96 protein-coding genes and 2 tRNA genes are annotated in these 92,463 nt (G+C 68.1%); 57 read left to right on the top strand and 41 right to left on the bottom strand.

Translation table 11 applies throughout. The annotated features are described in order from the left end of the window. The first annotated feature begins 111 nt into the window (after window positions 1–111). On the top strand, window positions 112–1,482 hold the full coding sequence (locus BZF57_RS16270) for an IS1380 family transposase (RefSeq protein WP_066117545.1): 1,371 nt from the start codon (window positions 112–114) through the stop codon (window positions 1,480–1,482). 344 nt (window positions 1,483–1,826) lie between these two features. Here the strand turns inward: BZF57_RS16270 and BZF57_RS16265 are convergent, their stop codons facing one another. From BZF57_RS16265 to BZF57_RS16235, 7 genes are all read right to left on the bottom strand, one after another. Beyond that, window positions 1,827–2,024, bottom strand: coding sequence for a transcriptional regulator domain-containing protein (locus tag BZF57_RS16265; protein ID WP_086739973.1), 198 nt, complete (start codon window positions 2,022–2,024; stop codon window positions 1,827–1,829). A 135-nt stretch (window positions 2,025–2,159) separates the two neighbouring features. Next, window positions 2,160–2,423: a DNA -binding domain-containing protein gene (locus tag BZF57_RS16260; RefSeq protein WP_086739970.1), complete on the bottom strand. Its 264-nt coding sequence runs from the start codon at window positions 2,421–2,423 to the stop codon at window positions 2,160–2,162. Window positions 2,424–2,649: 226 nt separating this feature from the next. Beyond that, window positions 2,650–2,868 carry a helix-turn-helix domain-containing protein gene (locus BZF57_RS16255; protein ID WP_026002496.1) on the bottom strand — a complete coding sequence of 73 codons (219 nt, stop codon included), beginning with the start codon at window positions 2,866–2,868 and terminating at the stop codon, window positions 2,650–2,652. A gap of 93 nt (window positions 2,869–2,961) precedes the next feature. Next, the gene (locus tag BZF57_RS16250) at window positions 2,962–3,279 is read right to left on the bottom strand and encodes a DUF736 domain-containing protein (RefSeq protein WP_086739968.1); all 318 of its coding nucleotides are present in this window, start codon (window positions 3,277–3,279) and stop codon (window positions 2,962–2,964) included. A 403-nt stretch (window positions 3,280–3,682) separates the two neighbouring features. Then, window positions 3,683–4,138: a hypothetical protein gene (locus BZF57_RS16245; protein WP_086739966.1), complete on the bottom strand. Its 456-nt coding sequence runs from the start codon at window positions 4,136–4,138 to the stop codon at window positions 3,683–3,685. A 105-nt stretch (window positions 4,139–4,243) separates the two neighbouring features. Continuing rightward, window positions 4,244–4,408, bottom strand: a complete 165-nt coding sequence (locus tag BZF57_RS21460; RefSeq protein ID WP_165362082.1) for a hypothetical protein — start codon at window positions 4,406–4,408, stop codon at window positions 4,244–4,246. 424 nt (window positions 4,409–4,832) lie between these two features. Continuing rightward, window positions 4,833–4,907, bottom strand: a tRNA-Gly gene (locus tag BZF57_RS16235). Between the two features lie 234 nt (window positions 4,908–5,141). Here BZF57_RS16235 and BZF57_RS16230 point away from each other — a divergent pair. Genes BZF57_RS16230 through BZF57_RS16220 form a run of 3 tightly spaced genes read left to right on the top strand, consistent with a single transcriptional unit; the run spans window position 5,142 to window position 7,486 of the window. Then, complete coding sequence (locus tag BZF57_RS16230; RefSeq protein WP_086739961.1) at window positions 5,142–6,074, top strand: tetratricopeptide repeat protein; 933 nt, start codon at window positions 5,142–5,144, stop codon at window positions 6,072–6,074. Beyond that, entirely contained in the window at window positions 6,071–6,682 is a 612-nt protein-coding gene (locus BZF57_RS16225; protein WP_086739959.1) for an LON peptidase substrate-binding domain-containing protein, read from the top strand. Before BZF57_RS16230 ends, BZF57_RS16225 begins: the two co-directional genes overlap by 4 nt. A gap of 27 nt (window positions 6,683–6,709) precedes the next feature. Continuing rightward, window positions 6,710–7,486: a transglutaminase-like domain-containing protein gene (locus BZF57_RS16220; RefSeq protein WP_086739957.1), complete on the top strand. Its 777-nt coding sequence runs from the start codon at window positions 6,710–6,712 to the stop codon at window positions 7,484–7,486. 1 nt (window position 7,487) lies between these two features. Here BZF57_RS16220 and mtnP read toward each other — a convergent pair whose 3' ends face one another. Beyond that, the gene (mtnP, locus tag BZF57_RS16215) at window positions 7,488–8,354 is read right to left on the bottom strand and encodes an S-methyl-5'-thioadenosine phosphorylase (protein ID WP_086739955.1); all 867 of its coding nucleotides are present in this window, start codon (window positions 8,352–8,354) and stop codon (window positions 7,488–7,490) included. 33 nt (window positions 8,355–8,387) lie between these two features. Then, window positions 8,388–9,092, bottom strand: a complete 705-nt coding sequence (locus tag BZF57_RS16210) for a glutathione S-transferase family protein (protein ID WP_086739953.1) — start codon at window positions 9,090–9,092, stop codon at window positions 8,388–8,390. Window positions 9,093–9,282: 190 nt separating this feature from the next. Here BZF57_RS16210 and BZF57_RS16205 point away from each other — a divergent pair, with 190 nt between their 5' ends. The 4 genes from BZF57_RS16205 to BZF57_RS16190 are packed head-to-tail and all read left to right on the top strand — an operon-like array spanning window position 9,283 to window position 13,807. Further along, entirely contained in the window at window positions 9,283–10,710 is a 1,428-nt protein-coding gene (locus BZF57_RS16205) for an aldehyde dehydrogenase family protein (RefSeq protein WP_086739951.1), read from the top strand. A 10-nt stretch (window positions 10,711–10,720) separates the two neighbouring features. Then, entirely contained in the window at window positions 10,721–12,091 is a 1,371-nt protein-coding gene (locus BZF57_RS16200; RefSeq protein ID WP_086739949.1) for a phosphotransferase, read from the top strand. 4 nt (window positions 12,092–12,095) lie between these two features. Next, window positions 12,096–13,382, top strand: a complete 1,287-nt coding sequence (locus BZF57_RS16195) for an acyl-CoA dehydrogenase family protein (RefSeq protein ID WP_086739947.1) — start codon at window positions 12,096–12,098, stop codon at window positions 13,380–13,382. Then, window positions 13,379–13,807 carry a hypothetical protein gene (locus BZF57_RS16190; RefSeq protein WP_086739945.1) on the top strand — a complete coding sequence of 143 codons (429 nt, stop codon included), beginning with the start codon at window positions 13,379–13,381 and terminating at the stop codon, window positions 13,805–13,807. The genes BZF57_RS16195 and BZF57_RS16190 overlap by 4 nt, the downstream gene beginning before the upstream one ends. Here BZF57_RS16190 and BZF57_RS16185 read toward each other — a convergent pair. Next, complete coding sequence (locus BZF57_RS16185; protein WP_086739943.1) at window positions 13,804–14,784, bottom strand: bile acid:sodium symporter family protein; 981 nt, start codon at window positions 14,782–14,784, stop codon at window positions 13,804–13,806. The genes BZF57_RS16190 and BZF57_RS16185 overlap by 4 nt on opposite strands. Window positions 14,785–14,890: 106 nt before the next feature. On the opposite strand from BZF57_RS16185, the gene BZF57_RS16180 reads away from it, so the two are divergent. Continuing rightward, a complete protein-coding gene (locus BZF57_RS16180; RefSeq protein WP_086739940.1) occupies window positions 14,891–17,674 on the top strand; it encodes a DUF3857 domain-containing protein in 2,784 nt (927 codons plus the stop codon). A 152-nt stretch (window positions 17,675–17,826) separates the two neighbouring features. On the opposite strand, the gene BZF57_RS16175 is transcribed toward BZF57_RS16180, so the two are convergent. The 6 genes from BZF57_RS16175 to BZF57_RS16150 form a co-directional block, all read right to left on the bottom strand. After that, on the bottom strand, window positions 17,827–18,579 hold the full coding sequence (locus BZF57_RS16175) for a sigma-70 family RNA polymerase sigma factor (RefSeq protein WP_086739938.1): 753 nt from the start codon (window positions 18,577–18,579) through the stop codon (window positions 17,827–17,829). Continuing rightward, window positions 18,576–20,687 (bottom strand): flagellar biosynthesis protein FlhA, encoded by a 2,112-nt coding sequence (locus tag BZF57_RS16170; protein ID WP_086739986.1) that lies wholly within the window; start codon window positions 20,685–20,687, stop codon window positions 18,576–18,578. The genes BZF57_RS16175 and BZF57_RS16170 overlap by 4 nt, the downstream gene beginning before the upstream one ends. Before the next feature lie 8 nt (window positions 20,688–20,695). Then, window positions 20,696–21,727, bottom strand: coding sequence for a transglycosylase SLT domain-containing protein (locus tag BZF57_RS16165; RefSeq protein WP_086739935.1), 1,032 nt, complete (start codon window positions 21,725–21,727; stop codon window positions 20,696–20,698). A gap of 102 nt (window positions 21,728–21,829) precedes the next feature. Further along, window positions 21,830–22,192: a flagellar protein FlgN gene (locus BZF57_RS16160; protein WP_240506019.1), complete on the bottom strand. Its 363-nt coding sequence runs from the start codon at window positions 22,190–22,192 to the stop codon at window positions 21,830–21,832. 4 nt (window positions 22,193–22,196) lie between these two features. Continuing rightward, complete coding sequence (locus BZF57_RS16155) at window positions 22,197–22,502, bottom strand: flagellar biosynthesis anti-sigma factor FlgM (RefSeq protein ID WP_086739932.1); 306 nt, start codon at window positions 22,500–22,502, stop codon at window positions 22,197–22,199. Between the two features lie 80 nt (window positions 22,503–22,582). Then, entirely contained in the window at window positions 22,583–23,131 is a 549-nt protein-coding gene (locus BZF57_RS16150; RefSeq protein ID WP_086739983.1) for a flagella basal body P-ring formation protein FlgA, read from the bottom strand. A gap of 168 nt (window positions 23,132–23,299) precedes the next feature. Here BZF57_RS16150 and BZF57_RS16145 point away from each other — a divergent pair, with 168 nt between their 5' ends. After that, window positions 23,300–24,370 (top strand): GGDEF domain-containing protein, encoded by a 1,071-nt coding sequence (locus BZF57_RS16145; protein WP_086739931.1) that lies wholly within the window; start codon window positions 23,300–23,302, stop codon window positions 24,368–24,370. A 15-nt stretch (window positions 24,371–24,385) separates the two neighbouring features. Here BZF57_RS16145 and BZF57_RS16140 read toward each other — a convergent pair whose 3' ends face one another. Further along, window positions 24,386–24,859, bottom strand: coding sequence for a hypothetical protein (locus BZF57_RS16140; RefSeq protein WP_086739929.1), 474 nt, complete (start codon window positions 24,857–24,859; stop codon window positions 24,386–24,388). Beyond that, entirely contained in the window at window positions 24,856–25,524 is a 669-nt protein-coding gene (locus BZF57_RS16135) for a MotA/TolQ/ExbB proton channel family protein (RefSeq protein WP_086739927.1), read from the bottom strand. The genes BZF57_RS16140 and BZF57_RS16135 overlap by 4 nt, the downstream gene beginning before the upstream one ends. Before the next feature lie 233 nt (window positions 25,525–25,757). On the opposite strand from BZF57_RS16135, the gene flgB reads away from it, so the two are divergent. The 13 genes from flgB to BZF57_RS16070 all read left to right on the top strand — a co-directional run bounded on the left by flgB (window position 25,758) and on the right by BZF57_RS16070 (window position 35,551). Beyond that, entirely contained in the window at window positions 25,758–26,111 is a 354-nt protein-coding gene (gene flgB / locus BZF57_RS16130) for a flagellar basal body rod protein FlgB (RefSeq protein ID WP_206073285.1), read from the top strand. Window positions 26,112–26,116: 5 nt separating this feature from the next. Next, complete coding sequence (gene flgC / locus BZF57_RS16125; RefSeq protein ID WP_086739924.1) at window positions 26,117–26,527, top strand: flagellar basal body rod protein FlgC; 411 nt, start codon at window positions 26,117–26,119, stop codon at window positions 26,525–26,527. Then, the gene (locus tag BZF57_RS16120) at window positions 26,527–26,838 is read left to right on the top strand and encodes a flagellar hook assembly protein FlgD (RefSeq protein ID WP_086739921.1); all 312 of its coding nucleotides are present in this window, start codon (window positions 26,527–26,529) and stop codon (window positions 26,836–26,838) included. The genes flgC and BZF57_RS16120 overlap by 1 nt, the downstream gene beginning before the upstream one ends. 78 nt (window positions 26,839–26,916) lie before the next feature. Beyond that, window positions 26,917–27,729, top strand: coding sequence for a flagellar hook-basal body complex protein (locus BZF57_RS16115; protein ID WP_086739919.1), 813 nt, complete (start codon window positions 26,917–26,919; stop codon window positions 27,727–27,729). A gap of 4 nt (window positions 27,730–27,733) precedes the next feature. Next, the gene (locus BZF57_RS16110; protein ID WP_086739916.1) at window positions 27,734–28,492 is read left to right on the top strand and encodes a flagellar basal body rod protein FlgF; all 759 of its coding nucleotides are present in this window, start codon (window positions 27,734–27,736) and stop codon (window positions 28,490–28,492) included. A 31-nt stretch (window positions 28,493–28,523) separates the two neighbouring features. Continuing rightward, window positions 28,524–29,315 carry a flagellar basal-body rod protein FlgG gene (flgG, locus tag BZF57_RS16105; protein ID WP_086739913.1) on the top strand — a complete coding sequence of 264 codons (792 nt, stop codon included), beginning with the start codon at window positions 28,524–28,526 and terminating at the stop codon, window positions 29,313–29,315. A gap of 8 nt (window positions 29,316–29,323) precedes the next feature. Beyond that, on the top strand, window positions 29,324–30,034 hold the full coding sequence (locus BZF57_RS16100; protein WP_086739910.1) for a flagellar basal body L-ring protein FlgH: 711 nt from the start codon (window positions 29,324–29,326) through the stop codon (window positions 30,032–30,034). Between the two features lie 12 nt (window positions 30,035–30,046). Next, on the top strand, window positions 30,047–31,162 hold the full coding sequence (locus BZF57_RS16095; RefSeq protein ID WP_086739907.1) for a flagellar basal body P-ring protein FlgI: 1,116 nt from the start codon (window positions 30,047–30,049) through the stop codon (window positions 31,160–31,162). Beyond that, entirely contained in the window at window positions 31,159–31,482 is a 324-nt protein-coding gene (locus BZF57_RS16090) for a hypothetical protein (protein ID WP_086739905.1), read from the top strand. The genes BZF57_RS16095 and BZF57_RS16090 overlap by 4 nt, the downstream gene beginning before the upstream one ends. Further along, a complete protein-coding gene (flgK, locus tag BZF57_RS16085) occupies window positions 31,482–32,822 on the top strand; it encodes a flagellar hook-associated protein FlgK (RefSeq protein WP_086739903.1) in 1,341 nt (446 codons plus the stop codon). Before BZF57_RS16090 ends, flgK begins: the two co-directional genes overlap by 1 nt. A 15-nt stretch (window positions 32,823–32,837) precedes the next feature. Next, window positions 32,838–33,758, top strand: coding sequence for a flagellin N-terminal helical domain-containing protein (locus BZF57_RS16080; protein ID WP_086739901.1), 921 nt, complete (start codon window positions 32,838–32,840; stop codon window positions 33,756–33,758). Window positions 33,759–33,777: 19 nt separating this feature from the next. Continuing rightward, window positions 33,778–34,641, top strand: coding sequence for a flagellar motor stator protein MotA (gene motA / locus BZF57_RS16075; RefSeq protein WP_086739898.1), 864 nt, complete (start codon window positions 33,778–33,780; stop codon window positions 34,639–34,641). Window position 34,642: 1 nt separating this feature from the next. Next, entirely contained in the window at window positions 34,643–35,551 is a 909-nt protein-coding gene (locus BZF57_RS16070; protein WP_086739897.1) for a flagellar motor protein MotB, read from the top strand. A gap of 170 nt (window positions 35,552–35,721) precedes the next feature. Here the strand turns inward: BZF57_RS16070 and BZF57_RS20880 are convergent, their stop codons facing one another. The 4 genes from BZF57_RS20880 to BZF57_RS16055 form a co-directional block, all read right to left on the bottom strand. Then, complete coding sequence (locus tag BZF57_RS20880) at window positions 35,722–36,447, bottom strand: hypothetical protein (protein WP_143738533.1); 726 nt, start codon at window positions 36,445–36,447, stop codon at window positions 35,722–35,724. Between the two features lie 13 nt (window positions 36,448–36,460). Beyond that, window positions 36,461–36,703, bottom strand: a complete 243-nt coding sequence (locus tag BZF57_RS16060; protein WP_086739893.1) for a hypothetical protein — start codon at window positions 36,701–36,703, stop codon at window positions 36,461–36,463. 240 nt (window positions 36,704–36,943) lie between these two features. After that, window positions 36,944–37,552, bottom strand: a complete 609-nt coding sequence (locus tag BZF57_RS20875; RefSeq protein ID WP_143738532.1) for a hypothetical protein — start codon at window positions 37,550–37,552, stop codon at window positions 36,944–36,946. Between the two features lie 577 nt (window positions 37,553–38,129). Then, window positions 38,130–38,960 (bottom strand): flagellin N-terminal helical domain-containing protein, encoded by an 831-nt coding sequence (locus BZF57_RS16055; protein ID WP_086739891.1) that lies wholly within the window; start codon window positions 38,958–38,960, stop codon window positions 38,130–38,132. A 273-nt stretch (window positions 38,961–39,233) separates the two neighbouring features. On the opposite strand from BZF57_RS16055, the gene BZF57_RS16050 reads away from it, so the two are divergent. Genes BZF57_RS16050 through BZF57_RS15965 form a run of 18 tightly spaced genes read left to right on the top strand, consistent with a single transcriptional unit; the run spans window position 39,234 to window position 54,741 of the window. Continuing rightward, window positions 39,234–40,553 carry a sigma-54 interaction domain-containing protein gene (locus BZF57_RS16050; protein ID WP_086739888.1) on the top strand — a complete coding sequence of 440 codons (1,320 nt, stop codon included), beginning with the start codon at window positions 39,234–39,236 and terminating at the stop codon, window positions 40,551–40,553. Next, window positions 40,550–40,912 carry a flagellar hook-basal body complex protein FliE gene (gene fliE, locus BZF57_RS16045; protein ID WP_086739885.1) on the top strand — a complete coding sequence of 121 codons (363 nt, stop codon included), beginning with the start codon at window positions 40,550–40,552 and terminating at the stop codon, window positions 40,910–40,912. Before BZF57_RS16050 ends, fliE begins: the two co-directional genes overlap by 4 nt. A gap of 3 nt (window positions 40,913–40,915) precedes the next feature. Continuing rightward, window positions 40,916–42,610: a flagellar basal-body MS-ring/collar protein FliF gene (gene fliF, locus BZF57_RS16040; RefSeq protein ID WP_086739883.1), complete on the top strand. Its 1,695-nt coding sequence runs from the start codon at window positions 40,916–40,918 to the stop codon at window positions 42,608–42,610. Beyond that, a complete protein-coding gene (fliG, locus tag BZF57_RS16035) occupies window positions 42,607–43,635 on the top strand; it encodes a flagellar motor switch protein FliG (protein WP_086739881.1) in 1,029 nt (342 codons plus the stop codon). Before fliF ends, fliG begins: the two co-directional genes overlap by 4 nt. After that, window positions 43,619–44,272, top strand: a complete 654-nt coding sequence (locus tag BZF57_RS16030; protein ID WP_086739879.1) for a FliH/SctL family protein — start codon at window positions 43,619–43,621, stop codon at window positions 44,270–44,272. The genes fliG and BZF57_RS16030 overlap by 17 nt, the downstream gene beginning before the upstream one ends. Further along, window positions 44,236–45,603, top strand: coding sequence for a FliI/YscN family ATPase (locus tag BZF57_RS16025; protein ID WP_420810219.1), 1,368 nt, complete (start codon window positions 44,236–44,238; stop codon window positions 45,601–45,603). The genes BZF57_RS16030 and BZF57_RS16025 overlap by 37 nt, the downstream gene beginning before the upstream one ends. Continuing rightward, window positions 45,596–46,033 carry a hypothetical protein gene (locus tag BZF57_RS16020; protein WP_086739876.1) on the top strand — a complete coding sequence of 146 codons (438 nt, stop codon included), beginning with the start codon at window positions 45,596–45,598 and terminating at the stop codon, window positions 46,031–46,033. Before BZF57_RS16025 ends, BZF57_RS16020 begins: the two co-directional genes overlap by 8 nt. Before the next feature lie 15 nt (window positions 46,034–46,048). Continuing rightward, window positions 46,049–47,617: a hypothetical protein gene (locus tag BZF57_RS16015; RefSeq protein WP_086739874.1), complete on the top strand. Its 1,569-nt coding sequence runs from the start codon at window positions 46,049–46,051 to the stop codon at window positions 47,615–47,617. A gap of 35 nt (window positions 47,618–47,652) precedes the next feature. Then, on the top strand, window positions 47,653–48,258 hold the full coding sequence (locus BZF57_RS16010) for a flagellar basal body-associated FliL family protein (RefSeq protein ID WP_086739872.1): 606 nt from the start codon (window positions 47,653–47,655) through the stop codon (window positions 48,256–48,258). Next, on the top strand, window positions 48,255–49,217 hold the full coding sequence (locus BZF57_RS16005) for a flagellar motor switch protein FliM (RefSeq protein ID WP_086739870.1): 963 nt from the start codon (window positions 48,255–48,257) through the stop codon (window positions 49,215–49,217). The genes BZF57_RS16010 and BZF57_RS16005 overlap by 4 nt, the downstream gene beginning before the upstream one ends. Further along, entirely contained in the window at window positions 49,214–49,537 is a 324-nt protein-coding gene (locus BZF57_RS16000; RefSeq protein ID WP_086739868.1) for a FliM/FliN family flagellar motor switch protein, read from the top strand. The genes BZF57_RS16005 and BZF57_RS16000 overlap by 4 nt, the downstream gene beginning before the upstream one ends. Window positions 49,538–49,561: 24 nt before the next feature. After that, on the top strand, window positions 49,562–49,867 hold the full coding sequence (locus BZF57_RS15995; RefSeq protein WP_086739866.1) for a flagellar biosynthetic protein FliO: 306 nt from the start codon (window positions 49,562–49,564) through the stop codon (window positions 49,865–49,867). Between the two features lie 53 nt (window positions 49,868–49,920). Continuing rightward, window positions 49,921–50,682 (top strand): flagellar type III secretion system pore protein FliP, encoded by a 762-nt coding sequence (gene fliP, locus BZF57_RS15990; protein WP_143738531.1) that lies wholly within the window; start codon window positions 49,921–49,923, stop codon window positions 50,680–50,682. Then, window positions 50,682–50,954, top strand: a complete 273-nt coding sequence (locus BZF57_RS15985) for a flagellar biosynthetic protein FliQ (protein WP_086739862.1) — start codon at window positions 50,682–50,684, stop codon at window positions 50,952–50,954. Before fliP ends, BZF57_RS15985 begins: the two co-directional genes overlap by 1 nt. A gap of 4 nt (window positions 50,955–50,958) precedes the next feature. Further along, window positions 50,959–51,750 carry a flagellar biosynthetic protein FliR gene (locus BZF57_RS15980; protein ID WP_086739859.1) on the top strand — a complete coding sequence of 264 codons (792 nt, stop codon included), beginning with the start codon at window positions 50,959–50,961 and terminating at the stop codon, window positions 51,748–51,750. Further along, entirely contained in the window at window positions 51,751–52,890 is a 1,140-nt protein-coding gene (locus tag BZF57_RS15975; RefSeq protein ID WP_086739857.1) for an EscU/YscU/HrcU family type III secretion system export apparatus switch protein, read from the top strand. A gap of 30 nt (window positions 52,891–52,920) precedes the next feature. Next, the gene (fliD, locus tag BZF57_RS15970; RefSeq protein ID WP_086739855.1) at window positions 52,921–54,363 is read left to right on the top strand and encodes a flagellar filament capping protein FliD; all 1,443 of its coding nucleotides are present in this window, start codon (window positions 52,921–52,923) and stop codon (window positions 54,361–54,363) included. 12 nt (window positions 54,364–54,375) lie between these two features. Beyond that, window positions 54,376–54,741, top strand: a complete 366-nt coding sequence (locus BZF57_RS15965) for a hypothetical protein (protein WP_086739853.1) — start codon at window positions 54,376–54,378, stop codon at window positions 54,739–54,741. 41 nt (window positions 54,742–54,782) lie between these two features. Here BZF57_RS15965 and BZF57_RS15960 read toward each other — a convergent pair whose 3' ends face one another. From BZF57_RS15960 to BZF57_RS15935, 6 genes are all read right to left on the bottom strand, one after another. After that, window positions 54,783–55,658, bottom strand: coding sequence for an alpha/beta hydrolase (locus tag BZF57_RS15960; RefSeq protein ID WP_086739851.1), 876 nt, complete (start codon window positions 55,656–55,658; stop codon window positions 54,783–54,785). A gap of 61 nt (window positions 55,659–55,719) precedes the next feature. Beyond that, a complete protein-coding gene (locus BZF57_RS15955) occupies window positions 55,720–57,222 on the bottom strand; it encodes a lipopolysaccharide biosynthesis protein (RefSeq protein WP_086739849.1) in 1,503 nt (500 codons plus the stop codon). Continuing rightward, window positions 57,215–58,279 carry a GNAT family N-acetyltransferase gene (locus tag BZF57_RS15950; protein WP_086739846.1) on the bottom strand — a complete coding sequence of 355 codons (1,065 nt, stop codon included), beginning with the start codon at window positions 58,277–58,279 and terminating at the stop codon, window positions 57,215–57,217. The genes BZF57_RS15955 and BZF57_RS15950 overlap by 8 nt, the downstream gene beginning before the upstream one ends. Window positions 58,280–58,380: 101 nt before the next feature. After that, the gene (locus BZF57_RS15945; protein ID WP_086739844.1) at window positions 58,381–58,752 is read right to left on the bottom strand and encodes a cupin domain-containing protein; all 372 of its coding nucleotides are present in this window, start codon (window positions 58,750–58,752) and stop codon (window positions 58,381–58,383) included. Further along, window positions 58,752–59,864 carry an S-(hydroxymethyl)glutathione dehydrogenase/class III alcohol dehydrogenase gene (locus BZF57_RS15940; RefSeq protein ID WP_086739842.1) on the bottom strand — a complete coding sequence of 371 codons (1,113 nt, stop codon included), beginning with the start codon at window positions 59,862–59,864 and terminating at the stop codon, window positions 58,752–58,754. Before BZF57_RS15940 ends, BZF57_RS15945 begins: the two co-directional genes overlap by 1 nt. Window positions 59,865–59,882: 18 nt before the next feature. Further along, window positions 59,883–60,068 (bottom strand): C1orf53 family protein, encoded by a 186-nt coding sequence (locus tag BZF57_RS15935; RefSeq protein WP_086739840.1) that lies wholly within the window; start codon window positions 60,066–60,068, stop codon window positions 59,883–59,885. Between the two features lie 138 nt (window positions 60,069–60,206). Between BZF57_RS15935 and BZF57_RS15930 the strand changes: the two genes are divergently transcribed. Next, window positions 60,207–62,642 carry a M1 family metallopeptidase gene (locus BZF57_RS15930; protein ID WP_086739838.1) on the top strand — a complete coding sequence of 812 codons (2,436 nt, stop codon included), beginning with the start codon at window positions 60,207–60,209 and terminating at the stop codon, window positions 62,640–62,642. Next, the gene (locus tag BZF57_RS15925) at window positions 62,642–63,154 is read left to right on the top strand and encodes a DUF6702 family protein (RefSeq protein WP_086739836.1); all 513 of its coding nucleotides are present in this window, start codon (window positions 62,642–62,644) and stop codon (window positions 63,152–63,154) included. Before BZF57_RS15930 ends, BZF57_RS15925 begins: the two co-directional genes overlap by 1 nt. Before the next feature lie 7 nt (window positions 63,155–63,161). Here the strand turns inward: BZF57_RS15925 and BZF57_RS15920 are convergent, their stop codons facing one another. The 3 genes from BZF57_RS15920 to BZF57_RS15910 form a co-directional block, all read right to left on the bottom strand. Beyond that, window positions 63,162–65,348, bottom strand: a complete 2,187-nt coding sequence (locus BZF57_RS15920) for a putative bifunctional diguanylate cyclase/phosphodiesterase (protein WP_086739834.1) — start codon at window positions 65,346–65,348, stop codon at window positions 63,162–63,164. Between the two features lie 74 nt (window positions 65,349–65,422). Further along, window positions 65,423–68,413 carry a sensor histidine kinase gene (locus BZF57_RS15915; protein ID WP_086739832.1) on the bottom strand — a complete coding sequence of 997 codons (2,991 nt, stop codon included), beginning with the start codon at window positions 68,411–68,413 and terminating at the stop codon, window positions 65,423–65,425. Then, on the bottom strand, window positions 68,403–69,041 hold the full coding sequence (locus BZF57_RS15910) for a response regulator (protein ID WP_086739830.1): 639 nt from the start codon (window positions 69,039–69,041) through the stop codon (window positions 68,403–68,405). Before BZF57_RS15910 ends, BZF57_RS15915 begins: the two co-directional genes overlap by 11 nt. Before the next feature lie 294 nt (window positions 69,042–69,335). Between BZF57_RS15910 and BZF57_RS15905 the strand changes: the two genes are divergently transcribed. From BZF57_RS15905 to BZF57_RS15895, 3 genes are read left to right on the top strand one after another with little or no spacing between them, the layout of a single operon-like run. Beyond that, a complete protein-coding gene (locus tag BZF57_RS15905) occupies window positions 69,336–70,166 on the top strand; it encodes an alpha/beta fold hydrolase (protein ID WP_206073286.1) in 831 nt (276 codons plus the stop codon). Between the two features lie 4 nt (window positions 70,167–70,170). Then, a complete protein-coding gene (gene dps, locus BZF57_RS15900) occupies window positions 70,171–70,653 on the top strand; it encodes a DNA starvation/stationary phase protection protein Dps (protein ID WP_086739826.1) in 483 nt (160 codons plus the stop codon). A gap of 46 nt (window positions 70,654–70,699) precedes the next feature. Continuing rightward, window positions 70,700–71,398 (top strand): YoaK family protein, encoded by a 699-nt coding sequence (locus tag BZF57_RS15895; RefSeq protein WP_086739824.1) that lies wholly within the window; start codon window positions 70,700–70,702, stop codon window positions 71,396–71,398. On the opposite strand, the gene BZF57_RS15890 is transcribed toward BZF57_RS15895, so the two are convergent. Together BZF57_RS15890 and BZF57_RS15885 are read right to left on the bottom strand one after the other, a co-directional pair. Continuing rightward, window positions 71,395–72,804, bottom strand: a complete 1,410-nt coding sequence (locus BZF57_RS15890) for a family 43 glycosylhydrolase (protein WP_086739822.1) — start codon at window positions 72,802–72,804, stop codon at window positions 71,395–71,397. The genes BZF57_RS15895 and BZF57_RS15890 overlap by 4 nt on opposite strands. 149 nt (window positions 72,805–72,953) lie before the next feature. After that, complete coding sequence (locus BZF57_RS15885; RefSeq protein WP_086739820.1) at window positions 72,954–73,679, bottom strand: FadR/GntR family transcriptional regulator; 726 nt, start codon at window positions 73,677–73,679, stop codon at window positions 72,954–72,956. 133 nt (window positions 73,680–73,812) lie between these two features. Here BZF57_RS15885 and BZF57_RS15880 point away from each other — a divergent pair, with 133 nt between their 5' ends. Then, the gene (locus BZF57_RS15880) at window positions 73,813–74,910 is read left to right on the top strand and encodes an aldose epimerase family protein (protein WP_086739818.1); all 1,098 of its coding nucleotides are present in this window, start codon (window positions 73,813–73,815) and stop codon (window positions 74,908–74,910) included. 19 nt (window positions 74,911–74,929) lie between these two features. On the opposite strand, the gene BZF57_RS21155 is transcribed toward BZF57_RS15880, so the two are convergent. From BZF57_RS21155 to BZF57_RS15860, 5 genes are all read right to left on the bottom strand, one after another. Continuing rightward, the gene (locus BZF57_RS21155) at window positions 74,930–75,106 is read right to left on the bottom strand and encodes a hypothetical protein (RefSeq protein WP_156076267.1); all 177 of its coding nucleotides are present in this window, start codon (window positions 75,104–75,106) and stop codon (window positions 74,930–74,932) included. Between the two features lie 155 nt (window positions 75,107–75,261). After that, window positions 75,262–75,918 carry a hypothetical protein gene (locus BZF57_RS15875; RefSeq protein WP_086739816.1) on the bottom strand — a complete coding sequence of 219 codons (657 nt, stop codon included), beginning with the start codon at window positions 75,916–75,918 and terminating at the stop codon, window positions 75,262–75,264. Then, window positions 75,908–77,641 carry a LysM peptidoglycan-binding domain-containing protein gene (locus BZF57_RS15870; RefSeq protein WP_162291031.1) on the bottom strand — a complete coding sequence of 578 codons (1,734 nt, stop codon included), beginning with the start codon at window positions 77,639–77,641 and terminating at the stop codon, window positions 75,908–75,910. The genes BZF57_RS15875 and BZF57_RS15870 overlap by 11 nt, the downstream gene beginning before the upstream one ends. Window positions 77,642–77,775: 134 nt before the next feature. Beyond that, entirely contained in the window at window positions 77,776–79,341 is a 1,566-nt protein-coding gene (locus BZF57_RS15865; protein ID WP_086739812.1) for an MFS transporter, read from the bottom strand. Next, window positions 79,338–80,507, bottom strand: coding sequence for a hypothetical protein (locus tag BZF57_RS15860; protein ID WP_143738530.1), 1,170 nt, complete (start codon window positions 80,505–80,507; stop codon window positions 79,338–79,340). The genes BZF57_RS15865 and BZF57_RS15860 overlap by 4 nt, the downstream gene beginning before the upstream one ends. A 306-nt stretch (window positions 80,508–80,813) precedes the next feature. On the opposite strand from BZF57_RS15860, the gene BZF57_RS15855 reads away from it, so the two are divergent. Genes BZF57_RS15855 through BZF57_RS15830 form a run of 6 tightly spaced genes read left to right on the top strand, consistent with a single transcriptional unit; the run spans window position 80,814 to window position 87,099 of the window. Then, window positions 80,814–81,848, top strand: a complete 1,035-nt coding sequence (locus BZF57_RS15855; protein ID WP_086739808.1) for an OmpA family protein — start codon at window positions 80,814–80,816, stop codon at window positions 81,846–81,848. Window positions 81,849–81,874: 26 nt separating this feature from the next. Beyond that, complete coding sequence (locus tag BZF57_RS15850) at window positions 81,875–83,101, top strand: hypothetical protein (RefSeq protein WP_143738529.1); 1,227 nt, start codon at window positions 81,875–81,877, stop codon at window positions 83,099–83,101. An 8-nt stretch (window positions 83,102–83,109) separates the two neighbouring features. After that, a complete protein-coding gene (locus BZF57_RS15845; protein ID WP_143738528.1) occupies window positions 83,110–84,390 on the top strand; it encodes a hypothetical protein in 1,281 nt (426 codons plus the stop codon). Between the two features lie 19 nt (window positions 84,391–84,409). After that, window positions 84,410–85,405 carry a tetratricopeptide repeat protein gene (locus tag BZF57_RS15840; RefSeq protein ID WP_143738527.1) on the top strand — a complete coding sequence of 332 codons (996 nt, stop codon included), beginning with the start codon at window positions 84,410–84,412 and terminating at the stop codon, window positions 85,403–85,405. Window positions 85,406–85,421: 16 nt separating this feature from the next. Beyond that, window positions 85,422–86,045 (top strand): hypothetical protein, encoded by a 624-nt coding sequence (locus tag BZF57_RS21150; RefSeq protein ID WP_156076265.1) that lies wholly within the window; start codon window positions 85,422–85,424, stop codon window positions 86,043–86,045. A 22-nt stretch (window positions 86,046–86,067) separates the two neighbouring features. Next, the gene (locus BZF57_RS15830; RefSeq protein WP_086739798.1) at window positions 86,068–87,099 is read left to right on the top strand and encodes a papain-like cysteine protease family protein; all 1,032 of its coding nucleotides are present in this window, start codon (window positions 86,068–86,070) and stop codon (window positions 87,097–87,099) included. A gap of 156 nt (window positions 87,100–87,255) precedes the next feature. Here the strand turns inward: BZF57_RS15830 and BZF57_RS15825 are convergent. Both BZF57_RS15825 and BZF57_RS15820 read right to left on the bottom strand, forming a co-directional pair. Then, window positions 87,256–87,342, bottom strand: a tRNA-Leu gene (locus BZF57_RS15825). A gap of 110 nt (window positions 87,343–87,452) precedes the next feature. Continuing rightward, window positions 87,453–88,430, bottom strand: coding sequence for an MJ0042-type zinc finger domain-containing protein (locus tag BZF57_RS15820; protein ID WP_086739977.1), 978 nt, complete (start codon window positions 88,428–88,430; stop codon window positions 87,453–87,455). Window positions 88,431–88,608: 178 nt separating this feature from the next. On the opposite strand from BZF57_RS15820, the gene ftsE reads away from it, so the two are divergent. Genes ftsE through BZF57_RS15800 form a run of 4 tightly spaced genes read left to right on the top strand, consistent with a single transcriptional unit; the run spans window position 88,609 to window position 91,504 of the window. Continuing rightward, a complete protein-coding gene (gene ftsE / locus BZF57_RS15815; protein ID WP_086739796.1) occupies window positions 88,609–89,337 on the top strand; it encodes a cell division ATP-binding protein FtsE in 729 nt (242 codons plus the stop codon). Continuing rightward, entirely contained in the window at window positions 89,334–90,275 is a 942-nt protein-coding gene (locus tag BZF57_RS15810; RefSeq protein ID WP_086739794.1) for a cell division protein FtsX, read from the top strand. The genes ftsE and BZF57_RS15810 overlap by 4 nt, the downstream gene beginning before the upstream one ends. A gap of 9 nt (window positions 90,276–90,284) precedes the next feature. Beyond that, window positions 90,285–90,815: a YdcF family protein gene (locus BZF57_RS15805; RefSeq protein ID WP_086739792.1), complete on the top strand. Its 531-nt coding sequence runs from the start codon at window positions 90,285–90,287 to the stop codon at window positions 90,813–90,815. After that, a complete protein-coding gene (locus BZF57_RS15800; protein ID WP_240506018.1) occupies window positions 90,812–91,504 on the top strand; it encodes a lysophospholipid acyltransferase family protein in 693 nt (230 codons plus the stop codon). Before BZF57_RS15805 ends, BZF57_RS15800 begins: the two co-directional genes overlap by 4 nt. Window positions 91,505–91,651: 147 nt before the next feature. On the opposite strand, the gene BZF57_RS15795 is transcribed toward BZF57_RS15800, so the two are convergent. Further along, complete coding sequence (locus BZF57_RS15795) at window positions 91,652–92,314, bottom strand: hypothetical protein (RefSeq protein ID WP_143738524.1); 663 nt, start codon at window positions 92,312–92,314, stop codon at window positions 91,652–91,654. Window positions 92,315–92,463 lie beyond the last annotated feature (149 nt).

Here is a 92,463-nt window from a genome sequence, read left to right as displayed (position 1 = left end):
TAGCCCATCTTATTCACCGGCGATGTCGTGAAGGGTTGGCGGGAGTGGTGTAAGCATTTGCATTGTTGTAGGAATGTGGTTGTTCAAGCCAGACCTGCAACGGGGCAAAAAATGCCACAGACCACACCCGCCGGATGCGATGATAGCGCGGCTGCATTTTCGTTTCCAGCGGTTGGCGGCAAGAAGGTCACAGCTGCGTTTGACGGCGGCAGGCTGACCTCGGATGGCGGTGTGCTGCTGCTGGCTCAGGCCGAGCGCATGATGGGCATCTGCCAGCAGCTTGCGGCATGTATTGCTGATCCCCGCGATCCGTCGCGGGTGGTCCATCGGCTTGAGGATATTTTCCTTGCCCGTGTGCTGGCGATCGCGTGCGGCTATGAGGATGCCGATGATCTCGACGCCCTGCGCGATGATCCTGGTTTCCGCCTGGCGCTGGGCAAGCTGCCGGGGGCAGGTGCGGGACTTGCCAGCCAACCGACCATGAGCCGATGGGAGAACGCGCCGACCACGCGCGAGCTGGCCAAGATGCTGGCGGCCATGGTCGACATCTACTGTGCCAGCTATCCCGCTGCTCCGGCAGCCGTGACGCTGGACATCGATGATACCTGCGATGTCGTGCACGGCTATCAGCAACTCTCGTTCTGGAACGGACATCATGGCGAGCGCTGCTTCCTGCCGATCCATGTTTATGACACTGCGACCGGCCGTCCGGTGGCGATGCTGCTGCGCACGGGCAAGACGCCTTCGGGCAAGGAGGCTGCGGGCCACATCCGGCGTCTGGTGCGTCATCTTCGCCGCCACTGGCCCGATACCCACATCACCATCCGCGGCGACGGGCATTATGGGCGGCCCGAGGTCATGGCCTTCTGCGAGGCTGCCGGCATCGATTACGTGCTCGGCCTGCCGACCAATGCCGCGCTGCGCGCCGATCCCGTCATCGTCACGGCTGCCGATGCCTGTGCGGTCCGCCGCGCCGAGGAAGGCCGCGTGGTCCTGCGCAGCTATGCCGAGACCCGCTACGGCGCGAAGAGCTGGAACTGCCAGCGCCGCGTCGTCGCCCGGATCGAGGCCAGCACGCTGGGCATGGACATCCGCTACGTCGTCACATCGCTGACCGAGGGCTCGGCCGAGCACATCTACGACACGCTCTACTGCGCGCGCGGACAGGCAGAGAACCTGATCAAGCTGCACAAGACACAGCTGGCCAGCGATCGCACCTCGTGCCGGTCGGCCAATGCCAATCAGATGCGCCTGATCCTGCACACCGCCGCCTACTGGCTCCTGTGGCGCGTCCAGCAGGCGATGCCGAAGACCGCCGCTCTGGCGAGGGCTGAGTTTACCACCCTGCGCCTGCGGCTGCTCAAGGTTGCCGCCCGCGTCATGGAAAGCGCTACCCGCATCCGCGTCGCGTTCGCCTCGGCCTGTCCCGACGCCGATCTGCTGCGCGCCATCGTTCTCGCGCTCAAGCCTGCGCCCACATAGCCGGTGCGGCAGTGCCGCCGAAACCCCCGAGCCAGTCCTTCAACCCGAAAAGCCCATCGATCACAGCGCGGTGAAAAACTCCGCCAAAGGCGCTCGCCCGCGTCACGCCGCCAGCGGCACCGCCGGCGCCGGGTAGCCTGCAAACGCACCCTCATGAATAAGAGAGGCTAGACGTCAGCACCAGATGTGATGCTTGATCAGCAATATGGCTGGCGATGACCGTCGCACCTTTGCCAGCGGAAAGCATATTGAAGCTGCCGGTCGTGGCTGGATCCGGTTGCAGCCGGATGATTGTAGCGGATGCGAAAGGGTCCCAGATGGCGGGACTTTGCGTGGCGGTATGTTCAGGGTCGGCCGCGAAAGACCAACCCCCAGTGCTTGGCCAGACGTTTGCACGCTATGGGCGCTGCGTCGATGGCACGAGCATATTGGGCACGATAATCGGGATTGCGGCGCAGGAATTCCTGCGCGAAGTCCGCACGGTCGTGTGCTTCAAAGGCTTTGGCGTAACTCTCCGAACGCCAGTCGGGCTTCTCTTCCATCACAGCTCTCCTGTGAGGTTTTTTGGAGTCGGATGATCATGTTACCGGCAAGCTCCGAGAAGTGCCGGAGTCAGTGGCACGCTATCAGCGCGAAATGCACAATCGATTGCGCCACAATCGTGGAAAGTCTGGAGTTTAGTTTGTGCGAGGATCCAGCAAATGACGGTATCCGCTCTGTGTCATCCATTTGGCACGAGCAAGGTGGCTGTCGTAAACCAGCTTGGCCCGCTCGGGCTCCTTTTTGGGATCGATGGCGAAGATGATCGCTACCGCCTCTTCCCAGTGCGCACCCTCTTTTTCGGCGTCCAGCAGACGCAAATAGGTCACGAGGTGGCGCTCGTCATAAGCGCTTAGCCGGTCCATCTGCGGTGGTTGATCTTCGAAGTCAGGAGCCGACATGGGTCCCTCCTAAGTGTGGAGCCATAATAGTCGCGTTAACGCCGCAACACGAGTGGTGAAGCAGGCAACATTTCTCCCTAAATCCGTAGGGCATTATGCGCTTTCCCGCATAAGCTGAGACGGATTGTGGTTGCGCAACCACTTGCGAAGAACAAGCTTCTGCTTTCTGTCGTTGAAAAATTGTAAAGTTGGAACGTCGAATCTGCGAACGGGCGCTATTGTGCGGTCACTGTTCGCCAGTCTTGTCGAAGAATCGGGCCGGATCGACGACAAGTTCCTCTGCCAGTCGTTCAACCGTGTCGAGCGTGGGCGAATTTGCTGCACGTTCAAGCAGGCCGACATAATTGCGGTTGAGCCCAGCACGATGCGCCAATTCCTCCTGCGAAAGCCCACTGGCGTGACGCATTCGCCTTAAATTCGTCGCAAAAATCTCCCGAAGCTTCATGCTCCGTGGGTCGGCGGAACCCTAATATACTGCCACCCAATATACTAGGGATTCGTCATCGCCCGGTGTTGCCCGGGCGATGACTTGGCCGGGTCAGCTTTCGCTGCGTCGTGCGGGGCGGTTCCAGACCAGATCGTAGCTGCCGTCTTCAGCTTCGAAGAGCTGGGCGAAGATGGGGGCTACAAAGCTCGGATCATCGAGCTTGATCGAGAGGTAGTGCCGGTCATCCTGGGTGCGCTTTTCCCATGCCGCGCCGATTTCGACGTCGCCGACAAATACGCGGTGGCTGGGAGCATTCGAGCTGGCGCCTTCTTCTGCTGCGATACGGACCGACTTGGCCTGCAGTGCGAGAGTGGCGATCTGGCCACGGAATTCTCCCGAGACCTTCTTGAAATTGCCGATCTTTGACATGGGTATTTCCTTTCCGTTGGTCGGACCGCTCCAGTGCGGCCTCGATGCGCGGATGAAGGTCAGCCAGTGGCAGGCGCCGCAGCGTCAACCCGCAGCGTCAGCGAAGGACGGGGTGATCGGTCTTTCTTGTCTCGCGAGGAACGGCGGAACGCCGGGGGAAGAAAGTCCGAAACACACCGTTGCGGCAAGCCTGCCAAGCGAAGCGCCTTGCTGACATGGGCGCGGATCGAAAGAGGCGGTACTGGTGCTTTCCGTGTGGAAACGACACCCGCTGCATAGTTCGCGAGGTCAATCGTCGGGAGTGCTGACCAAGATAGAGCTCGAACCAGGCCAGTCGATGACGATGCAGGAGGCAATCGCCCTGACCACGCCGTCCTGCTATTCGTTCCCGACGAATGCAGCGCTATCGGGAATAGCCTCCATCTGATCGGTCGGTAGCAGAGGTTATGCCGAACCGATCGCTGCCACCCATCACGTTTCGCCAGGCGGAGATGGATGTGGCGACAGCCGCGATCGTTCCGAGAATCGCCAATGCGGGATCGCTGCTCGTCGCTAGTGAAGCCAGGCCGTGGGCAGCTTGATAGCCAGCGAAGGCGGCCGGCACCGCAAAAAGCAGCGCAATTCCAAGCCGAACCGAGGGTGATTGGATATAGGCGATCAGAAATCGGCCGATAAGCAGGGTAGCGATTCCAGCGAAAAAGCCAGTCAGAATTGCCGCAGGATAACCGTGGGCGCCGCGAAGCAGGGCAAAGCTCGTACCGATGGCGACGTAGACTGGCAGCGCCAGGCTGGCGAGCCGGAACAGGAGCGAGAGCATGTAAAGGCCGGCGATGCTCCCGAGGATGAGAAGAATGGTCATAGGCGTCCCTTGTCTGGACGCGCTCGCCACCACCACCTCAGCGCAATCTGCGCGGTAAGATTAGCACAATGAATCTCGGTTCGAAACGTCCGAGTGTCCCTGAAGTCAGCGGGCGAATGGGTCATATTCGCGCACGACCTGATCGGGGTCGCCGTCAAATTCGTCGGCAGGGATGACAAAATACCCCTGACCGGTCTTGATCAGGACGATAACCGTCATCAGCGTCCGGGAAAGGTTCAAGCCAAGTGATTGTGCGGTTGCAAGTGGCATGATGCGGCTCCTGTCGAGGAGCGGGACCACCCCGCTCGACAGTCGCCCCAAGGGCCGGGGGCTGGCCGCAATCACCGCGGCTCGGCTGCGGCCGCACGCGCTAGCGTAGCGGACCCTTCACGGGTTGATTGAAGGAGGACAGGCTTCGAGCCCAGGGATTAGCGGCTAATGCGAGTGGTTGGTCATGCCCGGGTGCAGGCAATTCGCGTAACCGGCGCCCCAACAAGATTGGCCTGTCCCGACCACCGGTCGTGTGACTATCGATGTTATTGACTGGGCTGGCTGGGACGTGAGCACGCCTGAATTGTCCCACGCTGGAATTGCACTGGTGACAATGTGGTGACAATCCCGGGGGAATTGACTGTTGTCACCAAGCCCTCGCGAGCTTCGCGAGGTTCAAAAAATTGGTTTTCTGGGAGAAAACTGGAGCGGGCGAAGGGATTCGAACCCTCGACCCCAACCTTGGCAAGGTTGTGCTCTACCCCTGAGCTACGCCCGCTCACTGGCGTTGACAGAAAGTGCTGAATCGCGCGCTTCCTGCCGGAGAGGCGGCGCGATTAGCAGCGCCTTTGCAACCCTGCAAGCGCAAAATTGGAGCGATTGGGGCTTGATCGCAAAGGGCCAAGCGGCCAGCACGGCGGGGCGCTTCACAAGCCCCTACACGCATCCCACATGGGAACCGGACGGGCGCAAACTTCACGCCTGAAAAGCAGGAGCAGATATCTTGGCCAGCATGGGACTGAGCATCGACGAACAGAAGGCGGTCGAGCGTTTCCGCTCTGCGGTGGTGGAACCCTCGCAGACCAAGCTCGTGATCCTCGACTTCTGGGCCGAATGGTGCGGCCCGTGCAAGGCGCTGACCCCGGTGCTCGAGAAGGTCGCGGGCGAATATGCCGAGAAGGGCGTGGTCCTCGCCAAGATCAATGTCGACGAGGAACAGTTCATCGCCGCGCAGTTCCAGGTGCGCTCGATCCCGACGGTCTATGCCATGTTCCAGGGCCAGCCGATCGCCGACCTCACCAATGCCCGCAGCGAATCGCAGCTGAAGGCGATTCTCGACCAGCTGCTCGCCCAGCTGCCCGTGCAGGGCGGGCCGGTGGAGGGTGGCGCTGCGCCGCAGGGCCCCTCGGCCGAAGAGCTCGCGCAGTTCGTGAAGATGGGCGAGGAAGCGCTGGCGGGCGGCGATCCGCAGCGCGCCGCGTCGATTTTCGCCCAGATCACCGAATTCGCCCCCGAGAACGCCCCTGCCCATGCCGGCCTCGTGCGCGCGCTGGTGCAGCTGGGCGAGGTCGAGCAGGCCAAGCAGGTGATGGAAGTGATCGACAGTGACCCGCGCCTTGCGACCGATGCCGCCATCGCGCCTGCCCGCAGCGCGCTCGAGCTGGCGGGCACCCGCGTCGATGACAGCGAGCTGGTGGCCCTGCGCGCCGCAGCCGAAGCCGATCCCGCCGACATGGCCGCGCAGTTCGCCTATGCCGAGGCCGCCTTTGCCGCGGGCCAGCGCGATGCCGCCGCCGATACCCTCCTCGCCATGATCGCCGCCGACCGCGAATGGAACGAGGGCGCGGCGCGGGCGAAGCTGCTCAAGATCTTCGAGGCGACGGGTCTGGAAGACGAATGGGTGGTCGGCGTCCGCCGGCGCCTTTCGCGCGTATTGTTCGGATGACCAAAAGGCTTGCCATCTTCCCCCTGACGGGCGCGGTGCTGTTTCCCGGCATGCAGCTGCCGCTCCACATCTTCGAGCCGCGCTACCGCGCGATGGTGGGCGACGCGCTGATCCGCGACCGGCTGATCGCGATGATCCAGCCGCAGCGCCCGGTCGAGGGCGCGCCGCTCTACGCCGTCGGCTGTGTCGGCCGCATCGGCGAGATCCAGGCGATGGATGACGGGCGCTACAACCTCATCCTCGAAGGCACCGCGCGCTTCCGCATGGTGCGCGAGCTCGACGTGACCACCGCCTACCGCCAGGTCGAAGCGGAAATCTACGACGAGGACGAGGACGAGACCCTCTCCCACGCCCAGCGCGGCGGGTTCGAGCGCGAGGCGCGGGCCTTTGCCGATTCGCAGGGCTATTCGGTCGACTGGGATTCGGTCGAGCGGCTTGACGATCGCTCGCTGATCAACGGTGTCTCGCAGATCGCGCCCTTCGATCCGGCGTCGAAGCAGGCCTTGCTCGAGGCGAAGACGCTCACCGACCGCTGCGAATTGCTGGTGCAGCTGATGCAGTTCTACGGCCGCCACGATGGCGGCGAGGAAATCGTGACGCTGCAATAGGGCGCCCGCCCGCATGGGGAGCCGCCTGTGGACCTTCAGATCAATGTCGCGCTCGATTACCGCTTCGCCGAGCCGTGTGACGTGCTGCTCCAGATCGAGGCGGCGGCGATCCCCGAGCAGGTGGTCAGCGATACCGCGTTGACGGTCGCCGAGGCCGCGCATTTCGCCCGCGTCCCCGCGCAGGACCATATCGGCGAGCGCATCTGGCTGCGGGTCGCCGGGCGGGTGGAAGTGGAATACCGCGCGCGGGTGCGGGTGCAGCGGATGCTCGCCGATATCGCCGATCTGCCGCAGGTGCCCCCGCATATGCTGCCGGGGGAGGCCGTGCCCTACCTCATGCCCTCGCGCTATTGCCCGTCGAACCGCTTCGTCGATCTGATTGCGGACGAATTCGCCGGCCGCGAGGGCGGGGCGAAGGTCGCCGCGATGCGCGACTGGGTCGCCGGGCACCTCACCTACGAGGCAGGCGCGAGCCATGTCGAGACGACGGCGGTCGACACCTTCCTCGATCGCAAGGGCATCTGCCGCGACTATGCGCACCTGATGATCGCGCTGGCGCGGGCGGCCGACATCCCGGCGCGGATCGCGAGCGTCTATGCCCCCGGCGTGACCCCGCCCGATTTCCACGCGGTGGCCGAGGTGTTCCTCGGCGGCGCGTGGCATCTGGTCGATGCGACCGGCATGGCGGGTGCCCATGACATGGCAAAGATCGGGATCGGCCGCGATGCCGGGGACGTCGCCTTCCTCACCGCCTTCGGGGCGATGGAGATGGTGAGCCAGAGCGTGTCGGTGGCGAAGGTCTGATTCAGCCGAACAGACGGCCGGCGACCGCGTCGAGCTTCGCCATCAGCTCCGGATCGTGCTCGTCGGGCGCGGTGATGACCGCATCGTCGAGCGCGGTGTCGATGGGGGAGGGCTCGCGTTCCTCGGGCAGGGCCTCGATGAAATTGCGCACCATCGCCCGGGCGAGCGCACCGTTGGCCTGCATCTGGCCGACCACCTGCGCGACGTCGACCGCCTCGCCCTCGCGCCAGCAGTCGTAATCGGTGACCATGCCGACGAGCGCGTAGGGCAGCTCCGCCTCGCGCGCGAGCTTGGCTTCGGGCATCGCGGTCATGCCGATCACGTCGGCGCCCCATGCGCGGTACATCCGGCTTTCCGCGCGGGTCGAGAATTGCGGGCCTTCCATCGCGAGATAGGTCGCCCCGACGGCCACCTTGCCCTTGGCCGCGAGCACCGCCTGCGCGGCCATTTCCGACAGGCGCGGGCAAACCGGATCGGCCATCGAGACATGGGTGACAAAGCCGCTGGTGAAGAAGGTCGAGGGGCGGTGGACGGTGCGGTCGATGAATTGTTCGACCACGGCAAAGCGCCCCGGCTCCAGCTCTTCGCGCAAAGAGCCTACCGCGGAAATCGCGAGAATATCGGTGCAGCCCGCGCGCTTCAGCGCATCGATATTGGCGCGGGCGTTGAGATCGGTCGGGCTGATCGGGTGCCCGCGGCCGTGACGCGGGAGGAAGCGCACCTTCACCCCGGCAATCGTGCCGCACAGGATCTCGTCCGAGGGATCACCCCAGGGGGTTTCGATCGCGATCCACTGCGCGTCCTCGAGCCCGTCGATCGCGTAGAGACCCGATCCGCCGATGATCCCGATGCACCACTCGCTGGCCATGCGCCCGTATGTCCTCTCTCTCGGCTGAGGGCCTTAGGTCAGGTCGAAGGGCGTGGGCAAGGCCTTGCGGACGATCTTTTCCGCTCCGGCATAGGGGTTTGCGATGAGCGGAAGCGCCTTCATCGCGGCAAAATGCGCGGCAAGGCCGGGCCAGCGCGCGAGCGGCGTCTCGGCCACGAGGCTGATCTGCATCAGCACGCAGGTCACCGTGATGTCGGCAATCGACAGCGCATCGCCTGCAAAGAAGGCGCGGCCAGCGAGGCGCTTTTCGAGAATGTCGAGGATCGGCGGCAGCTGGTTCGCCCAGGCATCGCGCGCCTTGTCGAGCCCGGGTTCCTCGCCCTTGGTGATGGCGAAGAAGATCGGGCGGAAAATGCCGAGCCCGCCCGCCATCGCCAGCGAGGTATCGGCTAACTCCTCGATGAACAGCGCCTCGGCATAGGCCATCGGGTCTTCGGGGTAGAGCGCCGGGGCGGGGTGCTTCTTCTCGATATAGGCGCAGATCGCGCTGGAATCGGGGATCGTGCCTGCCACGCCCTCTTCCGCCACCGAGCGGTCGCGCAGCACCGGGATGCGCTTCATCGGCGAGATCTCGAGGAACCACGGCGGCGGCGCGAAGACGTTGACGCCCTCGATCTCGAACTCGACCCCCTTGGCGATGCACACCCCCGCGGCCTTCCTGAGGAATGGCGACAGCGGGCTGCCGTAAAGCACCAGATCGGGGCGGTTCGTCGTCATGTCGTGTCCTCTCGTCGTCAAGCCGGGGTGCCTCACATAGGACGGCTGCGGCGTAGCGCAATCGTCAGGTGATTGCGCCGCCCCGGACGGCTAGAAGTTCGCGCAAAGCAGCGATTGCGTTTTCGGATGCAACGCGCCAGTTTCACGGGCGAGAGAGACGACTCCCCCATTCGTTAGAGAGGACGAAACAATGGTCACCCAGTACAAGAACCTTATCGGCGGCGAGATGGTCGGCACCGACCGCTGGCTCGACGTGGTGAACCCCGCGAACGAACAGGTGATCGGCCAGGTGCCCCATTGCGGCAAGGCCGAGCTCGACCGCGCCGTCGCCGCCGCGCGCGCCGCCTTCAAGACCTGGAAGAACACCCCCATCGAGGAACGCCGCGCCGCGATCATGGCGATTTCGGGCGCGATCAAGGCCAATGCCGAGGAACTCTACCGCCTGCTTACAGCTGAGCAGGGCAAGCCCCACGATCAGGCGCGCGGCGAAATCTACGGCGCTGCCGCCATGAGCGCGGCGCAGTCCACCCTCAGCCTCGATGACGAGATCAACGAGGACAGCGCCACCCGCCTCAGCCGCACCCGCCGCGTGCCGGTGGGCGTGGTCGGCGGCATCGTGCCGTGGAACTTCCCGGTGATGATGGCGATCCAGAAGATCGTCCCCGCGATGCTCTCGGGCTGCACCATCGTGCTGAAGCCCTCGCCCTTCACGCCGCTCACCACGCTGAAGATCGCCGAGCTGATCGCCGACAAGGTGCCCGCGGGCGTCGTCAACATCATCACCGGCGAGGACGATCTCGGCCCGCTGATCACCCAGCACCCCGATATCGACAAGATCACCTTCACCGGCTCGACCGCGACGGGGAAGAAGATCATGGAAGGCGCCAGCGCCGACCTCAAGCGCATCACGCTCGAACTGGGCGGCAACGATGCCTCGATCGTCCTGCCCGATGCCGATCCCAAGAAGGTCGCCGAACAGCTGTTCTGGTCGAGTTTCTCGAACGCGGGCCAGATCTGCGTCGCCGCCAAGCGCGTCTACATCCACGAGGATATCTATGACGAGCTGTCCGCCGCCATCGTCGAATATGCCAAGACCGTGAAGGTCGGCGACGGGAGCGAGCAGGGCACCGGCGTCGGCCCAATCCAGAACAAGAAGCAGTATGACCGCGTGCTCGAGCTGATCGAGGATGCCAAGTCGAACGGCTACAAGTTCCTGCTGGGCGGCAATGTCGATCCCTCGGGCACCGGCTACTTCGTGCCGCTGACCATCCTCGACAACCCGCCGGAAGATGCGCGCATCGTCGCCGAGGAACAGTTCGGCCCGGTCATGCCGCTGATGAAGTTCTCCTCGGAGGAGGAAGTCATCGCGCGCGCCAACAACTCGGAATACGGGCTTGCAGGGGCCGTGTGGACCGGCAACCCCGAGAAGGGCGTCGAAATCGCCGAGCAGCTCGAAACCGGCACGGTGTGGATCAACGAGTACCTCCACCTCTCGCCCTTCGCGCCCTTCGGCGGGCACAAGCAGTCGGGCTTCGGCGCCGAGTACGGCAAGGAGGGCCTCAAGGAGTTCACCTACGCGCAGGTGATCACCGTGAAGAAGGACAACGTCCCCGCCTGATACCGTGGCAATGGGGGTTGAAGAACTGGGCGCCGGGCTGGCGCGGGTCTGTGCCCGCGCCGGGCTCGGCGCTTTGTCGTTGCCGCCGCAGCGCCTGACGGGCGGGGCGGTAATGGAGAGCTGGCGCTTTGCCGCCGGCGGCTCCGACTACGTGTTGCGCCGCGCGCCGAGCCTCGCCTTCATGGAGGGGCGGCCTTACGGGCATAGCGTCGAGGCCGCGCTGATCGAGGCGGCGCGGGCCAAGGGCGTGACCGCGCCGGAGGTGGTGGCGGTGCTGGAGGAGGCGGACGGGCTGGGCTCCGGCTTCGTGATGCGCGCGCTGCCGGGGACGGCGGACCCCAAGGTGATCCTCGCCTGCGATGATCCGGGCGCGCTGTTGCGCCACATCGCCCGCGACTTGGCGCGCATCCACTCGTTGCGGCAGGGCGACGTGCCCGCAGGCGTGCCGGTGATGGATTACCGTGCCGCCATCGCCGATCTCAGGCAGCAATTCATCGACGCAGGCGGGGATCGCCCGATCATCGCGCTGGGGCTCCGGTGGCTGGAGGACAATTGCCCTTCGCCGGTCGAGCCCGTGCTCAATCACGGCGATTACCGGATGGGCAACCTGCTGGTGGACGGCTCGGTGCTGACCGGCGTGCTCGACTGGGAAATCGCCCATTTCGGCGACCCCCACGAGGACCTCGCCTTTGGTTGCATGGCCGTGTGGCGCTTCGCCCGCTACGACCGCCCCGCGCTGGGGCTGGGGAGCATCGCAGACTACATCGCCGCCTATGAGGCCGAGGCGGGGGTCACCATCGACCGCGCGCGCTTCCGCTTCTGGACGATCTACCGCACCGTTTGGTGGGCGCTCGGCTGCCTCAAGATGGCCGCCCAATGGCGCTCGGGCGCGGACCGGATGCTTGAGCGCGTGGTGATCTCAAGGCGGACCAGCGAGCAGGAGCTCGATCTGCTCCTGCTGCTGGAGGAGGATGCGCCGGAGGAAAAGCGCAGCTCCAGATTGATTCAGCTTCCGGCGGACCAGGTCTATTCCTGGACGCCGAAAGGCGATGCGGCGCTGGGAGAAATCGCGACGGCCGTTTCCGAGTGGCTCGCTACGATCAAAGACCGTGTAGAAGGACACGACAGGTTTCAACTGGCGGTGGCGCGGAACGCTCTGGGTATCCTCGCACGCGACGATGCTAAGGGACGTTACACAAACATCTGCGACTACGCGGACGACCGCGATGTCTGCCGCATGATTTTGGCAGGAGATCGGACGCTCGCGGACGGCGATATGCTCGATGCTCTGAGAATAAGGGCGCTGGCCTCAATCGAGGTGGATTCGCCCAAATACCCCGCGCTGGACGTCGCGCGCCGTATGTGGATCGAAGAGGAATAGCCCCATGGACTTCGCCATCCCCGCCGACCTGCAAGCCTATTTGGGCGAACTCGACGCCTTCATCGCCGCCGAGATCAAGCCGCTCGAAGCGCAGGACGACAACATCCGCTTTTTCGACCACCGCCGCGAATATGCGCGCACGGATTTCGAGGCGGGCGGGCTGCCGCGGCACGAGTGGGAGGAGCTTCTGAAAGAGGCCACCCGCCGCGCCGACAAGGCCGGGCATTGGCGTTTCTCTGCCCCCAAGCGCTATGGCGGGAAGGACGGCAGCAACCTCTGGATGGCGGTGATCCGCGAGCATTTTGCGAGGGCGGGACTCGGCCTGCACAATGACTTGCAGAACGAGCACTCCATCGTCGGCAACTTCCCCTTCGTCGCCATGTTCGACCAGTGGGGGACGGAAGAGCAGAAGCAGGAGTTCATCCTCGGCGGGTTCGAGCGCACGCGGCGCGTCGCCTTCGGCCTCACCGAACCGCACCACGGCTCGGACGCCACCCACATGGAGACCCACGCGGTGCGCGAGACCCGCGACGGGGTGGATGGCTGGCTCATCAACGGCGAGAAGATGTGGATCACCGGGATGCACGTCGCCACCCACTGCGCGATGTTTGCGCGCACTTCGGGCAAGGCGGGCGACGCGAGCGGGATCACCTGCTTCCTCGTCCCCAACCCCACCCCGGGCCTCGAAATCAAGGAGTGGATGTGGACCTTCAACATGCCCACCGACCACCCGCGCCTTTCTGTCACCAACGTCTGGGTGCCCGATAGCGCGATCCTCGGCGTGGAAGGTCGCGGCCTCGCGCTGGCGCAGAGCTTCGTCCACCAGAACCGCATCCGGCAGGCGGCGAGTAGCTGCGGCGCGGCGCTCTACTGCATCGACGAGAGCGTGAAATATGCGCGCGAACGCAAGCCCTTCGGCGAGGAGCTGGCGCGCAATCAGGGCATCCAGTTCCCGCTGGTGGAGCTGGCGACGCAGGCCGAGATGCTGCGCCTCCTGATCTTCAAGACCGCGTGGGAGATGGACAACATGCCCCACGAGGCGATCGAGAAGACCATCTCCGACAAGGTCTCGATGTGCAATTACTGGGCGAACCGGCTGGTCTGCGAGGCCGCAGACCGCGCGATGCAGGTCCACGGCGGGATCGGCTATTCGCGCCACAAGCCCTTCGAGCACATCTACCGCCACCACCGCCGCTACCGGATCACCGAGGGCTCGGAGGAGATCCAGATGAGGAAGGTCGCGGCCTATCTGTTCGGCTATCTCGGGCCGAAGCGGGGGATGTTCGGGTGAGCCGGGCGCGCAGCTGGGCGGTCATCGGGCTGATCGCGCTGGCGATTGGCGGGGCGGTATGGGCAAGCCGCCCCCCTGACCGCATGCGAGAGATCTCCGGCGTCTGGCTTCTGGAGTTCGAGGGCTCGAACTTCTTCGAAGGCGCGACCGCAGCGACCGTCCGCGATTTCGATCCCGACGATGCGGGCTGGCTTGATGAAGGCGATGCGATAGACGTCGGAAAGCTGCTTGCCGAAGATGGCGGCTCTGCAAATTGCTACAAGGTCCATGCCTTCGAATTGCGCTTCAAAGGCCGCCGTCATGCCGGTGCGTCAGGTCATCTGGGCATGCGGAATTCGCGCTACGAGGTCGACGAAATCATCGAGATCAAGCCGATTGCTTGGCCGGAATGTGACTCGCCCTACGATTGGAAGGCTGAGCGCTAACCCCGCCGCCGCCACACCCCCGCGAGCAGGCTGCCGATCAGCACGTGCCACACCGCCGAGATCGCCGCCGGGACCGGCGCGAGCGCCGCCTGCGTCGCATTGGCGAATTGCGCGGCGAAGGCGGGGGTCTTGGCAAGGCCTGACCCGAGCCCCGAGTTCTGCATCCCCACCTCGATGCTGATCGTGCGCGCCTCGATCACCCCCAGCCCCAGCGCGCGGGCGAGGATGTAGCCCAGCGCAAAGCCGCTTGCGTGGAGCAGGAAGGTCGCCAGCAGCAGCACGCCCGCATTGGCGATGATCTGCGCCTTCGATCCGCCGACGATCCCGCCCACGATCAGGATCACGAGCACGATCAGGATCACGAGCACGATCGCCACCATCGGCAGCACCTCGCTCACCCGCGCCGCCGCGCGCGGGAACAGGCGGTTGAGGAGCGTGCCCGCCACCACCGGCAGCAGCACCACGCTCACCATCTGGACGAGGAGGTTCCAGCGGTCGATCTCCACATAGGCCCCCGCCAGCCACCCCGTCAGCAGCGGGGTCAGCACCACGGCCGCGAGCGTCGAGGCCATCGTCATCGCCACCGAAAGCGCCACGTGCCCGCGCGCGATATAGGTGACGATGTTTGACGCCGTGCCCCCGGGGCAGCAGGCGACGAGGATCAGGCCGACGGCGAGCCCCGGCTCCAGCCCCAGCAGCTTCGCCACCGCAAAACCCGACAGCGGCATCACGAGGAATTGCAGGCCCACCCCCGCCAGCAGCGCGCGCGGCATCCGCGCAAGGCCGCGGTAATCCTCGAAGGTCAGCGTCAGGCCCATCGCCAGCATGATCACGCCCAGCGCGAGGCTCAGCAGCGGCTGGCCGGCAAAGCTGATCCGCCCGTCGGTCATCCAGATGAAGGCGGGAGGATAGAGCCACGCCAGCCCCACCCCGATCACGGTCAGGGCCGCGAAATTATTGGTGATTGTCCGCAGCATGGCCCGCCCCCGTCTCCTCGCATTTTGTCCCGCATCCGGCGCATTCCACCCCTAGCAATATCCATAAGTGCCGCTAGTCTGACCTGTTGAAACAGGGAGACTTTTCATGCGCTATCTGGTCGCCGCGCTGCTTGCGGGGACGTCTGCGGTATCGGCCACGGCAGGCGAGACCGTGCTGTACGAGACGCCCCCGGGTTGGGTCGATGTCGCCACGCTCGACGAGAAGCCGGCGGGCTCCAACGCGATCATCGTGCTGTTCGACCAGCAATCGCGGATCGAGGCCGGGCGGCTGTGGTCCTATGCCGACACCGCGATCGCGCTCGATTCGCCCGAAGCCCTGACCCGCTTCGGCACGCTTCAGGCGAGCTGGATGCCCGATAAGGGCGATCTCATCGTCCACCGCGTCCAGCTGGTGCGCGGCGGGACGGTGATCGACGTTCTGAAGGAAGGCACCAAGTTCGAGGTGCTGCGCCGCGAACGCGGGCTGGAGAACCGCCTCGTCGATGGTGCGCTCACCGCCACGCTGGCGGTGCCGGGTGCCAAGCTCGGCGATGTGCTGCGCCTGAGCTATTCGGTCACCACCAGCGATCAGGCGATGGGCGACAACGTCCAGTGGGAATCCGCGCTCTTCGCCAAGCCCTTCCCGCTCGAGAAGGGCCGCGTCTCGGTGTCGTGGCCGCAGGCGCTGCCGGTCACCCGCAAGCGCTTCGGCAAGGCCGAGGTGCCCGAGCCGGTGCTCAAGGACGGGTTCTACACCTGGAGCGCGGCCATGCCCGTGGCCGAGCAGGAGGAGACCCCCGAGGACGCGCCCTCGCGCTTCCGCCTCGGCGAGCTGATGCAGGTGTCGACCTATGCCGATTACGCGGCGGTCTCGAAGAACCACGCCCCGCATTACCGCACCGCCGGGCAGGTCAAGCCGGGCGGCGATCTGGCCGCGCGCATCGCTGCCATTGCCGCGGCGAGCAAGGACCCGCTCACCCGCACCGCGATGGCGCTGCGGATGGTGCAGGACGATGTCAGCTATCTGATGAACGGCATGGATGGCGGCAACTACATCCCGCAGCTGCCCGAGGAGACCTGGACCAAGCGCTTCGGCGATTGCAAGGCCAAGACCCTGCTGCTGCTGACCATGCTGCGCGAGCTGGGGATCGAGGCCGAGCCCACGCTGGTCGTCTCGCAAGGCGGCGACGCCCTGCCCGAATTCGTGCCGATGCCGGGCAATTTCGATCACGTGATCGTGCGCGCGATCATCGATGGCAAGAACTACTGGCTCGATGGCACCACCTCGGGCGTGCGCAAGGAGACGATGGACGAAGTGCCGCGCTTCTTCCACGCGCTGCCCTTGCGCGAGGAAGGCGCCGATCTGATGGCGCTCGATACGCGGGTGCAGTCCACCCCCGATCGCAAGGTTCGCCTGACGGTCGATCACAGCGCGGGCCTGCGCGTTCCGGCGACCTTCGATCTGACGGTCGAATATCGCGGCACGCTCAGCGCCGATTGGCGGACGATTGCCGATCAGGGCAACGAGGAGATGCGCAAGGACGCCGTCAACAACATGCTCAGCGAAGTGCTCGGCGATGCGCAACTGGTCGATCACACGCTGCGTTACGATGCCGATGCGGGCCTTGCGCTGGTCAATGCCAAGGGCATCCTCGGCAGCGTGTGGGAGCGTGACGGCACCGAATACCGCTTCGATCCGCCGGCCCAGGCCGCGCGCGAGGTGGGCTTCGAGGCCGACCGGGCGCGCACCGCATGGCGCGGCATCCCGCTTTCGCTCAACGGGCCGGTCTATTTCACCAGCAACGCCGAAGTGCTGCTGCCGGCCGATCTGCCGCCAGTGAAGCTCGAAGGCAGCGCCGCGCCGGTGGCGGCGACCATCGGCGGGGTGGAGCTGGCCTCGGCCGCGCGGCTCGAAGGCGGCAAGATGGTGATCGACCAGACCATGCGCACGCTCGAGGCGGAACTGCCCGCCGACAAGATCGGCACCGCGCGGCGCGAGCTCAACCGCTTCGATCGCCAGCTGCCGGTGCTGCGCACCGCAGGCGGCGTGCGCGAGCTGTGGGAGTATTTCGGCAAGGACCGCAGCCGGCTTTCGAAGATCGAGACGGCCTATGCCAAGGCGGTCGCGCAGGCCAAGCCCGACGATCCCTGGCCGCTGACCAACCGCGCCAGCTTCCGCGCCGGGATCTTCGACCACGCCGGCGCGCTGGCGGATGTCGAGGCGGCGATGAAGATCGAGGATTCGCGCGATCTCTACCTGTTCCGCGCAGGGCTGCGGCGCGAGCTCGGCAATCTCGAAGGCGCGCTTGCCGATCTGGTCGAGGCCGAAACGCTCGAACCCGATGGCTCGACCTATTCCGAGCAGATCGACATCCTCGCGCTGCTCGGCCGGGCAAACGAAGGGCTGGCGCTGGCCGAGGATTTCGAGGCGCTGACCAAGGAGCCGACCGAGCACACCGGCGTGATGGCGCAGGCGCTCGGCTGGCAGGGCGCGGCCGACGAAGGGCTCGACCTGCTCGATGCGCTGGTCGCCAAGCGGCCGACCGACGGCAACCTGCTCAACACGCTGTGCTGGCAGGCGGGGATCTGGTCGAAGATGGATGCCGAGCGGCTCGAGGCCTGCACCAAGGCGGTCGAGAAGAGCGACAATTCGCCCGGCGCGCTCGATAGCCGCGCGATGGCGCATTTCCGCCTCGGCAACCTCGCGGCGGCCAAGGCCGATGTCGATGCGGCGCTGCTGGCGGCGCCCTACCAGACCGAAAGCCGCCTGCTGCGCGGGATCATCCTCAACGCGATGGGCGATCCGGCGGGCAAGGCCGAGGTCGCGCTGGCGCTGAAGATGCGCCCGTCGCTGGCGGCGAGCTACAAGGCGTGGGGGCTGACGTTCTAGCAGCCTTGTGAAACGCGGTCGGAGGGGGACTGGTGCCAGACCCCCTCCAGACCCGAACGGGCGCGGGCCAGACCCCCTCCAGCGCGGGCCAGACCCCCTCCAGACCCCTCCCAGACCCCCGTCTGCGGGTGCTTCACGTGAAACATCGGCGCCTAATCGGCGCTGGCGGAGGCTTCGAGCAGGGTCCTCAGATCCTTGAGCGCCTTGGCCCGCAATTGGTGGACGCGCGGCACGCTGACCTCCAGCACAGCGGCGATTTCGGTGAGGTTCAATTCCTCGACGAAGAACAGTTGGAGCACCAGCTTGAGCCGGTCGGGCAGGCGGACCATCGCCCCGATCAGCCGCTCCCGGTCCTCCGCCGCGCACAGCGCCTCGAAGGGGTCGGGATCGTCGGAGGCGAAGGCGAGGCTGGTCTCGTCATAGGCATCGTCGATCGGGGTAAGCCGCACGCCCGAGGCTTCGATGGCGAGCAGCTCGGCGTCGGAAATCTCCATTCTTTCAGCTAGTTCCGCACGGCTCGGCTCGCGTCCGAGTGACCCGCGCAGACTGGCGAGCGCGCGTTCGTAGGTGCTCCGCTTGGCCCGCGCGGTGCGGCTGTCATGGGCGACGCGGCGCACCTCGTCGAGCATCGCGCCGCGCACCCGGATCTTGGCATAGGCGGCGAACCCGTCCTCGGTCGGCCCGGCGTGGCGCTGTGCGCATTCGGTGAGCGCGAGGATGCCGGCCTGCACCAGATCCTCGATCTCCAGCCCCTCGCGCCCGTGCCCGTGGATGTGCCACGCGGTGCGACGGACGAGCGGGAGGAAGCGGCGCACGCGGTCCTCGACCTCGGCCCGCGACGGGGCATAGGGCTGGACGCCATATGCTTGAGAAACCGTCGAAAAAGCGCTGTGATCGTGCTTCATGCGGCGAGCTCCTCACGCGGCGGCGGGGCGAGGGCCGGGGCCTCTTCCGGGGCGCCGATGACCCCGATCACGGCAATCGGCTGGGTCGCCGGAAGCTCGGCGATGGAGAGCACCAGACAGCGCGGCGCGCGCACCTTGAGCAGCGCGGCAAGCGCACGGCGGGCCGGCGGCTGGACGATCAGCGCGATCGGGCAGCCCTGCTCGTCGGCAAAGCGCCCCGCCTCGCGCACGATCATGCCGCCACAATCGGGCTCGATCAACGGCTGCCCGGTCGAGGGATCGATCATCCCGCCAAGGATCGCGCTTTCGAGCCCGGCATCGAGCGTTACCACCTTGAGCGGCTCGCCCGGCGCTGCGATCCGGGCGACGAGGCGCTGCGCCATGTCGGCCCGCACTGCGTCGATAACCCCATCGAAATCCGAGGTTTTCTGGAGCGCGAGCGCCAGCGCGGTGAACAGCGGCTGGGGGTGGGCGAGCCCGATCCCGTCGGCCATCAGCGCGCGCAAAGTGCGGGTCAGCGCGGCGAGCGGGAGCGGGTCGGGATAGACCGCCTCGACCAGCGCAGGCGAGCGCGCCTTGAGGCCATCGACCCACTCGCGCACCTCGTCTGGCCCGAGCAGCTGGTGCGCCTCGGTCAGGAGCGCCTGGTTGGCGTGGGTGGCGATCACCGAAGCCGGATCGACCACGAGGAAACCCTCGGCCACGGCATGGTCACGCGCGGCCGGCGCGATCCACAGGGCGGGGCAATCGAACGAGGGATCGCGCGTCGCCTCGCCGGTAAGACCATGCCCCGGGCGCACGTCGCCCGCGTCGATGGCGAGCAGCTTTCCGGGCCGAACGCTCCCGCGCGCGATGCTCACCCCGCCCATCAGCACGGCGTAATCCTGCGCGGCGAGATCGAGCGAATCGCGGATGCGGAACTGCGGCAGCACAAAGCCGAGATCGCGCGAAAGCTGCTTCCTGATGCCCGTGATCCGCGTGATCAGCGGCGACCCTTGCGCGGCGTCGACAAGGCCGACGATGCCGTAGCCAAGCTCGATGGTGACCAGCGTCCCGTCCGCCACATCGGCGAGCGCGATGTGATCGGGGGCGACCTCCTCCTCGGGATCGGCAGGCGGAGCGGGGCGCGCGGCGCGCTTTTTCAGCTGCCACCAGATCCCTGCGGCGATGCTGGCGGCGGGGAGAAAGATCGTCTGCGGCATGGCCGGGACAAGGCCGATCGCGCCGAGGATCAGCGCCACCGGCAGCCATCCGCGCGGGTCGGCGAACTGGCCGCCGATCTGCCCCGCAAGGTCGCGCTGGTCGCTCACCCGCGTGACGATCGCGGCGGCGGCGATCGACAGCAGCAGCGCGGGCACTTGCGCCACCAGCGCGTCGCCCACGGCGAGGGTGACATAGGCCTCCCCCGCCTCGCTGGCGGAAAGCTCGTGGCTGATCATGCCGATCGCGAAGCCCGCGACGATGTTGACCCCGAGGATCAGCAGCGCCGCGACCGCATCGCCCTTCACGAACTTGCTGGCACCGTCCATCGACCCGTAGAAATCGGCCTCGACCGTCACCTCGCGGCGGCGCTCGCGCGCTTCGTCGGCGGTGATGAGGCCTGCGGCGATGTCGGCGTCGATCGCCATCTGCTTGCCCGGCAAGGCGTCGAGCACGAAGCGCGCCGAGACCTCGGACACGCGGCCCGCGCCCTTGGTGATGACAATCATGTTGATGATCATGAGGATCGCGAAGACGAACAGGCCGACGACGAAGTTGCCGCCCACGAGGAAGGCCGCGAAGCTCTCGATCACGTGGCCTGCCGCAGCGCCTCCTTCGTGCCCGTGGACGAGCACGACGCGGGTCGAGGCGACGTTGAGGGCGAGGCGCAGCAGGGTCGCAAACAGCAACACGCTCGGAAAGCTCGAGAAATCGAGCGGGCGGCGGGCGTTGAGTGCGACCATCAGCACCGCGATCGAGATCGCGATGTTGAGCACGAAGAAGATGTCGAGCAGCATCGCCGGGATCGGCAGCACCATCAGCGCCAGCAGCGCGAAGATGCCGACCGGCAGGGCGAGCGAGGCGGAGACGCCGCCGAAGCGGGCTGCGGGGGACTTTGAAGCCAGCATGGTCTGCGTCACAGGCCGAAGGCTTTCAGGCGGTCATAGGCGCGGCGTACCTGCGGCGGGGCGGCGGCGGGATCGGTGCCGAAGGTGCTGCCGAGGATCTGCGACATCGGCGCCCGGCGCGCGCCGCGCGGGGCCGCGGGTGCCGAGGTCTGGGTAAGCGCGGGCACCGAACCCGGACCGAACACTGCCTCGTCCGCGATGAGATAGGGGGCGGAGGTGAAGCCGCCCGCGGCGGGGACGGCGTTGCTATAGCCGCTGCGGTAATCCGCCCGGGCATAGCGCGGCGCGCGGCCATCGCTCGCCCGGTCGAGCGCGCGGCCCATCTTGTTCTCGATCACGTCCATCACCTGCGCGAGGCTGCGGGGGCTGCCGTCGGGCGCGTAGAAGATGCCGCGATTGGCAGCGGCAGGCCGCGCGAACAGCGCTGCGGCGTTCTGCGAGGGATCGGCCTGCAATTCGCTGAGGAACCTTCCGGCCGCACCCGCGCCGAGGAAGTGCGCGAGGTAGAGCTCCCCGTGGCTCGGCTGACGGCCGAGGATCGGCATCAGGTAGGCGCGGTTGTCCTCGGCAAGGCCGGCCGCCATCAGCGAGGCGATCTGCGGATCGTTGCGCAGCGCGAGGATCGCTTCGCGCCGGGCGGGATCGGCGACCCAGGCATTGCCGCTGTCGGTCATGGCGATCTGGTCGGCGACATCGCCCATGCCGAAGCGCGCGCCGTGGCGCTTCATGGTGCCGAGCCAGGTGCTCTCGATGAACTGGTAGAGCCCGGTCGCGCTGCTGGTGGCGGCGCGGGCATCGGGATCCATCGCGGACTCGACCTGCGCCTGGGCGAGCAGGAAGTTGAAATCGACGCTGGTCGCCTGCGCGGCATTGGCGATCGCGGCCTCGACCGAACCGGCGGGCGCGGCAATCTCGCGCGAGGCTCCGGGCTCGAAGCCTTCGATCCCGGCGCGCGCTGCGGCATGGGTGCGCGCTGCGGCTTCGAACCCGGCGCGGATCGTGCCGGCGGGCAGGTTCAGCGATGTCGAGGATTGGCTCATGCGCCCTCCGCCTCATGGTAAACGCCGCGGGATGCGGCGCTTTCACAGGCGGATAGTGCAAACGGTGTGCCAGTTCGGGCCGCGCGGCCCTAGGTAGGAACCCTAGGCTCTTGCAGGGGTGTAGGTGGCGCGCGGCATCCGGCGCGCGCCGCCGAGGGCCTCGATCCGCGCGGCGACATTGGCGGCGAGCAGGTTGCGCACCCGGCGGTTGACCTCGTTCAGCTGGCGCGCGGTCTCGGCAAGGCTGCGGGTCTCGCCGTCGAGCACCTGCGGGCCGATTGCGGCGAGCTCGTCGCACAGAAGGTCCTTCTCGCGCGCGGCCCCGATCAGCCCATCGGCATCGAGCGCGGCAAGCGCTTGCCGCTCGCGTTCGAGGACGGCAATCATCTGCCGCAATCCTGCCGCCAGCGGACTGGGGGCAACGGGTGCGAGTGGGCGGCGGGCGGGGACGAGGATATCGGGCACGCGCTCAGCTCCGCTCGGGCAGCGACAGGCTGACCTGCGCGGCGATCATCGCGTCGACGATCTTGGTCGGCACCAGCGGGTAGGAGCCGTCCTGCAGCGCGGCCTTGATCTGGCTCACACGCTCGGCATCGATCGGCGGGGTCGGGGCTTCGCTGGCGGTGCTCACCTCGAGGCTGACGCCGGGCGTGACGGCGCCTGACGGGGCCGCGGCGGCGGTGCGGGGGCGCGCTTCGATCTGCGCGCGCTCGCCGGCGCTGACGGCGCGGGCGGCGCCGACGGCAGGCAATTTGCTCAGTTCGACAGAGGGCATGGCGGTTGTCCTTCGATCAGGTCTCTGCGGGCGAGAACGGCAGCAGGGGCGGGTGTTTAAGGGGGCGGGGACGGCGGCGTTCAGTCGGCGGGAATGACGACGAGACCGGGGCGCTCGATACGGGCGCGCAGGCCCTCGGCCTTGGGGCCGGTGCGCACGGTGATCCAGTCGCCGACCGCGCCCGCCTCCATCGCTTCGCCCGGCTTCTGGACGCTGAACCCGCGCCCTCGCACGACCACCGTCACGGCCTCGCCCCGCTTGACGGCAGGCGTTGCGGCGCGGGCAGCGGCGGACTGGCCTTGCGCCGGGGCGATGGCGACGAAGATCCGCCAGCTTGCCGGCCCCGGACATTCGACCAGCACCGCGGTGCGCGCGGGCGTGTGCCAGCTCACCGCCAGCGGCCCGCCGCACGGCGCAAGCTGGAGCCGCGGGTCGCTCGCCATGCGCGCGCCGCCGGGGGCACCGATGGCAGCGCCAGTGAAGTCGGCCACGGCGCGGTCGATCATCGCCGGATCGGTCGCTGCCGCGCGGGTCTGCGCCCCGGCGTCGGGATCGCACAAAGGCAGCAGCATCGGGAGCACCAGCGGGCTCAGCCGCCAGCCATGCGTCCAGTTCGTGGGGGTCTCCATCGGGCATGCATCCTTGTTGTAACGCGGAATATCGTTCCGGAACGGAGCAAGGGCCATGCCAAGCGCCAAACTAGGCATTCTCCCGAGGCTGGGACGGCAAGGCGCTTAAGCATAAGCCGCTAGGCTTCGCTTCATCGACTTCCACCTTTGCCTGCGACACGCCTCCCGATGGTTTTTTCTTCCGGATTTTCCCGCGCCACCCGAGCCCGCGCCAAGGCGGTATCCCAGGCCGCTCCTGTTGCAGGCACCCGCGCCCATGAGGCCCGGCGCGAATTGCTCGAGCGGATCGGCGACTTCGTGGCGCGGCATGATCTCGATGTAACCGCAGCCAATATGGCGGCGATCTGCGGCGCCCTGTCGGGATCGAGCCCCGAACTTGCCAGTGCGTTGGTGCAGCGCGAGGCGGCGGGCGAGCCGATCGACCAGCGCTGGCTCGATACCGTCGCGCGGCTCGACCCTGACGGGCACAACCGCATCGCCGCGCTGGAGACGCTGTCGGACAAGCTCGAATATGCGCTCACCCGCTTTGCCGAAACCGCGCGCGAGGCGCAGAGCGAGACCAGCGGCCACCGCGGTGCGATCGGCGAGCAGATCGAAACCCTCGCCGGGCCGGACGGGCTGGCACACGTGATCGAACTGTCGCGCGCGATGCTGGCGCGGATCGAGCAGGTCGAGGCGGCCATGGCGCGCAGCGAGGTCGAGATCGACCGGCTGCGCGAAAACCTCGCCCAGGCCCGCAGCGAGGCCGATGTCGACCATCTCACCCGCCTGCCCAACCGCCGCGCCTTCGAACGCCAGCTCGTCACCGCCGCGATCGAGGCGCGCGCCTCGGCCAAGCCGCTCAGCATCGCCTTCTGCGATGTCGACAACTTCAAGCAGGTCAACGACCGCCACGGCCATGCCGCGGGCGACCGCGTGCTGTGCGCGCTGGCGGCGAGCTTCCGCGAGATGGCGGGCGATTCGTGCTTTACCGCGCGTCACGGCGGGGAGGAATTCGTGCTGCTGTTCTACGGGCTCGACAAGGAAGCGGCCAAGGGCCGGCTCGATGCGATCCGCCGAGCCCAGGCGGCACGGATGCTGATGAACCGCGACACCGGCCAGCCTTTCGGCAAAATCACCTTCTCAGGCGGCGTGGCTGAGGTCGGCCCCGATGCCGACACGCGCGGCGCGCTGGGAAGGGCGGATGCGGCGCTCTACCGGGCCAAGCAGCTCGGCCGCAACCGCGTCGAACTCGGCTGAGCAGAGGCGCGCCGGTCAGGACGCGCCGCCGCTCCTTTCTCCGTCGGCCATCTTGGCATCATAGGCGAGGCTCGCCCAGATCTCGTCGGCCGGGCCTGCGGCGATGATCGTGCGCACCCGCGCACCGCCTGCGCGGGCTTCGGCGGCGAGCGCCTCGGTCCGGGCCCAGGCCGCCGCCTCGCCGCCCTTGGCGTAGATCGCGAAGATTGTCAGCGTCGCGCGCGGATCGGGGGCCTGCGTCTTCAGCCATTCGCCCAGGCTCGGCCCGCCCGCCACGGGGCGGAACAGCGCCTGCGCGGCGGCGACTTCGGGCCGGGTTTCCTTGCGCGTGGTCTGTTCCTGCACCGCGCGCGCGGCAAGCCTGCGGCCGGTCTCGGCCTCGGCAGCGGGCAGCGCGGAGAGTGTCAGCAGGAACAGGATCAGCGCGAGATCGGCGAGGATGATCTGCCATCCGTGCCGCCCGCGCGAGGGCGAGAGAACGTGGGTCATGCCACGCCCCGCAGGTGCGGGCGCGGGCCCTGTGCCGGGTTGCGCTCGATCTGCGCGACGAACCAGTCGGCCAGCGCCTCGCGCTCGCGTTCGTCATCATTGCCGCGCCGCTCGATCGCGCTGGCGACGGGGTAGCACACCAGATGCGCGATCAGCGCGCCGTAGAGCGAGGTCAGCACCGCGGTCGAGATCGCGGCCATGATCGTCGTGGTGGCCGCGGCATCGGGATGGGGGGTGAGCTGGGTGAAGCCGTAGAGCGTGCCGATCAGCCCGAACACCGGGGCGAGCTCGCCCGCCCAGCCGAACACCTGCGCGGCATTGACGCGGCGCGCCTCGTCAAGCGCGCGTTCGGCGCGGCGGATGCTGGCCAGCGGCTCGAGCGCGCCGTGGCGCAGATAGGTCTCGAGCATCAGGCCGAGCGCGCGGTCGGGCGGCAGCATCGGATCGGCCCGGCGCGGCCCGTCGCGCTGGATCGCGCTCACTGCCTGCGCCAGCGCCTTGCGGTTGGCCTCGCTCGAAAAGCCGCGGCGCAGCAGGCCGCCGGCGGAGCGCAGCGCCTCGCCGAAATCGCGCCAGCCCGTGCGCGCCACCGTGGCGAGGACCGTTCCGGCGACCACGATCGCCAGCGCACCGGGATCGAACAGCGACGAAAGTGTGGGCGGCATGGCGGAGTCCTCCTGGTGATGACCTCCTCCAGAACGGTCGCCGGGAAGGGGAATTAAGCCGGCACGCCGCAGCGGCAGGGGCTTGCCAAGGCGAGGGCAGGCGGGCGGCAAAAGCCTGCCGGTCTGCGCCCGCCCCCGCCCTAGCCTCCCGCGTGGCGCGGGTTTGGCACACTTCCTGCTGAACCGGTCGCGACCCGGCGGGCGTGCCCCGCTGCAGACAGGAGTCCATACGCGTGAACGAGCGACTTTTCGGTATCCACGGCGCCGCGCTCACCCTGCGTTCCGAGCGCATGGGGGTGATTGCCTCCAACATCGCCAATGCCGCCACCCCCGGCTACAAGGCGCGCGACATCGATTTCAACGCCGCGCTCGATGCCCGGCTGGCGCGCGAGCGTGGGGTGACGGTCGCCAACCCCGATGCCGGGATGGTGTGGCGCAATTCGACCATGCCCTCGCTCGATGGCAACACGGTCGAGCTGAACCGCGAACAGGTCGCCTTCGCCGAAAACGCGGTCGCCTATTCGGCAACGCTCAGCTTCGTGCAGGGCAAGGTCAGCACCATCACCCGCGCGCTGAAGGGCGAGTGAGGCCGATGCCCGATCGCACCCCCATGACGCTGTTCAGCCTCACCACCCGCGCCATGAGCGCGCAGATGGTGCGGATGAACGCGGCGACCTCGAACCTCGCCAACGCGGGGTCGGTCTCCTCCACCGAAGAGGGCGCCTACCGTCCGATCCGCGCCGTCTTCTCGGTCGAGCTCGACCGCGCCTCGGGCCTCGCGGGCGTCACCGCAGGCACGCTGGTGCGCTCCGAGACCGCCCCGACCAAGCGCTACGACCCTTCGCACCCGCTCGCCGACAAGGACGGCAACGTCTTCGAGGCCGCCGTCGATGAGACCGGCGAGATGGTCGAGATCATGGAGAGCGCGCGCCAGTACCAGAACCTGGTGCAGGCGCTCCAGACCGCCAAGCAGCTGATGCTCGAAACCCTGAGGAGCCAGTGATGACCACCACCACGACCACCAACACCACCAGCGCCGCCACGCAGGCGACACTCGACCGGCTGAATACGCCCTCACGGCTGAAGGGGGCGACGCAGTCGCTCGGCCAAGCCGATTTCCTGAAGCTGCTGACGACCCAGCTGTCGCAGCAGGACCCGCTCGAGCCGACCGACAACAAGGATATGCTCGCCCAGATGGCGCAGTTCTCCGCGCTCGCTGCGCAGACGGAAAGCGGCGCCACGCTGGAGCAGATCTCGGCCAAGCTCGACCGCCTGATCGCCGCCCAAGAGGCCGCTTTGCGGCCTCCTGCCTGAGCGCAAGCTGCTGCGCGCGCAGTCACCGCCCCCCAATCCTGATCCCGTCCCTTCCCCAGCCAAGAGGAATAAGCCCCCATGTCGTTCTTCACTTCGCTGTCCGGCCTCAAGAATGCCGAGACCGACCTGCGCGTCATCGCCCACAACATCGCCAACGCCGAAACCGTGGGCTTCAAGAAGAGCTCGGTGCAGTTCGCCGACCTCGTCGCCACCGGTTCCTCGACTGACCCGCGCCGCAGCCCGGGCATCGGCGCGACGATCGCCGGGATCACGCAGGACTTCGTGCTCGGCCCGCTCGAACAGACCGGCCGCAGCCTCGATCTCGCGATCGACGGCGACGGGTTCTTCGCGCTGTCGAACCCGCTGTCGGGCGATGTCAGCTACACCCGCAACGGCAACTTCCGCCTGACGGCCACCGGCGGGCTCGAGGATTCCTGGGGCAACCGCCTCCAGGCCTATCCGGTCGACGCGGCGGGCAACCCGACCTCGACCACCCCGGCCGATGTCAACGTGCCGCTCACCAACGGCGCGGGCGCGACGCTCGCCAACGTCACAATCAACGTGCGCGGCACGGTGATCGCGGCCTATGCCGATGGCACGACCGAGCCGGTCGGCCAGGTCGCGCTCGCCACCTTCCCGGCTCCCAACGGCCTGCGCACCGTGGGCCAGACCAAGTGGCAGGCGACCGGCGAATCCGGCGTGGCGGTGTTCGGCAATCCGGGTGTCGGCACCTATGGCAAGATGATCAGCGGCGCGCTCGAACGCTCGAACGTCGATCTGGCCGAGGAAATGGTCTCGCTGCTGACCGCGCAGCGCAATTTCCAGGCGAATGCCAAGGCGATCGACACCGCCACGCAGATCTCGCAAACCGTGCTGAACCTGCGTTCGTAAGCTCGTGGACCGGCTGATCTACACCGCTTTGACCGCGATGAACGCGGCGATGGACCGGCAGCGGGTGGTGGCGAACAACCTCGCCAACGCCTCGACGCCGGGCTTTCGCCAGGAAATCTTCGCGGTCACGCCGGCAACGCTCGTGAACGGCTCGCTCGAAGCCCGTGCGCCCGCGCGCGGCAATGTGCGCGGGGCGGACATGACGGCGGCGCGGGTGGTGCCGACCGGCAACCCGCTCGACGTCGCGCTCGAGGGCAAGGCGCTGATCGCGTTTCAGTCCCCCGACCGGCAGGGCGAGGTCTACTCGCGCCGCGGCGACCTGCGCGTCGGCGCGACCGGCGTGCTCGAGAACGGCGAGGGGCTGGCGGTGCTGGGCGAGGGCGGCGCGCCGATCACGGTGCCGCCGGGCTTCGGCCTCAGCATCGCTGCCGACGGTACGGTGCTCGCCGCAGACCCCGCCGCGCCCGGCACCGCCGCCGAGCCGGTCGGCCGCATCCGGCTGGTCAATCCCGAAGGCAGCCCGCTCGCCAAGGGGATCGACGGCTTTCTGAAGGTGCCGACTGCTGCCGGAGGAACCGGCGTCCTGCCGCCCGACCTCACCGCGCGCCTCACCCCCGGATCGCTCGAGATGTCCAACGTCGAGACCGCCGATACGCTGGTGCAGATGATCGAGGCGCAGCGCGCCTTCGAACAGCGCGCCAAGATCATCGCCACCGCAGGCGCGCTCGACGAGGCCGGCAGCGGCCTGATGGCGCTGCGCTGACCCTACCCAAGTTCCCAAGGAGACCTGACCCATGCCCACTTCCGCCCTTCACGTCGCCCGCACCGGCCTCGAGGCGCAGGATGCGCGGATGCGCGTCATCGCCAACAACCTCGCCAACATCGGCACCACCGCCTTCAAGCGCGACCGCGCGGACTTCGCGACGCTCGCCTATCAGGAGCAGCGTGTCGCCGGGCAGGCCTCGACCGGGCAGACCGCCTATGCCGTCGGCCTCAACCTCGGCACCGGGGTGCAGATCCAGGGCACGACGCGGATCGGAACGCAGGGGAACATGAACCCCACCGGCAACAACCTCGACATCGCGCTCGATGGCGACGGATTCTTCCAGGTCGAACTGCCGGGCGGCGGCCAGCCCGGCTACACCCGCGCGGGCAATTTCACCCTCTCGAACGACGGCACGCTGATCACCGCACAGGGCTATGCGCTCCAGCCGCCGATCCAGATCCCCGCCGGCGCGCAGTCGGTCACCATCGCCCCCGATGGCACCGTGACCGCGCTGACCCCGGGCAATGCCGAGCCGACGCAGCTCGGCCAGCTTTCGGTGGCGAGCTTCGTCAACCCGGCCGGCCTGCGCGCGATCGGTGACAACTTCCTCGTCGAGACTGCCGCTTCCGGCCCCGCTGAAGTCGGCTTTGCGGGCGAGAACGGGCGCGGGCAGATCCGGCAGGGGATGCTCGAGGCCTCGAACGTCAACGTGGTCGAGGAGCTGGTCGAGATGATCGAAGCCCAGCGCGCCTACGAGATCAATTCCAAGATGGTGAGCGCGGTCGACGAGATGCTGCGCAACGCCAACCAGACGCTGTGAGGCCAGCCATGACCCACCGCACCCTCGCGCTCGCCGCGCTGCCGCTGCTGCTGTCCGCCTGCATGGGCGGCGGCAAGGGCCCGCAGGCCGGCTTCACCGCACCCCCGCCCCCCGGCCCGGCGCTGACCGCCGCCAATTCCGCCGACCCCTATGCCGCGCCCGTAACTGCAGCGCAGCCCGCGAGCGCGGGGGCGATCTTCCAGGCGAGCAACGGCTATGCCGGGCTCGTCACCGGCACCCGCGCCCGCCAGCTGGGCGACATGGTGACGATCATCCTCACCGAGGCGACCACCACCGCCAAGAGCACCAGCGGCAAGACCAGCCGCGAAGGCAGCTTCGGAATCACCCCGCCGACCAAGGGTCCGCTCAACTTCCTCGACCCCGAAGCCCTTAAAGCTGCGGCCGAAGGGTCGTTCACGGGGGCAGGCAATGCCGCGCAGCAGAGCCGTCTGAATGGTGCGGTCGCGGTGACCATCGCCGCGATCTACCCCAACGGGACTGCCGAAGTGGTCGGAGAAAAGCAGATGATGCTCAGCCAGGGTGACGAGTGGGTGCAATTCGCCGGCCGCATCCGGCTGGTCGATATCGACAGCGACAACCGCCTCGCCTCCTCGCAGGTCGCCAATGCCCGGATCATCTATTCGGGCAAGGGCGCGGTGCAGCAGGCGAGCCGTCCGGGCTGGCTGAGCCGGTTCTTCAACTTCGTCTCACCGTTCTGAGGGGGGGACGCCATGAACCGCATCCGCATCCTCGCGCCGATCCTCTATCTGCTGATCGCGCTCGTCGCCGGGCAGATCCCGGGCACCGCCCATGCCGAGCGCATCCGCGATCTCGGCCAGTTCGAAGGGCTGCGCGCCAACCAGCTGACCGGCTACGGCATCGTCGTCGGCCTGCAGGGCACGGGCGACAACAACCTCGCCTACACCACCGAAGCGATGCGCGGGGTCTCCGGCCGGCTCGGCCTGCCGCTGCCGCCGGGGGTGAGCCCGACGCTGCGCAATGCGGCGGCGGTGATCGTGACGGCCGAGCTTCCCGCCTTCGCCAAGCCGGGGCAGCGGATCGACATCACGGTAGCCACGCTGGGACAGGCGTCTTCGCTGAGAGGCGGCGCGCTGGTGCTGACCCCGCTCTACGGCGCGGACGGGCAGATCTACGCGATGGCGCAGGGCAATGTCGCCGTGGGCGGCCTAGGCGTCACCGGGCGTGACGGTTCGCAGGTCAGCGTCAATGTCGCGACCGTCGGCCGCATCGCCGAAGGGGCGAGCGTCGAGCGTGCCGTGGCGACTGGGTTCGACACCTCCCCGACGCTGCGCTTCAACCTCCACCAGGCCGATTTCCTGACCGCCGCCCGCGTGCGCGACGCGATCAACGCCCGCTTCCCCGGCATCGCCAGCATCGCCGACGGGGTGAGCATCGCGCTCGCCCTGCCGCCGGGCAACAACGAGCGTTCGGGCATGATGGCCGAGATCGAGATGCTCGCCGTCAACCCCGCGCCGGTGGCCGCGCGCGTGATCGTCAACAGCCGCACCGGCACGGTCGTTATCAACGACGCGGTCCGCCTCGCCCCTGCTGCGGTCAGCCACGGCAAGGTCGTGATCCGGATCGACGAGAACCCCACGGTCGTCCAGCCCGCGCCCTTCAGCCAGGGGCAGACCGCGGTCGAGCAATCCTCCGACATCAGCGTCTCGGAAGAATCCAGCCGCGTCGCCTATCTGCCGGGCGCGGCCTCCCTCAACGATATCGTCGATGCGCTGAACCTGCTGGGCGTCGGGGCCTCCGATCTGGTGGTGATCCTCGAAAGCCTGAAGCAGGCCGGCAGCCTGCAAGCCGAAATGGTTGTGCTGTGACCGGGCCGGTTGCCCCTTACCGCCCGGTCGCAGCCGCCGGCAGCGCGGTTCGTCCCGGAGATTCGGTCTCCCCGGAGCGGGCCGCGCTGCGCAAGGCGGCTGAGGGCTTCGAGGCGATCATGGTGCGCAAGATGCTCGCCAGTGCGCGCGCTGCGAGCTTCTCCGAGGAGACCCCGCTCACCGGCGGCGGGCTCAAGCAGTTCGAGGCGATGCGCGACGAGCACTTCGCCGACATCGCCGCCGCATCCGGGGCCTTCGGGTTTGCCCGCAGTATCGAGGCGAGCCTCGCGCAATACCTTCCGGTGCAAAAGGATAGCTGATGCCTACCGCGATCTTCACCATCGGCCGTTCGGGCCTCACCGCGACCCGCCGCAGCCTCGAGCTGACGGCGCAGAACATCGCGAATGCCGAAAACGCCAACTATTCGCGCCGCACCCTGACGCAGGGCGAGCTGGTGATGACCGGATCGATCGGCGCCAACGCGCTGGACTCGCTCGGCGGGGTGAAGCCCGGGGTGATCGAGCGGGCCGAGAGCGGTCTGGTGCAGCGGCAGGCGCGCGACTCCTCCTCGGCCATGTCGGCGGCGGAAGCGGAATTCTTCGCCATGAAAGAGGCCGAAAGCGCGCTCGAGACCTCGGGAGTCTATAGCGGCCTGGTCGATTACGAGGCGGCGCTCACCCGGCTCCAGAACAACCCGACCGAGCCTGCCCTGCGCCTTGCCGCGCTGGAAGCCTCGCGCAAGATGGCGGGCAATTTCCGGATCGCCAACGGCACGCTCGCCAATGCGCGCAATCTGGTGCAGGCCGAAGTCGGCGCCAAGACACTGACGGTCAACGAACTTGCAGCCGAGCTCGCCAAGGTCAACGCCGATATCGCCGGTTCGCGCGATGGCACCGCGGGTCGCGCGGCATTGCTCGATGCGCGCGACAAGGCGCTGCGGGGCCTCGCCAAGGAATTCGGGATCACGCCGGTCATCAACGCCAACGGCACCGCCGATGTGACGATCAACGGCACGCCGCCGGTCTCGCTGGTCACAGGCGGTTCGGCGAACACGCTGGCGACCACCTTCGCCGCCGATGGCACCGTGACCTTCACGGTCGGGGCGACCAGCTTCGTCCCCGCTGGCGGGGCGATGGCGGGGCGCGCTGCCGCGCTGACCGAGATGGCGGGCGTGCAGTCCGGTCTCGATGCCCTCGCGGTCTCGGCGATCACGCTTTCGAACACCGCGCAGGCGAACGGCGTCGGTCTGGACGGCAATCCCGGCCAGCCGCTGTTCGCCGGCACGGGCGCGGGCAGCATCACGATGGTGCTCGCCTCGGCCGATGGCCTTGCGACTGCGCCGGCTGGCGCTCCGGCGGGTAGCCGCGACACCACCAACCTCGCCGCGCTGATCGACGCGCTCGGCTCCTCCACCGGGCCGATCACCGGCACCGACACGCTGCTGCTCGGCCTGTCGAGCAAGGTCTCCGCGCTCGAAACCCGCAAGGACGGGCTTAGCGTCGTCGCCGCCAGCGCCGAGGCCGAGCTGCTGCGCGAGACCGGCGTCGATCTCGACAGCGAGGCGGCCAATCTCGTGCGGCTGCAACAGGCGTTCGAGGCGAACAGCCGGGTGATCCAGGTCGCCGCGCAGCTGTTCGATACGATTCTGGAACTCAGGTAAGGGAGCGCGCAGGACATGGGTTCGATCACCAATTCGGCAGGTTCGTTCTTCAACCGCTCGCTCGCCCAGATGGCGGACCTGCGGGCCGGGATCGAGCGCACCCGCACCCAGATCGCCACGGGCCGCAAGTTCGAGCGCGGATCGCAGGATCCCGCCGCGGCCGCGCAGCTGCGCTCGGTCGCCCGCCGCGAGGCACTGGCCGAGGTCGAGGGCGATAACGCCGCGCGGCTCGGGCAGGATCTCGGCGCTGCGGCAAGCGAGGTGCAGTCGGTCACCGCCCTGCTCCAGCGCGCGCGCGAGCTGGCCGTGCAGGCGGCGAGCACCGCCACCGGCACTGACGGGCGCCGCGCGATCGCTTTCGAGCTCGAGCAATTGGGGCAGGAGCTGTTCAGCCGCTCGAACGCTGTCTCGCTCACCGGAGAGCCGCTGTTCGCGGGCCAATCGACCGGTGCGGCCTTCACCCGCGATGCGGCGGGCAACGTCACCTACACCGGCACGCCCGATAGCGGCGCAGTGCCGATTGCGCCGGGCACCGCGATCGAGCGTGGCCTGCCGGGCAGCGAGGTGTTCCAGTTCGACCTCGGCGGCACACCGACCAGCGCCTTCGCCGTGCTCGGCGCGCTTACCACCGCGCTTCAGGGCGGATCGCCCGATCCGGTCGCGGCGGCCAATGCCTCGATCGCCGGGCTCGACGCCGCGCTCGATACCGCCAACCGCGCAACGACCATCCTCGGCACCCGCATGGCGTGGGTCGAGCAGGTCGAAACCCAGCAGGCCGAACGCAGGGTCGCCCTTGCCGAACGCCGCACGCGGGTGGGCGACACCGATGTCGCCGATGCCATCGCCCGGCTCCAGCAATCGCTGACCGCGCTCGAAGCGAGCCAGGCGGCCTTTGCCCGGGTCAGCTCGCTCACCCTGTTCGACGCCCTGCGCTGATCCCTAGGAGTCCTGTCCCGTGTTTGCTGCCATCGGCATCGTCGTGCTGCTCGCCCTCGTGTTCGGCGGCTTCGTCCTCGCAGGGGGCGCGCTGGGCCCCGTGCTGGCGGCGCTTCCGCTCGAATTCATGATGATCGGCGGAGCGGCGACGGGCGCGATTCTGATCGGCAACTCGATGCACGAGATCAAGCTGCTCGGCGGCGGCCTGGGGCGGGTGTTCAAGGGGCCGCGCTACAGCGATCAGGACCATATCGACGCGATCGCGCTCACCTCCAAGCTGATGAAGATGCTGCGTTCCGAAGGCGCGGTGGCGCTGGAAAGCCATGTCACCGAGCCCGGCTCATCGACCCTGTTCTCCGAATATCCCAAGCTGCAGGCCGACCCCGTCGTCACAGGCATGATCTGCGATCCGCTGACGCTGATGGTGGTGTCCTCGGGCACGCTCGATACCCACGCGGTCGAGGACGTGATCGACGCCTCGATCAAGACCCAGCTGCACGAGATGGACGAGCCCGCGCACATGATCCAGGGCCTCGCCGACGCGCTGCCGGCGCTCGGGATCGTCGCGGCGGTGCTCGGGATCATCAAGACGATGGGCGCAATCGACAAGCCGCCGGAGATCCTTGGCCACATGATCGGCTCGGCACTGGTGGGGACCTTTCTCGGGGTGCTGCTCGCCTATGGCTTCGCCTCGCCGCTGGGCGGCAGGCTCAAGCAGATCAACACCCACGACCAGCAGATCTTCCATTCGATCAAGCAGGTGATCATCGCCAGCCTGCACGGCTATCCCCGGCCGCTGGTGCTCGAAGCCGCGCGCGCCGGCCTGCCGCCTGCGCACCGGCCGAAGCTGACCGACCTGCTCGACATGATGCGGGGCCGCTGACATGGCGGACGCAGGCGGCGCGATCCCCGCCCCGATCATCGTCAAGAAGATCACTATCGTCGAAGGCGGCCACCACGGCGGCGCGTGGAAGGTCGCCTATGCCGACTTCGTGACCGCGATGATGGCCTTCTTCCTGCTGCTGTGGCTGCTCGGCGCCACCGAGGAGAAGCAGCGCAAGGGCATCGCCGACTATTTCACGCCCACGCTCGTCAAGATGCGGCAGAACAGCGCCGGGGCGGACGGACTGCTGGGCGGCTCCTCGCTGACCGATCCCGACAATTACCCCAACCGTCAGGGCCAGACCGGCACGCGCACCATCACCATCCCGCGCGGGGTGACTGGCGGGCCCTCCGAAGCGGGCGGGCGCGGCGAGATGGATTCGAAGAAGCTCAAGGAGCTGCAGGACAAGATCGAGCGCAAGCTCGTCCAGCGCCGCCAATTGAAGCACCTCGCGCGGCAGGTGCGCGTGATGCGCTCGCCCGAGGGGATCCGCATCGACCTGATGGACAATGCCGACTTCTCGATGTTCGAGCTCGGCACGACGATCCTGACCAAGGAAGCGCGCGGGCTGCTCGAGGTGATGAGCGAGACGCTGAAGGACGAGATGTCGCCGCTGATCATCCGCGGCCACACCGATTCGCTGCCGTGGCGCAGCGGAGTGGCGGCGAACAACTGGTCGCTCTCCACCGGCCGCGCCGAAGCGACGCGCCAGGCGCTGGTGCTGGGCGGGGTGGCGCAGACCCGCTTCGCCCGGATCGAGGGCGTGGCCGACACCGAACCCCTCGTCACTGACGACCCCGCCGACCCGAGAAACCGCCGCATCTCGCTCCTGCTGCTCGACGCCCGCAGCGCGCCGCTGGGCGGAGCGGGGGCGGAATCGCCGCCGGGCAAGGGCAAGGGTGTGAAATAGCCCGCCGCAGCCGACTGCTGCCTAATGGAAGTGCGTCAGCTTTCGAGCAACTGCGATCCGGGTCAGGTTGACCGGAGGTGGGTGGTTTTCTGCCATCGACCACACCGTCACCCCGGACTTGATCCGGGGTCCAGCTTTTCCTTCTTGATGCGCAGGACGCTTTGTGGGTTTCAGGCAATCCGGCACCGGGTCAGCCGGAACACCTCACCCATGCCGATGTCGAGCAGCGCCTGCCCTAGCGCGTCGCTCAGGAAGAGCTTTTCATGCACCGCCTCCTCGAACCACAGGTCGGGGCCCTCAAGCGCGCGCGGCGACAGGACAACCTCGCCCGCGGATTTCGACCGGTTGATGTGCCAGATCTGCAACCCGCTGGCCTTGTCGACGACGAACTTGCGCGCATCCTCGCACCGGTCGACCAGAATGCTGTTCTGGATGCAGCCGAAGTTGAGCAGGAAGAATTCGCCCGGATAGGGCGTCGCCAGATCGGCCTGATAGACCGGAAACGGGATCAGCCCGCCCTCGCCAAGATCGAACCGCGCGAGGGTCTCGGCGAGCTTGCCGCGCACGACGAAGAATCCAGCAGAGCAGAAGATGTCCCCGACACGAAGGAATAGCTTATCGTTGAAAACTGCCTCCGCTTCTGGGAACAAGTCTCGGCGGACAGCCTTGCCCTGAGTGTAGTCTCGCAGGGCAGCCAAGTGCTCTTGCGTAGCTGACGGCAGAACCTCGTCTGCAGGATCCCAATCGCGCCCAAAGTGCTTAGTCCTCGTGCCGAGTTTCTCACCAAGTCGATTATTGCTGAGAACATTACTCATCCACGCGCCGCTGCTCATGCTTTTCCCCGCCATTCCGGCCTCTTCCTCCAGCGGTCCGCTTTGCCGCTTGCCAAAGATCACCGCGCCATCCCTTTCACCCGAAATACCACCGGCGCCGCACCCACAGCACTACCGGCATCGATGCCAGTCCGAGGCTGGCAAACAGCACCGTCGCTCCGGTGCGACCGAATTGGCCGACGCCGACATCTTCGACGATCCACGCGAACAGTCGCACTTTGGTGCTGTCGATCCCCGCCAGCTTCCCAGTCCACGCCATCAGAGCCAGAAAGCCGAAGCACGCCAGTGACAGCACGGCAGCCGCAATATCAGAGCGCATCGAACATCCCCTCAGCATCAGGCAGTTCCGCACGCACCATAACCATAGATTTGACGGTGGAGAAGAAGCCGGACCCCGGATCAAGTCCGGGGTGACGGGGACGGCAGCTCTGGGGTCGCTTTCGGAATGGCGGGAATTTTCCAGCAGGGAGGCGAGGCTGCCATGCTGCTTTCGGGATCACGCACTGGTCACGCTCATGACCGCAGGTGGGTGGAAAGGCGAATGGAGGGTTTTGCAGGATTACATCAGGGTTTCACCTGGTTCGAGCGGCGCATCGATCACGAGGAATCTCTTGCTTTCATCGCGAACGAAGTCTGGATCTGACGCCAGATATCGAGCAAAGATTGCCGGCGACATTCGCTCTCGGGCAGCCATTGCCGCTGGCGAAGGCGAAGCATTGTGGGTGATCGCAAATATCCGATAGGGCACAAAGTCGATTTCATCAGGATAACCTGGAGCAAGATGAACCTTGTAGAACGAAACAAGCTCACCCGAGTCCAGGCGAAATGCGAAAGTGACAATCATTCGCTCGTTGTCACCTGAATGGCTAACCAGCATATCGCCGTTCGTTGAATTCCTTACAGCGATTTTGCCTTCGTAAGTAGTCGCAACGAAATTTGGATCACGCATCGGTCGCGGGTAAGTCGGCGAGACTTTTGACAACTCAATCATGCGATCGCGTTTAAATTGGAGCATCTGCTCGTAGCTTGCTTTCCAGTCTGGTTCATTTTGCTGCGCCACATTCGCCTCGCTGACATCTTCCGCACTGTTCTCGCATCCCGTTGCGAGAACAGTAAACACAGATAGCAGCGCGTATATGGGCACGCTGGTCCCCTTGAGCTTCGACATCATCGCCGCCTTACCGTCGCTGGGTTCCCCAATGAAACGAGGACTAAGGCTATGACATGCGCCCCTTAATGTCTGATTGAATTACCCGGGAAGTTGGCTCCAGATGGCAGCTATGGGGTCGATAGCTGAACGTCAGTTTTTCGCCGGAGCAAGGCTGAAGCCGCCATCCTCCCCTCTCGTCACCCCGTGCCTGATACGGGGTCAGGCTTCTTGTTCGCGTCCGGAAGCAAGGGGAGCCAAGTCCCGTGTCAGGCACGGGGTGACGGCGGAAGATTTTCCTACTCGTCCGCCAGCCGCTACGATGCGCCCGGCTCTTTCCCATCGTTCTGCCCGGCCCGTGAGGCCGTTTGCCACCCGAGGCGCGCTTTTCGCCCGCGCCCCCGTGTCCGTCCGCGTAACGGAACCTGATGCAGATCGTTGAAATATAGACGAATTACGCGAAATTCCAAAGCGGACACGGTGTCCGCTTTGTCCGCTTTTCTGGCCGGACGACATGAAAAAGCCCGGAGCCGCGAGGCTCCGGGCTTTGTGGGCCGCCCCCAGGGGAATGGGGCGGCGCGCGGGTGGGGGCGCTGGCTTAGCGGAGCAGCGACAGCACGTTCTGCTGCGACTGGTTCGCCTGGGCGAGCATCGCGGTCGAGGCCTGGCCGAGGATCTGGGCCTTGGCGAGCGCGGTGGTTTCGGCCGAGTAGTCGGTGTCCTGGATCCGCGAACGGGCGTCGGACAGGTTGGTCGAGACGTTGGTGAGGTTGTTCACCGCCGACTGCAGACGGTTCTGGCTCGCACCGAGCGTCGCACGGGTGGTGCTGATGCTCTCGATGTCCGAGTCGATGTCGGTCAGCGCGGCGCGGGCGTTGGTGCCGTCGGTGCCGGTGACGTCGAACGAACCGGCAGCGCCGCCGCCAGCGGTCAGCGCGGTGAGGTCGTCGAGGGTGATGTCGACGGTGTCGACGTCATTCGCGCCGGCCAGCACGGTCACGGTGGCGACCGAACCGTCGAACAGCTTCACGCCGTTGAATTCCGAGTTCGAGACGACCTGGCCGATCTGCGCGGTCAGTTCGTCGACTTCCGCCTGGATGTTGTCGCGGTCGGTGTCGGCGTAGGTGTCCGAACCGGCCTGCACGGCCAGCTCGCGGACGCGCTGCAGCATGTTGGTCACTTCGTTGAGCGCGCCTTCCGCCGTCTGGGCGAGGCTGATGCCGTCGTTGGCGTTGCGAACGCCCTGCTGCATGCCGCGGATCTGCGAGGTCATCGAGTTGACGATCGCGAGGCCGGCCGCGTCGTCGGCGGCGCTGTTGATGCGCTTGCCGCTCGACAGGCGCTCCATGGCGGTGCCGAGCATCTTGCCGGCAGCGACAGCCGAGTTGGTGGCGCGCATGGCCGAGGTGTTGGTGTTGATCACGTTCATTGTTCAAACTCCCGAATGGTCAGGCAGGACGAACAGGCCCGTCGCTGCTGGCCCATAGAGCGGCCGCCGTTCCGGATGTTTAAGTCTGAAAAAAATATATTGAAATACAATGCTATAAATCTATTTGGTCGGAGCCCCGCCGCTCCCGGGCACCCGGCCCCTAGGTGTTCGTCGCAGGCCGATTAGGGAAAGCTACGGGGGCTTAAATTTGCCTCGCGTCCAGCCTGTGTGCGGCAGAGCTTTGCCGAGACCAACCACACAGGGGCAAAACAGATGCAACCGGCGATCAGCACGACGCGCCGCGCAAAGGCGGAGGCTGAGGCGGACCACGCGGCCTCCACCGGCGGCGCGCATGATATCCTGATCGGCATGACCGTGCCGCTGATGGGCGGGCGCTGGCAGCGCGACCGGATCGTGCTCGGCGAAAACCTGCCGCCCGCGATGGCAGCCGGCATCGCCCGCAGCGGCAAGATCGCGATCGGCCTCGACCACGCCGATACGCCCGTGCTCGCGCTGAACGGAGCGGGGCGCATTTCGCTTTCCTATGATCCCGCCGCGCTCCCCCAGGCGCGCGCGGCGCTGATTGCGGCTTCGGCGCAGGGCGGCTGGCCGGTCGCGGGCGATCCGCAGTCGCTCGCGCTGCTGACGCTTGCCGAGCGCATCGCCGCCTCCGACATTCCCGTTCTGCTCGAAGGCCCGACCGGCACCGGCAAGGAAGTGCTGGCGCGCTTCGTCCACCGCCTCTCCCCGCGCGAGGCTGGCCCGTTCGTCGCGGTCAATTGTGCCGCCATGCCCGAAGCGATGCTCGAAGCCCTGCTGTTCGGCCACAAGAAGGGAGCCTTCACCGGCGCGGCCGAAGCGGGCGAGGGCCTGTTCCGCGCGGCCGACGGCGGCACGCTGCTGCTCGACGAGATCGGCGAGCTGCCGCTGGCGCTGCAATCCAAGCTGCTGCGCGCGCTTCAGGAAGGCGAGATTCTCCCGCTCGGCGCCACCAAGCCGCTCAAGGTCGATGTCCGCATCGTCGCCGCGACCAACCGCCATCTGGCCGCCGAGGTCGAGGCCGGACGCTTCCGCGAGGACCTGCTCTACCGCCTCAACGTCTTCCCCCTGCGGCTGCCCGCCTTGCGCGACCGCCCGGGCGACATCGCCGCGCTCGCCTTCGCGATGCTGCTCCGCCACGCGCCTGCACCGGGCCAGCCGGGCTGGATCGCGCGCGACACCATCGAAGCGCTTGAGAGCCATGCATGGCCGGGCAATGTCCGCGAGCTCGAAAACGTCATCCGCCGCGCGATCCTGCTGGCCGGCAATGCGAGTGCGCTGGCGGCCGAGCATATCGTGTTCGACACCGCCGTGCGTGCCGTGGCCGATACCGCCGTGGCCGCACCCGCGCTCGCCCCGGCCGCGAGCGGCCAGCGCTCGCTTTCCGATGTCGCCTTCGCATCCGAGGCGCGCGCGATCCTCGAAACGCTCGCCAGCCACGGCGGTAACCGCGCCGCGACCGCGCGCAGCCTCGGCATCTCGGAGCGCACGCTGCGCTACCGGCTCGCCTCGATGCGCGGCGCAGGCATGCTCGCGGCGGGAGGTGCGGCATGAGCGCGGTGGGTCGCATCGGGTTCGGCGTCGAGGACGTGATGGCGCTGCGCAGCCAGGTGCTCGCCCGCAGCGCCGCGCTGCGCGATATCCGCGCGGCGAGCGAGACGGGCAGGGCCTTCGCCCCCGCGAAGGCGCCGGGCGCGGGCTTCGCCGATACGCTCAACAATGCCCTGCGGCAGGTCAACGCGGTGCAGGAGCACTCCTCCGCGATGCAGGTTGCCTATGAGCGCGGCCAGGTGACCGACATCGCGCAGGTGATGCTCGCGCGGCAGGAGGCGGGCGTGGCCTTCGAGGCGACGCTGCAGGTGCGGAACAAGCTCCTCAACGCCTATCAAGACATCATGCGGATGGGGGGCTGATAGATGGCCGACACCCTTCCCGTGCCCGCCGATCCCGCGGGTCTGCCCGCCGCGCCGCCCGCTCCCGTGACCGGCTGGCGCACCATGCTGCCGCCGCAGGTGGCCGGCTTTGTCAGCCAGCCCGCGCTCGCCCGCGCGCTCCCCGCGCTGGGCGGCCTTGCCGCCGTGGGCGCGGCGGGACTGCTGTGGATGGCGATCTCCTCCGGCCCCGACCGGGTGCTCTACACCAGCCTGACCGACGCCGACCGCGCCAAGGTGGTCGAGACGCTCGAAGGCGCCGGGATCGCCTATTCGATCGACAACAGCACCGGCGCACTCTCGGTTGCCGAGAACGACGTCTACAAGGCCAAGATGCTGGTCGCCAGCAACGCCGGGATCGCCGCGCCCGAAGGGGCCGAGGCGATGCTCGACACGATGCCGCTCGGCACCTCGCGCACGCTGGAGGGCGAACGCCTGCGTCTGGCGCGCGAGCGCGAGCTCAATCTCACGATCAAGGAGATCGACGGGATCGAGAGCGTGCGCGTGCACCTTGCCACGCCCGAGCGTTCCGTCTTCGTGCGCGACAACAATCCGCCCAGCGCCTCGGTGATGGTGCGGCTTGTGGGCGGGCGCAGCCTCAGCCCCGAACAGGTGGGCGCGATCGTCAACCTCGTTTCGGCCTCGGTTCCGGGGATGAGCGCCGATGCGGTGCGCGTGGTCGACCAGACCGGCCGCCTGCTGTCCGACCCGCGCGAGCAGGCGGGCGAGGGCCTCACCCTCCAGCGCGAGCACGAGGCGAAGCTGCGCGAACAGCTCGACACCCTGCTGCTGCCGCTGCTGGGCGAGGGCAATTTCAGCGCCCAGGTGCAGGTCGAACTCGATCACAGCGATGTCACCACCGCGCGCGAGACCTACGAGAAAGAGGGCGCGATCCGCACCGAGAGCGCGCGCAACGCGCAGCGCACCGGGGCCACGCCCGCAGGCGGCGTGCCGGGGGTTCCAGCCAACACCCCGCCGCCGCAGACGCAGCTGGTCAACGGCCCGCCCAACCCAGCGCCGCCCGCACCCGGCACGCCTTCGACCGATACCGAAACCGCGACCGACCGCTCCTATGAGCTGGGCCGCGAAGTCGCCGTGACCACCGCCGGACCGGGCGCATTGAAGAAGCTCTCGGTCGCGGTTGCGGTGAGCGACAAGGCGCTCAAGGCCGCCGCGCCCATGACCGCGCAGCAATTGCAGGCACTTGTCAGTGCGGCAGTCGGCGCGAACACCCAGCGCGGCGACACCGTGCAGGTGGTGGCGAGCAAGTTTGAACCCGCCGATCTTGAAGCGCCCGCCTTCTACGAACAGCCGTGGTTCGCGATGCTGGTTCGATACGGCGCGGCGCTGCTCGCGGTGCTGCTGGTGCTGCTGCTCGCGGTGCGCCCGCTGATCGGGAAGATCAGGGGCAAGGGCGACAAGTCCGCCGCCACGACGCCCGAGGGCGAGGCCTCTCCGCTCGCGCTCGCCGACAAGGACGAGGACGAGCAGGAGGACGAGGTCGCAGCCCTCGCCGCCGCGGCGCAGGACAGCGGCACACCGCTCGCGGATCTGCCGCGCCAGGTCGAGCTCGCCCGGCGGCTCGCCGCGCAGCAGCCCGAACGCGCGGTCGAAGCGCTCCAGCGGATGCTCGAAGCGCCTGACGCACCTGCTGACGGCCCGGAAGCGGAGGCGGCATGATCCCCGAAGCGCTCCCCACCCCCGGCGCTCCGGCGCTGCTCAGCCGGGTCGACCGTGCCGCGGTGTTCCTGATGCTGCTCGGCGACGAGGAAGCCACGGGCCTCCTGTCGCGCCTCAGCCCCGCCGAGCTCGAAAAGCTCGGTGCCGCGATGATGGCGCTGGGCGAGATCGAACAGCCGCACATGGCCGAAGCCCTCGCCGACTTCGCGGGCGAGGCGGCGCGCGAGATGCTGCCGATGCGCGGCCGCAACGACCGGGTGCGCACCCTGCTCGACAAGGCACTGGGCCCGGCGCGTGCGGAAAGCATGATGCAGCGGATCGAGCCCGATGCCGCCCCGCGCAGCCTCGAGCTCGCCAAGTGGCTCGCGCCCGGCGTGCTGGTGCGGCTGATCCTCGACGAGCACCCCCAGGTGATCGCCGCGCTGCTGCTGCTGATCGAGCCCGAGCCCGCCGCCGAAGTGCTGGCGATGCTCCCGCTCGAACTCCAGACGCTGGTGGTCGAGCGCGTGGCCAAGAGCGGCGCGATCTCCGCCACCGCGATCAGCACGATCGACACGCTGCTGACCCAGCGGATCACCGCGACCTACGGCACGGCGGCGCTGATGCTCGGCGGCCCGCGCGATGCGGCGAACCTCATCAACCTTGCCGCGGGCGAACTGCGCAACACCGTGCTCCCCGCCATCGCCGAACGCGATGCACCGCTCGCCGAGAAGATCGAGGAGCAGCTGTTCACCTTCGAGATGCTGTTCGTGCTCGATCCGATGTCGATGGGGCGGCTCCTTCGGGATGTCGACAACGAGAAGCTTGTCGATGCGCTCAAGGGCCTCAAGGAAGCCGACCGCGCGCCCTTCTTCGCGGCCATGTCGAGCCGCGCGGCGGACGGCGTGCGCGACGAGATCGAACTGCGCGGGCGCCTCGCCAAGAGCGACGTCATCGCGGCACAGAAGGCGATCGTCGACATCGCCAGGGGCCTTGCCGATGCGGGCGAGATCGTGATCGGAAGCGGCAGTGGCGAATTCGTCTGACTGGCTCGGCGGATGGGCCGCAGCCGAGGTGGAGCAGCACGAGGGCGCGGCCCCCGGCTGGATGGCGCTGCTCGGCGAGGGCTCGGGCTTTCGCGAGGCCGCGTTGTTCGGTGCGCCCGAGCCCGAGCCTGCCCCGCCGCCGCCCGAGCCCGATCCGGTCGAAACCCCGCCCGATCCGCTGGCGGACGCCATCGCCCGCGCCTTTGCCGAGGGTGAGCGCGCCGGTCGCGCCGCCGCCGAAGCCGAGGCCGAGGCCCGCGCGGCGCGGCAACGTGCGATCCGTCTGACCTTCCGCGCGCTCGATGAAGCCGCGCTCGGCGTGCTGGCCGATGATCTTGCGGCGACGGTGGTGCACCTCTGCGAAGGCGTGTTGGGCGAGGCCGCGCGCGATCCTGCCTCTTTGCGCGAACGCTGCATCGCCGCCGCCCGCCGTATCGGCGGGGCGGCAGAGGCGCTGGTGCTGCATCTCCACCCCGCGGACATTGCCTTGCTCGGCGAGGAGGCGCTCGCGGGGATGCGGCTGGTGCCCGACCCCGCGCTCGAACCCGGCAATGTCGTGATCGAGGGGCCGGAGGGCACGATCAGCGACGGCCCGGCCGAATGGCGCCGCGCGATTGCGGCGGCGCTGCGCCTGTGATCGCCGAACTCCAGCTCGATCTGGCGCGGATGCGCGCCGCTTCGGTCACGTCAGGCCCGGTGCTGACCGGGCGCGTGGTCGCCTGCGACGGCGGGCTGATCGAGGTCGCGGGCCTGCCGCTGCCGGTCGGCTCGCTGGGGCTGATCGAGAACGATGCGGGGGCGGAATGCCTCGCCGAAGTGATCGGCTTTCGCGCGGGCCATTCGCTGATGATGCTGCTGGGCGACGCCATGCTGCTGCGCCCGCAGGCGCGGGTGCGCGCGCTTGGCAGTCCGGGTGAGGTGCGCGTCGGCAGTGCGCTGCTCGGCCGCGCAGTCGATGCGCTGGGCGATCCGATCGACGGTGGCCCGCGGCTCGATCTGCCGCAGGTCTGGCCGCTCGCCGGCAAGCGCGAGGGCGCGCTGGAGCGGGCGAGCGTGGCGCAGCCCTTCGATTGCGGCGTGCGCGCGATCAATGCGCTGGCGACGATGGGCGTCGGCCAGCGGCTCGGCATCATGGCGGGCTCGGGCGTCGGCAAGTCGGTGCTGGTCGATACCATCGCCGGGCACGCGGTTGCCGATGTGGCGGTCGTCGCCCTCATCGGCGAGCGGGCGCGCGAGGTTTCGGACTTCGTGAACCGCCACATGGCCGGGCACCGGCGCGGCGGGATCGTCGTCGTCGCCGTCCCCGCCGACCACGCCCCCAACCTGCGGCTGCGCGCGGCGCAATATGCGAGCAGTATCGCCGAATATTTCCGCTCGCAGGGCAAGCGCGTGCTGCTGATCCTCGACAGCCTCACACGCGTCGCCCACGCCGCGCGCGAGCTGGCGCTGGTGCTGGGCGAGCCGGGCGCGGCGCGGGGCTATCCGCCATCCGCCCTCGCCGCGATCACGCGCCTTGTGGAGCGCGCCGGCAATTCCGCCCGCTCCGGCGAGGCGGTGACGGGGGTCTACACCGTCCTCGCCGACGGGGACGACACCAACGATCCCGTGGTCGATACCGCGCGGGCGATTCTTGACGGGCACATCGTCCTTTCGCGCGAACTGGCGGCGCGGGGGCATTACCCCGCGATCGACGTGCCCGCGTCCCTCAGCCGCGTGATGGACGACCTCGTCCCGCGCGATGTGCTCGCCGCCGCGCGGCATCTGCGCGGGCTGATCGCGGCGCGCGAGAGCGGGCGCGATCTGGTGATGATGGGCGCCTATCGTGCAGGCGGCGACCCGCTGCTCGACGAGGCGCTGGCGCTCTCGCAGCCGATCGACGCCTTCCTCACCCAGCCGCGCGGCGAGGCCGTGGCGCTGGCGGACAGCCACGCGGGCCTGCTCAAGTTGATGGCCCCGGCGCATGCGTGAGGCCCGCCGCCTCGCGCTGCTGCGCCGTCAGAGCCTCATCGCCGATGTCGCGCGCAAGCAGGCCCTGCGCGGGCTTGCCGAAGCGCTCGAGGCCGAGGCGCGAAGCCATGCCCTTGCCGAACGCAGCCGCACCCTCGTCGCGATCAGCGCGCCTGAGGCGGGGGTGACGACGGGGGCGGCCTTGCAGGGGCGCGCGGCCTTCACCGCCGGGCTCGCGCAGCTCGCGGTCAACGCCGGGGACGCGGCGCGCGATGCCTCGCGCCAGAGCACCTGGGCAAGCGAGACCCTGACCCGCGCCGAGACCCGCGCCAAGCGCCTCGCCGAAATGACAGCGGAGGCGCGCGCGGCGCTCGAAACCGTGCAGGCGCGGCGCGAAGCTGCTCGCGGTTTGCCGCTGGCACGCAAGTTGCAGAGCCGCGGGCAAGACTGACCCGCAGCGACGAGGATGATCCGCGACGTGACCAACCTGCTCTCTCTCCTGCCCGACATGCCCTCGCTTACCGTTCCGCTCGCGAACGGTGCGGCGGTGCTGCCTGCCGAGGGCGCGGCGGGGCTCGATTTCGCCGGGCTGCTGGGCGCGGCGACGGTGCCGCCGCCCTCCGTGGGGACGGCGATGCAGGTTCTTTCCGCCGCCACGCCCGATGTGCCCGCAACCCTGCCGGGCGAGGTGCCGCCGACGCTCCTCCCCGCGACGGCAGCGGTGCTTCCGGGCCTGCCGGGCGGCAAGACCTTGCCGGAGCCGGGCGCGCACTTGCCGCCCGCGCTGCCGTTGGCTGCGCGTGGGGAGGTGGCCGAGGTGGCCGCGCCGCTGCCGCAAGTTGTAGCGCTGCCTGAGGCGGCTCGCCCCTCGCCCGAACCCGCCGGCGCGCCGCTCGCGGAAGGCGCGCCGGTCGCGATTGTGGTCGCCCCTGCGCTCACGCCTGCCAGCACGGAGCGCCCGGAGATTATCGCGCCCGAACCCGAGGTCGCTCCCTTGCCCGAGCCGAAGCCTGCCCCCGCACGCGTCACGACGGTCGCGCCGCAGACTGCTGTGCCTGTGGCGATGTCCGAGAGCGAGCTTGCCGAAGATACCGCCCCGTCCGAGCCAGCCCTTGCGGTCGAAACGGCGAGCGATCCCGATACCGACACCGATCAGCCCGAGACGGTTGCCGCCGTTCCGCTACCCGCGCCCGTCCTGCTGGCTGCACTGGCGACGCCCGCTCCAATCAGCGCCGCTCCCGCCACCGCGCCGTCGCCCGAGGCAGCGCCTGCCGCCCGCATCCAGCGCACCGCGACTTTGACGACCGCCGCGCCGCGTCCTGCTTTGCCCGTCACCCCTGACGAGGCGACAAGCGACCCGCCCGCCAGCCCCTCGCCCGTCACCCCTGCGGCACTGTCAACCGATCCCGATCCGGCCGCCGCACCCGCGACGACCCCCGCGCTCGCCGCCGCCACGCCTGACGCCCTGCCGTCCGCCGCGCAGCTCGCTGCGCCCCAGCACACCCCCGCCACCCCCGCGCCCGAGCGGGCCGCCGCACAGCCCGTCCCCGCGCCGCAGCTCGAATCGACCATCGCGCAGGTCGGCGATATCCGCGAGGCGCTGCGCTCCGCCCGGCCTTCCATGACCGTGCATCACGCCGAGTTCGGGATGGTCTCGCTCCGCCTCGAGCAGGCCGCGCCGGAACAGTGGCGCGCGGTGCTGGCGAGCCGCGATCCGGGTTTCATCCCCGCGGTCCAGGCCGCGCTCGCCGACCGGGCGGTCGCCGCCACCGCCGATGCCTCGGCCAGCTTCACCGGCCAGCACGGCGGCATGCACCAGAACGGGACGTCAGATCACCGCTACGGGGCTTCCCCTAACGGGGGTCAAGGATCGTCTCAACCATACCTGGGCCAATCCGGCTCCCGAGACGGCGAGGCTGCGCCGGACCACCGCCGCCCCTCCACCGCTGCCGCCCTTGCCGGGCGGGGCGGCAGCGAGGAGCGGGACGAGGGTTCCGCCAGCCACGCCAGGGCACAGGGCGGCCTCTTCGCCTGATCGCATGCGCATGAAGACCAGGGAGCTGACACGGCATGGCCAAGGGTAAGGACAAGTCCGAGAACGCCGGCGAGGGCGGCGGCAAGTCCGGCAAGGGCGGGATCATCAAGATCGCGCTCGGCGCGGTGCTGCTGCTCGGCGTCGGCGCGGGCGGGGCCTATGGTGCCTTCGCGATGGGCCTGATCGGCACCGGCGGCGAGGCCGAGCACGAGGCCGACCAGCCCAAGCTCGTCCTCAAGACCGAGGAAGATCCCTATGCCCCGGCGGGCGAGGGCAAGGACAAGGAAGCCGCCGCGCCCGTCTATGGCGAGGGCGGCAGCAAGTATCGTACCGCCTATTACTCCTTCGCCGACAGTTTCACCTCGAACCTCGCGGATTCGCCGGGGCTGATCCAGGTCGAGCTGGCGGTCTCCACCCGCCGCGACGGGCGCGTGCTGCAATGGGTCAAGACCCACGAGCTCGCGATCCGTTCGGCGATCATCACCCAGCTCGCCGCCACCACCGAAGCCGAGGCCTATAGCGTCGAGGGCAAGAAGAAGCTCGCCGGGCGGCTGACCAAGGCGGTCAACCAGGTGCTGGAAGAACAGGAAGGCTTCGGCGGGATCGATTCGGTCGTGTTCAAGGGGTTCCTGGTCCAATGAGGATGGGTCACGACTTCGCGCCCGCGCGCGCCGCCGCGGTGCATTGCCCCGAGCTGACGACGCGCGGGCCGCGCCCCGAGGAAACCGCCGCGCTGATGGCCGCGTGGCGGCGCGATCTCGCGCGACTGCTGGCCGATGATCTCTCGGGCCTGCTGTCGGGCGACCGGCTCGACGTCAACATTACCGAGCCCGAGAAGCTTTCCGGCGCCGACGCGCTGCGCAGGATCGGGCCGCTCGCCGCGAACAGCCTGATCCGCTGCGGCGCGAGCGGCGAGACCGCGCTCCTCAGCTTCGATTTCGCCACCGCCATCGCGCTCACCGACCGCAGCTTCGGCGGAGACGGGCGGGTGACGGGGCACGTCCCCGAGGCCCTGCCGCGCTCTGCCGCGCTGCTGGTGGAGGAGACCGCGACGATGATCGCCGGCGCGATCACCACCGCGAGCTTCGGCGACATGCCCCCGCCCGCAGGCCTCGCCTCGGCAGGCGAGGTGATCGTGCGCAGCGAAAGCGCGGCGCGGCTGAAGCCCTTTCCGCTCGATCGCGAGACGCTGTTCTTCGTGCTCGAGATCGCCAACCGGCAGGGCAGCACCTGGCGCGCCGCGCTCGCCGTGGCGGCCGAGCGGATGGCGCGTCTGCTGCCCGGCACCGGACGGCGTGCGCGCCCCCGCGGGCCGCGCACCCCCGCCTCCGGCTTGGCTGCACCCTTTGGCGCGATGCCGCTGCCGCTCCACGTGGTGCTGGCCGAATTCGACCTCTCGCTCGCGCGGCTCCAGAGCCTTGCGCCGGGCGATACGATCCCGCTCGCGATGGGCCGGCAGGTGCCGCTGATGGCCGGCGAGACGCTGGTCGGCCACGGCGCGGTCGGCACCGCCGAGGACCGCATGGCGATCCGCCTCACCCGTATCCCTCAATCCGCTCAGCCTGCCCCGTCCTTTCAGCCTGAAGGTGTCGCACCATGACCGCTTACCAACCCGCCGCTTTTGCCCGCTTCGGCGATGTCGCCGTGCGCCTCTCGGTCGAGCTGGGCCGCACCGAAATGCCGCTGCGCGACGTGCTGATGCTGGGCGAGGGGAGCACCGTGACGCTCGACCGGCTGACCGACGAGCTGCTCGATGTCACCGCCAATGGCCGCGTGATCGCGCGCGGCGAGGTGGTGGCGGAGAAGGGGCGCTTTGCCCTCAGGATCGTCAGCCTCGTGGGCGAGGACGGGCAGGACGTGCCCCCCTCGGGCGAGGGTTCCGCCGCCGAGCCGTCGGTTGCCGCCGACGACGCGCAGTAAGCGCGCAAGGGCAGGGGTCGCACCATGATCGAATATCTCCTGCGGCTGGCCCTGCTGCTGCCGCTGCTGGCGGGGCTGATCTGGGGGAGCCTGTGGCTCACCCGCTGGCTCCAGACCCGCCTGCACGGCACGCCCGGCGGGGCCGGAGCGCCGCGCCGCCAGCTCCAGCTGGTCGAGACCAGCCTGATCGCACCGGGCATGAAGCTCGCCGTGGTGCGCTTCCATGACCGCGAGATCCTGCTGGGCTGCACCCGGCACGGGATGGTGCGGCTCGGGGAAGCCCCCGCCGCCGCTGCCGCGACCGTCGCTGTCCTCCCGGAGACCGAGTGATGCACCGCTCTGCCCTTGTCCGCGCGGCCCTCGTCTGCCTTGCGGCGTTAACCATGTTTTTCGTGATGCCCGACTTCGCCCACGCGGCAGCGCCGGGCGCGGCGATCCCGGCACCCGATCCGGTCTCTGCGGGCGTCGGCACCGCGATCGAGCGCGCGCTGGGCGACAAGGGGGCGGGCGATGACAGCCCCCTGAGCCTCTCGCTCCAGCTGCTGGTGGTGATGGGCCTTCTCACCATCCTGCCCGCGCTGGTGCTGATGATGACGAGCTTCCTGCGCATCCTGGTGGTGCTCTCGATCCTGCGGCAGGCATTGGGCCTGCAAGGCTCGCCCCCGGGGCAGGTGCTGGCGGGTCTTGCGCTGTTCCTGTCGCTGTTCGTCATGGTCCCGACGCTCGACACCGTGAACAGCGAGGCGATCGCGCCCTATGCCGCCGGGACGCTCTCGGCCGATGAGGCGATCGGCAAGGCGGGGGAATCCTTCCACGCCTTCATGATCCGCCAGACCCGCGAATCGAACCTCGTGATGTTCACCGACATCGCCGGCGGCGGCACCTTCAAGAGCGGGGCGGACGTTCCCTTCTCGATCCTGCTCCCCGCCTTCGTCACCTCCGAGCTGGAGACCGCCTTCCAGATCGGCTTCATGATCTTCCTGCCCTTCCTCGTGATCGACCTCGTCGTGGCGAGCGTGTTGATGAGCCTCGGCATGATGATGCTTTCGCCGACGATCATATCCCTGCCCTTCAAGCTGCTGCTGTTCGTGCTGGTCGATGGCTGGGCGCTCTTGATGGGCAGCCTTGCGATGAGTTTCAGTTGATGGGCGAGGAAACGCAGCTCCTCGCACTGGCCGACCAGACGCTGTGGGTCACCGCGCTGATCGCAGGGCCGGTGCTGATCGCGACGCTGGTCGTCGGCCTCGTCGTCGGGATCATCCAGGCGGCGACTTCGGTGAACGAGCAGACCCTCAGCTTCATCCCCAAGCTCGCGATCACCGCGCTGGTGTTCGTGGTGCTGGGCGCGGCGATGATGGGGCTGCTCGCCGATTTCACCCGCGACCTCATGGCGCAGGTCGCCAATCTGAGCGCATGACGCCATGAACGTCCTCGACTTCGGCTTCGGCAGCATCGAGGCGCAGCTGTGGCTGATCGCCTTCCTGTCGATCCGCTGCGGCGCCGCGCTGATGGCCGCGCCGATGATCGGCGGTAACGCGGTGCCGGTGCAGCTGCGCATCCTGCTCTCCCTCGTGCTCGGATACTTCGTCGCGAGCTGGGTGCCGATCGCGCCGTCCCCGCCGATGATGAGCATCGCCGCGGTGATCGCGGTGCTGCACGAGGTCGCGGTGGGCCTGATGCTCGGCTTCGTGCTGCAACTCGCCTTCGCCATTCCGCTGGTCGCCGCCGAGCAGATCGCCGGGACGATGGGCCTTGCCATCGCCACCTCGATCGATCCGGCGAGCGGCGCGCAATCGGGGGCGCTGGGCACATTCTTCGGGCTCGTCCTCAGCCTGCTGTTCTACGCCACCGGCGCGCACCTTTTGTGGTTCGAGCTGCTGACCGAAAGCTACCGCCTGCTGCCCGCAGGCCAGTTCGCCTTCGGGGCGTGGCGGGCCGAGAGCGTGGTGATGTTCTTCGGCTACGGCCTCGCCACTGCCGCCGCGATTGCGCTGCCGGTGGTGCTGGTGCTGCTGCTGGTGCAGGTGGTGACGGGCCTCATCGCCCGCTCCGCGCCGTCATTGAACCTCTTCGCGCTCGGCCTGCCCGCAGGGGTGCTCGCCGGGATCGCCGCCATGATCATCGCGCTGCCGATGATGACCGGGCAGATGCGCGGCGCGATCACCGCCGCGCTCGAACAGACCGAGGCCCTGCTCCAGCCGGAGGCGCCATAAATGGCCGAGGAGACCGCCGGCGAAAAGACTTTCGCCCCGACCCAGAAGCGCCGCGAGGATGCGGCCAAGAACGGCGACGTCCTGCGCTCGCGCGAGCTGGCCACCGCCGCCTCGGCGGGCGCAGGGGCGCTGGCGCTGTGGGGGCTGGGATCGTGGCTGACCGAGGGCATGGCCGCGACTGCGCGTGCCGGCTTCCGCTTCGACCGCGCCGCGCTTGACGGGTTTACTCCCGGCGCGTTGCTGGGCGATGCCGCGCTCGCCGCGCTGCCGCCGGTGCTGGCACTGGGCGCGATCGTCGCCGTCACCGCCACCGCCTCGCAGCTGCTGCTGGGGCAGGACGGGCGCTGGATCGCGGGCAATGCCGGGTTCAAGGCGCGCCGGATCAACCCGCTCTCCGGCATCAAGCGCATCTTCGGGATGCAGGGCCTGATCGAGCTCGGCAAGGGCCTCGCCAAGCTCGCGCTGCTGGGCGGGATCGCCTGGGTCTGGGCCAAGGGGCGGATGGGCGAGCTGCTCGCGCTTGGCAGCCTGCCGTTCGAGGCGCAGGTCGCGCGCTCGATCGAGGCCTTCTCCTCGCTGATCGGTGCGCTGCTGATCGGCCTCGTGGTGATCGCCGCGATCGATTACCCGCTGCAACGCTTCCAGCGTGACAAGCGCCTGAAGATGAGCCTCCAGGAAGTGCGCGACGAGAACAAGCAGTCCGAAGGCTCGCCCGAAATGAAATCCGCCCGCCGCCAGCGTCAGCGCGATCTCGCGCGCGGGGGCGTCGCCAAGGCGATGAAGGAGGCGCAGTTCGTGATCGTCAACCCGCTGCACTTCGCGGTGGCGCTGACCTATGATCCGGCCCGCGCGCCCGCGCCGCTGCTGCTGGCGAAAGGCCGGGGCGAGACCGCGCTCGCCATGCGCGAGATCGCGGCGGAAGAGGGCCTGCCAGTGCTCGAATACCCGCAGCTCGCCCGTGCGGTCTATTTCACCACGCGTCCGAACCAGATGGTGCGCGAGGAGCTCTACATCGCGCTCGCCTCGCTGGTGGCCTTCGTGCTCGCCCTGAAGCGCGGCCAGCGCCCGCGCCGTCCGGTGGTGGAGGTGCCGCAGGGCCTGCGGTTCGATGGCGACGGGAGGCCCGAAAATCATGCTTAAACTTCGCGCCAGACACCCGTCCTCACGCTCATGACCACGACCTCCGGCTCCTCGATCATCTCGGCGCTTGGCGCGGGCAGCGGCGTTGATTTCATCAAGCTGGCCGAGGACATCTCGGCCGCCAGCTTCGCCGCACAGCGCGACCAGATCACCGCGCGCCAGACCGCGCTGACCGCACAGGTCTCGGCCGCCGCGCAGCTGCGCAGCGCGCTCACCTCGCTTTCGGGCGCGCTGGGCGACAGGATCCGCACCGGCGACCTTGCCCCCAAGGGCGAGCTCGCCAACGCCGCCGTCGCCAAGGTCACCGTGCCTGCCGGGGTGGCGCCGCGCGGCAGCTACAGCCTCGAAGTCACCGCGCTCGCGCAGAGCCAGACCCTCGTCAGCCGGCCGCTGGCGAGCCGCGACGCGCTGGTGGGCGAGGGCACGCTGACGCTGCGCTTCGGCACCGTGTCGGGCAGCACCTTCACCGCCGATGGCGCGCGCGCCGCCGTGCCGATCACCGTCACCGATACCGACACGCTCGCCACGCTGGCGACCAAGATCACCCAGGCCAGCGGCGGTGCGGTCAGCGCCTATGTCGCGACCGGCACCAACGGCGCGCAGCTGGTGATGAAGGGCAAGGACGGGGCGGCGGGTGGCTTCGTGCTGGAGGCCGCGAGCGTCAACGATCCGGCGGTCAACGAGGCGGGCGATCTCACCTATCTCGGCTGGAGCGCGGGCAGCACCAACGCCACCTTGCGCCAGACCGCGCGCGATGCCGCCTTCAGCCTCGACGGGGTGGCGATGACCAGCCCCACCAACCGCGTCACCGGCCTGCCGGGCGGCTTCGGACTCACCCTCACCGCCACCAACACCGGCGCACCGACCACGGTCAGCTTCGGCAGCGATCCCGCCGCCTTCACCAGCGTGATGGAGGACTTTGTCTCGGCGCTCAACGACATCGTCGGGCAGATCAACGATCTGGCCGCGCCGGTCGGCGGCGAGCTCGGCAACGATCCGGGCGCGCGCGAGCTGCGCCGCGACCTCACGGGCCTCGCGAGCCGTGTGGTGATGCCGAACGCGACCGGCAGTGAGCCGCGCACGCTCGGCGATCTCGGCCTCGCGCTCAACCGTGACGGCACCTTCAAGCTCGACAACGCCCGCCTCAACCGCGCGCTCGACACCGCGCCCGATGCGGTCGCGGCGATGTTCACCACCGGCGCCACCGGCGTCTTCGCCACCTTCGACCGCTTCGCGCGCGAGAACAGCCTGACCACCGACCCCTCCTCGCTCGGCGGGTCGCTGAAGCGCTACGAGACGCAGAAGGCGGCGAACGACAAGCGCCTTTCCAAGATCGCCGAGCAGCAGGAAGCGCTGCGGCTGCGGTTGACGCGCGAATTCACCGCCTCCGAACGGCGCGTCTCTGCCTCGCAATCGACCCTCGCCTTCCTGCGCCAGCAGGTCGACATCTGGTCGAACAGCAACAACAACTAAGGGGACGCCGTGATGCAGATGCTCGCCCGCAATCCGGCCGCCGCCTACCGCCGCGTCGCGCTCGAAGCGCGGATCGAGGCATCGGGCGGCGCAGACCTCACTCGCATCTGCCTCGAGGAGTGCGAGGCCGCGCTAGGCCACGCCTTGATCGCGCTAGAGCGGGTTCAGACCCCCCCTCGCGAGTCGCTTTTGCGCGCGCAGACGATCATGCTGTGGCTGGCCAAGTCGGTCGCGCCGGAGCATCCGCTGGGGGCTAGCCTCAAGACTTTCTATGGCGGGCTGGCGGGCCAGATCGGGGCTCAAATCCTACAGGCGGACGCGCGGGCGCTGGCGGAAATCCGAAAGGATATCAGCGATGTGCTGGAGGCGGCGGGCTAGCCAAGGCGGAATGTTTCACGTGAAACATTTGCGGAACATCGTCACGCCCCGATAAATTCCCCGATTATCCGCGCTGCATCCGCCGGGTCCTGGAACGGGTGGAAATGCGTCATGTCCGGCCGGTAGAGGTCGGTGCCCTGCGGCAGGACATGCGCCAGCTCCGGCCAGGTCGGCGAGCTCTTGAAATCATTGAGCGTGGTGTGCAGCGCGCGGACCACCAGCACGGGAATGTCGACGCTCTTCGCCGCCTCGAGGATCGCGCCGTTGCTGCGGCTCGAGGCGTAGACGCTGGCCTCGACCTCGGGTGCGCAGGCGAGCTCCATGCCCTCTCCCGAGGCGGCGGGGACGAGGCCGTAGCGGCAGTAATCCTCGAACACCCTGCGGTCGAACAGGTCATAGGGATCGCGGCTCGCGAAGCGCTCGATCATCGCCTCGGCGCTGGCGAAATCGCGCTTGCGGCGGATTGCCGGGTGCGGGTTGTCGGCGGTGTAGAGCGCGTCGCCCGGCGCGTAGAATTCGGGCGCGAGGATCACGGGATCGAACAGCACCAGCCTGGCGAAGCGGCCGGGGTTGTCGGCGGCGACTTGCAGCAGGGTGTGCGCTCCCATCGAATGGCCGATGCCGACCACGCCTTCGAGCCCCGCCTGCGCGAGGAAATCCGCCACGTCGCGGGCTACGATCCGCCAGTCGTCGATCGGCGCGGCGCGCGAAAGGCCGTGGCCGCGCAGGTCGATCCCGTAGGCGGGGTGGGCGGGAAAGGCGTCGACGATCGCGCCCCAGACGCGCCCATGGAACCCCGTCGCATGGGCGAAGACGAGCGGCACGCCGCTCCCGTCCGAGGCCCATTCATGGACGGCAAGGTCGATCCCGCCGGTGGGGTAGAAACGGGTGGGGGACGCAGGGCGGAGGGTGCTCATCGCCCTGTCCCAAGAGCATCGCGGGCGGGGTGTCAATCAGGCGCTTTTGAGAGGGCGGGCGCTACTCGGCTGGGACGGGCGCGGGGGCCGCCTCGCTCTCGCCGCGGTTGCGGGCAAAGCGCAGCGCCTCGGCAATCCGCTCGGGCGCGATGCGGTAGAGCACGCCGCCATAGAGCGCGACGCCGAGCGGCACGGCGATAGCCAGCGCCAGTAGATCGGGCACGGGCGGCAGCCAGCGCAGCACCAGCGCGATCAGCCCTGCCATCGCCAGCGCGGCCACCGCAGGGGGCAGCACCGCGCGGGCCAGCGCGCCGAGCCCGAGGCCGAGGATGGGGCCGGACAGGCGGATCGTCGCCGCGGTCAGCACGGCCATCCCTCCGACCCAGCCCCAGGCAAAGCCGGTCACCCCGAAATGCGATCCGGTGAAGAACGCGAGCGGCATCACCACGCTGCCGATCACCGTGATCCGCAGCGCCGCCATCGGCACCCCGCGCGCGTTGGTGGCGGGGGCGAAGAGGATCTGGAGCGTCATCATCGCCATCGCGGTCGACAGGATCGGAAGCAGCGGCACGATCCCGCGCCACTTCTCGCCGAGCAGGACCGGCACCAGTGCAGGGGCGACCACGGCGAGCCCGGCATAGGCGGGCAGCGCGATCAGCATCACCAGCCGGATCGTCGCGAGGAGGGCCCCCGCGCCCTCGTCCGCCGCGCTGCCATCGGCATGCTGGCGGGCGTAGGCGGCATAGGCGACCTCGTTGATCGGCGGCACGAACTTGGCGGCGAGCAGCTGCGCGAGGAACAGGCCGGTGGTGTAGACGCCGAGGCTGTGCGGATCGAGCACGCGTCCGGCGATCATCACGTCGGCCTGGCTCTGGACGAACCAGAACAGCTGCGTCGCGGTCATCACGCCGCCGAAGCCGGCGATATGGCCCGCGCCCGCAAAGCGGAAGGAGGGGCGGATCGGGGCGCGGGCGGCCCAGGTCATGCCGATCGCCTCGGTCAGGATCATGGCGAGCGGGGCCATGACGAGCGTCCACACCCCCCAGCCCGACAACGCGCCGGTCAGGGCGGTGCCAGCGCCCGCCAGCGCGGCGGCAAGGCGCACCTGCGCGGGCCTGCGGAAGTCCATCCGGCGCGAAAGGATCGCATGGGGCAGGGCGCAGAAGGGCACGGCGAGATAGAGCAGCGATTGCACCCGCAAGAGCTGCGCCACCATCGGCTGCTCGAACCACATCGCTACGAGCGGCGCGGCCATGAACTGGATCAGCGCCAGCCCGCCGTTGAGCAGCACCAGCATCCCCAAAGTCTGCCGCAGCCGCTCCTCGCTGACGTGCTCCTCGCGGATCAGCGCACTGGCGAGGCCCCAGCCGTTCATGGTGTTGAGCAGCACCAGCATCACGCTCGCCATCGCGAAGAGGCCATAGTCCTCGGGGGCGAGCAGGCGGATGACGATCAGGGTCGAGGCCCAGGAGACGATCTGCGTGCCGATCTGGCTGCCCGAGCGCCAGATCACCGCGGTGCGGACCTGGGATGCGAGCGAGGGGCGGGCCTTGCCGTCAGCCACGGGTCACCGCCTCGCCCCAGACGCGGGCCATCACCTTCGCGGCGAGCGGGCTGCGGGCGAACAGGTAATCGGCGAGGTCGTAGCCTCGCACCGCCCCCATCTCGCGCTTGTAGCCGCTGTCGCCCGCGCCGAGATCGAGCAGCTTCTGCCCGGCTTCCATTGCATCGGCGAGCGAGCGGTGGTTGGCGAGCTTGCCGACTTCGAACTCGCTGAAATCGCTGACGTAACTCCCGGCGATGCCATAGCGCACCGGGCCGTCGTCGAGGTCGAAGCTGAAGGCGATCGGGCGGCCATCTAGCCTGAGGATCGTGGCGCAGAGCATCTCGGCCAGCACCGGATCGGCGAGCGCGGTCTGCCAGCGGGCGCGGTGGGTCTGGGTCAGGAACTTGGCCCCGCTGCCATCGGTCTTGGAAGCGATCCAGCTCGCCGCCTCGACCGCGCCGAGCTGTTCCAGAACGCTGTTATTCCAGAGCTTTCCGCGCACCACATCCCAGCTGACCGCGCCCGTTTCGGCGAGGCGGCGCTCGATGCGGCGCATGCGCTTGGCGGTCGAGGCGCGGGGCCAACCTTGGGTGCGCAGGGCCTCGCAATCGATCACCCAGCTGGTGCCGGAGGGGCGGGCGAGGACAGTCCATCCGGCCTGCCGGGCAGCGTCGCGGAGCAGCACCATCGCCGGACCGTCCTGCCGCGCGGGGCCGACGCGCCAAACCGGGCCGAGGCTGCGCGCCGCCGGTTCGCGCAGCGCATGGGCGAGGTGAAAGGGGGTGCAAGCGGGGCTCAGCAGCGGGCTACGGAAGGGCCAGTAGGCCCCTGGCACCTTGCGAGCACCGGCCAGAGCAGGGCCAAAAGGCACGTGCGGGATCACCGCCAGCGGCGCGCCGTCCGCGCCCGTGACCACGAAGCTGTGCAGCCCCTCGGCGCCCACTGCCCCATACCATGCCGCGCGCAGGAAGCCGTGACCCGACAGGTTGCACGCCGCCAGCACGTCGATCGCGGGCGCAAGGCCCGGGCTCGACGCGACCAGCAACGGGTCGGCTGCGATCCTGCTTTCGTACATTGCTCACCTGCTGCGGCGGGGCGCCGTCATTCCGCCCTAGCGCGCGCGCGTAACCACCGGGTTAACCAACCGCTCCATTCCCCGCAGGAAGGGAGATTTTGTCAAATATTCAGAGGTTTGAAGGCGGTGGCCGGATCGCCGGTATTGGGCGTGTCGGCCGGGTCGATCAGCAGCAGTTTGACCTCGCCCTCGGGCACGCGCGGAAAGTGTTCGGTGCCGGCCGGAACGATGATCATCTCGCCCGGGCCCAGCACCTCGGTGCGGTCACGGAACTCCATGTGAAGCGTGCCTTCGATAACGAGGAACAACTCGTCGGTCTCGGGGTGAGAATGCCAGCGGAAATCGCCCGAGGCCTTGACCAGCCGGATCTCGTTGCCGTTGTAGCGTCCCGCGATGCGCGGCGCCCAATGGTCTGAAAAGAGGGCGAGTTTCTCGGCGAGGTTGACCTTCGCCGGGGTCTGGCCCACCGCCATCAGAACACCACCACGCTGCGGATCGACTTGCCTTCGTGCATCAGGTCGAAGGCGGTGTTGATCTCTTCGAGGCCCATGACGTGGGTGATCATCGGGTCGATCTCGATCTTGCCGGTCATGTACATGTCGACGATCTTGGGAACGTCGGTGCGGCCCTTGGCCCCGCCGAACGCCGTGCCGCGCCAGTTGCGGCCCGTGACGAGCTGGAACGGGCGGGTGGCGATTTCCTTGCCCGCTTCGGCGACCCCGATGATCACCGAGGTGCCCCAGCCGCGGTGGCAGGCTTCGAGCGCGGTGCGCATCACTTCGGTGTTGCCGGTGGCATCGAAGGTGTAGTCCGCGCCGCCATCGGTCATCTCCACCACCTTGGCGACGATTTCCTCACGGCTCATGCCCTTGGAGTTGAGGAAGTGGGTCATGCCGAAGCGCTTGCCCCATTCCTCGCGCGCGGGGTTGATATCGACGCCCACGATCAGGTTCGCCCCCGCCAGACGCGCGCCCTGGATGACGTTGAGGCCGATCCCGCCGAGGCCGAACACCACGACATTGTCGCCGACCTGCACCTTGGCGGTGTTGGTCACCGCGCCGACCCCGGTGGTGACGCCGCAGCCGATGTAGCAGGCGCTCTGGAAGGGCGCGTCCTCGCGGATTTTCGCCACCGCGATTTCGGGCAGGACGGTGAAGTTCGAGAAGGTCGAGCAGCCCATGTAGTGGTAGATCGGCTGGCCCTTGTAGGAAAAGCGCGTGGTGCCGTCGGGCATCAGCCCCTTGCCCTGCGTCGCGCGGATCGCGGTGCACAGGTTGGTCTTGCCGCTGAGGCACGATTTACACTGGCGGCATTCCGGGGTGTAGAGCGGGATCACATGATCGCCCGGCTTCACGGATGTGACGCCCGCGCCGACCTCGCGCACGATGCCTGCGCCTTCGTGGCCCAGCACGCTGGGGAAGATGCCCTCGCTGTCGAACCCGTCGAGGGTATAGGCGTCCGTATGGCAGATGCCCGTCGCCATGATCTCGACCAGCACTTCGCCCGCCTTGGGGCCTTCGAGATCGAGCTCGACGATTTCGAGCGGCTGCTTGGCGGCAAAGGCAACGGCGGCGCGGGTCTTCATGTGGCGGTCTCCGGTGAATCAGCGTGAGCGCGGTACGGCTTCATGGTCGTAAGGGCAATGGCGACAGGCAGAGCCGCAGCACTTGCCGCGCGCGAGGTGAGCGAGGCGCGTAAACACGGTGTAGCCGGTCGCGGGATCGCGATAGGTGCTCTCCCCGCGCGCGCAGGCGGCTTCGTGCAGGGCGTACCATTCTGGCTGCGTCATGGGCGCATCCGATAGGGGCAAAGTGTCCGCAATGCCATGCGCGACATGAAATTGCGTCTCTGCGCATCATACCCGCTTGCGCGCATCCCGCTTTTGCGCTCTCTCCGCCGCCTGCCTTCCGAACCGGAGAGATCCCCCGTGCGTTTGCTGCTGTTTGTCGCCGCCCTGTTCATCGCCGCCCCCGCCGCTGCGCAGGGCATTCAACAGACCAAGGGCGATTATCAGGACAAGTTCCGCCAGCTCGATGAAGTGCTGCCCGATCCCAACACCTATCGCAACGCGAGCGGCGCGCCGGGGCACGAATACTGGCAGCAGAAGGTCGACTACAAGATCACCGCGACGCTCGACGAGACCAAGCGCCGCCTGACTGCGCGCGCCACGGTGCGTTACACCAACAACTCGCCCGATGCCCTGCCGTGGCTGTGGATGCAGCTCGACCAGAACATCTTCAAGAAGAACTCGATGGCGGAGCTGACCGACGCTTTCGGCGGCCCTGGCCGGCGCGGGCCGAAGGTGACGCTGGGATCGGGCAGCGAGCCGACCAAGCTGTCGATGGAAGAGCTGCGCCGCCAGCAGGCGATGGCCGACAACGAATATGGCTACGATATCAGTGCGGTCTCGACGCTGGCGGGCGCGGCGCTGCCGCACACCATCGTCGGCACGCTGATGCGGATCGACCTGCCCGAGCCGCTCGCGCCCGGACAGACCACCGAATTCGTGATCGAATGGGCCTTCAACATCGTCGAGGAAGACGCGATCAACGCGCGTTCGGGCTACGAGCACTTCCCCGATGATCCGCGCAAGGGCGGCAACGACATCTTCCTGCTCGCTCAGTGGTTCCCGCGCATGGTGGTCTATTCGGACTACGAAGGCTGGCACAACAAGGAGTTCCTCGGCCGCGGCGAATTCACGCTCGAATTCGGCGATTACGAGGTCGACCTGACCGTGCCGAGCGATCACATCGTCGCCGCGACCGGCACGATCCAGAACCCCGATGCGGTGCTGACCGCCGCGCAGCGCCAGCGCCTCGAAAGCGCGAAGAGCGCCGCCGCGCCGGTGTTCGTCGTCACCCCGCAGGAAGCCGCCGCTGCCGAGGCGGGCAATCCCAAGGGCTCCAAGACCTGGAAGTTCGCCGCGAAGAACGTGCGCGATTTCGCATGGGCCTCGAGCCGCAAGTTCATGTGGGACGCGCAAGGCGTGAAGCAGCCGGGCGCCGAGAACGAGACCGTGCTCGCCATGAGCTTCTGGCCCAAGGAAGGCGGCGATCTGTGGAAGAAGTATTCCACCGCCGCCGTGGTCCACACGCTGAAGGTCTATTCGCGCTTCAGCTTCGATTATCCCTATCCCACCGCCCAGTCCGTCAACGGGCCGGTCGGCGGGATGGAATACCCGATGATCACCTTCAACGGCCCGCGCACCACCCTCAACAAGGATGGCAGCCGCACCTATTCGCTGGCCGAGAAGATGTTCCTCGTCGGCGTGGTGATCCACGAGATCGGGCACATCTACTTCCCGATGACGGTGAACTCGGACGAGCGCCAGTGGACCTGGATGGACGAGGGGCTGAACTCCTTCCTCGATTCCGTGGCGGGTTACGAGTGGGACCCGAACATGCCCTGGACCCGCTCCGTGCCGCGCGATCTGGTGCCTTACATGGTGTCGAACAACCAGCAGCCGATCATGACGCAGTCGGATTCGGTCACCGACCTCGGCTCCAACGCCTACGGCAAGCCCTCGGCCGCGCTGCACCTGCTGCGCGACACGATCATCGGGCGCGAGCGGTTCGACTTCGCGCTCAAGGAATATGCCCGCCGCTGGAAGTTCAAGCGCCCGACGCCGGCGGACTTCTTCCGCACCATGGAAGAGGCCAGCGGCACCGACCTCGACTGGTTCTGGCGCGGGTGGTTCTACACCACCGATCACGTCGATATCAGCCTCGATTCGATCTACCGCCTGAAGATGGACAGCAAGAACCCCGACATCGACCTGCCGCGCCGCCGCGCCGAAAAGGCCGAAGAGCCGGGTCTGGTCGGCGTGCGCCTCAACCAGGAGCAGGGCCTGCCGATCTGGGTGATGGAGAACCCGGGCGTCACCGACTTCTACGACAAGAACGACGAATTCACCGCCACGCCCAAGGATGCCAAGGGCTACAAGGACTTCCTCGACGGCCTCGTGCCGTGGGAGCGTGCGGCGTTCGACCGGGCAGTGAAGGAGGACGCGAACTACTACGTCCTCAACTTCAGCAACAAGGGCGGGCTGGTGATGCCGATCATCCTCGGCCTGACCTTCAAGGACGGCTCGAAAGAGAAGCTCTCGATCCCCGCCGAGATCTGGCGCCGCAATTCGCGCGAGGTCGCCAAGCTGCTGGTCTATCCCAAGGGCAAGGAGCTGGTGCAGGTCGTGGTCGATCCCGAATGGGAGACCGGCGATGCCGACATCGAGAACAACCACTACCCGCGCCGCATCATCCCGAGCCGCGTCGAGGCCTTCAAGGACGAAGCCAGCAAGTCGCGCGTCAGCCGCGACCTGATGGGCGAGGCCGCCGGGGCCGAGCCGGACAAGAAGAAGAAGTGATGCTGCGCCGCCTGCTGGTGTGGCTCGCGCTGGTGCTGGCCCCGCTTGCCGGGGCCGGCATTGCGGCCGCGCACCAGCAGAAGATCGCGATCAGCACCATCTCGCTCAACCCGCGCTCGGGGATGATCGAGATCGTGCACCAGGTGCCGGTCCACGATGCCGAGCACGCGCTGACCGCGCAGGGAACGGTGAACCCCGACATCATCGGCGACCCGAAGAGCCGCGAGGCCTTTGCCGCCTATGTCACCCGCCGCTTCCTGCTCGAGGTGGACGGCACGACGGTCACCCCCGCCTATGTCGGCAGCGAGATCACCGGCGGCAGCCTGTGGGTCTATCAGGAGGTCCCCGCTCCGGCCGAGGGTGCGGGTGCGGCCCTGCGGTTCAACTCGCAGATCCTGACCGACGTCTGGGCGCGGCAGGAAAACCGCGTCAACATCGGCGGCGGGACGCAGGTGAACACTTTCATCTTCCACGCCGGCGATGCGCCGGCCGATGCGCCGCTGACGCGCTAGGCGCGGCCTAGGCCCGGCGGCGCTCCGGCTCCTCGCCCGTCCCGGCAAAGCGCGCCTGCAAGTCCGCCAGCAGCGCCGGGCGGCCATAGCGGTAACCCTGCACATGGCGGGTGCCGATGGCGCGCAGGAAGGTCTCCTGCTCCTCGGTCTCGACGCCCTCCACCACCACGCGCAGGCCGAGCGAATGGCCCATCTGCACGATCGCCTGGATGATCAGCCGCGCCTGATGGTCCTCGCCGATGGCGGCGATGAAGTCGCGGTCGATCTTGACCTTGTGGATCGGGAAGGCGCGCAGGTGGGTGAGCGATGAGAACCCCGTCCCGAAATCGTCGAGGCAGACGGTGAAGCCGCACTGGTCGAGCATCGCCAGCGAAGCGCGCAGGTTGCCGCTCGCGTCGAGCAGCATGGTCTCGGTCACCTCGATGGTGATGTTCTGCGGGCCGAGCGCGCTGTCGTCGATCACGTCGATCATGTGCTGGACGAAGTCGCCGCGCCTGAGGTCTGCATCCGAAAGGTTGAGGCCGATCCGCGTCTCCGGCCCGAACAGCGCGAGGATCGCGGGGCCATCGGCCACCACGTGATCGAGCATCACCCGGCTGACCCGGCGCGAGAGTTCGGGATCGAGCAGGGCAGAGAACACCTCGCTCGCGGCGAGCAGGGTGCCGTCCTCGTTCTGGATGCGCAGCAGGGCCTCCACCGAAACGACGCGGCCCGTGGGCAGTTCGACGATCGGCTGGTAGGCCGCAATCGCGCGCCCGCCATTGAGCGCGCTGCGCAGCCGCGCCACCGCCTGCTGGCGCTCGCTCTGGCGCGCTTCGATCTGGCGGTCCCAGCACACCACCGCCCCGCGCCCCTGTTCCTTGCCGCGATAGAGCGCAAGGTCGGCGCGGCGCATGATTTCCTCGCTGCTGCCGGCACTGTCCATCCGCGCCACCCCGCAGGTCGCGCCGATGCGCAGGAGCGAGGCGCCCAACGGCGGCATCTCGCCCAGTTCGGCCAGCAGCTCTTCCAGAAAGCGCGTCACATCGCCCAACGCCATGCGCGGCGGGAACAGCAGGGCGAATTCGTCACCGCCCCAGCGTGCGAGGAACACGCCCGGCGCGATGCGGATGCGCAGCTGCTCGGCGATGGTCTCCAGCACACGGTCGCCGACGAGGTGGCCGAGCGTGTCGTTGACGTCCTTGAACCCGTCGAGATCGAGCAGCGCGATCGTGACCGGCTCGGTTTCGGCGTGCTGCATCGCTTCGGCCAGCCGGCGGTCGAAGCTTGCGCGGTTGTAGAGCCCGGTCAGCCGGTCACGCTCGGCCGCGCGCTTCAGGGCGACGTTGCGCAGATGCTCTTCGGTGCAATCGAGAATGATCCCGGCGACCGAATCCGGCTTGCCTTCCCCCTCGATCCGTTCCCCCACCACGCGGATGCGGCGGCGCTCGCCGTCGCGGCGGCGGATGGTGGTCTCGAACATGAACGGCTTGCCGTCCTCGATAGTGTCATCCATTGCCTTGCGGACCATCGCGCGGTCCTCGGGCTGGTAGAGCTGCACCACGTCGTGGACGTTGATCGACTGGCCGGATTCCAATCCGGTGATGTCATAGACCTGATCGGACCAGTGCAGCTTGCGGGTGGCCAGATCGACCCACCAGCTGCCGACATTGACCGCGCGTTCGGCCTGGCGGAAAATCTGGCTCGATTGCCTCAGCGCCGCGTTGGCGTTGCTCAGCGCGCGGGTGCGGCCGTGGAGCGCGATGCTCTGTTCGGCCAGCTCGGCCAGCATCGCCAGCGGGGCGATCTGTTCGGGGCGGAAGGCATCGGGTTCGGGCGAAATCCCGCACAGCGCGCCCAGCAGCACGCCGCCATCGCCATGCACCGGCACGCCGATATAGGAACGGATGAAGGGCGCGCCGGTGACCAGATCATTGTCGGCAAGACGCGGGTCCAGCCGCGCGTCGGGGATCAACAGCGGCGCTTCTTCCAGCACGCAGACCGCGCAGAACGAATCCTCGATCGGGGTTTCGAGCAGATCGGTGCCGGTGCGGCCGAGAAACCACTGACGGTCTTCCTCGACCACGGACAGCAGGGCGATGGGGCAGCCCAGCATGGTGCTGGCGAGCACGGTGATGCGCGAGAACAGATCGCGGTCCGGCACGGCGTCCAGCCCGAGACTGCGGATGGCATCAAGGCGCGGCGATTCCGTCACAATCCAGCCCTTGCGCCGTCAGCCCTTAACAAAGCGTAGGGTGAATCCCGCGTAGTCCCGCAGTTCGTCGCAAATCAGCGCGCATAGGCGATTCTGGCAGGCAGGCGCAGTTCGATCTCGGTGCCGAAACCGCTGGCGCTCTCGACCGTGAAGCGCCCGCCGATCGCCTCGATCCGCTCCTTCATGCCGACAAGGCCGAAATGGCCCGGCGCGGCGCCTTCGGACAGGACCGATTCGTGCATGCCGATCCCGTTGTCGCGGACATGGGCGGTGAAGCTCCAGCGGCCGAAGCGTACCCCCACCTCGATCCGGCTGGCCTGCGAATGGCGCGCGGCATTGCCCAGCGCCTCGCCCAGCACCGCGAGGAGATCGTCGATGATCGCGGGCGCGACCGCGCGCGGCGTGCCGGTCAGCTGGATCGGGACGATGCGGTCCTGCGGGAACATGTCGTTGCCGGTCAAGCGCGCCAGCTCCTCGCAGAAATCGCGCGTGCGCGGCGTGCGCAGGCCGGTGACCCGCTCGCGCCCCTCGACCAGCACCTCCTCGGCGCGTTCGAGCGCGGGCTGGAGGATCGCCTGCACCTCGGCGTCGTCCGCGAAACGGTCGGCCACCGCCTGGAAGCGCAGGATCAGGCCCTGCACGCCCTGGATCATGGTGTCGTGGAGTTCGCGCGCGATCCGCTCGCGCTCGCCGGTGCGCACCAGCATCCGCACCCGCATCCGGCTGCTCATCTGCTGGAGGCGGATGGTGTAGACGAGGTAGAGCACGCCTGCGACCGCGAACACCGCCAGCACGCGGAACCACCATGTCTGCCAGAAGGCATGGGCGATGGTGAAATCGAGCACGGCGGGTTTCGTGCTCCACACCCCGTCGGGATTGGCGGCGACCAGTTCGAAGCGGTAGGCGCCCGGCCCGAGGCCCGAGAAGCTGGCGCTGCGGCGGCCCTCGGCCTCGGTCCAGACATCGCTCTGCCCGATCAGGCGGTAGCGGAAGCGCACCCGGTCGGGCTTGGCGAGGCTGGTGGCGGTGTATTCGATGGTGAGCGCGGTGACATGGGCGGGCAGGGCCGCGCCGGGGGTGGCGGGGATGGTGCGCTGGCCGAAAGCTAGGGCGCGGATCATCTGGTCGGGCGGGCGGGTGTCACGCGTGAGGGTGGCAGGGTCGATCCCCTCCACCGTATCGCGCGTGGCGAACCAGATGCGCCCGTCCTTCCCCGCCACGATCTGCGTGCCCGAGGATTTCTGCGCGAAGCTGGTGAGGCCGTCGCGGAAGTCGAACAGCTGGTAGGGGATGTCCGCCCCGGGTTTGGCGAAGGCGCGGTCGAGATCGGCGGTCCGCATCCGCACCACGCCGACATCGCCGATGGTCCAGGTCTCGCCTGCCGGGGTCTGGACGAGCCCGTTGATCGAACTTGCCCAGGGGTAGCGGTTGGAGGGGAGCGCCGGACTGCCGGGGAGGAGCGGGGCCGCCAGCCCCGCCGCGCCGCTGGTGTAGAGCGTGCGCGCACCGGGCAGCAGGCCCTCGACCCCGTCGCTCGATACGCCATCGTCCGACAGTGCGACGAAGGCCTTGTCGGCGGCGGGCGCCCCGCCCCGGAAATGCACCGCGGCGCGGCCATCGGCCATGATCGCGACATTGCCGGGAATGTGGGTCTTGCCCTCGACCCCCGGCCACGCGCGGGCCGAGCCGGCTTCGAGCACGAACAGCCCCTTCTGAAGCGCGGGCAGCCACAGGCGCCCCGCCGCGTCCTCGCCGCAGGAATTGGCGGCGAAACTGTCGGGAAGCGGGAAGCGCTGTGTGATCCGTCCGCCGTTAAAGCGCAGTGCCTGCCCGCGCAGCACGATCCAGATGCCGTCGCCCTTGGCCGGGCGGCAGATCGCCTCGATCAGGATCGGCGAGGCAAAGGCGGGCTGCGGGTCGGTGCCGGGGGCAATGGCGAAGACCGTCTTGTCGTTGGCGACGAACACCGTGCCCGCGCGGTCGGCGGCGAGCATGTGGTTGGTCGCGGGGTCCGAGGGCACCCCGCGTGCAGGCCGCACCGGCACGCGGCGCGCCATGTTGAGGCCCATCTCGCCGCCGATCCAGACATTGCCCTCGCGGTCCTCGAACACCGCGCGCACCGGATCGGAGAGCAGCCCGTTGCGCCGGGTGAGATGCGCCTCGGCGCGGCGCGGGCTGGCAGGATCGGCGATGCGCAGCACCCCGTCGCTCCATGTCGCGATCCACAGGTCGCCGTGGCGGTCGAACAGGGTGCGGATGCCGAAGGGGGTGGGGAAGGCGGGGCCGTCAGCCAGCACCGCGTCGTTCCTGGCGATGGCGCGGGTCTGTTCCTTCTCGGTCAGCCAGATCGTTCCGTCCGGCCCCTCGGCAAGGGTCGCGCGCGGCTCGGTGGCGATCCCGGCGGGGACGAAGCGGTCGCGCCCGGGCTCCTTGCGATAGACCGCGTCCTCGGTGGTGAGCCACAGGGTGCCGTCGCTGGCGAAGAACGGGTGCCAGACCGGCTTTTCGGGGAGGCCCGAGGCGGTGTCGAACTCGGTCCAGCGGCCCTTGTGCCAGCGCGCGAGCGGCTTCGTGCTCCGCCCGCCGCGGCTCACCCAGATCGCGCCGTCCGGCCCTTGCGCGATGTCGTTCACCTGGCGCGAGGGGTTGGGCATGGCCGCGTCGGCGAGCTTGCCGTCCTTCCACACCATCACCCCCTTGCGCCGCGCAAGGCCGATCCACAGCGTCCCGTCACGCGCGGCGAGCAAGCGGGCGACGACGATCCGCCCGGGCTCGGTCGGGCTCGGGCCGATGCGCTCGAAGGTGAGGCCGTCGAACCGCTGGAGCCCGTCGACCCCGCCCACCCACAGGAAGCCGTCTGCCGTCTGGGTGATCGCGTTGATCCGCCCGGGCGAGCCTTCCTCCAGCGACCAGTGGTGGAGCTTGTAGCCCTCGAGCGGCATCACAGCCGCATCGGGCGCGGCCCCGGCGTCCTGCGTCGCGCCCGAAAGCGGGGCGAGCAGCGCCAGCAGCAGCGCCCCGCAGGCGAGCCGGACCGCGCGGGACAGGCGGGTGTCAGAGCTCAATGATGCCCCGCCGCGCGGCGGTGGTCACGGCCAGCGTCCGGTCGTTCACCTGAAGCTTGGCGAAGATCGACTTGATGTTCGATTTCACCGTCTCCTCGCCCACCCCCAGCTTCCATGCGATCTGCTTGTTGGGGTGGCCGCCCGCGATCAGTTGCAGCACCTCGATCTCGCGCGGGGTGAGGGGATCGTGGATCGCATGAAGCGCGATGTCCTGCGCGACATCGGCGTGGAGGTGGCGCTGGCCCTTGTGCACCGCGCGGATCGCGCCGAGCAGCTCGCGGCGCAGGCTGCTCTTGAGCAGGAACCCTGCCGCCCCCGCCCGCAGCGCCGCCATCGCCTTGGCATCGCCCGCATAGGTCGTGAGCACGATGATCCGCGCGTCCGGATGGGCGGCGCGGATCGCCTCGGTCGCCTCAAGCCCGCCCATGCCCGGCATCTGGAGGTCCATCAGCACCACATCGGGGCGCAGCGCCGCATATTGCGCCACCGCCTCACGCCCGTCCGACGCCTCGCCGGCGATCACCATGTCGTTCTGGAGCGCGAGGATCGCCGCCACACCCTCGCGCAGGATCGGGTGATCGTCGACGATCAGCACCCGGATCGGGCCTTCGGACATGGCGGCAGGCATCGGTTTGGCGCTCCCCTTGCGGCGCGACCCTCTGGAGATTTGCCATGCATAACATGGGTTCGGGGGGTTTCGAGACACCCGAAAGCGGCGCGGCCCCGTCCCCCGTTCGGGTGTATCGGCCCGCGCGCGTCCGGCCCATCCTGCTGCGGCAAGGAGAGCAGCGGCATGAGCACCAACGGAACAGGCCTCGACCGCCGCGATTTCATCGCCGCCACCGGCGCCGCCTCGGCGCTGGCCGCGCTGCCCTCGCTTGCCGCCGCAGCACCCCCGCAAGCGGCTTCAGGAGAACGCAGGATGGCTACCATCACCACCCGGGACGGGACCGAGATCTTCTACAAGGACTGGGGCGCGAAGGACGCGCAGCCGATCGTCTTCCACCACGGCTGGCCGCTCAGCGCCGACGACTGGGACAACCAGATGCTGTTCTTCCTTGCGGAAGGCTTCCGCGTCATCGCCCATGACCGGCGCGGGCATGGCCGCTCGACCCAGACCGACACCGGCAACGAGATGGACACCTACGCCGCCGATGTCGCCGCGCTGACCGACCACCTCGACCTCAAGGGCGCGGTCCATGTCGGCCATTCGACCGGCGGGGGCGAGGTGACGCGCTATGTCGCCCGCGCCAGGCCCGGCCGGGTGAGCAAGGCGGTGCTGATCGGCGCGGTGCCGCCGATCATGCTCGATACCCCCGCCTATCCCGGCGGCCTGCCGATGTCGGTGTTCGACGGGTTCCGCACCGCGCACATCGCCAACCGCGCGCAGTTCTTCCGCGATATTCCCGAAGGCCCGTTCTACAGCTTCAACCGACCGGGCGCGAAGGTCAGCCAGGGGTTGATCGACAACTGGTGGCGGCAGGGCATGATGGGCGGCACCAAGGCGCATTACGACTGCATCAAGGCCTTCTCGGAGACCGACTTCACCGAAGACCTCAAGGCGATCACCGTCCCCGTGCTGATCCAGCACGGCGAGGACGACCAGATCGTGCCGATCGCCCATTCGGCCGAGCTTGCGGTCAAGCTGCTGAAGAACGGCACGCTCAAGACCTATCCGGGCCTGCCGCATGGCATGGCCTCGACCCATCCCGAGGTGATCAACGCCGACATCCTCGCCTTCATCCGGAGCTGAGGCGATGACCTTCACCAGCCGCCTCGACCTGTCCGAGCACGTCCGCAAGCACGCCAGCGCGCTGTTGCAAGCGCGGTTGTCGGACGCGCTCGACCTCGAGGCGCAGGCCAAGCAGGCGCACTGGAACGTCAAGGGCCCGCACTTTCTCCCGCTCCATGAACTCTTCGACCGCGTGCATGGCGAGGTCGAGGAATTCGTGGACCTTCTGGCCGAGCGCATCACCACGCTCGGCCACATTGCCGACGGGCGGATCGCCACCACCGCGGCGGCGAGCACGCTCTACGGCTACCCGCTGGAGGCGAGCGGGGGCGAGGCGCATCTGAAGGCGCTCTCGGCCAGCCTTGCCGCCTTCGGCACCGCAGCGCGGGCGGCGATCGGGGAGGCGGAGACGCTCGGCGATGCCGGCACCGCCGATCTCTTCACCCAGATATCGCGCGAGACTGACAAGCAGCTCTGGCTGCTCGAAGCGCATCTTCAAGCGCATTGAGGCCAGCCTTCGTGCGTGTGCGGGCGAGCCTCCCGCCGGAGTGTCCATGACCAAGGCGCCGACCCTGCCGCTGCGCACCCCTGCCCCGCTGGTGCGCCTGCTGCTGCTGCTGTCCGCGACTACGGGGATGGTCGATGCGGCCAGCATCCTCGGCATGGAGCGGGTCTTCACCGCCAACATGACGGGCAATGTCGTGTTCCTCGCCTTTGCGAGCGTCGGCGCGCCGGGGTTCCATGTGCTGCCGTGCCTTGTCGCGCTTATCGCCTTCTTTGCGGGCGCGGTGGTGGCGGGGCGGGTGGCGCGGCTCGGGCGGCCCGCGCGGCTCAGTCACTGGCTGGTGGTCGCCGCCGCGCTCGAGAGCACGCTGCTGATCCTTGCCGGATGCGTCGCGTTGATGCTGGCGGGGCGGGGCCTCATCCCCGTGATCGCGCTCACCGCCGGGGCGATGGGGTTCCGCAACGCCGTGGTGCGCCAGTTGAAGGTGCCCGATCTCACCACCACCGTCCTGACGCTGACGATCACCGGCATCGCCTCGGATTCGCGGATGGCGGGGGGCGAGGGAGCGAACCAGGGCAACCGGCTGGCGGCGGTGGCGATGATCTTCGCGGGCGCGGCGGCCGGCGCGGCGCTGGTGATCGCCTGCGGGCTCGGCGTGACCCTGCTCGCGACCGGGGGCATCGTGCTCGCCGCCACGCTGCTGTTCGTGCGTCACCCGCAGATGACCGAGATCGAACGCCCCGGTTAGGGCAGCGTGACCTTCTCGCGCGAAAATTCCAGCCGCGTCGTCAGCAGTGCGCGGAAGCAGTTGTAGCCGCCGGTGCCGGGGAAGAAGGCGTGGAAGAACAGCTGCGGCTGTCCGTCCAGCCCCGGCGCGACCGAGGCGTGGCCCGGCGCCCACCAGGTCTTGACCGATTTCAGCAGCGGCCCTTCCTGCTTCACGTAGGGCCCGAGCGGGTGGTCGGAGACGGCGACCCCGATGCCATAGGCAGGCGTGCCGAAATCATTGCCCGCGTAGAACATCCAGTAGCGTCCCTCCTGCAATGTCACCCACGGCCCTTCGATCAGGTGGCCTTCCCATTCCTGATCGTTGGTGAGCACGATCCTGTCGCTGCCGATCAGCTCGCCGTTCTGGTCAAGCCGCTGACCGTAGATCGGGGTGCTCATCGCATCATAGATGAAATCGGCCTCGGGCACTTCGGCGAGGACGTTCTTCACGTGCTCCCAGTTGTCGAGCACCGCTTCGATCAACTGCTGCATCAGGAAGAAGCGCTCCATCGGGCGGCGGGTGCTGGCCCAGGGCTGGACCGCAGCGGCAAAGCGCGCAGTGCGCCGGTCGGGCTCCTGCGTGAACAGCCGGTCGACCAGCTCCGGATTGCGCCGCAAAAGCCCGGCGAGCGGGCGCGGCCAGACGCCGTTGGTGTCGCGCTTCCAGAACAGGTAGCGCTCGCCATTGCCGTCGATGAAGATGTGGCTGTCGATCACCCCGCCGCTCAGCATCGGCTGGCTGGGATCGTCGGGATAGTTGGTGGTGTTGATCGCAAAGCCGCTCACCAGCGGGTGGCCGAGATCGGTCCACGGCCCTGTCGGGTGCGGGGCCTTGGCGAGGCCGATGGCGAGCGCGTTGGAGCGCTGGCGGGCGGTGTAGACCAGCCAGTATTCGTCCCCGCACTTGGCCATTTCCGGCGCCCAGTAATCGCCCACGGCACGGCCATGCGCGGTCCATTCGGGCGCCTCGCCCTCGGGGAAGACGAAGCCGTGATGCGTCCAGCTTTCGAGATCGTGGGAGTGCAGGATCGGGAAGGCATCGGGCGCATCGTTCGAGGTGGCGACCAGCCAGTAGCCCTCCTCGGTCTTGAGCACCGCCGGATCGCCATAGCCCGCGGTGGTGCGGGGCGAGAGGTTGTCGAGGATCAGCGGGCGCCAGTCGGGCTCCGGCCCGTCGAGCGGCACGGGCTTGTGCGCGGCGGGCGAGCGCGTGCCGAAATCGCGCGACAGCTCGCTGAAGAACACCGCGTAGTGGTTATGCTGGCCGGTGGGGAGACGATAGGTGTGGCACTGGTCGCCCAGCCGCACGGTGAAGCGGGTCGCAATGCCCTCGGCGACCGCTTCGACCTCGAACGCCGGGATCGTGCGGCTTGTGGTGCTGTGCATTGCGCTACCCTCGCTGTGCCTCCCGTCGGGGCCAGACTCTGGTGTTAAATCTTATTTGTAGGATAAATAAGCGGCAGGCCGTGGCAAGCGCTTTCCGGCCCTCCGGAACACTACGTGGCGGGGCAATGGCACGGGTGGCCGGAGGCGCGTCAGCCCGCGGCTTCGGCCTCGGCTTCCGCTTCGGCGATCAGTGCCATCACGTCCTCGATCAGCGCCGCCATCGCGGTCCGCGCCGCCACGGGATCGTGCGCCTCGATCGCGGTCAGCACAGCGCGGTGCTGCGGCAGGCTCGCGGTGCGACCCTTGAAGCGGTTGGTGAAGCGGATCGACGTGCGCAGCGCGGTCACCACCACATCGCGGAACTGGGCGTAGAAGGGATTGGCCGAGGCTGCGAGGATCGCGATGTGGAAGGCGATGTCGGCCTCGAGCGGATCGTCGTCCCCCGCTTCGGCCGCGACCATGCGCTGATAGCCCGCTGCGATCCCTGCCACCCCCTCGGGCGAGGCCGTGCGCGCGGCAATGCTCGCCGCCATCGGCTCGATCGCGATCCGCAATTCGGTGAACTGGCGCAGCAGATCGAGCGAGAACTTGCGCTCCAGCATCCAGCGCAGCACGTCAGGGTCGAACAGGTTCCACGCGCGCGGGGGCTGCACCGTGGTGCCCTTGCGTGGGCGGGCCACCAGCAGGCCCTTCGCGGTCAGCATTTTCACCGCCTCGCGCGTGACCGAGCGGCTGACCGCATATTGCCGGGCGAGATCCGCCTCCGTCGGGAAAGCGACGTGGTCGTAATGCCCCGTGACGATCGCCTTCCCCACGGCGTCGTGCAGCGCGTAGGTCAGGTTGCGACCCCCGCCCACGGTTTCCATTTTCGTCATCTGCGAGAAGCCCCTTTTCTCGTCTTTTCCGGCGATTCGCAGATAAAGCGGGCGGGCGCAATTGGTCAGACTGCGCAAGGGGCGCGGGGGGAGGGGCTTGCCCGCTGCCCTATGTCTTGCGAATGAGCGGGGGATGACGACAACGCCTCCCGATCAGCCCGCGCCCGGCGTCCACCGCCGGGTCTTCGGCCACATGCCCGATGGCCGCGCGGTCGAAGCGGTGACGCTCGCCAATGCGCACGGGATCAGCACGACGGTGATCGCCTACGGGGCGACGCTGCAATCGGTGATCGTGCCGGATCGCGAGGGCGTCGCGGCGGATGTCACGCTCGGATATGCGACGCTCGAGGCCTACCTCGCCCAGTCGCAATATCTCGGGTCGAGCATCGGCCGCGTCGCCAACCGCATCGCGGGCGGGCGTTTCGTGCTCGACGGGACGGAATACTACGTGCCCTGCAACAACGGCCCCAACGCGCTCCACGGCGGGCCGGGGGGCTTCGACAAGGCGCTGTGGGAGGTGACCGGCGTGTCGTCAGCGCCGCACCCGGCCGTCACGCTCGCCCACACCAGCCCCGATGGCGACGAGGGTTTTCCGGGCACCTTGCGCGTAACCGCGACCTATGCGCTCGACGATGCGGGCAACCTCGCGATCACCTACCGCGCCGAAACCGACCGGCCGACCATCGTCAACCTCACCAACCACGCCTACTGGAATCTCGCGGGCGAGGGCGCGGCGAGCGGGGCGGTGGACCATGTGCTGACGATCCCGGCGGACCACTTCCTGCCGACCGACGAAACCGCGATCCCCACTGGCGCCTTCGCCGAGGTCACCGCCACGCCCTTCGATTTCCGCGAGCCGACCGTGATCGGCGCGCGGGTGCGCGATGCCTCGCATCCGCAGATCCGCATCGGGACGGGCTATGACCACAACTGGGTGGTGGCGCGCGAACGTAGCGCTGTGCCGCGGCTGGTCGCGCGGCTGGAGCACGCGGCATCAGGCCGCTCGCTGGAGGTGCTCTCCACCGAACCCGGCGTGCAGTTCTATTCGGGTAACTTCCTCGACGGCAGCAGCATCGGCAAGGCCGGGCAATGCTACCGCATGGGCGACGGGATCGCGCTGGAGCCGCAGATGTTCCCCGATACGCCCAACCAGCCGGCGTTCGGCTCGATCCGGCTAGAGCCGGGCGAGATCTACACCCACCGGCTGGTCTTCGCGCTGCGGGGCGGTTGAGGCGCCGCCCCTTGAGACGTCAGGCCGGATCGGGCTCCGGCGTGGTGCCGCTCACCATCTGGCGCGTGGCGTTGCAGACGGCGCGGTAGTTGCGCTCGAGCTGCTGCATCTGCGCATGGCGCCACTGGCTGTAGCTGTAGTCCGCCTTGATCCCATCCTGAAGCGGCGCGGGCTCGCGATTGCGGGCGTTGGGCATGGTCCGGTTCCTTTTCTGCGCCCCCGTTTCGCGTGGTCGCGGCGGGGACAGGAACAGTGTGGCAGACCGGGCGCCGCGCACGGCTATCCTGCATTACCAACCCCGGCGCACGGGCGAACGCGCGGGGCAGCCGGTCGCATCGTGGGGAGCGGGCGCTACTGTGCCGCCGGGGCCTCGCCCACCTCGTAAGCGCCCGTCGGTGGCAGCTCGGGCGCCTTGGCGGGTAGTTTGCGCAGGCGGGTGAGGAGCAGCGTCACGCCGCCCGTCCAGCGCATCGCCAGCCGGTCGTCGGCGAGGCGCTGGAAGGCAGCATCCCCGCCCCAGTCCCCGCCATCGCCGCACAGCCACTGGTGCGGCGGCGAGAGGCGCGTCACGCTCTCGCCTGCGCGCGCCAGCGCCGGAGCCATCTGCCCGCGCACCGTGCCCGCATAGGCCGGATCGTCGATGATCCCCGCAACCGGGCCGAAGCACATGTCGTCGCTGTCGAAGCCGGTGCTCGCCGCATAGCTCCAGCGCAATTGTTCGGGCGCGATGTCGATCAGCGAGCCGATGATCGCCTTGTCGTCAGCGGCGAATTTCGCGCCCTGATCAGGCACCACGCCCGTCACGCGCCAGATGCCGAGCAGCTCGCCCTGAGCGATTTCCCCCGGCTGTTCGGCAGGCAGCGCCTTTGCGACAACGGACGGCGCAGGTGCGGGCGTTTCAGCTACGGAATCGCCCGCAAGCGCACCGGCCCCGCCGCTATCGCTCGCGGGCTGGCTGCATCCGGTTATGGCTAGGCTGGCGACAAGGACGAGTCGGCTAATCCGCATTGATGAGGATGTAGCTGAACTGCGTCTGCCCCTCCAGCGCGGCGAGGAAGGCCGGATACTGGGTCTTGGGCACGGTCTGGCAGCCCGAGGACCAGGTGGCGACCCCCTCGGCCCCGCCACGGTGGAACAGCATGCTGCGCCCGACCGAGTTCTTGTCGATCCGCAGCGGACCATCCTCGAAATCGAAGGTGCCATCCTGGTTGATGTCGCGCTCGGCGGTCTGCACGTCGCGCGCGCGGAAGAACTTGCCGTTGAGGAAGGTGCCGGCCTGCAGGCTGTAGTGATAGGTGCCCGGCACCAGCCGCCCCAGCTCGCGCTTGCCGTCGGCGTTGAGATCGGGGCCGTATTTCTTCGGGTTGTTGCCGTAGAAGGCATATTCGCCCGCAGGCTCGGTGTTGAGCGGGAAGCGCTTCAGCTTGACCGAACCGTCGCTCGCGCGGTCGACCAGCAGCAGCAGATCGTCATAGACACCCTTCTGGTAGGTGCGGATATTGGTGCTCTTGCGCAGCCCGATCAGCACCTTCTTGCTGGCGAGGAAATCGGCAAGCGCCTCGGCATCGCCGTAGCTTTCGACGATCAGGCGGACATCGTCGTCCGAAAGCTTGGTGGCAGCGCGGCCCACGGCGGCGCGGGCATCGCTTGCGGGAGCGGCGGGCGGCGGCGGCGCGACGACCGGCGGCGCGACGGCGGGCGCCGGTGCCGGAGCGGGCGCCGGAGCCGGTGCAGGCGTCGCCAGCGGGGTGCTGATCTTCGCCACCGTCTGTTCCGCGCCGAGCATGTTGAGCGCGTCCCTCAGCTCGTTCACGAAGCGCGCGGCGACCCCGTCCTGGAACTCCTTGCTGCTGCTGCGGAAGCGGCTGAGCGAGCCGTCCGCATCGCGCCGCCCGCGCTCGCCATAGATCGCGGTGATCAGCGCCTTGTCGAAGCCGGGCGCATCGGGTTGGAGCGGGAGCTTCTTCACCACCTCGCCGATCAGATCGCTCGACGGGCCGTGTTGCACCGCGACCGACCACACCACGTCCTGAAGCGCACGGCTGCGGGTGGCAACGTCGAGCCCGCTGATGGTCCTGATGGTCTTCACCTGCACATCGAAGTGCGTGCGCTTGATATAGTCGTGCTGGGCCGCGGCGAAGGCGACCGGATCCTGCGCGGCGACGGCTTTCCACACGGCCGAAAAGGCATCGGTGCCCTGCACCGTCCCTGCGAATTGCGGCGCCCAGGGCTTGCCCTCGGCAGCGAGGAATTCGGCCGGGCGGTTCATCTTCGAGGACAGCTGGTAGCTGCCGTAGGACACCCCGCCGTGATCGCCCTTGCCCTTGGACACGGTCGCCGCCCCGTCGCGCGAGACTTCGTAGCGCTTCGAGAGCGAGCCCAGCTCGCGCACCGGCGAGGCGGGCGTGGCGGGTGCGCCGGGCGAAGCGGTCGGGATGATCAGCCGCGCGCCTGCCGAAATCTTCGAAGCGTCGGCGATCTTGTTGGCCTTCTGCAAGGCATCGAGCGGCACGTTGTAGCGCTTGGCAATCGCCGCGAGCGTGTCGCCCGGCTGGATGATGTAATAGGTCTCGCTGATCTGCCGGACATTGAGCACCTGCCCGACCGCGATCGCATTCCGGTTCTTCAGTCCGTTGATCGCTGCCAGCGTATCGACGGTGACATTGTAACGCACCGCGATCTTGCCCAGCGTATCGCCGGGCTTGACGACATAGGTCTCGTAAATGGCCATCGCGAATCCCCCCTTCGCAAACATCACCCAAAGCCCAATCGCCCGTGAGTGTATCCCACCTTCGAAATGAGTCAATCATCGTGCAATTTAGGTAACTTAGCCGAAAAAATGGCGCGCCGGGCCGGGGGGCGGCGTTACCTTGGCGCCCGTCTGTAGAAAGCGCCCGACAGCGACAGGGAGGATATCGCGGCCACCAGAGCGAACAGCGATGCATATTCCAGCATTCTGGCAAACCCCACGGCATCGATCAGGCTCCCCGCCGCCGCCGACACGATGGTCCCGGTGACGAAAGACAGCGACGAAAAGATCGCGCACTGGACCGAGGCAAAGCGCGGGTTCACGAGGCTGGCCAGAAACCCGACGAAAATCGCCGAGGCGATACCCGACGTGAGGTTTTTCAGAGTGATCGACAGATAGAGCGGAGCCCAGTGCTCCACATCGTCCGATGTCTCCGATTGCAGGGCAGCGGCGAACAGGTCGACCACCCCGCGCAGGGCCGTGCCGCCTAGGGCAAGATCGATGTAGGTGGCGTTCGCCACCAGCGGCAGCAGCGCTCCGACCAGCAGCGCCTGACGACGCGGCAGCTTCAACAGGGTAAAGCCGCCGACAAGTATGCCGATCGCGGTCGGCAGGGAGCCGTAGAGGCGAGCGGCGGCAACCTCCTCCATGGTGAAGCCCAGTTCGCGCAGGTAGAGCGGCAGCGTGAAGCCTGCCCAGCTGAACCACGACAGGGTGTAGATCGCGACGAACACGAACACGAGCACAAGGCGAAGGCCGAACCGTTCGGCCAGCTCTTCGAAGGGGGCCACGACGGCGTCATAGGCGTCCCTCAAACGCCGCGCCGTGCCCGTGTCTGGCGACCAGTGGCTGAGGCGTCCTTCGAGCCTTTTGCCCATCCGGCTGGCAAGGATCGGAACGATCGTGATCATCGCCAGGATCAGCGGGCCATGCAGCGTGATGTACGCCTCGACCTGGGCTTGCTGATCGCCGGGAGCGGACGAAATCCGGGCGATAAAGCCGACGACCTGCCATATCGCTATACCCAGCCCCGCCACGGCGCACGCCACGGCGACAAGCTGCTGCCCTGCTGCACTGCCGGGATCGACAGGTGCCGGATCGTCCGCATCGGTTCCGGCGCGCATGGCGGGCCAGATCAGGATCACGGCGGCCAGAAGGGCAAACAGGCATGCGAGCGCGAGCGCGGCGAGGTTCCAGCCGACCAGAGCCGAGAGCCACAGGGCACCGGCGCCGGCCAATAACACCGCAACCCGCGCGCCGATCTGGCTGGCGGTCATGATCACTTCGACCGGGGTCTCCTCGTCGGCCACCCGGATCCGCCACGCCTCGAAGGCGGTATCGAAGGTGGCCGAAAGGAGCGCGGCTGCAAATCCGGTCAGGGCAAACCGGTTGAGATCGCTCTGCGGGTCCAGGCTCGCGAGGGCCGCAAAGCCGATCGCGAGACCGAGCTGGCAAACGGCCATCCAGCGGTGCAGTGCGCGTTTCACGAGCGGCGCCCACAGCAGCTTGAAGCCATAGGCCAGCGTGATCGACGAAAGCAGGCCGATCGTGGTCATCGAAATGCCCAGTTCCGAAAACCACGCGGCGAGCGTGCCGGTCAGGAAGACGAAGGGCAGCGCGGAGGCAAAGCCGAGCATGCCGGCCGCGACCGTCCTCGCATCGAGCCTGCGGCGGACGGTCACGATCCCGCTCGTCTGGCCAGATCCTGCCGCACTTCCCTCGCCGCAATCAGGTTTCCGTGCTGTTCGTAGGCGTCGGCCGACTTTCTGAGCGCGGCGAGACCCTCGGCAAATTTCCGGCTGCCCGGGGCACTGGTGTCGCAGGCCAGCAGACCGAAGACCCGGCCCCGAAGCGCGACATCCAACGCCTGCCTGCTCTGCGCGATGATGGCATCGGCCTTGTCCAGATAGGTTTGGGCATCGCCGAAATTGCCCTGCTCGTGCGACAGATAGGCATAGAGCAGCTCGGCCTGCGCGCTGTCCTTGCCGATCCGCAACCGCTCGCGCAGTTCGATATCGAGTTGCAGCAGTCCCAGATAGGTCTCGGGCGAGAAGGCGCCGGGGTCGTCTCTCGCGATCCCGTTGATGATGTTGCCGAAGTTGAAGCTGATGTTCTGAATGAGCACGATGTCGCCCGAGAAGATCGCCAATGCGGCCGCCTCGCGAATGCAATCGAGAGCCTGCTCCATCCGGCCGAGGCGCCGGGCGAGCACCGCCATGGCGTTCAGGAGGATCGTCTGCGTGGCGGTATCGCCCGACTGGATCATGCGCAGCAGGCGCCGATGCAGAAGGTCGAACTGCTGGTTCCAGTCTTCCGACGGGGAGAGCCGGGCATAGGCCGCCATGCGCCGCGCCTCGGCCGCCTCCATGAAAGCCGACGTGGTGGTGGCCGAGGGGACGGGAAGGTGCGCGCGCGGCAGCGCCTGCCCGAGCCGCGTCGCCAGCACATCGCTGATCGCGGCGATGCCTTCGTGGTCCGACAGCTCGATGGCCTCGCGCAGCTTCTGGTAACCTTGCGACGCCTTGCCTTCGGTCATGTCGGCGAGCGCACTGCCGCACAATTGCATCCACCGCGCCGCGGATTGCGCCGGGACCATGTCGAACCGCAGTATCGCCTTCCAGTCGTTGCGCGACAGGATCGACCGGCATTGCTCGCGGGTCGGTTCCGGAATGGCTTCGTGGATGGACGGGGCGAGGCGCCAGTTGCCGGTCTTCAGCCCCCACTCGATCACCGGGCTCAGGCTGCCGTTGATCTTGTCGGTGATCCGCGCAGCCTGTTTTCCGACCGAGCCCGATGACATCATCTTCCAGGCCTGCAACCGGTGCAGCTCGTCCCGGGTCAGGAACACGCCCCGGTCGGTCGTTACAAGCGCCAGAATAAACGCGACTGCCTTGCCGCGAAGAATGATCCGCTGACCGGCGCACGCGAGATAAATCGTGTTGCCCGACGAATGAGGTTCCACCTCCAAATTCGCCGATTTGAAGTTCCCGCTACGCGGCACTGGCTTGCCCCTCCAGCCAATTTTTTCATTTGCTTGGTTCTGACCTTCGCAGCGACGAACTGCAATGTGTGAATTTCTGTGAAGCGATCTCGCCCAGCAATATGCCTTTACTGAAAAACCAAGCGACTCCGCCGGGGGGAGACAAGCTGAGTAATGGCTGCGGTACTGTTGCCTTCGCGGGTCAGGAGCGTTGCGTGGAAGGGGCTTCTGGGCTTCGCTTCCGCTTACCTGTCAGCCGCGACGGCTAACGCGGAGGTGATGCGGGAGGTCGTCGAGCTTCCCGCAGATTGTGCCGACACGCTGCCTCCCCAGGTCCGCGGCACCCTGCAACCCTGGCAGGTCTATGTCCGGCTCGAACATTGCGACCGGATGAAGCACCTCAGCAATCTGTCGGCGATGCTGCCGCCGGACCAGCGCCCGAGGTTCTACGAGGGCATCGTGCCGGCTTCGCGCCTGCCGAGCAGCTTCGGCATCGATCTGCCTGTCCTGCGGGTGGTGTTTCCCGAGCGCACCTTCTTCAACACCGGCAGCGCCGCGCTCCGGCCCGAGGCCGAGCAGATCGCGCGCATCATCACCGGGTTGCTGCGCAAGACGGCCCCCGACGTGGCGGTCTTCGTCGCCGGGCATGCCGATTTCCGGGGCGAGAATGCGGCCAACGACGTGCTGTCCGAACGCCGCGCGACGGCCGTTGCGCGGCAGATCCTCGCTTCTGGGGTGTCCACCTTCCAGATCTGGCGGATCGGCTTTGGCGAGGACATGCCGCTCTATGGCGGCACGACCGATTACGATCTCGCCATGAACCGGCGCGTCGAGTTTCTCTTTTCGGCCAAGGCCGAGGCGGTCGGCATCTGGCTGGCCGACCAGCAATCGGAGGAACTTTGCCAGTCGTCCGATGACGAAATGCTTGAGACTTGTCGCCGCAACCTCGCGTTCCGGTCGGGCTACGATGCGGAAGTGGTCAATCCCGTGGGGCCGAAGATCGAAGGGCTGCAGCCTGTCGTCGCCGTGCCCTCGGCGCGTGTCCGCCCGACCGGCCAGCGCGCCAGCCGCCTCGGACTGGGGCAGGCCAAGGCCAGAACAGTCGAGGTGTCGCCGCAGGCCCGCTCGCAGGTCATTCCGACCAACACCCGCAAGATCCGGATCGATCCGGTCAATCCGGACAGCAAGCCGGTCACCGTCATTCTTTGAACATCGACATCTTGGGAAGGGACCCCATGTCAATTGAAGCTTACCGGGCACTCGAAGTGGGCATGAACAGCCCGGCTACGGCCGCGCTGCTGTCGCGGGTCGACGAAGAGGCGGCTGCGCCCAACCTCCACCTGACCGGCGACGGCGATGCCGGGGCGATGAGCGCCAATCTCACCCCGGCGATGAGTGCGTGGCTCAATACCGAGGTCGGCCCCGCGCGGGGCAGCGCGATCACCGCGGTCAAGAACGCCGCGAGCCAGATCACCATGCCCGGCGGGGTGCAGGGCTTCGTGCCCGAATTCGAACGCGACCGGCTGAAGCGCGAACGCAACACCAACCGTGCCGAGGTCCAGGCGGGCTTCAACGACAGATACGGAGCCGAGCTTGAACGGCAACGCGATGTCGAACAGCAGTACGAGGCGATGCGCTTCCTCGAAGGCGGGCGCAACGCGCGCAATCCGGGCAAGCTGATCGACCTCGCCATCCCGCTGGCGATCATGATCCCGGAAGGGTTCATGAACTACAAGTTCTTCCTCGAATACATCAATGTCGGCATCGTCGCGCTGGGATCGACCATCGTGGTCGGTCTGGCGATCGGCTGGTCGGCGTTCCTCGCGGGGCGGTTCCTGAAGGCCTACAATTTCTACATGGGCCCCAACAATGACCGGATGCGGGCAGAAGGCCTGCGGATGATCGGGATTGCGGTGGCCCTGCTGGCGGTGTCGCTGGTCGCGGTCGGGGCGGTCCGGTACATGGGGATCGTGCGCGACAACTACGGACGGATCGCGCTGGGCCTGCAACCGCTGGAGCCGTTCAGCCAGACCGGCATGCTGCTGTTCGGCAACCTTGTGGTCTTCGGTCTGGGCTTGGCGATCACCTACTGGCTGCACGACCGCAACCCGCTGTTCGCCGAAAAGGCCGAAGAGCACGAAAAGCTGACGAAGAAGGTCGAACAGCTGCGCAAGCGCGAGCTGCATGACCGGCTCAAGCAGATCGACGACGCCTTCACCCAGAAGCAGGAACGGCTGCAAGGTCAGGCCCAGCTGCTCAACAGCAAGACCGGCTATGACGAGGTGTGCCGCAATGTCAGCCTGATCGCCGACAAGGACAAGGCGGTGCTCGGCGTGCTGCAGGAATATCGTGCGCAGCTGATCCGCAAGATGCCGACCGACAGGGCCATCAGGCTGGAGGATGGCCAGACCATCGGCCCGGCCGGCTTCGCTGCCCTTCCCATCGATCTTTACAGGTATTGACCATGAATATGAGGCATTTGCTTGCGCCCGCAGCGACGGCAGCTGTGGCGTTGTCGCTGGCGGGGTGCGGCACTGGGACCGGCGGCGGCGAAGCAACCGTTTCGACGGGACTGATCCGCTCCGAGGCCTATTGCAACAGGCAGGGCCTTACCGCTCCGCTGCGTCAGACGTTCATCCTGATCGATGCCAAGGTGGTGAAGAAGTCGGCGCTCGCGACCGAGTTTGCCGAACGCAACGCCTTCATCCGCGATCTCGGGCTGGCCTTTGCCAATCCGGCGCTGGCGCTGGCGAGCGGCCTGAGCGATCCGCGCGAGCGCATCACGATCCTGCTGGTGCCTGCCGACGGATCGCCCGCACAGCCGGTGTTCACGGGCTGCATCCCCGGGCTCTCGCCCGATGAGGAAGCCGCCGCCCGCAGCGGCAATTCGGGGCTCGGCGAATTCTTCACCGGCGATGCTCTGTCCGAGATGGCCAAGGAGGCCGAGCAGTTCCAGATCGCCATCGTCGGCGGTCTGACCAATGCCGCCAAGTCCGGCGTCGATGTGCCCGAGCCGCAGACCGGCCCTGTCGCTTCGTCGGCCCTGTTCAGCGCCATCCGTGCCTCGCGCGGAGTGCTTGAGCCGCCCAAGGGCACGCTGGCGCGCTATGTGATCGTCACCAATCTGAGCGCGGCCGATTTCGAGGATCCGGCGTCGGCCGATACCCCGCACACGCAGGGACGCACTGCCGGGGCCAAGGCTGGCGGCGATTTCCTCCTGTCGGACGTGATGATTGTCCAGCCGGACGGTACCGCGCCCAAGGGCAAGGAATTCCTCGAGGGCTTCCTTCTGGCACAGGGCGGACGGCTGGTATCCTATTCGTCCGGCAAGCCGGTGGCCGGCGAACGCGCCCCCAAGGCCGTGCGCTATTTCGAAGGCGAGGCGGCCTATCCGGGCCGCAGCGAGCGCGTGACCTTGCGGATTGCCGATGACGGCAAGGGCAATCTTTCGTCCTCGTGGCTGACCATGCTCGGCGGGGTCAACAAGCCGATCCCGCTCACGGGGCAGATCTCCTGCTCCAGCCCGACGATCTGCAAGATCGCGTCGGACGACAAGGGCTTTGCCCAGGCCTGGTCGCCTCAGCCCGGCGGCGAGCCTGAATTTGCCAACGACATTCCGTTCGGCGGCATGCGCAACTTCAGCTTCGCGATCACGGGCAAGGACCTGAAGGGCGAGGCATCCGATCCGATGGTCCAGATCGGCAACGACGACGCAAAGAGCGCCATCGCGATCACCGCGAGCGAGCGCTGACCAGCAGAAAGGACGCCCCATGACCAGAGTCTGGATCGATCGGGTCACACCGCGCTCCGTCAAACGCCGGGCGCACAGGCACCGCGCGTGGACCATGCTGGTCGCCGCGGGCTTGGCCATCGGCGCGGCGCAAGCTCCGCTGCGCGCCGAAACCCTGCCGATCGAGGGTGTCTATCCTGCGGGAAGCGACCAGCTGTCCGCGCTCAATTCGATCGCGATCGGCCCGTTCACGGGCGACGATGGCCAGACCCTTGCGATCCAGCTCGAACAGGCCCTCGCCGAGGTGCGGGTGCGCGGCGCTTCCTATTTCAGCATGGTCCCCTACCGCGCCAAGGGCGGGGCGGACGGCACGGTGACCGGCGCGGCCCGCAGCAGCATGGAAAGCAGGCGCGAGGACGTGCGCGCGCGCGAGTGCGTCTATGAGGACAACAAGGGCAGGTGCAAGCAATGGCGCGATGTCATCATCGTGTGCGAGCGGCAGATTGTCACCCTGACCTATTCGCTCAAGGTCGAAGGCCGCCGCCGCGAGCGCGTTTTCGGCGTTGCCTCCACAGCCGAGGATTCGCAGCTGATCTGTCCGAATTCCGGCGACGCGCCGACCATCGAAGCCACAGTAGGCCAGCTGGTCTCGCGGGTCGCCACCGAGCTGCGTCTGCAATTCGCGCCGCTCGAAGTCCGTGACGACATCCGGGTCAAGGAAGGCACCGATGGTCTCCAGAACGACGCCAAGAAGAGGTTCAAGGAAGGCATCCGGTTGACCAAGCGGAACGTGACCTCGGCCTGCACCATGTGGACGGAGGTCGATCAGCTTGTTCCGGATCATGGTCCGACCCTGTTCAACCTCGGGCTCTGCGCGGAATCGCGGCGCGAATATGATGCGGCTGAAACGTTCTACCGGCGGGTCTTCGAACTCAACCGGAGCGAGCGCTATGCGAACGAGGCGATCGACCGGCTCAACCGCCGTCGTCATGCCGAACGGCAGATCGCTTCGCACGATGCCCGGCCGAGACGCTGAGATGGGCGGCCCGACCATGGCAAGCGGCAGGGTGCGGCTGGCCGCCTGCGGTCTGGCGCTTGGCGCAGCCGCCTGCGCCATTGCGGCACCACTGCTCGCCCAGAGCGCTCCCTTGCCCGGTGTCACCGCGGCACCGACATTCCGGAGCGGGGCTTCTCCCGCCCCCCAGATCCCCGAGACCGTGACGGGGTCATGGCAGGTCGTGCTCGACGGGCCGACCCACAAGCTCAGAACCAATTACAATGTCGAGGTGAAGATCGGCGGCTTTCGGCCCGGAATGCCCGAAGCCGTGGTCAGCTACTTTGCGGGCAATGCACAGCGCCCTTCGACCATCTGTCGCAGCCAGCTCACACTGATCGGGGTCGAGGGGACGGATTACGTTTTCGCGGAATCGCTCAACCACCGCGGCGGCAAGGACCCGTGCCCGATCCGCCAGCAGATCGTGATCACGCCCGGACCCGGGATGCTGGTGGTGCGCTGGCGGGATGGCGGTCGCAAACCCAAGGTGAGGATCGAGGCCACCGCCTACCGCGCCAGCGGCGGCATGGAATGCCGTCTGGTCAGCGGCGACGGCAGCGGCAGCGGCCAGGAATGGTGCCGCGACGCCGAAGGCAACTGGGCGCCGCGGCGCTCGGCATAAGCAATCAACAGGGGGATGGGATATGCGAAGCCTGATCATCGTTACGGCTCTTGCGGGTGCCGCCGCCGTCGTCGGGACGCTCGGCGGTGAGGCGCCGGCAGCGGCGCAGAGCAAGTGCGACAAGCTGACCGGCCGCGACAAATCCCGCTGCCTGATGGATGAGCGGCGTGCCAAGCGAGCGCCCGAGACTCCTGCCCCCCGTGCAACGCCCGCGCCCCGGTCGACGCCAGCGCCCCGCGCAACCCCTGCGCCGTCTGCGGCCCGTCCGGCGACGCCGCGCGCGCTGTCCCCCGGGGCCGCCTCGGCACCGGGCCAGACGGTCAGCGGCAACCGGGTGACCATTACCTGGGCGCCGGTCAGCGGAGCCACCGAATATGATTTCGGGATCCGTGACATCACCACCGACCAGCTGGTGGTCGACACCCGCTCGCCCGAGACGTCCTACACCGCTCCGATCACCCGCGGCCGCAGCTATCGCTGGAATGTGAGAGCGTGCAATGCGGCGGGATGTTCGACCTTCTCCGCGCCGCTCTACTTCCAGTCGGAAGGCGCGCCATCGGTGGGAGCGATCACGCTTCCGGTCACCTTCCCGCTCTACAACCAGCGTGTGGCATCGGCAGCGATCTATCAACCTCCCGAATGGGCCAACGCGCTCGATGAGGGCAGCACGACCAACACCCATGCCGACGTCACCTGTCTGGCCGTGGTCTACGCGATGATCGAGCACGCCCGGGGCAACCGGAGCTACCGCATCGGCCCGTCCAACTGGACGCCTGTCGGGATCAAGGCGATCAGCGGCATCGGCGGGCAGAGCGCGAATCTCACCGCCGACATCGTGCTCGGCCAGCTGCGCAAGGGCAATCCGGTGATCCTGTCGGGCCCCTTCAAGGGCGGCGTACACTATATCCTTGCGGTCGGCACCAATGCCAGCGGGCAGATCATCGCGCATGATCCGTGGGGCGGCGTGCGCGTGACCGTAAACCCGCAGACATGGGCCGTGACGGGGAGCACCGCCATCAAAGGCGTGTCGGGATTGCGGACAGTCACCTTCTGATCGCGCGCCGCTTCGCGCAGGCGGCGCGGGCGGGATTATCTCAGGTTCGATGAAGCGGGCCAACGCAGCCGCGTGCGCCTGACGTTGACGCATGCCCGCGGCCGGGCGCTGCCCTTGGCCGCCTTCGGCAGCCGGTGTCCGGCTATGTCAGGAGAGTGGTGCGGTCGAGAAGACTCGAACTTCCACGGGCTTTCGCCCACAACGACCTCAACGTTGCGCGTCTACCAGTTCCGCCACGACCGCACTCGGGGTATGTCGGGGCAGCCAAAGCGCTGGCCCCGCGGTAGGAGCGCGCCCCTAGCAAGGGGTTTGGCGCCGTGCAAGCTCTTTGACGCGAGTTTGCGAAACGGGCCTCAGCGCAGCGCCCAGCCGAGCTCGGCGGCCTCGGCGCCGGGCGGGATGTTGCGGATCGCTTCGGAGACGGTCAGGGTCTCGCCGGGCGCCAGACGGCGCTTGGAAGGGGCAACCACCCAGTCGCCGATCTTGCGGTCGCGCGCGTCGCTGAACACCACCACGAGGTTGGGCACATCGAGGCTCTCGCCCGAGGTGTTGGTGATGGTGGTGCGGACGCGGAAGATTTCCTCGCCGTTCTCGAGCGGCTCCTTGCGCATGATCGCCTTGCGATCGAGCTCGAGACCCGGGCGGCCCATGCCGAAGGTCGGGCGTTCGATCGGCAGCCAGTCGGGCGGGCCGTAGTAGTTGATCGCGACGGTCGCCGATCCGGCGAGCACGGCGAACAGCACCGCCGCGAGGGTCCACATCTTGGCCGGGTTGCGCCGCCGGGTGAAAGGCGCGCGGTAATCGAACTGCGAGCCGCCCTCGTCGTCATCCTCGGCATAGGGCTCGTCATCCGCGAAGGGCGGATCGGCATAGTCGTCCGCCGGCGGGGGCGGAGGCGGGGGCGGCGGCGGAGCGGGCGGCGGCGGAGCGGGCGGCGGCGCGGCGGGCTCGCCCTGCGCGTTCATGCCGCGGCGCAGTGCGCGCATCGCGAGTGCGGCCTCGTCCTCGGCTTCGGGGGTGCGCCAGTGGCTGATCGAGGGGCCGTCGCCCGGCGTCTCGGGTGCCGGAGCAGGGGCAGGGCGCGCGACCGGCGGTTCCGGCTCGGGCTCGGGTTCTGGCTGCGGTGGCGGAGGAGCGGGCGGCGGAGGCGGCGGGGGTGCCGCGGTCTCGGGCGCTGCCGGAGCGGGCGCAGGGGTGGTGAGCTCGAGCTCGGGCGGGTCCTGGAACCAGCTGTGCTTGCACTTGGCGCAGCGCACGGTGCGCCCCTCGCTGCCGATGGCAGCATCGGGCACTGCGTAACGGGTGCCACAGGCTGGGCAGGCAATAATCATGTCACGCTTGGCAATAGCCCCCACGCCCCCGCGCACAAGAGCAAGGCGCGGCAAGCGGCCCATTTACCCGCTGTTTTCCACATTGCGGCCAGATTACGGGGCGTAAATCGGGCGTTCCGTGCCGCTTGGCGCGTTCTGCGGCTTTTCCGCCGCCTGCCCCCCTGTTAGGTGCGGGGGCATGAACGACGCTCTCGCCGGTCACGTCAAATTCGACAATGTCGGGCTGCGCTACGGCACCGATCCCGAGGTGCTGAGCAATCTGTCCTTCACGCTGTTTCCGGGGAGTTTCTACTTCCTCACCGGCGCGAGCGGGGCGGGCAAGACCAGCCTGCTCAAGATGCTCTACCTCGCGCAGCGCCCCTCGCGCGGGGCGATCCGGATGTTCGGGCACGATCTGGTGACGATGCCGCAGAGCCGCCTGCCCGAACTGCGCCGCAGGCTGGGCGTGGTGTTCCAGAACTTCCGCCTCGTCCCCTATCTCACCGCCTTCGACAATGTCGCGCTGCCGCTCAGGCTCGCGGGCACCGACGAGAAGAAGGTGCAGCGCGCGGTGGGCGACATGCTCGACTGGGTGGGCCTCTCGCACCGTGCCCATGCCGTGCCGCCGACCATGTCGGGCGGGGAGCAGCAGCGCGTCGCCATCGCGCGGGCGGTGATCGCGCGGCCCAAGATGCTGATCGCCGACGAGCCGACCGGCAACGTCGATCCCGATATGGCGCTGAAGCTGCTGCGCCTGTTCGAGGCGCTCAACAACCGCGTCGGCACGACGGTGGTCGTCGCGACCCACGACGTCCACCTGCTCAAGAAAGTCCCGGATTCGCTGATCATGCGGCTCCACAAGGGCCAGCTGTCCGATCCCACCGGCGCGCTGCGCTATCCCCCGCGTCCGGCGGGAAGCGGCGCATGAGCACGCTCCCCCCGCTCCCGGCCGAGGCCGAAGAGGGCGAGGCCCTGCCCGAACGCCCGCGCGGGCGCGCTGCCGCGCGGCTGCTGCCGCCCGCAAAGCTGACCGGCCCGATCCCATGGGTGATCGCGATCCTGATCGCGCTGGTGGTGCTCGCGGCGGCGGGCGGTCTTGCGCTGCGCAACCTTGCCACCAGCGCCAGCGCGGGGCTTTCGGCAGCGGTGAGCGTGCAGGTGATCGAGCCCAACCCCGACCTGCGCCCTGCGCGCGGGGCCGAGGCCGCGAAGCTCCTTTCGGCGATCGAGGGCGTCTCCTCGGTCCGCGTCGTCCCCGATGCCGAACTCGTCGCGATGCTCGAACCCTGGCTCGGCGAGGGCGCTACCAGTGGCGACGTGCCGATCCCGGCGCTGATCGACGTCGAATTCTCGCGCAAGGCGGGCCCCGCCGAGATCGCGCGGATCGAGGCGGCGCTCAAGGACAAGGTGCCCGGCGCGCGGGTCGATGCGCAGGGCGATTTCCTGCGGCCGGTGAACGATGCGCTCGCCGCGCTGCAATGGCTGGCGCTGGGCCTGGCCGTGCTGGTCGCGCTGGCGACTGCGGCGGCGGTCTGGCTCGCGGCGCGGAACGCCTTTGCCGGCGCGCGCGACACGGTCGAGATCATGCACCTCCTCGGCGCGAGCCAGCGCCAGATCACCGCGGTGTTCCTGCGCGATGTGCTGCGCGAGGCGGCGGCGGGCGCGCTGATGGGCGCGGGGCTGGGCGTTGCGGCGGTGTGGCTGCTCGGCCAGCAGTTCGCGGCGCTGGGCAGCGGGATGGTGAGCGGCGGCGGGCTGATGCTGGCCGACTGGCTGGTGATCGGCGCGATTCCGGTCGCAGGTGTATTGCTTGCAATGGTGACGGCAAGGATCACCATTGCCTATGCCCTCAAGGCCATGCTTTAGGCCGCCCTGATGATCCGCCGCGCATTCTCTCTGGCCGTTCTGGTCTGGGCCATCGGCTTCCTGTGGTTCGTGGTGGCGCTGCCGAGGCCCGCCGACGGGGCGAAGACCGATGCCGTGATCGTCCCCACTGGCGGCCCCGGGCGGATCGCGCGCGGGATCGCGGTGCTCGACCGCGGGCTGGCGAAGCGGATGCTGGTGAGCGGGGTCGATCCCGAGGTGCGCCCGCAGGAATTCGCCGCCGAATTCGGCGTCTCCCCGCGCATGATGGCCTGCTGCATCACGCTCGGCTACGCGGCGGTCGACACCCGCTCCAACGCGGCAGAGACCGCCAAGTGGGTTGCGCAGAACGAGGTCCGCTCGCTCCGGCTGGTGACGACCGACTGGCACATGCGCCGCGCCGCGGGCGAGCTGGACCGGATGCTGCCCGATCATGTCACCGTGGTGCGCGATGCGGTGCCCTCGAAGGCCGATTTCAAGACGCTGTTCCTCGAATATCACAAGCTGATCGCCAGCCGCGCGGCGGGATTGGCGGACCTTTGAGCTGGCTGCTGGCCGCACTGCGTTCGCTCGCCTTCTACGTGCTGTTCTATGGCGGCTCGGCGCTGCTGGTGAGCGCCTCGGTGATCGCGGTGATCGCCCGCCCGCGCGCGCTGCGCGGCGTGGTGGCCACATGGGGCGACTGGCATCTGTGGTGCACCCAGAACCTGCTCGGCATCAAGGTCGTGCTCGATGGCGTGCTGCCGCAGGGCCCGGTGCTGATCGCGGTCAAGCACGAGAGCTTCTTCGAGGCGATCGATACGCCGCGCCTGTTCACCGACCCCGCGGTCTTCGCCAAGCAGGAGCTGTTCCGCATCCCCGGCTGGGGCTATTCGGCGCTGGTCTATGGCCTGATCCCTGTCGCGCGTGACGAGGGCGCCAAGACCCTGCGCCAGATGCTTGCGCTGGCCAAGCAGCGGGTCGAGGAGGGCCGCCCCCTCGTGATCTTCCCCGAAGGCACTCGCGTCGCAGTCGGCACGAAGCCGCCGCTTCAGGCAGGCTTCGCGGGCCTCTACAAGCTGCTGCGCCTGCCGGTGGTCCCGATCGCGGTCGACAGCGGGCGGGCCTATCACCACGTGGTCAAGCGTCCGGGCCAGATCACCTACAAGGTGGGCGAGATGATCCCCGCCGGCCTCCCGCGCGAGGAGGTCGAGGCGCGGGTGCATGACGCGATCAATGTGCTGAACGGGTAGGGCTGGCGGGAGGTCGGCTTTCAGGCGAGGCTGAGCCTGCCGGGATGACAGGGGTTGGGTGGTTTTCTGCCATCGACCACACCGTCACCCCGGACTTGATCCGGGGTCCAGCTTTTCCTTCTTGATGCGCAGGACGCTTTGTGGGTTTCAGGCAATCCGGCACCGGGTCAGCCGGAACACCTCACCCATGCCGATGTCGAGCAGCGCCTGCCCTAGCGCGTCGCTCAGGAAGAGCTTTTCATGCACCGCCTCCTCGAACCACAGGTCGGGGCCCTCCAGCGCGCGCGGCGACAGGACAACCTCGCCCTCGGGCTTGAAGTCATTCAAGTGATAGACCTGCACTCCGGTGGCCTTTCGAACCAGAAACTTGGTCGCATCTTCGCACTGGTCGACCAGAATGCTGTTCTTGATGCAGCCGAAGTTGAGCAGGAAGAACTCGCCCGCATAGGGCGTCGCCAGATCGGCCTGATAGACCGGAAACGGGATCAGCCCGCCCTCGCCAAGATCGAACTGCGCGAGGGTCTCGGCGAGCTTGCCCTTGACGCAATAAAAGCCGCCGACCGAGAAGAGGTCCTTCGCGCGCCTGAAGCTCTTTTCATCCCAGACTGCGGCGGCCTCCGGAAATTCTTCACGGGCAAGAGGCTCGCCGCGCGTGTAGCGATTGATCGACTGGACGACGATCGGCCCAACAGGGGGCGGGGCATGCGCCGCGGGATCCCAGTCTTTCCCGAATTGTTTCCGGCGGAGACCGAGCTTGAACCCGATCTCGTAATTGCCGAACACATCGCTCATCCAAGCGCCGCCGCTCATGCTTTCCCCCGACATTCCCGCCTTCCCCTCCTGCGGAACGCTTTGCCGCTTGCCAAAGATCACCACCCCATCCCTCTCACCCGAAATACCACCGGCGCCGCACCCACAGCACCGCCGGCACCGATGCCAGCCCGAGGCCGGCGAACAGC

It is taken from the genome of Erythrobacter colymbi, from assembly GCF_002155685.1.
Classification (GTDB): Bacteria; Pseudomonadota; Alphaproteobacteria; order Sphingomonadales; family Sphingomonadaceae; genus Erythrobacter; species Erythrobacter colymbi.
This window is presented reverse-complemented; position numbering and strand designations above follow the sequence as displayed.

Coding starts and splice junctions, on each gene's coding strand:
- BZF57_RS16170 (WP_086739986.1), bottom strand. CDS start 20,687: ATGCTGGCTTCAAAGTCCCCCGCAGCCCGCTTCGGCGGCGTCTCCGCC.
- BZF57_RS15885 (WP_086739820.1), bottom strand. CDS start 73,679: ATGACGAAAATGGAAACCGTGGGCGGGGGTCGCAACCTGACCTACGCG.
- BZF57_RS16185 (WP_086739943.1), bottom strand. CDS start 14,784: ATGCTGCGGACAATCACCAATAATTTCGCGGCCCTGACCGTGATCGGG.
- fliE (WP_086739885.1), top strand. CDS start 40,550: ATGAGCGCGGTGGGTCGCATCGGGTTCGGCGTCGAGGACGTGATGGCG.
- BZF57_RS16270 (WP_066117545.1), top strand. CDS start 112: ATGCCACAGACCACACCCGCCGGATGCGATGATAGCGCGGCTGCATTT.
- BZF57_RS16245 (WP_086739966.1), bottom strand. CDS start 4,138: ATGACCATTCTTCTCATCCTCGGGAGCATCGCCGGCCTTTACATGCTC.
- BZF57_RS16140 (WP_086739929.1), bottom strand. CDS start 24,859: ATGACCCACGTTCTCTCGCCCTCGCGCGGGCGGCACGGATGGCAGATC.
- BZF57_RS16265 (WP_086739973.1), bottom strand. CDS start 2,024: ATGGAAGAGAAGCCCGACTGGCGTTCGGAGAGTTACGCCAAAGCCTTT.
- BZF57_RS21150 (WP_156076265.1), top strand. CDS start 85,422: ATGGCAAGCGGCAGGGTGCGGCTGGCCGCCTGCGGTCTGGCGCTTGGC.
- BZF57_RS16050 (WP_086739888.1), top strand. CDS start 39,234: ATGCAACCGGCGATCAGCACGACGCGCCGCGCAAAGGCGGAGGCTGAG.
- BZF57_RS15945 (WP_086739844.1), bottom strand. CDS start 58,752: ATGGCGGTGGGCCAGACCCCGGCGAAGGTCAACCTCGCCGAGAAACTC.
- BZF57_RS15975 (WP_086739857.1), top strand. CDS start 51,751: ATGGCCGAGGAGACCGCCGGCGAAAAGACTTTCGCCCCGACCCAGAAG.
- BZF57_RS15850 (WP_143738529.1), top strand. CDS start 81,875: ATGTCAATTGAAGCTTACCGGGCACTCGAAGTGGGCATGAACAGCCCG.
- BZF57_RS16100 (WP_086739910.1), top strand. CDS start 29,324: ATGACCCACCGCACCCTCGCGCTCGCCGCGCTGCCGCTGCTGCTGTCC.
- BZF57_RS15795 (WP_143738524.1), bottom strand. CDS start 92,314: ATGAGCGGCGGCGCTTGGATGAGCGATGTGTTCGGCAATTACGAGATC.
- BZF57_RS15810 (WP_086739794.1), top strand. CDS start 89,334: ATGAGCACGCTCCCCCCGCTCCCGGCCGAGGCCGAAGAGGGCGAGGCC.
- BZF57_RS16255 (WP_026002496.1), bottom strand. CDS start 2,868: ATGAAGCTTCGGGAGATTTTTGCGACGAATTTAAGGCGAATGCGTCAC.
- BZF57_RS16060 (WP_086739893.1), bottom strand. CDS start 36,703: ATGCGCTCTGATATTGCGGCTGCCGTGCTGTCACTGGCGTGCTTCGGC.
- BZF57_RS16000 (WP_086739868.1), top strand. CDS start 49,214: ATGACCGCTTACCAACCCGCCGCTTTTGCCCGCTTCGGCGATGTCGCC.
- fliP (WP_143738531.1), top strand. CDS start 49,921: ATGTTTTTCGTGATGCCCGACTTCGCCCACGCGGCAGCGCCGGGCGCG.
- BZF57_RS15840 (WP_143738527.1), top strand. CDS start 84,410: ATGACCAGAGTCTGGATCGATCGGGTCACACCGCGCTCCGTCAAACGC.
- BZF57_RS15895 (WP_086739824.1), top strand. CDS start 70,700: ATGACCAAGGCGCCGACCCTGCCGCTGCGCACCCCTGCCCCGCTGGTG.
- BZF57_RS16115 (WP_086739919.1), top strand. CDS start 26,917: ATGTCGTTCTTCACTTCGCTGTCCGGCCTCAAGAATGCCGAGACCGAC.
- BZF57_RS16010 (WP_086739872.1), top strand. CDS start 47,653: ATGGCCAAGGGTAAGGACAAGTCCGAGAACGCCGGCGAGGGCGGCGGC.
- BZF57_RS15890 (WP_086739822.1), bottom strand. CDS start 72,804: ATGCACAGCACCACAAGCCGCACGATCCCGGCGTTCGAGGTCGAAGCG.
- BZF57_RS15870 (WP_162291031.1), bottom strand. CDS start 77,641: ATGGCCATTTACGAGACCTATGTCGTCAAGCCCGGCGATACGCTGGGC.
- BZF57_RS15820 (WP_086739977.1), bottom strand. CDS start 88,430: ATGATTATTGCCTGCCCAGCCTGTGGCACCCGTTACGCAGTGCCCGAT.
- ftsE (WP_086739796.1), top strand. CDS start 88,609: ATGAACGACGCTCTCGCCGGTCACGTCAAATTCGACAATGTCGGGCTG.
- BZF57_RS15830 (WP_086739798.1), top strand. CDS start 86,068: ATGCGAAGCCTGATCATCGTTACGGCTCTTGCGGGTGCCGCCGCCGTC.
- BZF57_RS16195 (WP_086739947.1), top strand. CDS start 12,096: ATGGACTTCGCCATCCCCGCCGACCTGCAAGCCTATTTGGGCGAACTC.
- BZF57_RS15995 (WP_086739866.1), top strand. CDS start 49,562: ATGATCGAATATCTCCTGCGGCTGGCCCTGCTGCTGCCGCTGCTGGCG.
- BZF57_RS15875 (WP_086739816.1), bottom strand. CDS start 75,918: ATGCGGATTAGCCGACTCGTCCTTGTCGCCAGCCTAGCCATAACCGGA.
- BZF57_RS15965 (WP_086739853.1), top strand. CDS start 54,376: ATGCAGATGCTCGCCCGCAATCCGGCCGCCGCCTACCGCCGCGTCGCG.
- BZF57_RS16015 (WP_086739874.1), top strand. CDS start 46,049: ATGATCCGCGACGTGACCAACCTGCTCTCTCTCCTGCCCGACATGCCC.
- BZF57_RS16020 (WP_086739876.1), top strand. CDS start 45,596: ATGCGTGAGGCCCGCCGCCTCGCGCTGCTGCGCCGTCAGAGCCTCATC.
- fliD (WP_086739855.1), top strand. CDS start 52,921: ATGACCACGACCTCCGGCTCCTCGATCATCTCGGCGCTTGGCGCGGGC.
- flgC (WP_086739924.1), top strand. CDS start 26,117: ATGCCCGATCGCACCCCCATGACGCTGTTCAGCCTCACCACCCGCGCC.
- BZF57_RS15960 (WP_086739851.1), bottom strand. CDS start 55,658: ATGAGCACCCTCCGCCCTGCGTCCCCCACCCGTTTCTACCCCACCGGC.
- BZF57_RS16250 (WP_086739968.1), bottom strand. CDS start 3,279: ATGTCAAAGATCGGCAATTTCAAGAAGGTCTCGGGAGAATTCCGTGGC.
- BZF57_RS15925 (WP_086739836.1), top strand. CDS start 62,642: ATGCTGCGCCGCCTGCTGGTGTGGCTCGCGCTGGTGCTGGCCCCGCTT.
- BZF57_RS15985 (WP_086739862.1), top strand. CDS start 50,682: ATGGGCGAGGAAACGCAGCTCCTCGCACTGGCCGACCAGACGCTGTGG.
- BZF57_RS21460 (WP_165362082.1), bottom strand. CDS start 4,408: ATGCCACTTGCAACCGCACAATCACTTGGCTTGAACCTTTCCCGGACG.
- BZF57_RS20875 (WP_143738532.1), bottom strand. CDS start 37,552: ATGTCGAAGCTCAAGGGGACCAGCGTGCCCATATACGCGCTGCTATCT.
- BZF57_RS15855 (WP_086739808.1), top strand. CDS start 80,814: ATGGCTGCGGTACTGTTGCCTTCGCGGGTCAGGAGCGTTGCGTGGAAG.
- BZF57_RS15880 (WP_086739818.1), top strand. CDS start 73,813: ATGACGACAACGCCTCCCGATCAGCCCGCGCCCGGCGTCCACCGCCGG.
- BZF57_RS15805 (WP_086739792.1), top strand. CDS start 90,285: ATGATCCGCCGCGCATTCTCTCTGGCCGTTCTGGTCTGGGCCATCGGC.
- BZF57_RS16180 (WP_086739940.1), top strand. CDS start 14,891: ATGCGCTATCTGGTCGCCGCGCTGCTTGCGGGGACGTCTGCGGTATCG.
- BZF57_RS16120 (WP_086739921.1), top strand. CDS start 26,527: ATGACCACCACCACGACCACCAACACCACCAGCGCCGCCACGCAGGCG.
- BZF57_RS16175 (WP_086739938.1), bottom strand. CDS start 18,579: ATGAAGCACGATCACAGCGCTTTTTCGACGGTTTCTCAAGCATATGGC.
- flgK (WP_086739903.1), top strand. CDS start 31,482: ATGCCTACCGCGATCTTCACCATCGGCCGTTCGGGCCTCACCGCGACC.
- BZF57_RS15845 (WP_143738528.1), top strand. CDS start 83,110: ATGAGGCATTTGCTTGCGCCCGCAGCGACGGCAGCTGTGGCGTTGTCG.
- BZF57_RS16210 (WP_086739953.1), bottom strand. CDS start 9,092: ATGACGACGAACCGCCCCGATCTGGTGCTTTACGGCAGCCCGCTGTCG.
- dps (WP_086739826.1), top strand. CDS start 70,171: ATGACCTTCACCAGCCGCCTCGACCTGTCCGAGCACGTCCGCAAGCAC.
- mtnP (WP_086739955.1), bottom strand. CDS start 8,354: ATGGCCAGCGAGTGGTGCATCGGGATCATCGGCGGATCGGGTCTCTAC.
- BZF57_RS15935 (WP_086739840.1), bottom strand. CDS start 60,068: ATGACGCAGCCAGAATGGTACGCCCTGCACGAAGCCGCCTGCGCGCGC.
- BZF57_RS16150 (WP_086739983.1), bottom strand. CDS start 23,131: ATGGAGACCCCCACGAACTGGACGCATGGCTGGCGGCTGAGCCCGCTG.
- fliG (WP_086739881.1), top strand. CDS start 42,607: ATGATCCCCGAAGCGCTCCCCACCCCCGGCGCTCCGGCGCTGCTCAGC.
- BZF57_RS15910 (WP_086739830.1), bottom strand. CDS start 69,041: ATGCCTGCCGCCATGTCCGAAGGCCCGATCCGGGTGCTGATCGTCGAC.
- BZF57_RS16200 (WP_086739949.1), top strand. CDS start 10,721: ATGGGGGTTGAAGAACTGGGCGCCGGGCTGGCGCGGGTCTGTGCCCGC.
- BZF57_RS16095 (WP_086739907.1), top strand. CDS start 30,047: ATGAACCGCATCCGCATCCTCGCGCCGATCCTCTATCTGCTGATCGCG.
- BZF57_RS15905 (WP_206073286.1), top strand. CDS start 69,336: ATGGCTACCATCACCACCCGGGACGGGACCGAGATCTTCTACAAGGAC.
- BZF57_RS16135 (WP_086739927.1), bottom strand. CDS start 25,524: ATGCCGCCCACACTTTCGTCGCTGTTCGATCCCGGTGCGCTGGCGATC.
- flgG (WP_086739913.1), top strand. CDS start 28,524: ATGCCCACTTCCGCCCTTCACGTCGCCCGCACCGGCCTCGAGGCGCAG.
- BZF57_RS16155 (WP_086739932.1), bottom strand. CDS start 22,502: ATGCCCTCTGTCGAACTGAGCAAATTGCCTGCCGTCGGCGCCGCCCGC.
- BZF57_RS16080 (WP_086739901.1), top strand. CDS start 32,838: ATGGGTTCGATCACCAATTCGGCAGGTTCGTTCTTCAACCGCTCGCTC.
- BZF57_RS16025 (WP_420810219.1), top strand. CDS start 44,236: ATGGCGCCGCGCGATTGCGGCGGCGCTGCGCCTGTGATCGCCGAACTC.
- BZF57_RS16055 (WP_086739891.1), bottom strand. CDS start 38,960: ATGAACGTGATCAACACCAACACCTCGGCCATGCGCGCCACCAACTCG.
- BZF57_RS16165 (WP_086739935.1), bottom strand. CDS start 21,727: ATGAGCCAATCCTCGACATCGCTGAACCTGCCCGCCGGCACGATCCGC.
- BZF57_RS16005 (WP_086739870.1), top strand. CDS start 48,255: ATGAGGATGGGTCACGACTTCGCGCCCGCGCGCGCCGCCGCGGTGCAT.
- BZF57_RS15950 (WP_086739846.1), bottom strand. CDS start 58,279: ATGTACGAAAGCAGGATCGCAGCCGACCCGTTGCTGGTCGCGTCGAGC.
- BZF57_RS15980 (WP_086739859.1), top strand. CDS start 50,959: ATGAACGTCCTCGACTTCGGCTTCGGCAGCATCGAGGCGCAGCTGTGG.
- BZF57_RS16225 (WP_086739959.1), top strand. CDS start 6,071: ATGACCAAAAGGCTTGCCATCTTCCCCCTGACGGGCGCGGTGCTGTTT.
- BZF57_RS21155 (WP_156076267.1), bottom strand. CDS start 75,106: ATGCCCAACGCCCGCAATCGCGAGCCCGCGCCGCTTCAGGATGGGATC.
- fliF (WP_086739883.1), top strand. CDS start 40,916: ATGGCCGACACCCTTCCCGTGCCCGCCGATCCCGCGGGTCTGCCCGCC.
- BZF57_RS15940 (WP_086739842.1), bottom strand. CDS start 59,864: ATGAAGACCCGCGCCGCCGTTGCCTTTGCCGCCAAGCAGCCGCTCGAA.
- BZF57_RS16260 (WP_086739970.1), bottom strand. CDS start 2,423: ATGTCGGCTCCTGACTTCGAAGATCAACCACCGCAGATGGACCGGCTA.
- BZF57_RS16070 (WP_086739897.1), top strand. CDS start 34,643: ATGGCGGACGCAGGCGGCGCGATCCCCGCCCCGATCATCGTCAAGAAG.
- BZF57_RS16205 (WP_086739951.1), top strand. CDS start 9,283: ATGGTCACCCAGTACAAGAACCTTATCGGCGGCGAGATGGTCGGCACC.
- BZF57_RS16145 (WP_086739931.1), top strand. CDS start 23,300: ATGGTTTTTTCTTCCGGATTTTCCCGCGCCACCCGAGCCCGCGCCAAG.
- BZF57_RS16230 (WP_086739961.1), top strand. CDS start 5,142: ATGGGACTGAGCATCGACGAACAGAAGGCGGTCGAGCGTTTCCGCTCT.